This window comes from Streptomyces sp. NPDC058691 (genome assembly GCF_042714775.1).
Classification (GTDB): domain Bacteria; phylum Actinomycetota; class Actinomycetes; order Streptomycetales; family Streptomycetaceae; genus Actinacidiphila.
This window is the reverse complement of sequence record NZ_JBHXSO010000001.1, coordinates 41,445-156,787: the sequence shown is the minus strand read 5'-3', so window position 1 is coordinate 156,787 and position 115,343 is coordinate 41,445. Positions and strand designations below refer to the sequence as shown.

Sequence of the window (115,343 nt, the reverse complement as noted above, 5' to 3'; positions counted from 1 at the left end):
TCCGAAGAGTCGCCGCCCTCAGCGATGGTCGTCCGCTGACGTTGCCGTCAAACGGCGTTACGCAGGACTCCGACCATCTGCTTCCACAGGAATACGGGCCCGCCCGGGGCCTGGACCGAGACCGGGACGCAGTGATCGCCGCGCTCACACTTCCGTACAGCAACGGTCCCACCAAGGGCGTCAACACCAAAACCAAGCGGATAGCGCGCCAAATGCACGGACGAGCGGGATTCACCCTACTTCGCCACCGCATCCTCCTCGGATAGCACCACTCTTCGTCACCACCGAATGTGAGACAGGGCCGTTCAATGGACAAACCCACAGCTGCCGGCCGGTCCGCGCTTACGCCCGACCATGTCGGGCGCCGGTTTGCTGGCGGAGACGTCATCTCTGCTGGTGGCGTCCGCGATGACGTCGTCGGCGTGGAGGGCGGCCCGCATCACGGCGAGCTCCTTGCTCTCTACGGAGGTGACGATCCGGAAGCCCCGGGCTGCGACCGCCCACAGCAGGTCCGCGGCACCGAGCGGAGGTGCGAGTACGGGGCCGTAAGCGCCGTACAGGTTGTGCCGTTGCTGATCATGCCGTCCTTGCTGCGGTCGCGCTCCTCGCCCAGCAGACGCTCCAAGAGATGGTCGGACCCCATGCCGATGAAGCGGTGGATGTTCGCCATCGGCACCGTGTATCCGGATTACCGAAACGCCTCCCGGTACGAAGCCGCGTGAGCGCTGGGAGTTACCGGCGGGGTGGTCGTTGATCCAGGCCAGGCCGCTGGGGTCGAGGCGGGTGTGGGTGACGGCGACGTAGGCGAGGCGGGCGTCGGCGTCGTTGATCGGCCCGCCTCGCTGACACGGTGCTCATCCAATCGGTCGGAGGTCCGCCTCGGTCAGACCCCGGCGCAGCCGCTCCGGCTCGGTGGAGCGCGCACCACGGGCTACGACGCGCCGGCCGATCCCGCGGAAGACTCTGCCGCTCGAAGCCGCCACCGACCGATAGGGCGGGTCGATCATGTCTGCGCGTCGCATGCATTGTTGATGGCCGCTTGGAGCTGGAGCCAGGTGGGATCTTCTGTCGTTGCGGTGGACACCGTTGCCAGATCGGCCGAGTTCCAGGTGCGGTCTCCGTCTGTGAGGACGAGGTGCCCCGTACCCGGGTCCGGGTGAGGGCGGTCGGCGCGGCGACGCGGTCGGGACCGGGAGTCCCGCCGGCGAGGTCGTGGTGCGTTACTGCTGATCGACGGGGAGGAGTCCGCGTTCAGCGAAGACCTTCTTGGCGACGAAGGTGGCATTGAGGGCCCTGGGCATGCCGCAGTAGACGGTGGAGTGCAGCAGCACCTCCACGATCTCTTCGGGGGTGAGGCCGACGTTGAGGGAGACGCCGATGTGCACCTCCAACTGTGGTTCGCAGCCGCCGAGGGCGGTGAGCATGGCGAGGTTGAGCAGTTGGCGGTCACGCGGAGCCAGAGCCGGACGGTCGTAGATCTCGCCGAAGGCCCAGGCGGCGAACTGGTGCCCGAGCTCGGGGTTGACGTCGGCGAGGGAGTCGACGACCTTCCGACCGCCCTCACCGCCGATGCGGGTAAGGACGTCCAGACCGTGCTGCAAGCGTTCCTGGCGGGCTTTGGCGGCGGGGCTGGTACTCATGCAGACCTGTCCGTTTCTGGCTGCCGGAGAGCAGTGTCTCGTAGTACTTGATCCTGCCCGTCCAGCACGGTGAGCCACGATCAGTGACGAGTCGTGACCGTCGGCGAACCGGGAGCCGAAGCCCGTGTCGCGACGCGCTGCGCTGGACGGGGAGTCGGCCATGACGCCGACTCGTTGAACTGCGTTGCCGCAATGCTGCAACGACAAATCGCCATGAATCCAACAAGTAGTGCTTCAGATGGCATGAGAGGTGCTCATCAGCCCAGCTCAGCGCGTACACCACCGTGCCCGCACTCCTCGGCACGGGGCAGATAGAGCGCGAGAACGGAGCCCTTCTTCGCGTAGGCGACCGCCCTCCACGTACACACAGACGTCGACGCCCCCGGCCGGGACCCGCACCCTGCCGGGACCGCTTGCGTATCCGCTCAGGCGGGCGTTGTAGTACGGGACGCCAGCGCCTGCGCGGCCAGTGCAGGGCGTGTGTCCGCAGACCACGGTGCCGACGAATCAGCCCGGCATCACGGCAGGTACCGGGCCGGGCGAGCGGTGGGGGTTGCCGTCTGAGTGGTCGTTGTTCCAGGCCAGGCCGCTGGGGTCGAGGCGTTGGCGGGCGCGGGTGACAGCGACGTAGGCGAGGCGGGCGTCTGCGTCGTCGATCGGGCCGGGCACAGGGTTTCCGTGTTCGTCCCGCTTGTCGCTGTCCTTGGGCGGGTGGAATTCTCCGACGATCTTCACCTGGGGCCATTCGCGACCCTTGGCCTTGTGCACGGTGGAGACCGTGACCTGCGCGTTCTTTTCGTCGACGAGGCGGCTGACCGCGGCCAGGATGGCGTCCGCTTCATGCATGTCGACGAGGTCGACGAATGGCTGCAGGTCACCGCCGGCGGGTACCACCGAGCCCCGCGGTCACCGGGTGATCACCGGCTCTGAGGCAAACGGTGATCAGCCGCGGAGCTCGGGCAAGCCGTCCTTGTACGAGCAAGACTCGTAGTCGTAGCGGGTCAGGCGATCCCACTGTGTCCCTGTCGCCTGCTTCAACGCCTCCTCGTGCACGTAGAGCAACAGCTCGCACCGCTGCCCGGTGAACGGCGCGAACCACTCCGGATCGTGGAACACGCTCTCGAACACCCCTCGACCCGCCGCCACAACCGCAGCCCGCGTGTGCAGGAAGAGGCCGGCACCAGATGGGCTCCGGTGATCGCGCGCGAGCAGGCCTGGGCGGACTCGACGAGCGCCGTGGACATCGAAGGACCTGATCATGTCACCGCTGCTGCGGAAGTCGTCGGTGACCGCGTCCGCATCTGGACGGAGGTGCACTTGCGGATCGCGGGCGTCTCGCGGCAATCGTTGGGGAGCCTTGGGCTACGCCCCGATCGAGTGTGGATTCCAGACCGTCTTCTGCGCGGTCACGCAGGCCAGGCCTCGAACCGAGTGCTTGGCGATGAGGGCCTCGGCTGACCGGCTCCTGAGGGCCGCGACGGGCACGACCGATTCCGGGCCGCCCCGCGGAGGTGATCCGGCAGTCGGTGCCGGAGGACCGCGTTCTCGCGCGGTTCCGGAACCGACTGCCGGATCTCCCCACCCGGTGTGGCCCGGTGGTCGTCCGCGGATCGAAGGGACGTCACCAGTCCGAGTTGGTCGCCCCCAGACTCAGCAGGACCTGGTCGAAGGTGTTGCCGTCGTTGTCATCGGTGTACGACATGGAGAGTGTGCCGAACGGGGAGGAAGCCAGCGAGAGCTGCTCCTGCCGGCCGGTCGTGACCTGGCTGACGGACTGGGCCGGCAACCGGCCGGCGAAGGTGCCGTCGGGGTTGAGGCCCCGGGCCCAGACCGCTGGATCGGTGCCGGCGACGCTCCAGCCGACCACGGCGTCGCGCTGGTCGTCGATGCCGACGGTGGGGTTGCCTGCTCCGGCTCCGCTGGAGACCTCGACCTCGGCCGAGCCGGCGGTGCCGGTCGCGGTGAACGATCGGGCCCAGACGCCACGGGTCCCGGTGTGATCGGACTCCCACGCCACGGCGAAGTCGCCGTTGAAGTCGGCGGCCACGGCCGGGCGTTGCTGCTGCCCGTCGCCGAGGCTGTTGGCACTGCGGCGGCTGAGCGTGACCGCCCCGTTCGCCTTGGCCAGCTTCACCAGACCGATCTGGTAAACGCCGTTGTTGTCGGTGTCCTCGTCCCAGACGACGACGGCGTCGCCCGAGGCGGAGGTCGCGACGTCGGGGTTGTGGTGTGCGCCGCCGGCCGCGTTGACCGTCACCTCGTAGGCCTTGGTCGTGGTCCCGGTGAACCCGGCTGCCTTCACCGTCGCCGCCGCTGTGCCCTGGATGTCCTCCCACACCACGGAGAACGCGACCGCCGTGGTGCTGTTGGGCGCGCCGTCCGGATCGACCGCGACGCGCGGATGGATCTGCTGGCCGTCGGCGCTCGCGTTGGCCTGGCCGGAGCCGAGGAGCGCCCCGGCCGGGGAGAGCACACGGTAGGTGATGTTGTAGAACCCGTTGGCGTCCGGGTCCTCCGCCCACACGACGACGGCGTTGCCCCGGTCGTCGAGTCCCACGTCCGGTTGGAGATGCCGCCAGGCCACGCCCGCGGTCCCGCCGGCCGAGAGCTTCTTCTCGTAGGCCGAGACGCCGTTGCGGAACATCCGCACCCACACGTCGCTGTGCGCGTTGTCGCCCGCGTTGGTCGAGTCGCGGTCGTCCTCCCACACCACCGCGACGTCACCGAGGCGGTTGGCCGCGATCGAGGAGGTGTCCTGGTCACCGGCGGAGTCGCTGTTCGCGGTCACCCAGGACGAGGGACTCGCCGCCGAAGCCGGGGCGACCATGGCGAGGACGGCGACCAGGCCGGCGACGGCTGCGCCGAGTACGGAGAGCTTACGCATCGGCCAACCCCGGATTTCCCTCGTGGATGACAAAGGTCCGGACGGTGGTCGCCGGCGCGCCGTGTTCGGTCACCGTCGCCACCGACCGGAAGTCGGCTGTGAGCTGCGACGGCGTGATGTGCGTGCGGACGTAGCCGCGCCGCTCGGAGTAGAAGCGCAGATGCGGGTTGAGCGACCCGTTGGGGATCGTCGTGGTGGCGCTTCCGTTGCCGGTGCTGGTGATGGAGGTGCAGACGAGCTCGGAGCCGATCGTCGCCGACGACGGATTGGCGTAGTCGGCCTTGAGGTTGTTGCCCCACGACGCGTGCACGTCACCGGTGAGGACGACCGGGTTGCGTACGCCGCGGTCGATGATGCCCTGCTGGATCCGCGCCCGGCTGCCCCGGTACCCGTCCCAGGCATCCATGTTCATAGCACCCGCCGAGTTGATGTTGCGGGCGAAGAAGACCTGCTGGCCTATGAGGTCCCAGGTGCTCAGGTGTTGTCCCAGTCCGTCGAGCAGCCATGCCTCCTGGTTCGCGCCGGTGATCGAACGGGCCGGCAGATCGGCGTCGGCGCAGACCTTCATCCCGTCGCCGCAGGCCTGGTCGTCGCGGAACTGGCGGGTGTCGAGCATGTGGAACGTGGCGAGGGTGCCCCAGCGGACCCGGCGGTAGAGCTGGATGCTGTTGCCGGAGGGGGTCGCGGCGGCCCGTAGCGGCATGTTCTCGAAGTAGGCCTGGTACGCGGCGGTGCGACGCGCGGTCCACTGAGCCGCCGTCAACACGGGGCTGCTGTCGGCGCGGACCATGTTGGCGTAGTTGTTCTCCACCTCGTGGTCGTCCGGCACGACCAGCCACGGCGCGATCGCGTGCGCGGCCTGCAGGTCGGGGTCGCTGCGGTAGAGCGCGTAGCGGCGGCGGTAGTCGGCCAGCGACACGATCTCGCTGCCGAGGTGCTGGCGCACGGCGCCGGCGGTGGCGCCGCCCTCGTAGATGTAGTCGCCCAGGTGCAGGATCAGGTCGGGGCGGTCGTCGGCCATGCGTCGGTAGGCGGTGTAGTAGCCCTGCTCGTAGTGGGCGCACGAGGCGAAGGCCATCGTGAAGTCTCGCCCGACCGTGTTCGGAGCCGGCGCGGTGCGGGTCCGGCCCACCGGGGAGATGAACCCCTGGGCCCGGAACCGGTAGTAGTACTCCGAGTCCGGGGCGAGTCCACCGGCCAGCACGTGCACCGCGTGGGCCTGTGCGTAGCGCGCGGTGAACGTACCGGAGCTGACGAGGGTGGTGAAGTTCTGGTTGGTCGACACCTGCCAGTCGACGGCGACGTCGGCGTTGGGCATGCCGCCCTGACCGTCCGCGTTGGTCGGTGTGGGAGCCAGACGCGTCCAGAGAACCACGCTGTTGTCGTCCGGTTCGCCGGAGGCGACACCGAGCGTGAAGGGGAAGGGAGTGGAGGCGGCGACGGACGGCTGGGCCGCCGCCCCGATTTGGAGCGCCGTGACGCTCGCGGTGGTGAGCCCGCCTAGGATGAAGATGCGGCGACTGAGGTTGCTCATGGCCGCAGATGATCGCGGAGGCGGGTGAACTTCCCGCCCTCCCATGGGGACGGTCAAGTGACATGACCAAACCGCGAGTTGGTGGGGTTTTGTACGGCTGTCGCGGGTGCTGGAGCTGGAACTGAGCCGCTGATCAGCCGTTGCGGTTCAGCCGCCCTGTTCACATCCTCGGCGTCCGTTAACCGCCCGTCCAATGACGGCCCTGACATGCAACCCATCCTTCATCGGTTGACATGTTTCGACCAAAGGGGAATGCGTTCTGGCAGGCCGTCATGTCGCCCACGGGGGGACCCCGCAGGTCCCACAGACGCCTCCCTGAACGCGCGAGGGCATCGTGCCGGCCGGGTCGCTCGCAGCGGCCGGCGAGAACGCAGCCGTTCCTTGGTGGCGGCTTCTTCCGCCAGGTGCACGGTTCGGTCCCGACGGCATGGGAAGCCGGTGATGCCCGGAGACGACGGCCGGCTGTCCGGCTGCTACTCCGGTTCCGAAGTACCACGCACCATGGGTGCCCATGCCGGCGCTCAGAGCGGCGGGCACATGCTGCCCGCTCTCTGCGCCATGCGGATCGTGAGCTGGAGCATCGTCTACTACGCTTGCCCGTCCTCAGCGGCCAGATCAATGCTGGAAGACCTCCAAGTGGAAGACGGCATGCGGGTGCTGGAAATCGGCACCGGCACCGGCTACTCCACCGCGCTGCTGTGCCACCGACCCTACGACCGGGTCATCGCCACCTGCGGCCCGGACAGACCGTCGCTGGTGATCAGGTCGGTGGCATGGCCGAGGGTGGTCAGCGTGGTCGCGGCCCCGGCCGCCACCGCCGGGTGCCGGCGTTGATGACGGTGTCGCGTTCGGCGCCGCTTTCGGTGTCGGGGAGCATGCCCAGGGGCGGGGGCTGGTGGTGGCGGGTGAGCATGAAGGAGACCTGCCCGCCCAGGAGTCGTCCGGTCGCGCTGCCGTCGTGGTGGACGGTGAGGCGGGCCAGTTCCGAGGAGTGCATCCAGCCGCACAGCGTGGCGAGGATCTGGCCGCTGGGGCGGGTCTGGGCGATGCACTCCACTGGGATGGTGAGCACGGCGAGATCTGCCAGCAGCTGGCGATCTTCAACGGGGAAGGGAAACCTGCGATCCACCCGCACCGCTTCCGGCACACCCTGGGCACCCAGCTCGCCGAGAAGGGCGCCCGCATGCAGACCATCATGAAGGTCCTCGGACATAAGAGTCCTGGCATGTCGATGACCTACACGCACATCTCGGACCCCACCGTCCTGGCCGACTACCAGGCCGTCCTGCGACCCGGCGCGGTCATCGCCGGTCCGCTCGCCGACACCCTGCGCGCCGGACGCCTCGACCAGGACGGGCTGGACTGGCTCAAGACCAACTTCTACAAGACCGAACTCGAACTCGGCCGCTGTCTTCGCCTGCCCCAAGAGGGCCCCTGCGAGTGCGACCTCTACCTGACCTGCGCGAAGTTCGTCACCACACCCCAGAACGCGCCCCGCCTGCGCGAACGCCTCTGCGTCGAGAGGCAACTGATCGACGACGCCGAGACCCGCGGCTGGGACCGCGAAATCGAACGCCACCAGCGCGTCGCCGACCGCATCACCAGCCTCCTGGATGACCTCGACGAACCCCACGACGAGCCACCCGTCTAGCGTCGCCAGACAGATCACGTGATGGCAGCAACGGCTACCCTGTCGGCCATGGCGATACGACGGCGGACATGGCGGAATGTGGATGGCGAGCGTATCGAGGGAACCTGGCGGCACGCCTTCATCCGCAACGGTTCGACGTACTTCCTCACCGATCTGCTGATCTACGCCGACGGGATGGTCGACTGCTGGGAGCTTGTGACCCTGGAGGAGTTCGCCAGCAAGCTCGCATCCGGCTGGGTGGCCACCGACTTGGCCGACGGCGCCCAGGCATCGGCCCATCACCTTGCGTCGTGGAAGTTCGCCGAGCCACGCATGTGGCTGACCCCCGAGATGCTGCTCGGCGAGGTCCGCGACGACATCGACCAGCTCAACGGCCGACCGGACTCCACGGCACGCTGCCTGGCCACCCTGGACGCCTTCCGCAGCCAGCCGACTGAGGACAATCGGGCGGCGCTTCGCGAAGCCTACGAAGCCATCCCCGAACACCTGCGGATCTACGCCCTCGGCGACCAGGACTCCAAGGACTGGCCGCTGCGGGTGCTGGTGACAGGACCCGGGCATCGGCTCGAAAGACACGGTGAGGACGAAGTTGTCACCGAGGGCATGCACGCTGCAGCTCTGCACTACTTCACCGACCGGGAGCAGCAGCACCAGCGTTACGCCGACAAGGCGCCCGCGGACGGCGCGACAGAACCCATCGAGACCAGCGTCCTCATTAACCAGACGGTCTTTCCGCGCGGCTGGCCGCAGGATCCCGGCATCCTGGTGCTGCGCAATGAGTTCCCCGCGCCCACTACCGTTGGCGATCTGACCTACCCGACCGTCACGCATGCCTACTGGGCGTTGGCAGTTGCCAAGGAGCATCGCCAGGCTGAGATTTGTCGCGCTAGTACCCCTTATGCCGCGCAGAAGCTTGCTGAGAGCTCCACCCTGCGCGACGGCTGGCCTCAGGCACGGACGGCGATCATGGCGGACCTGCTGCGTGCGAAGTTCAACCAGCACCCCGACCTTGCCGAAGCGTTGACGAGCACGGGGACAACGCGACTGATCTACACCGAGATGGGCTCGGCGTTCTGGGGCCAGCACGGGCTGGAGGGCCGCAATTGGATGGGACGGCTGCTTGAGCTGGTCCGCTCCGAACTGGCCGCCGGCAAGCTGAACCCGCAGTTGTGAACCGCGGATACGGTCGGACGCGGATCGCCTCAAAGGAGTGACACACGACCGTGTGAAATCACTCCCGGAGATCATGAAAGTGTCCAGATGAAACGCGTAGACCCGGTCTCACGGTGGGAAGTCGGCAGGCATGGCCCGCCACTTAGTGCCGTTGTCGACCAGGTAGCGGATCGCGTCCAGCATCGCGCGGTGGCAATAAGCCTCCGGTTGCCCGCCCCGGCCCCGCGGCCGGCCCGGCACCGGCAGCAGTGGCCGGACCACCGCCCACTCGGCGTCCGACATGTCGGTGGGATACCGACGCTCGCGCGCCCCGTGGTCTCTGGCGTTCCCGAACCTGTGAGCCAGACAGTCACACACGAGAGTGGCTGAAGTGGACCCCACTCCCGCGTTGCCGTAGAAATGCGACAACAGGGCCTCCCGGACCGCACGTTGGCTTCGACACCCTTCGAGCTACCAAGAGGCCCTGCTCTCATGCACGGCAGCCGCCGCAGTCACCCGATCAACTGACTTCTCGACGAGATCGGGACGACGGCAGTCGCGTCGCTTCTCGTGATCGCTGGGACGGACAAATTCGCACAGCCATCCAGGTAGACGGTCGGCTTCGTGACGCCCCGAGGCCGCCTCGCGGGTTTGAGCCCGATGCCGTGACCGACGAACCTGGCGAAAAGTCCTGTCCTACCGGCTCGAGGCGCGGCCAACCGCCCCCGCTACGTCCTACTTCTCCTCCGGCTCCCAGGCGCGGAGCAGGTCGAGCAGCCCTGCGTCTCCGTCAACGTGCAAGGAGTCGGCCTGGATCCGGTCGTACAGGTAGAGGACCAGCTCACTGGCCGTGCCGTGGACGGAGGCGCCGGCTGCGTCCGAGTCTTCGCCGGTCGCGGCGGTGGGCGCGGGGATGCGGGTGGTGCGTGCGCCGTCGCCGTCGACAGTGAGGCGCCAGGAGCGGCCCTCGGCGGCGTGGAAGTCGAAGGCCGTGGGCTTGTGCGGCCAGGCACTCGGCGTTGCGCAGACAGTGAACAGGAATTCCTCCACACCGTCGAGTGCCAGCTCGACCGGCAGCGGCTGCGGGGCGCCCCCGGCGAGTTGGGCGTCGTAGGTGTGCACCGCGGTCTCCTGGACCCGGTGCCGGGCGGTGCCGCCGGCGGTCTGCGGTGACTGCGACGCGGGCCACCACGTCCAGCAACCGCTCTCCGGTCCCGCCGCGCGCAGGGCGCCCAGCAGAAGCTGCGTCGACGCGTCCAGCCAGGCCAGCAGGGCCTCACGCTCCTGCGGCACTTCCAGCGCGGCGCGCGCGGCGACGGCCTCGGCCGGGGGAGCGTCGGCAGACCCCGCGCCGACGATGGCGGCCCAGAAACGGTCTCCCCCACCCAGGTGCTTCACCAGATCGAACAGCGTCCACCCGGGGCAGGTCGGCACCTGCGCGTCGAGACCGGGCGCGGCGGCGACCACGGCGCGGAAGGCGGTCGACCGTTCATCGATCAGTCGCAACAGGTCAGGGAACTCAAGATTCTTTTCCACGCCGGATGTCTATCACCGTGCTCCGGTGATCGGACAGCGATTTCCACAGCCACCGCCGGTTGGCCATTGCGGACGTCCTCGCCTCCCACCTCGGGTGACAAGCTGCGCACTGCTGCGAGGGCGCTGGTGGTGGCGGTACGCCAGGCGTCGTGCCTGTGGGTGCTCTGGCCTCGCCGTGCGGCCGGGCACCTCGGCGACGTGACGTCCACCCGGTGCGCGCGGTCATGCTGCCGCTCGATGTGATGGACGCGGAGGTCACGACGGCGGGGAGGACCGGTCGGGTCGGGCGTTCAGGTGACTCCCGTCGGCCACCACGCCGCCGCCGACGACGAGGCTGCCGGGTACCTCCTCGGCCGCAGTTGCCTCGCGGTTGGTCCAGGGCCGGATGTCCTCCACACGAGGTCCGTCTCTGCCCCGCTCAGGGCACCAGCACGACCCTCCCGAACACCTCTCCCGCGTCCATCTTGCGGTGGGCCAGCGCAGCCTGGTCCAGCGGCAGCACCTCGTGCACCATCGTGCGCAGGTCCCCGAGCGCGGCATCGGCGAACTGCGACGACCGCACAGCCTGCCGGTCGGGGCCGGGCACGGTGTCGGAGCTGAAGGTGGCGAACGACAAGGATCTGCGGAAGGCATCCATCAGCCGCATGCCGAAGTCCGCCGGCGGCTGCCCACCGACCACACCGACGGCCACGTACCGCCCATTGGAGTTCAACCTGTCCAAGAAGAGCGGAAGCTGCGGACCCCCCACGACATCGATCACCACGTCGAAGCCCGCCGGTGCGTCCTGGCCGCCCTCACCGGAGCGGTTCAGGACGTGCGTGGCGCCCAGTTCCTTCAAGCGGGTACCACGCTCGGCCGATGAGGTGGTGACCGCCACCGAGCCCGCCCCGTTCCTGGCCGCGAGCTGGACCGCCGTGATCCCGATGCTGCCCGCCGCACCGCGCACGAGCACCGTCTCCCCAGGTGCGAAACGGGCCCTCTCCAGGGCGAAGTGGGCCACCACGCCGGAGCCACCCAGAGCGACCGCGTCGGCGCCGGTCAGGCCGGGAGGCAACGGCTGCACATCATCGACCGAGGCAACCGCTTGCTCGGCATACCCACCGGACAGGCCGGTGAACGCCCATACTCGCTGCCCGATCCACGAGGCGTCCACGCCCTCTCCCACCGCGGTGACGCTTCCCGCTACCTCGCTGCCGAGGAGATGGCCCGCCCGGAAGCCGTAGGCGGCGAGCGTTCCCCGGCGGATCACGGCGTCCACACCGCCCACTCCGATCGCCTCTGTGGCGATCCGCACCTGCCCCGGAGCAGGAACCGGCACGGGCACGTCAATGACCTCCAAGCCCTCAGGGTTTCCGAACGTCCTGATGACGACGGCTTTCATCTCTGCTCCTTGGGTCGGTGGACGGACGGACACAACTGCTGCGACCGTGGGTATCGAATCGGCCCCACCGTCGGGGCCACCGCCGGATTGCCGAGCGGGGCGGGGCGGCGGCACCGCCATCGGACCGTAACGGACGCCCCCGTCCGTCTGGCTGAACTGAGAGACGATGACCGGCCACTTGCCTCAGACCGTGCGCTCCGACGCCCGCGACAACCGAGCCCGCATACTGGACGCCGCCCGGTCGGTGTTCGGCGAGGAGGGCCTGAGCGCACCCATGCACGACGTCGCCCGGCACGCGGACCTCGCCCCCGCCACGCTGTACCGGCACTTCCCGACCAAGCAGGCACTGATCGCGCAGACCTTCACCGAGCAGCGCCGGGCCTGTCACGCCGCCGTCCGCGACGCCCTCACGGACGCGGACCCGTGGCACGGATTCCAGAGCCTGATCGAGCGGATCTGCGAACTCCACGCACACAGCCGCGGATTCGCCGACGCTTTCATGACGGCCTTCCCCGAGTCCATGAACTTCGCCGCCGATCGCAAGCAGACCGTACGTGCCGTCGCCGAACTGGCCCGCCGTGCCCAGGAGACCGGCGAACTCCGCCCCGGCTTCGTCATCGACGACCTGATCCTCATGCTCACTGCCCACCAGGGCCTCCAGCACGCGCCCCTCCCCGCCCGGCTCACGGCCTCCCGCCGCTTCGCCGCCTACGTGATCGAGGCATTCCGCGCCGCACCGGAGACGGGAGCACCCACCCCCCTGCCGCCCGCACCACACCTGCGGCACGCGCACTCCCCCAGCGCGCCGTGAACCCGACAACCCTGCCGCTCACGGGCCTGCTCGCCCGCAAGGACGCGGTCGTCGGCAGGATCCGGGTGCGCCGCGTCCTTGAATCGCTTGCCGGCATCGGTGCCATCCGCGCCGGCCAACTGCTCGCCGACCTCGGGATCTCCGAGGGCCCCCGCGTCCAGTGCGCCGTACCTGCCGAGCGGTGAGTACAGCCGGGGTGCGGGTCAGGTGAGCGGCGTGTCCGGGCGGGCGTCGTACTCGGCGCGTGCGGCATCGATGTGCGTCAGGTGCGTGATGCTCCACTCCAACAGGGGTGCGGTGGCTTCGCGCAGGGTCCTGCCCATCGGAGTGAGTTCGTAACTGACGTGCGGCGGCATGACGTTGCGGACGGTCCGGGTGAGGATCCCGTCACGCTCCAGGCCGCGCAGAGTGACGGTGAGCATACGCTGACTGATCCCGTCGACGGCCCGCTTGAGCTCGGTGAAGCGGCGCGGCCCCTGGCTGAGGTTACGCACGATCAGCAACGACCACTTGTCGCCGACGATGCCGAGCACTTCACGGGCCTGGCATGGGTCCGCCGGCCGTGCCGGCTGCGACTCGCCGCCTGATGCGCCGCTCATGGTTACCTCCACAGAACCGGGGCACCTCAATGTGCCGTATTGATCAGGGTGCGGCAGGTACAGCACGATGAAGCCGGTTCCTGAAGAGTACCGAGGCACGGACAGGAACCGTAACCTTCCCACGCCTCCACCCACCACGCCTCCACGCCCCGAAGAGGAAAAAGGCCCCCTCATGTCAACTTTCCTGCTGGTACACGGTGCCTGGCACAGCGGCCGGTGCTGGGAGCGGGTGACCCCGCTGCTGAAGTCGGCCGGACACCGCGTGTTCGCGCCCTCGCTGACCGGCTACGGCGACAAGGCACACCTGCTCGGACCCGAGGTGGGACTCGACACGCACGTCGAGGACATCCTCAAGCTCATCCACGAGGAGGACCTGACCGAGTTGGTGCTCGTCGGCCACAGCTACGCGGGGCTGGTCGTCTCGTCCGTGGCCAACGAGGTTCCTGAACGGATCTCACACCTGGTGTACCTGGACGCGATGGTCCCGGAACACGGCGAGAGCGCCGTCGACGTGCAGCCCATGACCCAGAACCTGATCGACCTGGCCGCCCAGTCCGACACCGCCTGGCGCATCCCACCACTGCCCGAGATGCCCCCGCCCCTCGGTCTGTTCGGGGTCACCGACCCCGCGGACGTCGCCTGGCTGCGCGCGACGCTCTCCGACCAGCCCGTGCGCTGCCTGCAGCAAACGGTCCGGCTTGACAACCCCGCCGTGAACTCGGTTCCGCGCACGCACATCCACTGCGTCGGCGCAGAACCGGAAGGCATCGTGCGGCGGCCCGTCCCCGCGACACAGCCCAACGGCTCCCCGGCACGGATACGGGAACTGCCGACCGGACACGACTGCATGATCACCATGCCGGCCGCCCTGAGCGAACTGCTTCTTGAATCCACCCTTCGGTAGCATCCAAACCGTGACTGCGCCCCCGAGCCGGCGCAAGGGCTCGTGGATGACGTCTTGCGCTGGACGGCCGGGACACCGACAGCGGGCGGAGCGGGCGGCAGCCCGGATCGCTGGCGTCAGCTGTACGCCGGGGGTCGCGCGGGAACCAGGCGACAATGCTCCCGGTCGAACTGATACTCCTGCCGAGACGGCCAGAACGGCTCGAGGTCGCTCGCTGGCCGACTCCCGGCCGGACGAGCCCACCGCCGTTGATGACGGCCTGCGACAACCAGGAAGCGGCATGCCCCGCCGCTGCACCCTTTCCCCCGCGGACTGCCGGCCGGATGCCGGTCACGCCGGGCCGTCGTGCCGGAAGAGGCGACCGGGTATCGCACACATCATCGTGTTCGTCGGGCTCCCGACAGAAGCGTTCGGCTCCGTGACCGTCGCGATCGGCTACCTGCTTCAGGTCGCACGCGTCCCGCACTCGGTTGCTCCGGCCTACGCGCGGCCTTCGGAGGAGTTGACCACGCCGGGTCAGCGATCAGGGCCAGATCACCGATCCTGGCCCGAATAGCCTGTGTACCCGGGCAACTCACCAGCACCCGGGTGACATCAGCCGGTTGCCTCACGTACCTCTGGCACTTTCCCCCCGCCTGCCTGGCGCAGCGCGGGCAGCCCGCGGCAACGGCGGGGTGGCAACCACCCGGCGCAGGCGCACCGGCTGGTGTTCTAGATGATCAATTCCAAGGGATGCCTGGTGGGCGGCGGCCGAAGCCACCGTGAGACAGTCAGGCGGCGGGCAGGGGCCGTGGTTGTCGAGGTGGCAGCGGACGGTCAGGCGTCTGGGTCGACTTCGGGGTGCGTGAACCGCACGAGCTTGCCCAGCGACCGGGCGTAGGCGATCTCGGCTCGGGTGCTGTCTCCGATGTAGTCGCCGACTACGAGCACCTCATCAGCGAGCCGGATCTTCGCCCGGTGCAGATCGTCGAGTCGAACCTTCAGCGCCTCGGCCTCGACAGGTTCGGACCAGAGTTTGTGCGGGGACTTCATGTCACAGCCCGGTTTGACGACAATCTTCCCGGCTTTGGTCTCCCGCATATCGGCCTCGTTCATCTCGGTCATGAAGCGGGTGGAGCCACAGATCACGACGATACGCGGGAGGCTCAACAGCTTCTTTGCATCGGCGAGCTTCTCCTCGGGGGTGAGCAGTTGCGGGTATGACACTGGTTCCTCCTGGTGGTGGTCCAAGGGGTGCCTGCGGAGACGAGAACGAGGGTGTCCAAGATCGTTTTGTGACGAACGACGTGGACACCCTCGCGACAGCACTCTATGCGACCACCGACGACATGCTGAAGGAGCATCCCGACCTGGCGCCGTGGCACCCGCCGGTCGGCATTACACCCCGCCTGAGCGATGCCGAACTGGTCACCCTCGCCACGATGCAGGCCATACTCGGCTACACCTCCGAGACCAAATGGCTCCGCCATGCCCGTGCCCACCTGCGCCGCTTCTTCCCCTACCTGCCCCAGCAGCCCGGCTACAACCACCAGCGCCTACACGGAGCCCTCGGCCACACCACCCCAGCCGAGTACGAAGACGCCTACCATCACCAACACACCCACGCCGACGAACCCGTCAGCGCGTGACATCCCGCTCGACACCAAACCCGGAGCGATTCAGTGACAGTCCCGCGACCATGTCGGGTCTCGGTCGATGCCTGACGTCTCGGCGTCAGTTGATCCTTGACGTCTCGCCTAGACACCGTGAGTTACTGGAGCCGCTCAGCACCTAAGGCCGGCCGAGCCGAGCAGGCGACAAACGCGGAGGACATCACGTGAACGGAACGATCCCGATAGTCACGACCGGAGACTCAGAGAACACATACATCCACACGGCCGTCTTCCCCGTGAACTACCGGCAGTTCTACCTGCTCGACGGCAACCCTCGCGGCAGGACACTCCCGATTCCACATGCCCCCGGCGAGTCACACGCAGGCATCCTGCGGACAGTACGAGGAGGCGCCTTCCTCGTCACAGGCCTCTGCCTGGGCGTAGTCGACCTAACCGTATCCGTGCATCATCACGAGCCGATGGCCCTGCTCGACGAGTACGAAGACGTAGTCGAGGTGAGCCTGGAAGTCATCGCAGAGCCCCTACGGGTCGACTCATGGCACAGCGGCAAGTTCATCGTGCTGCCGCCACTGCCGAGCGGTGCAGGCTGGTACCGCCTGCGCTACCACGCCCGCGATATGGAGCGCGCGTACGACGGGTACTCGGAAGTACCCATCGACTCCTTCCACCTGCAGATCTGGGCCGAACCTCAGTACGAACCAGAGGTTCTTAAGATTACATCTCACATTGCCAAGTCCTGGCTATCTGCACAGCCTTACAGGCCTGCGAACCAGCAGGAGAGCTGACGACCGTTGCCGAAACATAGACGTCCACCAGGGCGGAACGGGGCCTACGGCTGCGAAGACGTACAGAGACAGGACATCACCGCCAGCGGCATGTCTAGGTTCAGGTGATGCTTGACGGGGCGGATTGGCGTCAGGTGACGCTTGACGTCTGGCCTAGACATCGCAGCTGACTATCTCGTCAGGTGAAATGTCACCCTTAGCCCCTTTCGGAGAGGGTCGTCCGTCCCCCGGGGGGGGCAGTCAGTCCGGGGTCATGTCGTACTCGTCGACATCCAGCGCTGCGCCGGTGGCGGCGAGAAATCTCAGCACGTCAGGGTCCAGGTGCCAGCCGAACAGGTTGGGTTGATCCGACGCGGCGGCTCCGTGAGTGGCCTCGTCGTCGTTGAAGTAGCGCACGACTTCCAGCACGGCACTGCCATATTCCTCATCCTCAGCCGCCAACCTCACCGCAAGTTCGGCGATGCGATCCGTGTGCGGGCGGAGTCTGTCCAGGAGCCGCGCGACTAGCTCGTCAACCGACAGGCCAGGCTCACGGCACACGACCTTCCAACGATGGGTGACCGGCAGAGTCGGCGAATCGGCCCTGCGGCTTCCACGCACGGTCGTCTCGTCGGGCTCGATGCCCAACCACGCGGTGATCTCTTGCGCGGTTGTCCGGCTGCTGATCAGCGCGAAGTAGACGTACTGGCGAAGCGGCATTGCGCGAGCGTAACCCTGGACCTGTCGTCGGCGCTCGCCGCGTCGGCAACGAGTCAGGCAGCCCCTCCGGGCGTCGCCACCCGAATCAGACGCACACAGCCAAGTCAAGTCGAGGAAGCGGTGTCGGGTCTGCTGCAGGTTTGGGTGACAGGTTGACCTGCCCCACCTCTCAGGTTCCAGTTCTGCTGGCCAACTGACGGCCGTCAGGAAAGGCTGCCGAACGTGCCCCGTGCCTCCCTGCTGAGTTCCGCGCCCGCGCCGTCGCGTTGGTGCGGGCAGGAGAGAGACGTTCGTTGATCGCGCTGGCTAGCACAGGGGCGCGGGTACGCCGTCGGGGCGACGCAGGACGACCGCGCATCCGAGGGATCCGCGACGTGCGAGCAGGCCAAGCAGGAGTTCGCGACGCAAGCCGGTCAGATCCGGAAGCAGCTTCAGCGGGAATCCGAGCAAGGGATTACGGAATCCCGGCAGCTGCGACTGAACGCGACGCGGGCGACGATTCTCAGCGTTGTCGTGGAGCAGAATCCGACGTGCCTCGTTGTCGGGACTCTTGCGGCAGCGGCAATCCTTCGACAGCGCCCTTCCGAGGATCAGGCCGACGTCGCTTGTGTGATCTCAGCGGCATCAAGCCCGATGACTGCTCCGTCGCGACCGGCTGATCTGCTACTGCTCGCAGCCTCGGAAACAGCTCGTGATCTCCCGCCGCGGTGCCACACACGTGCCACGTGGCGCATGTTCCACGCCCTGCCTCTGAGCTTCGAACGCCGAGAAGTCATGATGTACGCGTGATACACCGCATCGCGCTCTCGACATTCGGCGTCGTCGTCAGCCTGGGACTTCTAGCCATCGGCATCCGGGACTGCCGCTCAGGTGCTTCCGTCCTTTGGCCGGCGGGTGCGGCCGCCATCTTCCTTGCCGCGACCTTCACACTTGTGCGCGACGTGCGCGACGCCCGTCGTCCGGCCCGCTGAACCGCGAGAGCAGCCAAACGTCGGTCGGTCGCTGCCGAGCCGACTCGACCAGGGCGCTCACGGGTTCCGCGATCACGCGTTCCCGCTCGACGCTGGCGTGCTGGTAGATCGGCGCAGCACGGGGCGAGCTGTGGCGTCCGGTGTCCGTTGATCGACCTGATAAGGAACTTAAGGACGGCGAGGCGGAGCAACAGACCGTGACTGGGGAAAAGCAGATTGATGCCTGGGGCTGTGCGGCCTTCCTGGTGGTGCTGGCCTGTCTAGACGCGCTCCAGGGGGTCATCGAAGCTCTCGTGCACACACTCTGGGCCCATGACTCGCTCGACCTCGACGGTACGTTGCAGGATCTCGTGTTCTGGGCCGGCGTCGTGGTGATCGCGTCTCTCGCTGCATGGCTGCGGGGCCTCATCGCTCACGCGCGGCAAGCACGACACCAGGCCGAGCGAGCACGACAGCAGCAGTTGGATACGCTCGCAGCGTTGTTCCGCGAGGTCGCCGCACGGGGAGAATGATCCCGACCGGCGGCGGGCACTGGTCGTGTTGTTGACGCCCCGGTATGGAGAGCGACAGCAGAGCGGTCGAGTGTCAAGACCGCCTCGGACCCGACATCAGCGGCCGACACCAACAGCAGCGATCAAGGGTGGTCACCGACGCACCGCAGCAGCCTGCATCTACGGGACGTAGATATCCCCAATCGCCACGATGCGGCACAATCGGATTCACCTGACAAGGAAGCGGACCAAGTGCACAGCGTCCGCGTACAGCCCGGATCAGTCTTCGGCGTCGTGGAAGTAGACCGTAAGACTCGGCCAATTGCCGTCGGAAGTGATCTCCGTATGCATGACGAGATCCTGAACCTCGACCAAGCCCCGGCTTTCGATGGTTCGCAGCAGGCAATGAGCATCATGTCGCGGGTCACGACGGACCTCCGAAACCGCTACGGTGGTTGAGGGCCCCGTGCCCGATCCGTGCCCGATGAGCCGTCGCCGTGCGCGTCGTTTGATTTACGGTCAGCCCGCACCCGAGCATCAAGCGGGGCGATGATCTCCTTCTGCCGCTCCAGCGTCGAGTGCTGGTAGATCAGCGTGATGGCGGTTCCCACAAACGACCAGCGGTGCTCTTCGCCTCAGTTCGTTGGCAGTTGAAGCGTGTGGGGAGAGTGGGGAGCGTGCGTGGACCCGAGGAGCGTCAGGTCGGCGGGCCGGGCAGGCCTACGCCAACGCGCTGCGCCGCCGACCCGGCAAGCACCCCGTTCACGTGCGCGGACCTACTCAGTGATCTTCCAGAGGGTCAGCGTGCCCTGGACGGTGGGCACCTCGAAACTCCACCTGGCCGCGGTCAGCTTGGTGATCTCGTACATGGCGAGGTTGCCGTCCTTGGTGACCGTGCAGAGGCGGGCGCCCTTGCTGATCGACGCCTTCTCGCCGAAAGAGTGGGAGTCCACGGTGGAGGGCAGGACATCCGTCTCCGCTCCCTCGCGGCACTCCTCGGGCGTGGTGCCTTCACTCTTGCCCATCGTGGTCTCGAACTCCCACTCGGTGTCCTCAACGGTCATGTCCCGCAGCGCGTCGTCCATCTCGCCCTCGGTGTCGGCCTTCGGCTCGTCGAAGTCGACGGCGGTGTAGCCGAGGGTGGTGGGCGTGCGGAGTGTGAAGGCCTTGTCCTCGAACTTCACCTCGTACGACGCGTTCGCGGACACCGACGGGGACTTGGTCGGCGTCCCCTCTCCGTTGTCCGGTGTCCCGTCCGCGTCGGTCGCGGACGCGCTGGGCGTCGAGCTCGCCGTGCTGTCCTTGCCGCGTGCCTGGCCTCTGCCTTGGCCGTTGTCGTCCTTGCCGAGCACCCACACGGCCCCCGCCGCGCCCGCGCCCACCGCGAGGACCAGGGCGGCGGCGATGAGGGCCACCTTCAGGCCCCGGCGGCTCCCGGGAGCCGCCGGGGCCGGGGTGAGGTTGTAGGTGCCGGTGCCGGTGCCGGTGCCGGTGCCGGTGGCGGTGGCGGTGGCGGTGGCGGTGGCGGGCAGCGGGTAGCCGTAGCCCGGCGTGGGCGCCGAACCCGCCGGGCTGAAGCCCTCGGCAGGCGTCGCGGTGGGAACCGCCGGTCCGGTCGCCCCGGTTGACGCGAGGTCGGTGGCCGGGGACGGCGGCGGAGTGGTCGACGCGGCGGGCGGCGGTGTTGTGGGGGCGGCCGTCGGTATTGGGGGCGCCGTCGGCGGAGGCGGGGTCTGCGCGGCCTGCTCGCGGCGGACGATCACGGCGGCGAGCGGGGCCGGCAGCCATTCGCCGAAGTCGCTGAGCGGGCGGTCGGCCAGCTCCTGACAGCGCGCAGCCAGCTCCTCCGTGCCGATGCGCTCGTCCGGGTCGGCGGTCAGGCAGCGCTCCAGCAGTGGGCGCAGCTGGTCGTCGTACCCGTCGAGCCGGGGCGGGCGATGGGCCGTGTTCGCGATCTGGGCGACGACCGTGATGGCGCCGCCGTCGCCGTACGGGTGGCGTCCCGTGGCCGCGACCGCCGCGACCAGGCCGAGCGAGAAGACGTCGGCCGCCGGGCCGACCCGCTCGCCCAGCGCGTGCTCCGGCGACATGTACTGCGGGGTGCCGATCAGACCGCCGGACCGGGTGAGCTGGGTGGCGTCGGCGGCGCGCGCGATGCCGAAGTCGATGACGTACGGGCCCTGGGAGCCCAGCAGGATGTTGCTCGGCTTGAGGTCGCGGTGGACGACGCCAGCCGCATGGATCGCGGACAGGGCGCGGGCCACGCAGCCGACCAGCTGGAAGACCACGGGCAGCGGCAGCGGGCCGAACGCCACGAGCGCGTTGTGCAGCGGGATGCCCGGGATGAACGCCGAGGCCAGCCAGGGAAGTTCGCCGGTCGCGTCGTGGTCGACCACCGGCACGATGTGGTAGCCCTGCACGCGGCGGGCCGCCTGGACCTCCTGCTCGAAACGGCGGCGGAAGTCCTGGTCCTGGCCGTACTCGCGGCGGATCACCTTCAGCGCGACCGGCTGGCCGCCGCGCGTGTGCGAGAGGTAGACGGTGCCCATGCCGCCTTCGCCGATCCGTGCCTGCAGTCGGTAACCAGCGGCTTCTCGCGGGTCCTGCGGTCCCAGTGGGCTCAGGAAGTCGCCTGTGCTGCTAGTGATGGGAGCCTCCCCGATGCGATGCCGAACTCCCGTGCCGATACAGGACACTTGAGAGGTCCTGAGCTTATACGGCGCTTACGACACCGGGACCGGGTCCGGCGGTTCCGTACGGCTGCTTGTTCGAGAGAAACGGCACTCGCGCCAGGCGAGGGTTCCTCACGGCCCCCCGTGCACCCGGCGGCGCCACCCTTCGTCCCGGACCGTGATCGGCGCGGTCGGCGGCACGGCACGTACGGTCGGTGCCTCCGACAGGGGGCCGGGCCGGGTGCCGGCCTCCGATCGGAGCGGCACGCGGTCGAGCAGAATCAAGCGCCCCGCCTCGCGCTGCAGAGCTTCTCGCACCCACGGAACCGATGTTCCCCCGCCGCGCCTGTTACCGCGACCGTCCCCAGACCCACTGAGCCTCCCCATGTTTCGACAAGCCTCGCATCTTCGCTGCCGATGATCCGCTCATCAGGCGATGGGGCATCAAGGTGAGCAGGTCCGGTGACCTCCTGAGCAAGAGGTGGGGACATTCAAGTAGCGTCAACAAGCGCAGCACGCTTGGAGGACTGGCCGGTCTTCACCGCCCGAATCTCTCGACGAGCGCCTGTTGTTCTGTGTTGCGTATGTACAAACGCTTCCACCGGGCATGGTCAAAGCCAGGGATTGCCAGCCACGGTTCGGCCACGCACACCAGCCAGCCAGTTCCAGTGCAGGAGAATCCCCTTGCTGAGTCTCTCCTCGTTGGCAGCCTGCTCCACCGGCGTACCAAACGGAGGCAGAGACATCGCCGCGAGCTGCACAGAGTGGGGTCGTACGTCGATCATGCAGCTTTGACATTCATACTCTACGTCTCGACCACTCACGCGCAGTGACCGTGCTTCGCCATTCGACCGACGCCCGGCGGCGTCCCTTCGCGCTGGATCGCGTCTCAGCACCCGTGGCCCTACGTTGGACATACGGATACTCCTTCGGAACGAGGGGTCCATGGAAATCAAGAACGCAGTGGCAATCGTGACCGGCGCGAACCGAGGCCTGGGCCGACATCTGGCCGCCCAGCTGCTGGAGCGTGGCGCCGCGAAGGTCTACGCGGGCGCGCGCAAGTCCTCATCGGTCGATCTGCCCGATGTCGTACCCATCGAGGTGGACATCACCGACCCGCATTCCATGACCCGGGCTGCCGAGGCGGCGCCGGACGCCACCTTGCTCGTCAACAACGCCGGGGTCAGCACGCACACGGGGCTGGTGACCGGTGACATGGGGAATATCCGACTGGAGATGGAGACGGCATTCTTCGGCTCACTCGGCATGATCCGGGCCTTTGCTCCGGTGATCGCCGCAAATGGTGGCGGCGCCGTCCTCAATGTGCTTTCAGTACTGAGCTGGGTGCACTACCCGAAGTACGGCGCCTACTGCGCATCCAAGGCCGCCGAGTGGGCCATGACCAACGTGGTGCGGCAGGAACTCGCGTCCTCCGGCATCGACGTCACCGCTCTGCACGTGGGCTACATGGACACCGACATGTCGGACTACGTTCCCTCTTCGGACAAGGTCGACCCCACTACCGTCGCCCGGCTCGCCCTGGACGGTATCCAGGAACGCGCCCTTGAGGTCCTGGCCGACGACACGAGCCGCAAAGCGCGCGCCGCACTCTGTGGTGACCTGTCCGAGCTCTACCCTGGCCTGCCCGCCCCACGCTGACCTGCGAGCCCGCCGAGGACGTGCCGCGGGATACGCGGCTCGGCGAGTCCTCCGCTTGAGCTGCCCGACCGCGGTCGGGCAAGGGAGCGGCCAGTGGCGAAGTCCGGATCCCGGCATCCGGTCCAGGAGGGACGGGTTTTGATGGCGGCGCATCAGGCCGGGGCCGTTGTTCACGAGAACGGGTTCTGGCTCAACTTCCGTGATGCAGCTACGCTCAGTAATTGGCCGGGGATGGGGCCCTCCCGATCACTGAGTCAGAACGGCGGTTCTTCGGCGTAACCACCCGCCCAGGAATCACGTTCGGCTATGCGACGGGACCGAAGCTCGCGGGCGGTCAGGTCGTCCGCGTTCTCCAGGCCGCTCGTGTCATGCCCCCACGCCTTCAGCGCGTCAAAGACACGGTCGCGCTTGTAGCGGTCCTTGCTGGTGGCCAGCAGATCGCGGGCTCGGTCGGCCAACTCTCCTCGGTGCAGAGCGAGAGCGGGGTGCTCCACCATGGGGATGGCGGCAATGACGGCTGTGGCGCGTACCTCCGCGTCGTCGTTGCCGAGGAGAGGCTGGACAGCGGAGTAGAGCACTGGACGCAGGTCGCGAAACGCTCGCATCTCCTGGTAGTCGTCGAGAAACTCTTTGCCGCAGTGGCGTTCGCCAGCGGCCACGTTCTCGTCGTCGGCGTCGTAGGCGGTGCTGCTGAGCCAGTCCAGGAGTGCCGCGCGGGTGGGACGACGCGGTACCCGGTTCGCGTCCTGGCTGTAGTCGCCTGTAGCGGTGGCTGGATGGTTGAGAATGGCTGCCACGTACAGCGCTACGGGCACGGTGGCCTCGTAGATGCTGTTCTGGTGGGTCACTGCCCCGAGGGCGTCGACGACGGCCGCAGCTCTGATGCCCGGATCGGGATCCAGGAGGCGTGCCAGCGCCGCCGGAAGGGTTTCGCCTGTCCCGCACGGGGTGGCCAGTGACGCCCAGTCCGTCTCGTCCAGGAACGTTTGGTGATGCGGGAGCTCGTCCGGCAAGGCGGCGTCGGTTTGGCTAGGGCTGTCGGTCACAGGCCGAAGCTATAGCGTTTTCGAGTGAGCGGTGTACTTGTGTTGTCGCAGCCCGCTCGATGCCAGCTCCCACGCGGGTCCGCGTGCCCTGTGGTCACGCCAGCAGCACGCGCTTGCGTAGAAGTTGAAACCCTGCGCGGCCGAACATCTGGCGTTTGAGCATCTTGATCCGGTTGACATGACCTTCAACGATGCCGGAGTTCCAGGGCAGAGTGAGACCGGCGATGACGGCGTCCCGGTCGCGGTCGATCCCGGCGGCGAGGGTGTGGAGGCTGGGCAGATCGTCCTGACGGACCGCGTCGAGCCATTCCGGGAGGCGCTCGCCCTGGCGCTCGGTGAGCATGACGGCGAAGGAGCGCACGTGCCGGGTCAGAGCGTCGAGTTCGGGGCAGTGGGCCAGGACGGTCTTGAGCTGGAGCTGCTCGGGCTCCGACAGCGTCGTGGGCCGCCGGAGGATCCAGCCAGCGACGGTGCGGGGCGACGGCGGCTGCGCGGTCACGGGCCGGGGAGAGGTCCGCTTCCGCCGCAGGTAGGCGCTAACGCGCTGGTAGCTGCCTTGGTAGCCGAGCGGGACGATCTCCTCCCAGAGCTTCCAGGCGTTGGTGCAGCCCTCGTTCCAGCGGTCGTCGAGGTAGGGCTTGTACTCGTCCAGGACGGACGGGCGGCCCTGCCACTGGCCCCGGAAAAGCTCCTCCGGACTCGCGGTGTCGGCCAGGGCCTTGACCGTGCGCCAGGTCATGCCGAGCTGCCGTTGGACGGCGCGCTGGCTGTGCCCCGCGGCCAGTAGGGCGTGCACCTCGGCGTGCCGGGCCCGGGTCCGGTCGGCGAACCGGTGGCCTGTCGGCCAGGGCTGATCCACGTTCTCCTCTCGGTCTGCGGATTCGACGGTAACGGCGCTGCTGGCCATAGGAGTTGTGGCATGCAGGCACTGTCGGTGGCGGGCGACTGCCCGCTCGGTCGCTTCGCTGAGGTTGTGCCACAGGTGCCAGCGGTCCGCGGCCTGGACGGCCTGCGGGGCTCCGGCGGTTGCCCCCTCAGCGAAGAACGGTGCGCGGTCGCGGCAGACGACCTCGACGCCCGGCCGCTCGGCCAGCCAGGCCGCCAGGCTCGATGCCTCCCGGTCGGGCAGCAGGTCCACTGGCCGGCGGGTCTCGACATCGACCAGCACCGTCCCGTAGGCGTGGCCCTTGCGCGTCGCGTACTCGTCGACGCCCACCACCCTCGGGGCTGGCGGCTGCGGATCGGGAAGCTCCTCGACCAGCCGCAGCACCGTGCTCCGGCTCACCGACACCCCGAACACTCCGGCCAGCCGGGCACCGGCCCGCCCGGCCATCGCCAGGCCGACCGAGGCGAGCGTGGCCCGCAACTGCTCGGTCCACCGGCCGTGGCGCCGCGTCAGCCCTTCGATCTGCTCGACGAAGGTCCGCCGCGCGCACGACGAGTCGCCGCACACGAAGCGCCGTACCCGCAGGCTCAGCCGGACCCGTCTCCCTCCGACCGGACCGTCGACGGGAAACCGCAGGTAGGAGCTGTGCACTCGGGTCGACCACCTCCCGCACCCCGGGCAACCATGACCCACCGCGACGGACTTGACGCGTACGTTCACCGACTCGATGTCCACGTCGGCCGACAGCACCGTGACGCCCGCGACCGATGGAAACAGCAGCCCCTCCAACCGGGGCACCAGATCATCCACGGTCCCGCACTGTCAGCCACCACGACCCGGCCGCTGGCGAATTCCGGGCAACTTCCCGACACCTACCGCACCGGCACGTCGTCACTCACCGTGTGCAGACCACGGAAGTTGAGCCAGAACCCGAGAACGGGAGGCGCCCTGCAGGTCGGGCTTGCTCGTTCGGACAGGTTCAGGACAGCCGGCCGGTAGGGGCTACCAGCCGTGCTCGGGCCGCGGCTCTCACCTCGGTCGTCTCCATCGGATCATCGCGCAGTACGGAGATGCGTCCCAGCGTCACCGGGTTCGTGGGTGCCGAGGTGATCCCCAGCAGTCGGGTCGTTTCCTCACAGTCCCAGAGGGACTCGGTGTACACGTGCTCCAGGCCGTCCCGGTCGATAGCGGCCAGTGCCTCCAGGTAGGCGGTCCGCTCGTACGAGTGCGGAGTGCGCAGCCAGAAGCGCCGCAGATAGGGAACCGCCCCGGCGGCGTCCGGTCCGAACCGGGCCAGGCGCCGGGCCGTCCGGTCGGGACCGCACCAGGCCCGCGCCGTCCACTGTTCGACGAGTTCGTCCACCAGCCCCGGCAAAACCTCGGGGCCGCCATCGTCGGCCAGGACGTCCGCACCCAGCTGAGCCAGCCAGGGGCGGTCGTCCTCTGCCCAGCCGCGCGCCGCCGGTACGGCGAGGGTACCCAGGCACTCAACGGCCCCCCTCAGCAGGGGCAATGGGTAGCGGCCGTCCGACGTGCCCAACGAGGGAACCAGCGGGATCAGCCCCTCAGCAGGCTCGCGGCCCTTCAGGACACGCAGCGCGTCGACCTTCGTGGCGCCTTCCGTGCCAGTGCCGGCGAGCAGAGCGAGGAGTTCTTCAGTGCTGAACCGGACCAGTGACGGCCGCGGAACGAACGGACGGCTCTGGACCTCGATGCCGAACCGCGTCCACGGCTCGGAGAACCACGGAAGCTCCGCTTCTGCGCCGATCCGCGCCCGTGCGACGTCGCTGAGGTCTTCCCACCACTCTGGCGGCCAGCCGGCTGACAGCGACTCCAATACGCGGACCCAATGCTCGCCTTGGCGGACATACGCCCGAAGCCCTTCCCTGGCGTCGCTCGATCCGGCGAGAGCCAGCAACTCCAGCACCTCGCAGGCTCGTAAGCAAGCCTCCTCATCCTCCGCCAGCTGATCCACGATCGGCACAGGGGACAGATCCAGATCACGTACCAGCCGCGCCAGGTACAGAGACCGTTCGTCGGTCTGGTCCCAACGCCAGTCACGCCGGATCCCGTCATACACGAACACTGCAGATCGCCGCGGGTCCTGAAGCGCTCGCACCGCGCCCAGGCCACGCCCCCGTTGCAGCAGACCCTCCACGGAGTCGTGGAGGGCATAGGACATCTCGCACTCATCGCTCATCACCAGGCACCCTGCCCGACCCGGGCCCCGATCCGCCAGGCGATATCCGCCAAGTCCCGTCGGACAGGCCCTCCTGGTCGAACACGACCGACCCCAGCTCCGGCTCAAGGCCGTCCTGGCTCACTGCCCCGAACTGGAAGCCCTCACCGGACACGTCCGCTCCTTCGCCCAGATCCTCACTGAGCGATCAAACGCCAGATGTTCGGCCGAGCCGGCTTCGACCTCCTGCGCAAGCGCGCTCTCCTGGCGTGATGAGCCCCGGAGAAATTGCTGGGCGGGCTGGACCGCCCGAGGCGAGAATGGCGCGGTGTTGATCGTGGATGCCGTCCTGGAAACCCCGGATGCCGTTGGCTTCTCTTTCTGGCCGGTGGCTGACCTGCCTCCGTACCAGTTCATGGCTCTGTCGGGCAGTATGTCCCCGCTCGAAGTCGGCAGCGCGCTGGCCATGCTGGCTGACTACAACTCGCGCACAGGTGACGACGATCGCCCCTTGACGGACGCCAGTGAGGCGATTCGCCGCCTACTGGAGACAGACAAGGTCATCGCACCTGGAGGGCTGCGCGTCCACGACACCCGAACCAACGTCACCGTCCAGCCGGGATGTTGTTGTGGCCTGGAAGACTGGCGCGAGTGGCTCGACGTCATGAAGGGAGGAACCCTGTGGCTCGGGCATGACCCTTCACCAAGACTTCAGCATGCCAGCGAGGTCGTGCAGCTGTGGCCGGACGGAGCCGACGCTCAAGACCCTCCTCCTGGGCAGCCCATCGAGATCGTGGTGGGTGACCTACCGGGGATCCTGCATACCGTGCAGGACAGACTGCAAGGCTTTCTTTCTCTCACCAAGCAGTGGGCCACTCGCCATGTTCCGGCTCTCACCGAGGACCTGGCAGCCAGACTCGACGAAGATCTGGCCATCAGTGCACCCCTGCCGGGTACCAGCGGCCAATACGCAACGTAACCGATCACAAAATCTGTGCCAGAGCTCGTTCTCATGGACAGAGCCACGGATTGACCGCCGTCGGCACCCACCTCGTCGGCTTTCACTGCCGACAGACGCGGATCCGCCGCGAATTGGTCGGCCACGCCGGCGGGGTGAGCGCGATGGTGGTGGCGGAGCGGGACTGCCCGTGCCCATCCCGGTCGTCGGCGCAGCGGCCCGCCCACTCCCGCCCTGCCGGCACCGGAGAGTCAGGACCCCGGGTGCCGCGTCCGACACATGCAGCAGCAACAGAGGACGAGGCCGGCTGGTCGCGTTGGGCGTTGGATCCACACGTTTGCCGCTCGTCCCCCGGCGTGGCGTAAACGCGCCAGGCTCTTCAGGTCCGGCACCCAGACCTATACCGTCTGATCAATTTCTCGCGCCGACCACCTGAGAGGCCCGTCTTGCTGCAAAGACCTACCCGAAGAAGGATGTTCATCGCGCCTGTCGTGGCGTCAGCGATGCTCCTGTCGATACCGGGTGTGATGGCCAGTGCCGCACCGCAGTCCGGCGGCGCCGTGGCCTCCGCCGACTCCGCCGACGCCGCCGCCACCGCCACCGCCACCGCGCGACTGATATCGCGGACCGTCACGTTGATCAACGGTGACAAGGTCACCGAAAGCACAGCCGCCGACGGCACGGTCACCCGCTCCCTGGAGAACCCTCAGGGCAAGCCCACCGGATACGTGACCAGCACGGTCGGCACGGACACATACGTCTACCCGACCACCGTCCTGCCGTACGTGGCCTCGGGGCAGCTGGACCGGGGCCTGTTCAACATCACCCAACTGCTGGCCGACGGCTACGACGACGCGCACACCGACAAGTTGCCGCTGATCGTCTCCTACACCGACGCAGCCGCACGCTCCCGCAGCGCCACGGTGCTGCCGAAGGGCGCGACCAGGACCCTCACCCTGAGCAGCATCCAGGGTGCGGCCGTCTCGGAGACCCGCTCGGCCGCCGCCGGCTTCTGGTCCTCCCTCACCGCCGGCAGCGCGCCCGCCGCCGGGCGGGCCGCCTCGGCCGCGCCACGGCTGGGCGCCGGCATCGCCAAGATATGGCTGGACGGCAAGGCCGAGGCCGAACTGGCCGACAGCACCGCGCAGATCGGCGCTCCGCAGGTGTGGGCGGGTGGCGACACCGGCCAGGGCGTGGACGTGGCCGTGCTGGACACCGGGATCGACACCCAGCACCCCGACCTGGCCGGCCGGATCAGCGCGGCCGAGAGCTTCGTCCCCGGTGAGGACATAGAGGACCACCACGGGCACGGCACTCACGTCGCGTCCACCATCGCGGGCACGGGCGCGGCCTCCGACGGCAAGGAGAAGGGTGTCGCTCCCGGGGCGCGCCTGCACGTGGGCAAGGTCCTCGACAACACGGGGCAGGGCCAGGACTCCTGGATCCTGGCGGCCATGGAGTGGGCCGCCCGCGACCAGCACGCCAAGATCATCAGCATGAGTCTCGGCTCAGGCCCCAGTGACGGCAGCGACCCGCTGAGCCTGGCGGTCGATTCGCTCAGCCACGAGACTGGCGTACTGTTCACCATCGCCGCGGGCAATTACGGGCCCGACACGGTGTCGGCTCCCAGCGTCGCCGACGCAGCGCTGTCCGTGGGCGCGGTGGACGGCTCCGACGTTCTCGCCGACTTCTCCAGCACCGGTCCGCGCATGGGCGACGGCGGCCTCAAGCCGGAACTGACCGCTCCCGGTGTCGACGTACTGGCGGCCCGCTCGCAGTACGCGCCCGAAGGCAGCGGCTCCTACCAGACGATGAGCGGGACCTCGATGGCCACCCCGCATGTCGCGGGGGCGGCCGCGCTGCTCGCCCAGGCGCACCCCGGCTGGACCGGGCAGCAGCTGAAGGACGCTCTGATCAGCACCACCGTCCTGACTCCGCGGTACAACCCCTACGAGGCCGGCAGCGGTCGACTGGACATCGCGGCCGCGATACGGAACACCGTGTTCGCCACCGGCGGCGTCCACGCCTACCAGAGCTTCTCGGCGCCCGCCGGTGAGAAGTCCCAGAAGACGGTGACGTACACCAACACCGGCGGCAGCCCGGCCACCCTCCACCTGTCCGTCCAGCCCAGCGCGGATACGTCCCCCGACGTGTTCTCGCTGTCCGCGACGAACGTCACCGTCCCCGCGGGCGGCACCGCCGACGTGACCCTGAACACCGCCTTCGGAGCCGTACAGACCGGAACCACGGCTTCGGGGCAGATCCTGGCCACGGACGACGCCGGAACCGCAGTGGCCCACACCATCGTCGGCGCCTACAAGGACTACGAGCACTACGACCTGAAGGTCACGGCCAAGGACCGCAGCGGCAGGCCGATGGTCGGTGCCGAGGTCCTGGTGACGGACGGCAAGTCCTTGAACACGATCATCATCGGCGCGGACGGTACCGGCAAGCTGCCCCTGACGCCCAGCAACTACACGGTCTGGCTGGGCACCACCGTGGAGGGTGCTCACGGGCCGCACTCCAAGGGCTTCGCCATGCTCACGGCACCCGAGGTCGTCCTGAACAAGGACGTCGCGCTGGACCTGGACGCCACCAAGGTCAAGCGGGTCGAGGTCGTCACCCCGCAGGAGACCACACCGCTGCTCAGCCGCGTCGACGTCGCCCGCACCTTCGACGCCACGCTCGCCGTGAACGGGTCCTGGCTGCCGCCCGACTCGTACGACAGCATCTGGGCCCTCCCCACCGAGAAGCCGGTCACGACCGGAACCTTCGAGTTCGGGACCAGCTGGCGTCTGGCGCAACCGCTCCTGACCGTCGCGTCCGACACTCGTGCCTTCGACGACCTCCTTGTCCAGCCCGGACGCACCCCCGTCAAGAAGGGCGGTCGCAGCTACCGGACCGTCTACGCCGGCGAGGGCGGCAGCGACGCCTACGCCGGGCTCGGCGCGAAGGGCAAGGCCGTCGTCGTGCGCCGCAGTGACACCGTCGGCATCGAGCAGCAGGCCGACGCGGCGGCCGCCGCGGGCGCGGCCCTGCTGATCGTCGTCAACGACGGCACGGGACGACTGCAGCCCTGGCAGCAGGACATCTTCAGCCCGGTGGCCCCGCCGCCGCCGGCGGTGACCGTGGCGACCATCACCGCGGACGAGGGCGAAGAACTCATCAACCAGATCCAGCGGGGCACCACCAGGCTCCGGGTGAAGTCCCAGCCCGCCACCGAGTACCTGTACGACATCGTCCACCACAGCCCGACGATCCCTCAGAACCTCGTCTACCGGCCGCAGCCCGGCGAGCTGGCCCGCGTCGACGTCTCCTTCCGCAACAACGCGCCCGGCAACGGCCGTGAGTACCGCAGCGACGTGTGGATGGGCCGGGCGGTCGGCGTCCCGCTGAGCACTCCCGTCCAAGGCGACCGCACCGACTGGGTGTCCGCCGGCACCGACTGGTCCGAAGGCGCCGGCATCGCCGGCCAGCTGCAGATAATCACCGACTACCGCAAGCACTACGCGGCGTCCACCAGGTCCACCGTGGAGTACTTCGGCCCCATCCAGCGCCCGCGCATGGGTGACACCTACCGGCCGGTGCGCTTCGCGGACACGATGCAGGTGAGGATCCCCGGCTGGACGGACTCCGGCACCGGGCACATCGGAGTCGCCTCCGGCGCAGGCGTGCGCGCCAAGTCCGAGCTCTACCAGGGGGACACCCTGATCGCGAGCGGCGCCTCCGGCAGCGTGTTCGTCCCGGAGCTGTCCCCCGAGAACCTGCCGTACCGCCTGGTGTCGGAGAACTCCCGCGGCACCCAGTACTCGACCTCCACCCGCACCGAGTGGGCCTTCACCTCCGGCCGGCCCGCCGAGGGCACCCAGAGTCTTCCTCCGCTGGTGCAGCTCGACTACGCGGTCGGCGGCATGGAGGACACGGGCGTGGCCCGGCGCAGGGCCGATCTCGTCGTCACCCCCGCCCACCTCTCCGGAGGGCCGGGCTCCGAGTCGATCACGCAGGTGAGCCTGGACGTGTCGTACGACGACGGCGCCACCTGGCACCACGCCGACCTGCGACACACCTCGGAAGGCTGGCGCACCCGACTGGACGCCCCGGCCGGCGCCCGGTTCGTCACCCTGCGCACCAGCGCGCGGGACACACAGGGCAACAGCATCAGGCAGGACATCAACCGGGCCTTCGGTCTGAAGTGACCGTTCACCAGCCCACCTGGGGCTGACAACACCGGGGGCAGGGTCGCCGTACGCGGCCCTGCCCCTCGCGGATGACCGGTCGAGACCTGCTGGTCCCTGACAGGGTCCAGGGGACCATGTCGTCACAAGGACCGCGGACGCTCTCCTTGGTGTGGCCCCTCTTACCTTTTTCTTTGTCTTCCATCCGCGTCATAGGGCGAGGATGGACGGTTCCAGACAGCGTCCGACCGCCTGACAACCTTTCGAGGTTCGCGGGCGCTCAGAAGGCGCCCTGGCTTTTGATCCGCACGAAGCTTCTGCCCTGCTCCGGAAGTAGATGCGGTGATCCAGCCGGCCGGTGGCCACGGCGTTGGTGGCCGCACCGTAGAACGGGCCTGGGACGTTGCGCCAATTCCGTTCCGCCCAGACGCCTGAGAAGACTTCCCTCGTCGGTTCCGCGGTGATGACGAGTCGCCGTGCCGTGGGCAGCAGATTCCAGTATCCATGCAAGACAATCCCTCAGCGATCGAGAGCACCCAGACGAGGTCATCTCCCCCACCGGTGGCCATGATCCGGCGGAGCTGCCGTGCTGTACAGCACGGAAATACCGCAGCTGCCGCGCCCTTCATCGACCCTCCGTATGCCTAGGACACCGGGTGAGCGGCCGGGCAAACCTCAGCGACCGTCGCGCCCATAGTTCCCATCGAGGGGATCGGGCGTGCCACAGCCATGCCAGGTGAGGCGGTGCCGAACGGGGACCCACGGGGCACAGCGGTGACGGGGTCGCTTTGCCGCAGGTCAGCGTCCGCCCAGGTGAGGCAGGGGTCGCAGCCTCAGCCTTCCATACTGGGGCTCACGTCGCGTTCGCCCGACCAGCGGAGCGCCCGCGAACAGCTCGGCCCCAGTCGTAACCGTTCTGACGGGTCCCTCCACGAGTCGCCACAGTGCCGGCGCGGCTACCGTCCAGACAGCAAGACCGAGCAGCGTCCGGAGGGCGACGGAGGCCACAGTGCGAGGATGCCATCGGGCATCCGGCCAGGCTACGGGCCCGAACGTCACCAGCGCCGCGACGCCGTGAACCCTCCCGGCCGCAGCACTACGCGGGGAAGGTGAAGAGGCGATACTGCGAAACCGCGACGAAAGCGAACCGCCGGTACAGTGGCTCGCCGGCCGGGCTCGCGGCGAGTGCTGCCAGCCGCATACCGCGGTCCTGTCCCACGCGGAGCGCTGCCGCGGTCAATGCGGTGCCGATGCCGTGTCGGCGGTGCGTGTCCGCGACGTGGACGATAAAGATGCCGGCCACGTCGTGTGCTGCGATCACCACGGTCGTCCCGACGACACGGTCCTCGAGAACCGCCGCCAGGCGGACGATGTCCGCGTTGTCCCGACGTTGCGACTCGATGCGCACGATCTCGGGTTCGAGGCTCGGTGCGACGCCCATGGAAGCGCTGTAGGTGCGTACCAGTTCTGACAGCCGACCGTGGTCGGCTACCTCCTCGATCCGCAGGCCGGCCGGTGACTCCACCGGTTCGACCGCCTGGTCGAGCGGTCTGACCATCACGGGGATCGTCGTGACCTCCTGTCCCCCATGCTCGGCGAGGGCCGACGACGTGCCCGCGGGGCTGTCCGGGCCGACCCACCACCACCAGGGCACTCCCGCGAGCCGGTCTCGCGCGATGGCAGTGGACTGCTCCACCGCGTCCAGGGAGCGGACACGGACCACTCCGTTGAACTGTGGCTGCGCCAGCCCACTGCGGAAGTAGTCGAGATCACCGTCAGCGCCTTCCGCCATGCCCCATCCGGTCAGGTATTGCCGGAAGTTGGCGGTCACGTCGGCTACTCTCCCGGGGTGCCACAGGTCTCGCGGGACGCTGCCGAGGGATGCGCCGGCCGCGAGCGGTTCATCAGCGCTGCTTGATACGTCCGTCATGGGTGTTACCTCTGTCCGAAAGCCTCGGTCCTGAGCGGCCCGAGGATATCTCGTGGCTTGTCCGGCCGGCTTCACATCGAGCCTCGCCGACCGTGTGATCCAGTCGTGGGATCGTTCATTGATCTTGCATGTCAGGGCACCACGATTCGGTAGTCCGACACGGGTCGGTATCCGATGCGCTGGTAGACGCTGTTGCTCGTCGGGTTGGCGAGGTCGGTGAAGAGGAGTACGTGTTCCGCACCGGCGTCGCGGGCTGCTTGGGAAACGGCTGCGGTGACGGCGGAGCCGTAGCCCCGGCCGCGTTGTTCGGGCAGCGTGTAGACGGGGGTGAGGCGAGCCGTGCCGACCACCACCGACGTCATGGCGGCCATGGCCACTGGTTCGCCCCCGACCGTCCACAACCGCCAGCCGCCCCGGCTCATCCGCTCGTCGATGAATGCGTCGAGATCGGCCCCGAGCGAGCCGGCTTCCGAGACGAAACGGGTGCACCAGTCGCGGAGAAGAGCCCGGTCACCTTCGGTCGCCGTCCGCGGTGCCCCCGGTGGTGCGACGCCAGGGCGCACAAACTGGCCAAGACGATAGAGGCGCAGGTGCGGTCCGCTCTTCGGCGCGGAGCCGGTGGTCGTCTGCCACGCTTCGGAGAAGGCACGGACCGATGAGTCGTCGACCAGGAGCTGTGTGAACGGCTGAGGTTGGGTGGACAGGAATCCGACCAGGTGTGTTGCCGCGACCGGGGAAAGCCGGCTCGCGGTCAGCAGGTGCGGTGGCATCCACACGAACGCGGCCGTCGTCGCTGTTTCGTCCGGTTCCCGCCACCAGCCCAGCACCGTGGCCGGGGCTTTACCCCCGGACCGCAGCTGCTCGATCGTGTCGAGCCCGGACAGCAACATGGTGTGCAGGTCGGGACGTGCGGCGAGAAATGCCCCCGCCTCGGAGCGAAACACTTCGGGCTTGTCCGTAATGAACCAGGTCACGGGATGCGGTCTCCTGCTCGCCAGGGGGCGCGGTGGCAATGCACCCCGCCGCCGGGGTGGTTGTGGTTGGGTTCCCAGCCACGGCACTGCGGCTGACGAGCCTTGCGGGCGGCCGGCCTCGGGCTTCGACGGGAACCCTGGCCCGCACCGGCCGGGTCAGGCCAGGGTGAGTTCGTGCTTGATGAGCTGAGCCAGTACGGAGGGCCGGGAAAGGAAGGGGGAATGCGAACTCTCCAGCCGCAGGGTCCTGTTGGCGCGCTTGGAAAAGAGTTCTTGAGCGAAGGGCGGGATGGCCTTGTCTGCTTCGCAGATGATGTAGGTGCTGGGAATCGTCTGCCAGGCGACTGCGGTGAGCTCTTGGGTTGTGGCGGCGTAGGACTGGAAACCCAAAGCTGCTGCCGCCTTCTCGGCAACGCCCCCGTCCACGTCACCGTAGAACACGTCGACCGGGCCCGTGACGGTCAGAAAGTCGCCGACCCCCTCCTGTCGATGGACCTCCCACCAGGGCGCGGGGCTGCCGCCCACGCTCGACAGCAGGGAGTCTCCGGCGTCGAGCTGGAACGCGGCGAGGTAGACAATGCGCTTGACGTTGGGCGTCGCGACAAGTGCCTGGGTGGCGGGGATGCCGCCATAGGAGTGGGCGACGACGACCACGGGCCCGTCGATGGCCTCGACCGCACTCTTGATGGCAGCTGCATCGGAGTACATATCGCCCAGTGTCTTGGGATCGTCACCCGACGAGGTGAGGGCCACCGTGTGGACATCGATGCCGGACAGGTCATCGATGAGGAGTCGCAGATGCTCGGGCTTGTGCCAGGCTCCGGGCACCAGCAACAGCGACGGCAGGGTCATTCGAACCTCACAGGGCAGGTGATGCGTTGGGAATGATGTGCGGGCCCATCATGTAGGCCCCCACTGCACAGCGTCCACGTGATAGATGTCACGAATGATCTATGGGGTGAGGCCCGGGCCCGCCGCACCGGTTGCACGGCGAGGTGGCGGGGGCGCTCCCCAACTGGCGAGTACGGGCGCGGATTCCGGCCCACGCACCCGAGGGCGGAGCGTTCGAGTCCTGACACCCGCGCCAAAACCCGCCGCCGTCCGCGAGGCGAACATCGCGGCAATCGATACCGGCGGCGCGGCGCACTCGAGCAGTGTCCGCAGGCAGTACGCGGACAAAGGACCTGGCGTGCCGGCCCCTCACCCGCACGCAGAGGAGAGAACATGCGAATAGGCCTGGCCCTGCCTGCCCTTGGCCCGGACGCGAAGGAGGCCGTCATGGCACCCCGCGTGCCGCGCAGGCCGCGCTGCCGGCCTCGACGCCGGCAAGCTGGTCACGATCCCCTCACTGCCGGAGTACGCCAGGTGGGAGGAGTGCAACAACGCCCGCCAGGCACTCATCCCGGGCCTGCCCAGGTGGGACCCGGTCAAGAACTGCCACCGCGCGCCTGTCACCCAAGGGCGACACCAGGGCGCGGGGGCCGGTATGCCGGCGTCCCGAGCACCAAGGCGCCTGGGCTTACGGCGGCCGTTCCCGGCGGGGTCACCGCATCAGCCGTCCGCGCGAGCGCTGCAAGCACTGCCGGCCGCGGGGCCGGCGACACGGGGGCGCGCCTGCCCATACGCCTGCGAGACACCAAGCGGGTCAGGACACCGCGGTGGCGTACACGTCAGCCGTTTGCCGGCTGAGCGCTGTCGGCAGCCCTCGCCACCGCGGCATGTGAAGCCCGCAGGATCTGTTCCGACAAAGGCGTGCCTGCGGTGGCGCGGGCAAGAATGATGCCGCCGACGAGCGTGGCATAGGCGGCCAGACCGGCGTCACCAGGCGCGATCCACCCCGCGAGCTCCTGGACGCCCCCGGCGAAGGTCTCCCTGTGCTCGGGCTCACGCGCAACATCGCCGGCGAAACCGGCTGCGGGGCAACCGGTGCCAGGGTTGTCGCGATGCTCGACAGAGAAGTAGGACTCGAGCAGCGACCGCCACGCCGCCTGATGCTCCCCGGCTTCCTCGTCCAGGGCCACGAGGTCTTGCAAGTTGTCGGCGAACGCCTTGGCGGTCGCTTCGTCAACAAGCGCAGCTTTGGAGGCGAACTGCTTGTAAAAGCCGCCCTGGGTGAGTCCGATCGACTTCATCACATCCGCGATGCCGACCTTGGCCACACCGTCCTCACGGAACAGCCGAGAGGCCGCGGCCACCACTCGCTCTCGGTTGACCTTGGCTTCCGCCTGCGAGACGCGACTCATCCTTCACCCTCCGTAATGCTCGCCGGCCATCTGCCGCGTCGCGGGCTGTTACGAGGACCAGCGGGCTGACATCCCGAGTCTAAGATTATGCCTGCCGTCTATCGCCTGCCGCAGCCGCCCGTCGGCCGCAATCCCGGCCGGCACCCACAGCCATTCCGCCGCACCGGGGAGTGAGCACAAAAAGCCGTCCACATTCCAGGGAGCATGGATGTCGCCCTGCATGTAAGATGGTGCCGACAATCTAATATTCGCGTTGCCGCTCTGCGCGACCGAGGTGGGCACTACCCGCCCAAGCTCCCTTGCGTCACGGCAACCGAAGGGCGAGGAAGAACGGAGCCCTGGACGTATCCCGCGACCACTCCGGCGAACAGCCCTCGCCCACGGGTCGTTCGCCATCGCGCCAGTGACGAACGGGACTTCGTCATCGGAGGCGCGGAAAGGCGCTCTCACCTCAGCCGCTCGGGGATGGCCTGCCCTCCCGTGCGTTCGACCCGTACGACGTCGAAGGCTGTTGCCCGCAGGTGCCGTTGAGGCTCTTCCCGTCGTCGCCAGCGGGCCCGCTGACCCGAGTCGCGGGCGAAACCGTCATGACCTCACCAGCCCTCAAAGGCGCGTGGCCCACTCCCGCAGCAGAACCCCAGCGTCATCCAATTGCCTTTCAAGCTCCTTGCAACGAAGCGTGGTTGGTTGCGACGTCGCTCCTGCTGCACCTGATCCGGACAGAGGGGGCGCCGGCTCGCTTGACGTCCCGAACCGCAAGTCGCACAGTTGAATCGCATATCGGTACATATCTTCCACCATACGAAAACGTGAAGGACGGCGGAGCTGTGATCCAAACAGAGCCGCGCAGATACCGAAGACGCCCCAGTTGACCTTGACCCCTTGCCCACTGCGAGCCGTAGTGAGCGGCCCGATGCACTGGGGGGCTGCTGCCCGGGCTGTCCCCCTGGCCGGACGATCACCGGCATAACCGCCGCCTCACCAAGAAGACCGTTCGCCGGGGGCGCACCGCCGGCGGACTCATTGGGCCTCATCTCACCCTTCCACGCCGCGATGGCACGAAAGCCGCGCCATGTTGATACGACGCAGCACTTCCAGGAAAATCCGGTCACTCCCCCGACTCGTGATGCACCGCTTCCCGCGCACTCCGGTCGCCAAGCGCGCTGCCGATGACGGAGCCCGCTTGCTCCCGGCATCCGGCCCCGGAAGCCCTCAGCGGCTGAAAGCCCATGGCCGCGGCACCGGGCCCTTGGGCATGCGCGGCCACGCAGTGCCTCCGCTCCTGCTGATCGCAGCCATCACCTCGGGTGCGTCGTTCGCCCCCCTTGCCGTTCACCTGTCCCCCCTGCTCGTGGCGGCCCCCACATGCACGGCAACGTTCGCACGGACACGCTTCACGGCCGTCATCGCGCTCACGGCAGCCGCGGCAGTAGTCCTCGTGGACCGCCACGACGGCCTGCTGCACTCACCGCTGCTGCCCATTCACATCGGAGCAGTGCTCATAGTCTCCGCGTTCGTCATCGCCTCCCGGGCCCTGCATGACCGCGACTTGCAGGAACTGGCCCAAGTACGGGCTGTCTCCGAAGCAGCCCAACGAGTGCTGCTACGGCCGATCCCGCCGGAGTTGGGCCCCTTCCGTGTCGCCTCGATGTATCGCGCCGCGGCGGCACACGCACTGGTGGGCGGTGATCTGTACGCAGCCGCCCGCACCGGGCACGCCACGCGCGTCCTCATCGGAGACGTCCGCGGCAAAGGCCTTCCAGCCATCGACGACGCCTCCGCCGTCCTGGGCGCTTTCCGTGAGGCAGCCCAGCAGTACCGGACACTCCCGGAACTTGCGGCCTCCCTGGAACGCAGCGTTCGCAGGCACCTGAGCGAGCTGGCCCGTATCGTCCCCGACAGCGGCGAGCGGTTCATCACCGCCCTGCTGATCGAACTCCCTGACGACGAAGAGATCATCAGGGTGGTCAGCTGCGGGCATCCACCGCCTCTGCTGCGCCAGGGCAGCCAGGTCACCCTGCTGCCCGTCACCCGGCCCGCCCCGCCGCTGGGGCTTGCAGCGGACACGCCCAACGCGTTCTGCCTCGACACCGTTGCCTTCGGCCCCGGGGACACGCTGCTCCTCTACACCGACGGCCTGGCCGAGGCCCGCGACTCCGCCGGAAACTTCTTCCCCCTCCTCGACCGTACCGATACGTGGACCTGGGACTGCCCCAGGCGCCTCGTACAGCACGTCAGCCTCGATGTGGACCGGCACGCGGGCAAGAACCTCCAGGACGACCTGGCCCTTGTCGCGGTCCATCATCCAACGCCCCCCGTCCACGCAGGACACCCGCCACCGTGAACATCCACAGCCCCATGGCCCGCACACCCGCGCAAAGACCCCGACCCTTGCGCCACAAACCATGCGCATCGTCTCGCAGGCCCTGCGCACGACATCAGAAGGGACGGTGACGAGAATGGCCACATCCAGGCTCCTCCTGCTCCGGCACCCGAGTGCACTGCTCGCCGTCTATCTCGCTGCAACCTGCGCACTGCAACTGAAGGCCTCCGCAGGCGGCCTGGTCCGCTGGTCGGACTACTCGGTCCTCGCACCCGTGATGGCGGCAGCCCTGCTGCCCCTCCGGCACACCCTGATCGTCGGAGCCTCCACTCTGGCGACCAGCGTCGCCATCTACGGATTCGCAATTCCAGGCGTGTCGGAGGGCGGCCGCACGGTTGTCATCACCGCCGCCCTCCTGTCACTGGGCATGAGCCTGGTCATCTGCCGAATCCGGGGCCGCCAGAATACGAGGTGCGCCTTCGCCGCACCTGCCCCGAGCGGTGAGCAGACCGGCCGCCGGATCGCCTCAGCACCACGTCAGGCACCCGGCGATCTGTGCGCCTCCCTGCCGGCGGGAGGACCACCACCCGGGCGCCTGCCGCAACCCGCGGCCGTGGAACTCGCATACGGCCGGGCTGATGGCGGAAGGCCGCAGGCACATTGGCTGGACGCCATCCCACTGCCCGGAGCCCGGGTGGCGCTGGTCGCCGGCAGCGTGACCGAGGACGGAGAACCGGCCCCCGCCCTGGTGCCCGAACTCCGTGCCGCGGTGCGAACGCTGGCGGACATCGACATGCCACCGGACGAGACGCTCACCCACCTCCACGACGTCATACGTCGGTTGCGGGCAGATGAGAGTGTCCACGACGTCATGGCAAGCTGCCTGTACGCCGTCTACGACCCCGTCTCGGCAGACTGCACCCTCGCCTGCGCCGGGCATCCTGCGCCCACCGTCATCGCCCCCAATGGTGTGATCACTGCCGTCGACCTTCCCTCCGGAACACCGCTCGGACGCGCGCGAGCACAGGTCGCGACCACCGAAATCCGGCTCCGGAAGGGCAGCGTGCTCCTGCTGCACACACACTCCGCCGAGCCACCCGATTCCGGGACGAAGACCGATCGACTCAAAATGCCCGAACGAATTGTCGGTCCAGAGTCCTCGCTCACCGACACCTGCCGTGCAGCTCTGGAGGCCCTTGTGGCAGCGGGAGCGCCACGCCGGCTGCGGGTGCTCGCCGCACGAACCCGCACGCTCGACGGCACCACCGTGGCAACCTGGAACCTCCCTGCCGACCCGGCGGCCGTCTCCGCCGCACGCAAACACGTCACCGCCCAGCTGACGGCATGGGGCCTGGACGAGGCCGCCCCCACCACCGTCCTCATCGTCAGCGAACTGGTCACCAACGCCATCCGCCACGCCCAGCCACCGGTACGTCTCCGCCTGATCCGCTGCGACACCAGCCTCACCTGCGAGGTCACCGACGGCAGCACCACCACCCCGCACCTACGCCGCGCCCGCACCCTCGACGAAAGCGGCCGGGGACTGTTCATCGTCGCCCAACTCACCTGCCGCTGGGGCACCCGCCATCACTCGCAAGGCAAGACCATCTGGGCCAAGCACTCCTATCAGGCCGACGAACTCGTAGGGGAGGAGCGGCAGGCCCTGGGGGCCGGGCTCGTTTCGTGATAGCGCCCTCCAGGCCCCGATACCGGCCCCGATACCGGTTCCGGTCCCGAGGGCCGAACCCCGTCAGCCGGGCGAGATGTTGTGGTTCACCCGGAACATATTGGTCGGGTCGTATGCCTTCTTTGCGGCAGTCAGACGCCAGTAGCGCTCAGCCCCGTAGACCTCGCTCAACCGCTCGGTGTCGGTGGCCTCTTCGACGGAGAGGAAGTTGACCATCCTGCGCCTGTCCGACCAGGGCTCCATCGCGTTCATCACCTCGTCGAGTTTGCCGCTCAGGAACTCGGCCTGATCCGGGGCGCCCACGCCGAATCCGAAGAGGACGAATGGAAGCCCTCGGCTGGAGACGGCGTTGGGTACCGCGGGCTCACGGTCGAGTGCACCCCCGAGCATGCGGATTTCGACGCTCACCAACGGGGAGCCCGACCCGGGGCCGAGCAGTTCGATCAGCTTGTCGGCCGCCTCGGCGGGAAACGCGCGCAGCATCGTCGTGCGGTCGTAGTAGGGCATCGGCGTCGGAGGGTCCATGTGGATGGCGCCCATGGCGGTGAAGGGCATCTCACCCACGGCGTCAATGAGCGCCGGGGCGGCCGCGCGCAAGGGTGCGATCAGGCGCTCGCCCTCGGCCACCGGACCGAGGTAGGCGATCCGCACGTGCACCACGAACGCCCCCCGGAGGGGCTCCGGCAACTCGGGCAGCGGAGGCAGCCGTTGCACGGCCACGGAGGAGGACATCTCCTCCGGCATGTCCGACTGCCAGGTGCGCCAGGTGTGCAGCACATCGGCGAGTCGTTCGCCGGGGAAGTAGATGCCGCCGCCGTAGAAACGGGTCAACGGGAACAGGTCGAACTCCAGCGCGGTGACAACGCCGAAATTGCCCTTGCCTCCGAGCAGGGACCAGAAGAGTTCGGGATCACTGTCCGCCGTGACATGACGCAACTCGCCATCAGCGGTCACCACCTCCAGCGAGCGGACATGATCTGCCGCGTATCCCCGACTTCGGCCGAAGACCGGACTGAGTCCACCGCCGAGGGTGTATCCGGCCACGCCCACGAGCGGAGCGGAGCCGCTCATCGGGGCCAGGCCCACGGCGGCGGCCTGGTCGATCACCTCCTGCCAGATCACACCGGCCTCGACCCGTGCGTATCGCCGGTCGGCGTCGACGGCGATGCCCTTCATGCGCCGGGTACTGATCAGAACGCCGCCCCGGGCAGGGCCGACCTGTTGGTGCCCCGTGGTCTTCACCGTCACAGCCCGGCCCTGGCGGGCCGCGAAACAAATCGCCGCCTGTACGTCGGCCGCGTTGGCGGCGCCGACCACGAGCGCCGGCTCCAGGGGGACGTTCAGGTTGTAGATCCGGCACTCGGCGTCGTAACCCTCGTCGCCAGGCAGCAGAACCGGACCGCTCACCAGCGATGCGAGTTCGGCCGCCTCCGCGGACGAAACCCGTGCGAACGGAACGTCAAAAGTCATGGGATCCCTCGTGAAATGATGCCGCAAGGTGAGCGGGCAACTGCCCGTCGGGCCATCCCGCGTGTGCGAGCCGGAGCTGCATGGGCGCGAGGAAGTGGCCGTACTCCTGACGGCAGACAATGGACTCTTACATGGCACATATCATCTAAATGGCCCTGACGTAGCCGCTACCCCGTCTCTCCGGGTATGCGCGCGACGCGCGTCCGACACTTCAGCAGGGCGGCCCAGGGAGACGGGGCACTCGGACAGCGACTGATCAGGCGTTGGCGCGCAGCGGCTGCAGGGCCTTCGACCAGCTGACGACCTGGTCGAGCATGGCCTCAACGGTGGGCTGGTGGTGCGGGCCCGGCTTGAAGACGCTGTAGTTCTCGAAATCGGCCAGGAGGGACAGCGCGACCTGCGCACGCACCGTGGCGATCTGCAATTCACTCGCGATGAGGCGGAGGTGCTCAACGGCGCGGGTGCCACCGCCGGCGCCGTAGCCCACAAATCCCGCGGCCTTGTTGTTCCACTCCGCGTACAGGTAGTCGAGCGCGTTCTTCAGGACGCCCGTGGTGGAGTGGTTGTACTCCGGGGTGACGAACACGAAGCCGTCGAACTCGGCGATTTTCGACGCCCACGCCTTGGTGTGGTCGTTCAGGTACTGCCCGAGCGACGGCGGAAGCGCCTCGTCGAGGAGCGGCAGCGAATAGAACGCCAGGTCCACGAGCTCGAACTCCGCGTCGGAACGCTGCTTGGCGATATCAAGAACCCAGTCCGCCACAGCGGCGCCGTTGCGCCCCGGGCGGGTGCTGCCGAGGATGATCGCGATCTTGGTCATGTCGTGCCTTTCGTAGGTGCGGCGCATGTCAGGCACGCAAGCGGTGCCCGGCGCCGGGATGTCACGCACGTCGGAAGCTCCTGTGCGGTTCCGGTACGGAGCCCATCGAGAGGGTGACCGGGGGCCGGACGGACCTGGCCCTCACCAAGGAGAGCGCGCGCAAGGTGGCCCTCCCGGGGCGTCCCCCTCGTCGACCAGCACGGGCTCGGTGCCAACGACGTCGTCGGCGGGGACAGTAGGGCGAAGCGACGGAGAAAGGCAACCAGGGCGAAATGCCTGATGCGTCCTGTGATGGGCGCGAGTTGCGGGCCGGCGCACCGCGCCCGAGTCGCGCTCGTGAGCCGCCCGTCGGTCGCCTTTCACGCGCTGTATTCGCCCTTCGACGCGAGCGCGGTGTCAGCAGTGCGTCACGCCGCGCGGACGCTTGGCACCCAGGGGGCTTGCTCCCCGGGACCGGGCGCCGGACTCGAATCCTTGCACGGCGAGGCAAGCCGGCAGGCGGAGCCGTGCACACAAAGACAAAACGACGACCCGTGTACCGGATAGCTTGGGGGCATCGGAGAACTCGCGCTCTGGCCACCCGATGACGGACAAAGGAGTCGAAGATCGGAGCCTCTTGTCGTGACCGCTCCTTCTCGATGCACTTGCGAGGGCCGCATGGGGACGCAACCGACGCTCGTCGCAGCCAGCCCCTGGCGCCTATCGCAGGGCGATCCGGGCTTCAGGCGGGGTCGCGCCGTTGCCGATGGGAAGTCCGTTCAGTCTGCCGCTTGTTCCGACCGCCACTCGCGAGGGCTCACGCCGTACGCCGCTTTGAATACGCGACTGAAATGGGGTGCGCTGGCGAACCCCCACCGGTGAGCGATCGCCTCGATCGTCATGAATCGATGCACGGGCGAAGCCAGTTCTCTCCTGCATTCTTCGAGGCGCTGCGTCCTTACCCAGTCGCCAAGGGTGATTCCCGCTCGGGACAGGGTCAGGTAGATTTGGCGTACGGAGACATGATGCTCGGCGGCGATACGTGCGGCAGTCAGGTCGGATTCTGCCAGGTGGAGACGGACGTATTCCTCGACGCGCTGAAGAAGTGTGTTGTGCAGAGGCCCTCTGGCCAGGTCGTCACGGTCCAGGCTCGTAGTGGCCACCGCCCTGATCAGGTCGACGCAGGGCTGCGCGAGCAAAGAGGCCTCAGCCTCCCCGACAGCCGCCTGATGGCGGGCCAACCGGGCGAAGAACGCCGCTGCGGCACCTATGAGCGGGCGCTCCGAACCCATTCGTGCAGCTGCGACCTGACCGAGCAGGGACGATCGTAGCCCCAGCACATGGGTGGGAACGCGGACGACGACCGCACGCACGGTGCCGTCAAAGAAAATGTCATAGGGCTTCGCATTGTCGATCAGCGCGAGATCGCCCGCCCGGATCACTCCCCGCTTGCCTCCCTGACTGAAACGGGTGACCCCCGATTCCTGCAGAACGAGGAAAACGTGCGGCACCATGTCCTCTTTGGCAGGAGCGGTTGCACGCCGGAGGCCCGCCACATTCCAGTGGATTCCGGAGACTTCCACCGCACCCACCGTGTTGATGTCCGCAACTACCCTCAGATGAGCCGGATCCCGAGGAAGGTGCACCTCTATCCGGCCGTTCACTGACCGCGATAGTTCACGAATGGCATCCGCGCGATCACCGGGAGCCAGCGACTTCACGTCAAACCGAATTGCCATGTGAACTCTCTCCCAAAATGACCGCGGCCAGGCGTTGCCAGGTAGGTCTCCCACGGTACAGCGACCAGTGCCTACATTACGATTTCGCCCGATTTGCAGCATTCGTTGGATCGACTCTCATGTCGGGGCGATATTGAACGAGGCATTCGGCCAGGCAACGGCTTGCCGGCGAAGTGCTGCCCGACGGTTCGCGCATGTGGTGCCGGGACCTGCCTGAAGGACGGCAGGCCCTCGGGGCCCTGTGGTCGGTGTGGCTTGGTCGTCGCATGCAGGTCGGAGAGCGCCGCGCCGGGCTGTGTGCTGGTCATGCGCCTGGATCCGTGTGCGGCATCATCGAGGGCTTGTTGGGCGGCGATGCCCGGAACGACCAAGGGCCGCCTTCCGCGTGGAGGGCGGCCCTTGGATCTTGTGTGTGCTCAGCTTGCCCAGGACCAGTCCGTGACTTCGGGGAGGTCGGTGCCGTGCTCACGGATCCAGGAGTGGTGCCGCAGCCGTACGTCCTCCATCTGCTGCCGTACGGCGGCGGCGCGCACCGCGAGACCGGGGACGCGGTCGATGACGTCCATGACGAGGCGGTAGCGGTCGAGGTCGTTGCGCACGACCATGTCGAAGGGGGTCGTTGTGGTGCCGATCTCCTTGTAGCCGCGCACATGCAGGTTGGCGTGGCCGGCCCGGCGGTACGCCAGGCGGTGGATCAGCCACGGATAGCCGTGGTAGGCGAGGATCACCGGCTTGTCGCGGGTGAACAGGGCGTCGTACTCGGGGTCGGCCATGCCGTGCGGGTGCTCGTCCTTGGGCAGCAGATGCGCGAGGTCGACGATGTTGACGACGCGCACGGCGAGTTCCGGCAGGTACCTGCGCAGCAGCGAGACGGCGGCCATGACTTCCAGGGTCGGCACGTCACCGGCGCAGGCCAGGACGACGTCCGGTTCACGGGTGCCGTCCTCGGTGCCGGCCCACGCCCACACACCGGCGCCGCGCGCGGTGTGGGCGCGGGCGGCCTCCAGGTCCAGCCAGTCGTGGCAGGGCTGCTTGCCGGCGACGACCACGTTGACGTGGTCCCGGCTGCGCAGGACGTGCTCGGCCACCGACAGAAGGGTGTTGGCGTCCGGCGGCAGGTAGACCCGCACCACCTCGGGAGCCTTGTTCAGCACATGGTCGATGAAGCCGGGGTCCTGGTGCGAGAAGCCGTTGTGGTCCTGCCGCCACACGTGCGAGGTGAGCAGGTAGTTGAGGGAGGCGATGGGGCGCCGCCAGGGCAGCGCGCGGGTGGTCCGCAGCCACTTGATGTGCTGGTTGACCATCGAGTCGACGATGTGGACGAAGGCCTCGTAGCAGGAGAACAGCCCGTGCCGCCCGGTGAGGAGGTAGCCCTCCAGCCAGCCCTGGCAGGTGTGCTCGGAAAGGATCTCCATGACCCGGCCGTGCCGGTCCAGGTGCTCGTCCACCGGTAGCGTCCGCGCCTGCCAGGCCTTGCCGGACGCGCCGAACACCGCCTCCAGGCGGTTGGAGGCGGTCTCGTCGGGTCCGACGAGACGGAAGTCGCGGCGCCCGGCGGTGGCCGCCATCACCTCCTCCAGCAGCCCGCCGAGCACGCGGGTGGGCTCGTGAAGGCAGGCGCCGGGCTTGTCGACCGCGACCGCGAAGCGCTCCAGCGGCGGGAGCGGCAGGTCGCGCAGCAGCAGCCCGCCGTTGGCGTACGGGGTGGCGCCGAGCCTGCGGTCGCCCGCGGGTACGCAGGCCAGCGCCTCCTCGCGCGGCCGGCCTTCCTCGTCGAAGAGCTCCGCGGGCCGGTACGAGCGCAGCCACGCGTCCAGTTGGGCCAGGTGGGCGGGGTTGTCGCGCACGCCTGACAGCGGGACCTGGTGCGCGCGCCAGGTGTTCTCCACCGGAACCCCGTCGACCTCGGCCGGGCCCGTCCAGCCCTTGGGGGTGCGCAGCACGATCACCGGCCAGCGCGGGCGCTCGGCAGTGCCGCCGTCGCCGGTGCGGGCGGCGCCCTGGATGCGGGCGATGCGGTCCAGGGCGGTGTCCATGGCGTGAGCCATCGCGGCGTGCACGGCCAGGGGGTCGTCGCCGGTGACGTGCAGCGGGTCGTGGCCGTAGCCGCGCAGCAGTTCGTCGAGCTCGGCCTCCGGGAGCCGGGCCAGTACCGCAGGGTTGGCGATCTTGTAGCCGTTCAGGTGGAGGATCGGCAGGACGGCGCCGTCGTGGACGGGGTCGAGGAACTTGTTGGAGTGCCAGGACGCGGCCAGGGGGCCGGTCTCCGCCTCGCCGTCGCCGATGACGCAGGCGACCAGCAGGTCCGGGTGGTCGAAGGCGGCGCCGTAGGCGTGCGAGAGGGAGTAGCCGAGTTCGCCGCCCTCGTGGATCGAGCCGGGGGTCTCGGGGGCCACGTGGCTGGGCACGCCGCCGGGGAAGGAGAACTGCCGGAACAGCCGCGCCATGCCGGCGGCGTCCCGGGTGACGTCCGGGTACGTCTCGGTGTAGCTGCCCTCCAGCCAGGAGTTCGCGAGCACCGCGGGACCCCCGTGGCCCGGGCCCCAGACGCACAGGGCGCGCATGCCGCGGGCGCCGATGACGCGGTTGAGGTGGGTGTGCACGAGGTTCAGGCCCGGCGAGGTGCCCCAGTGGCCGAGCAGCCGGGGCTTGATGTGCTCGGGGCGCAGCGGCTCGGTCAGGAGTGGATTGGCCATCAGGTAGATCTGGCCGACGGCCAGGTAGTTCGCGGCGCGCCAGTGGGCGTCCAAGGCTGCGAGTTCTGCTGCGGGAATGTCGTGCGACGACATGGCTCCTCCGGAACGTCACGGTCGTTCCCTGCAGCCTGTCTCCGTCCGGGGCCCATTGGGTAGGGCCGGCCGGGCGACCGCCTGGGCCGCACGGCCCCCGTAGGGCCATGCGACGGTACTTCCGGATCCGCTCCCGTCCCGCTCGGCCGGTGCCGGGCCCGGCATCTGGATGTCGCGGCGCAGGAACCGATTTTGCCGACCCTTCTCGTGGAACAGCGTGAGCCCGCTCGCCGATCCGCCCCCGGATTCGGTCAGTCGAAGCGCTTGGCATCCAGCAGAACGGGGTCAGTGTCGTCGGGCAGCGCGCCGCGACACGAGTGCCAAGGAAACAGAGGAGTGCAGAGGAGTCAGGATGGGCGCATGCCGAAGACGCAGACGTGGCGCAGGACGCTGCCGGGAGTCGCGGTCATGACCGGATACCGCAGGTCATGGCTGCGGGGTGACGTCGTCGCCGGGCTGACCGTCGCTGCCTATCTCGTGCCGCAGGTCATGGCGTACGCAGGGCTTGCCGGGCTGCCGCCGGTCGCCGGACTGTGGGCGGCACTGGCACCACTGGTGTTGTACGCGGTGCTGGGCTCGTCCCGGCAGATGTCCATCGGTCCGGAGTCGACCACCGCGCTCATGACGGCGACCGCGCTCGCGCCATTGGCCGCGGGCGACCCCGGGCGATACGCGGTCCTGGCCGCGGCGCTGGCTGTGGTGGTCGGCCTGCTGGCGGTGGTCGCGTGGGCCGCGCGGGTGGGAGTCGTGGCGGACCTGCTGTCGCGGCCGGTGCTGGTCGGCTATCTGGCGGGCGTGGCGATGATCATGATCGTTGATCAGCTGCCGAAGCTCACCGGCGTACCCGTCCCGGGTACCGCGTTCTTCCCGCAGGTGGCGTCCTTCGTGACGCACCTGCCGCAGGCGGAGCCGCCGACCGTGATCGTGGCCGCGTGCGCCCTCGTCTTCCTCTTCCTGATGGGGCGCTGGGCGCCGATGGCCCCTGGCCCGCTGCTGGCCGTGGTGTTCGGCGCGGTCGCGGTCTCCGTCCTCGGACTGCGCGGGCACGGTGTCGCCGTCATCGGGGAGGTGCCCTCGGGCCTGCCGAGCCCGTCACTGCCGGCGCCGGGTGACCTGCCGAACCTGGTGCTGCCGGCGGTCGGCGTGCTGCTGGTCGGCTACACCGACGTCATCCTCACGGCCCGGGCCTTCGCGGCCCGCGGCGGCCACGGCCTCGATCCCAATCAGGAACTGCTGGCGCTCGGGGCCTCCAACCTCGGTGCGGGCGTGCTGCACGGCTTCCCGGTGAGCAGCAGCGCCAGCCGTACCGCGCTCGGGGCTCAGGCCGGGAGCCGCAGCCAGGTGTACTCCCTGGTGGCCTTCGTTGCCGTGGTGTGCGTCCTGCTCTTCCTGGGCCCGTTTCTGTCCGACCTGCCGAGCGCGGTACTCGGCGCGATCGTCGTCTTCGCCGCCTGCCGGCTGATCGACCTGCCCGGCTTCCGGCGGCTGGCCGGCTTCCGCCGCCGTGAGTTGCTGCTCGCCCTCGCCTGCCTGCTCGGTGTCCTCGCCCTCGACATCTTGTACGGCGTGCTCGTGGCCGTGGGGTTGTCGGTCGCCGAGATGCTGTCCCGGGTGGCCCGTCCGCACGACGCGATCGAGGGCCTGGTCCCCGGACTCGCGGGGATGCACGACGTGGACGACTATCCGCGGGCCCGCACGATTCCCGGCCTGCTGGTCTACCGCTACGACTCGCCACTGTTCTTCGCCAACGCCGAGGACTTCCGTGGCAGGGCCCTCGCCGCGGTCGACGCCCATGACGGGCGAGTTCGCTGGTTCGTGCTCAACACCGAGGCCAACGTCGAGGTGGACATCACCGCGCTGGACGCGGTGGACGCACTGCGTCTCGAACTGACCCGCCGCGGCATCGTGTTCGCGCTCGCCCGGGTCAAGCAGGATCTGCTGGACGACCTGGACGCCTACGGTCTGACCGAGGCGGTCGGGCGGGACCGCATCTTCCCGACGCTGCCGACCGCCCTGGCGGCGTACGCCGCCTGGGTGCACGACCGGCAGGACACCGACTGAACACGCGGCCGCCGTTCATCGATCCTGGGGCCGAACGGCTCGTCTCGTCCGACCGTGATTCCCCTCCTTCCCACCACCGGTTCCCGGAGCTCCTGGTCCGGCACGACCGATGCCCCTGTGGTCCTTTGCACCAGTCGCCACCCGGCACCACCTGGCCGGAAGAGATCCCGTACGAGGAAGTTCCGCTCTCTGCGATCGAACTGCCCCGGCGGCCGCCTTCGACGGGATATCAGCGGCCACCGCTCGACTTGCAGACGTTTGTGCCGGACCACGCGGCCGGGCTGTGCGAGTAGGGCACGAAGCGGCGCGGTGATTTCCCGCAGAGTCCGCGGCAGCACACACGATCCGTCCGTGCCCGCCGCCGGCGTACCCGGCTCAGCCCCGGGCAGCATGAAAGGCCATCTCGGTCACTGGGTGTGGCTCGCCACCGCGGGTCCGGGCGCGGCCGACTGGTCCTGTCCCCTGACGATCACGATCGGGCACGGTGAGTGCTGGGTGCAGTGCTGTCCCACCGATCCCAGCAGTGCCTCGGCGAACCCACCGTGACCACGGTTCCCGAGCACCAGCAACGACGCGCCTTCGGCCGCCGCGAGCAGCACACCGGCCGGCGTGCCGTATTCGACGCGGCTGTGGATGTCCACCGCCGGCTCCGCCCCGGTCACGGTTGCGATGGTGTCATCGAGGGCCTGTGCCGCCGCGCCTTCGAGATTCAGATCCTGACCCGTGGGGGGCATCCAGCCGAACGAGCCGTAGAACTGCGGATACTCCCAAGCGATCACGGCGTCGATCACTCCGTCCACCAGCGACGCCTGCCGCACCGCCCAGGCGAGCGCCTCCTTCGAGGACGGTGAACCGTCGACACCGACGACGATCCGTGGCCTGTTGTCCTGCCGCGTGTTCACAATGCCTCCTCTCGGCGACGCCCCCATCGGCGCGCCCGCGCGACCGTGGGTGGCATGGGGTCTAATCGCTGCTCTTCCCGTCGGTGTGCGGTACGACGACGACCGGTGATCGCGCGTGATGGAGCACGCCCTGGCTGACCGAGCCCATCAGCATGCCGGTGAAACCGCCGAGTCCTCGCGTGCCGACGACCAGTCCCCTGCAGTGGGCCGAGGCGTCGGTGAGCGCCTGGACGGGGTGACCGCGTACGACCTCCTGGCGGAGGTCCACGTCCGGATGGCCGGCTGCGGGCTCAGTCACCGCTTGCGCCAGTGCCTGCCGTGCCTCTTCCTCCGCCGCGGCCCTGTTCAGGCTGCCGAGCAGCGCGGGGTGCCAGGCGTATACGGCATGCAGGCCCACACCGTGCAGGGATGCCTCGTCGAAGGCGAAGTCCACGGCTGCCGCCGAATGGGCGCTGCCGTCCACACCGACGACCCAATGCGTCTGCGCCTGCCCCGTGGCTTCCGACTCCGGTACCACCGCCACGGGACACCGGGCCTGGGCGACCACCGGAAGCGTGACCGACGCAGAGTGGAACAGATCCTGGGCGGTGGCCGGATGCCGGGAGCCGAGCACCACCAGGGCGGCGTCCTGGGCCTGCTCGCGCACGACCCAGACGGGATCTCCTTCGGCAAGCAGTGCGGAGACCTTCACGTCCGGCTGCCGGGACTCGGCGAACGCCACGGCCTCGGCCAGCAGCTGCTCCCCCGCCGTGTGCAGGGCCTCGTTCCACTGCTCCCAGGAAGGCAGGACCTCGTCCGTCCGGTATCCGCCCGTGGGAACACCCTGGGCGTGCAGCAGGAGCAGGGGAAGCCGTCGCCGCGCGGCCTCGTCGACCGCCCAGGTGAGCGCGGACCGGCGCGCCGGTTCCGGAGCGACACCGACCACGATGGGCCGGTGACCTGGTGAACCCGTCATCGTTGCCTCCCAGGTGCAGTCGTTCCCATGGGACCATCGCCGCATCACCTCGGCCACGGGACCGGCCTTCGCACGCCGTGTTCGGGACGGCTGGTCCCGAAGCGGCCGCCTGATCCACTGAGCCAAGCCGCGACGGCGGTCGGACGGGATCTCTCCCACAATTCCATCGGTTGCGCGGGATCTCCAGCCGGCTCCCCCGGCACCGTGCCCGGTGGCATCGGCCACTCCGGCCGTGTCGTTCCCGCCGTGCCTCGATCACGGCCCGACCGATGCCGGCGTCATCACGGCTGTCCCGGCGCCGGAACCGGGACGACGGCCACCGGACAGCGGCTGCTACGGCGGCGTCCAGCGCACGTCCGGAGGCCGGCGAGCCGTCGACCCCGACGACCACGTGTCCGAACGATTCCGGGTCGGGCAGCGGCTCCCACCACGTGGAGCCCAGGTCCCTGTCCATGTCGGTGTCCATCTGACCTCATCCCCTCCGCTCCGGCACGGCACCGAGTCGCCCGCGACACTCAGCGTGGGGGGTGCGCGAGTACAAGGGCGCACCGGTGGCGGTTCGGCTGCCACAGGCCGGGAAATCACGCCGTCCGGCCTCCGAGCGGCCTGTCGAGGAACCCTCGGCCGACAGGACCGCGAACGCCGCCGGTGACATCCTCGACAGTAGGAGGTGCAGAGCCGTGAGCCAGAACCCCACACCCTCCCACCGACCTGCCGGCGCGCCCAAACCTCAGGCGGGCGAGGTGGCTCGCCGTGTGACGCAGCGTTGCGCGATGCTCGGAATCAGCCGTGAGGAGGTGGCGCGTCGGGCAGGCATGTCCCCCCATTATCTGGAACTTCTACAAGAAGCCAGCGGCGATTTCGACCCTGCAGGCCTCCTGCGGATTGCCGCCGCCTTGCGCACCACGCCCGACGAACTGCTCGAGGGCACCGCTGCTGAGCCTCCAGGGCAAGGCTCCGCCGCACCCCATCCGGTTCTTCAAAAACTTGGCGCCGAGGAGTGCCGGGACCGGCTCGGCACGCACGGAGTCGGCCGCGTCGCGATGGCCACTTCGGAGGGGCCAGTGGTCCTACCCGTCAATTACACCGTGCTTGCCGGCACCATCGTCTACCGCACGGATCCCGACGCGGTGACGGCTGCTGCGCCGGGAACCGAGGTCGCCTTCGAGGTCGATCACGTCGACGAGGCCATGAGCTCGGGATGGAGCATCCTGGCCGTCGGCAGGGTCGAGCACGTAGACGATCCTGGCGACGTACGTCAGCTGTCCGAACAGGCGGCGACGGGCCCATGGGCCGGCGGGAAACGTGACCTGTGGGTCCGCATCAATCCCACACAGGTGACCGGGCGAGTGATTCGGACCTCCTGACGGGCTCGACGCGTCGACGAGAGCATCAGCCGGCCACCGGCGTTCGAGAAGAACGAGCCGTAACTTCATCGATCCCACCGTGACCACATAGCCGCCGTGGCCCTCATCCGGCCCGAGGCTGTGCCTATCGGCACCGACGAGACCTACCCGCATGCCTGCGCCCGACTGGGAGTGGAAGCACGCACCGAAGGGTGGGCGTTGTGGGACACCTGGTTCGACGGCAACGCGAAGGTCACCGCGGTCGTCTCCGCCGTGGACACTACCGAGGGTCTCCTCACCAACTGCGCCAAGGGCAGAAACATCCCCGTGCACGGAGCGCTGCGGAACGATGCGTTGCCCGGTCAGGAGTAGGTGAGCGCGGTGACGTGGGGAGCCGTGGCGGCGCCGGCGGAGGAAGAACCCGCCCTCGAAGTGGTCAAGGCCGAGGCGTTGTTCAGTTCCCGGTAGTCGTGGCTCGATGCGCCGGTGCGACTTCGGGATCCGGAACGTGCCGGGTTCGGCTTCGCCCCCGGGCCCCTGGGCGATCAGCCAGGTCAGCCCGGCGACACGTGGCCACCACCCGCTTTACCGCGGCGACGAGCCATTCCGTGAAGGTCGCCGTCAGCTGGCAGCGGGCCCGCAGCCCGCTCCGGGCGTGATCAACCACGCTCGGTCACGGTGGTCGCTGGTTGCTTTGCGGTCAGGGACATGGCCTGGAACGCGGCACCGTTGGACACAGTCCGCTCGGCAGCGGCAACGGGTGCCGCAGGGTAAGTCCCGACCAGGCCCCCAGGCTTGCCGCAGGGGGACGGACAGACTCGGGCTCCGACATCAATGGACAGATCCTCATGCGGTGAGCGCGCCTGAGGCGAGCAGGCCGAGCAGCAGCACACCGACGACGACGCGGTAGATCACGAAGCTGTTGAAGGAGTGCTTGGCGACGAACTTCAGCAGCCAGGCGATTGAGGCGTACGCGACTACGAACGAGACGGCGGTCCCCACGACGATGGGGGCGACGCCGACCCCCGTGCCGACAGCGTCCTTCAGCTCGTACAGGCCGGCGCCGGTCAGCGCGGGGATACCGAGGAAGAAGGAGAGCCGGGTCGCCGCCACGCGGTCCAGGTCGAGGATGAGCGCGGTGGACATCGTGGCGCCCGAGCGGGAGAACCCGGGGAAGAGCAGGGCGAGGATCTGCGCGGAGCCGACGAGCATGGCGTCCTTGAGGGTGGTGTCGTCCTCGCCGCGCTTGTGGCGGCCCATCTGGTCGGCGGCCCACATCACGCCGCTGCCGACGATCAGCGAGCCGGCGACCACCCACAGAGAGGCCAGCGGTCCCTCGATGAGCGGCTTGGCGGCCAGGCCGACGACGACTACCGGGATGGTCGCGTAGATCACCCACCAGCCGAACTTGTAGTCGTGGTGGTACCGCTCTTCGCGGTTGGCGATGCCACGGCCCCAGGCGGAGACGATCCGCACGATGTCCTTGAAGAAGTACACAAGCACGGCGGCGATCGCGCCGACCTGGATCACCGCGGTGAAGCCGACGACGGAGGTGTCGTCGACCGGGATGCCCATCAGCCCCTCGGTGATCTTCAGGTGGCCGGTGGAGGAGACAGGCAGGAATTCCGTGATGCCTTCGACGACTCCGAGGACTGCGGCCTGGCCGATGCTGATGGCACTCATCTGGGTCCGTTTCTGTGATGTTGGTTGGACGCGGCGGAGCCGTACGAGGTGAGCGCGGGCGGGGAGATGCGCGTGATGCGACGGGTGGCGCCGCCGGTCCCGGCCGCGTGGTGGTCAGGTGCGTGATCTCCAAGCCGGTTCTGTAGTGCCGGCTCCGTCTTCCCGTACGTACGGCGGCGTGTGAGTGGCCCGTCCACGGCCGACAGCCTGAGCACACCCGAACCCGCACGGTTCAGGCACTTCCTTCGGCGCGGGCTCGACGCGACCGAAGCAGTTCGAGGCCGACGGGGATCAGGGAGATGACGACGATGACCACGATGATCGGCAGGAGGTAGCGATCGACGTTCGGGACGGAGGCGCCGAGAGCGTATCCGCCGAGGACCAGACCGATGGTCCACAGCAGCCCGCCGAGCACCTGCCACAGGGCAAAGGTGCGTGCCGGGACACCCAGGATGCCTGCGAGCGGGTTGAGAACGGTCCGCACGATCGGGAGGAAGCGAGCGAGGACGATCGCCTTCGCATAGCCGTAGCGGTGCAGGATCTCTCCGGCTCTGGCCGCGCCCTCGCTGATCTTGCGGGACTTCGTGCGGGCGAGGAAGGCGGGACCGGCCCGCCGCCCCAGCAGGTATCCGGTCTGGGCGCCGGCCACGGCTCCGGCGGCTGCGGCAACCAGGACCCAGGGCAGCGACAGGTGCCCCGGGGAGGCGGCTGAGCCGGCGCACAGCAGTCCGGCGGTGAACAGCAACGAGTCGCCAGGCAGGAAGAACCCGACGAGCAGGCCCGTCTCGGCGAACAGGACGACGGCGATACCGAGCGTGCCGAAAGCGGCAAGCAGGGACTTCGCGTCGAGCACGTTCACAGCGAGGTCCACCGCCGGCGATGCGGCGAGGTGCGTGAGAGCCATCGGCTCGATCCCCTTCAATAATGAGTGCTTGACTATCGGCCGCGGGGGCGGCCGGTACGGGTGTCGGCTGTGGCCGAGCACTCAATGTCTACACGTCTGTAGTCGGCCTACGCCACTGTAGACGATCTCGGGAGAGGAAGGTTCCATGACGGACTCCGACAGCGAGCGCCGGCCGGCGGGCGAGCTGGAGGCCAGCATCCTCGCGGCGCTGTGGGCCGCGGGGATGCCGCAGTCGGCGGCGCAGGTCAGGGCTGCGATACCGCAGCGCTGGCCCGCACGACAGTGGCGACACTGCTGGCCCGCCTCCACGAGAAGGGCACTGTGGGCCGCAGTCCGGGCGGGCGCGGTTTTCTCTATTTTCCCGTGGACGACTCGCACGGCTTGACTGCCCGCCGTATGCACCGTGAGCTCGACCAGGACGAGGACCGGAGCACGGTGCTGGCACGGTTCGTCCGAGGGCTCAGCCCCGACGACGAAGCGGAGCTGCGACGACTGCTGGAGGAAGGCAACCCTTGATCGCCCTGCTGCTGATCCCCCTTGTCCTGCCCTTCGCCCTCCCCCCGCTGGCGCGGCGGCTGGTCCACCGGGTACGGCCGGAGATCGCGCTGTGGGCACTCACGTCGGCGTCGGCGGCTCTTGCGGTGGGGGTGGTGGCCTGCCTGGGGGTGCTCCTGCTTCCCCTGGCCCTCACGATTCCGGCGGTCGCGGCCCTGGTCGATCTCATCCAGCCGCTCGAGGCCGGGCCCGGCGTGCTGGTTCTGACGCTGTCCGCTGTGGCGGGCGGCGCTCTGGCCGTCACCTCCGTCACCGCGGTACGCCGGACGCTGTCGGAAGTGCGACGGCTGCGTGCGGCCCACAGCGATGTCGCCGGCCTCCCGCACGCCGGCGGGCTCTGCGTCGTCGTCGACGACACTCCGGACGCTTACGCATTGCCCGGCGGCGGCCGCAGCCCCGGCCGGGTCGTGGTGACAACGGGCATGCTCAGCGCACTGGCCGCGGCGGAGCGGGAGGTTCTCCTCGCCCATGAGCGCGCCCACCTCGCGGCACGCCACCACCTCTTCCTCGCCACCGCCCAGCTCGCCGCCTGGTGTCACCCCGCACTCGCGGCCGTGGCTGCGCAGGTGTCGTTCGCCGCCGAGCGCGCCGCGGACGAGACCGCCGCGGATGCGGCGGGTGACCGCACGCTGACCGCGCGAGCTGTGGGCCGCGCAGCGCTGGCCATCACCCGCTCGCGGACTCAGTTGCCGTCCTTCACCCCTGGGGCGGCCACCGGGCCCGTACCCGCGCGCGTCAAGGCCCTCCTCTCCCACGCCCCCACCCGCCGCCTGGCTCCGGCGCTTCTGGTCGTCGTGCTGGTGATCGGTGCGGCGGGCGCCTCCGCCATCGCCGGGGCGGTCTCGGTGCACACCGGCGTGGAGATCGCACAGGGAGAAGGAGCCGACGGCTGCCACTGACCGTCGCCGGACGCCACGCCATCACCATCACCGCGCATAAGGGAAGCCTTTCCCCATCGTCTACAGTTACGTAGACTCCGTGCGCCCGGGCCACTCCCGCCCGCCGTCCCCTGCGTGACACGAGGCACAGCCATGCCCCGAGACCCCGTCAACTGCTGATTGGCGCCGCCACCTTCACGGCCGCAGCTGCGGCGCCGGCCGGAGCGAGCTGATCGCCGACGAGAGCGTGACAGAGTTCGGCATCGCCACGGTTCTGCTCGGCGACCCTCCGGTGCTGCTGTTCGACGAGCCAGTCAAGGGACCCTACCCTTACCTACTACATCTTGTAGATGAGGGTTGCGTCAACGAGGTTCCGCGGACGGAGGACAGACCGTATGGCCCCGACGCCCGGCACCACACCGCGGACGTATCGTGCATGCAGTCATCGAGGCAGTGTGACCAGCCCGGCCTCGTAAGCGATGATCACGAGTTGGACGCGGTCCCGGGCTCCCAGTTTGGTGAAGAGCCGTGAGACGTGCGACTTGGCGGTCGCCACCGAGATGACGAGGTCGTCCGCGATCTCGGTGTTCGTCCGGCCGCGCCCGACCCGGGTGAGCACTTCCCGTTCCCTCTCGGTGATGCCCTCGATCGGCCGCGGAGAGCGCTCCGGGGCGGACCGGGGCCGTCCGGCGAAGTCCGCGATCAGACGGCGTGTCACACCCGGTGCGATCAGTGCGTCGCCCGCGGCGACGACGCGGATCGCACCGAGGATGTCGCTCAGCGCCATGTCCTTGACCACGAAACCGCTCGCACCGGCCCGGAGCGCGCCGTAGACGTGGTCGTCCTCGTCGAAGGTGGTCAGCACCAGGACGCGAGCGGTCGCCGGGCCGGCCGTGATCAGGCGCGTGGCCTCGATCCCGTCCATGCCGGGCATCCTGATGTCCATCACCACGACATCGGGACCGACATCCCTGACCAGTTGGACCGCCTCGGCGCCTGTGGCGGCTTCACCGACGACCTCGAGGTCGGGGTGATCGGCCATCAGGACCCGCAGCCCGGAGCGGACCAGCGGCTGGTCGTCGGCGAGCACGACGCGGATCGTCATCGGGCCTCCATGCGGGCGCCGGCGGGTTCGGGCAGCGGGAGCCGGGCCGCCACCCGGAAGCCGCCCCCGGGGCGCGGCCCGGTGCTGAGGTGGCCGTGCAGCAGGCCGACGCGCTCCCGCATGCCCACAAGGCCGAAGCCGTGGGCGGAGCCGTTCCCGGTGGTGCCGCGGCCGTCGTCGACGACCTCCACGGACAGCTCCTCGTTCCCGAAGGCGATGGTCACCCGGCAGCGCCCGGTGTCCGCGTGCCGGACCACGTTCGTCAGCGCCTCCTGCACGATGCGGTACGCGGACAGGTCGATGTCGGCCGGAAGGGGTCGCGGGTTCCCGCTGCGACGCACCTCGACGCGTACTCCAGCCTGCTCGGTCGTCGCCGCCAGCCGTTCGACGTCGTCGAGGCCCGGCGAGGGCCCGAGCGGTGCCCGTCCCGAGGCCGTGGCGCCGTCCGCGTCGGCCTGACGGAGGGCCACGAGGGTGCGGCGGAGGCCCGACAGGGTCTCCCGGCTGGTGGTCTCGATGGCGTGCAGCGCGTTGCGGGCCTCCGAGGGCTGTGTCTCCATCACCTGGTGGCCCACCCCCGCCTGGATGGCGATGATGCCGATGCTGTGCGCGACCATGTCGTGCAACTCCCGCGCGATTCCCAGTCGTTCGGCGGTCACGGCCTCGGCCACCTCCCGGTCGCGCAGCGCTGCCGTGTGCTCCCGGCGCTCGCGGTTCAGCAGGCCGGCCAGACAGGAGGCGGCCATCGCCAGGAGGGCGATCACGCCGTTGACCGCGAGGTTGTCGCCATGCGCGAAAATGCCGATCAACAGGAATTGCGCAGTGAAGGAGACGGCCGCGGCGACGATCGAAGCGCTCCGCGCGCAGGTGGCGACGATGAAGCCGAGGACGAGGTCCACCGCCAGGAACGAGAGGAACTCGCCCTGGAACGACCCCTGCAGGTCCACAGGCAGGGAGACGGGGGTGAGCGTCACCGCGGCGGCGGATCCCAAAAGGGTCATGGCCAGGGCGAGCAGCGGCATCCGGCGTACCACGCCGACGAGAAGGCTCGCGGCGAGCAGCGACCCGACGGCGTGCACCGTGCCCGAGGCCCACACCAGGACCCCCGCCAGCACACCGAGCGCGACGAGGTACAGGACACCCCCCGCCCAGGCCATGGCCTTCGATCGCGTCATCGGCGGTGGGCCCGTGCGAGGGGGCGGTTGCGCCGAGAGGAGCGCGCAGGCGACGAGGTGGTGGATGCGGTGTCCATGCCGCCGAGACTAGCCATCGGCTACCCGTGCGGCATCGGCCCGGGGATGTACACCCGCGGGCCAACTCCGGCCGTGCGATAGCCATCCACGGCCCCATGCCCGGACGCGGAGCTCCCGGCAGCGTTGTCCCCGTGATCGAAGTCGACGAACTCACCAAGCGCTACGGCGGCGAGACGGCCGTCGACCATCTGTCCTTCACCGGGCGACCGGGTCAGGTCACCGGACTCCTCGGCCCCAACGGTGCGGGGAAGACCACCACGTTGCGGATGATCCTCGGCCTGGAGGCGCCCACCGGTTGGGCCTGGGACTCGGCGTCCTGATCCGGCACAGCGCCGCGACGCTGGTCACCAGCGCCTTCACACTGCTGATGCTGCCGACGCTCTTCTCCCAGAGCGAGCGCTGGTCCGCCGACGTCAACCACACGATGGTGGCCGGCGCATGGCGGCGCCTGGTCCAGAACTGGGGGCCGCAGCCCGAATCCCACATGTTCACCGCCACGGTTCCCGGGTCCTGGCTCGTGTACGGACTCTGGCCGTCGATCGCGGTCGCTGCCGCCGTGGCCGTCGTACGGCACCGCGAGGTGTGAACGTGTCCCCGGGGCGCCAAAGCGCCAGTGCCTTACCCGTGCTGCAAGTCGGTGGGAACCAGACACCTATCTACTACATCTTGTAGGTGAAGGTCGCATCCAAAAGGGTCACGGGAGGGCGCATCACATGAACGAGGTACCCCGCTCCAGCCGCACTCCGATCACCAGTCCGATGCGGAACGACATCGACCCGCCCGTGCTCACCGCTTCGCACGGGGGCGGCGCGGAGCATCCCCACTGGTGGACTCATCGTGCGCCTGCCCCCCGGCCAGGAGTCGTTGCAGCATCTGCTCGTCCTCCTGCGACAGGTCCGAGACGAAGCGGGCGAGTACGGCCTCACGGTCCGATCCGGCATCGAGCAGAGTGCGCATGCGCTGTGCGGTGTGGGACGCCTCGTCGCGCGCGGCTGCGTATACGTAGCCGCGCCCTTCCCGGTGCCGGACGAGCATGCCCTTGCCGTGCAGCCTGACCAGGATCGTCAGGACGGTGGTGTACGCCAGGTCTCCGGGGAGCTGTTCCCGCACCTGGCCCGCCGTCAGGGGCCCGTCAGCTGCCCAGAGCGCGGCGAGCACGCCTCTCTCGAGTTCCCCGCGGGCACGCCGGGGGGCCGCACCGCTCTCGTCCCGCGGATCTTCACGCACCGTGCTCACCCCTTCCTCGGCTGGGCCCTCAGGCTACCGCCGGACCCACTGCCACCCACAGGCGGCGAGGCCTGAGCTGGAGATCGCGCGACCTACTACATGTTGTAGAGTTTCGCTGCTCCCACCAGCGCACGGAGGAACACCCATGTCGCACGTCGGCGAAACGGTTGACCCGAGCTCGGCGGACGCCGTTGCCGGCCACAGGCGGCCCACGCCGCCGGGCAGGGTGGTGATCGTCTCCGCGAGCATGGGAGCGGGTCACGACGGCGCCGCTGCCGAACTCGCCCGGCGCATCGCCGCCACCGGCATGAACGCCGACCGCCAAGACCTGCTCGACCTGATGCCCGCGCGGCTCGGCCGGACCCTCGGCAACGGCTACCACCGCCTCCTGGTCCACGCGCCCTGGGCCTACCAGCGGATCTACAGCAGCACCGAGCAGGCGGGCGGCACCGGACCGGCGGCCCGCGCCCTGCTGCGCGCCGCGGAACAGCGCGTACTGGAAACCCTGCCCGCCGACACCCGCGCGGTCGTCTCCACCTACCCGGGCGCCAGTCGCATCCTCGGCGCGTTGCGCCTCGACGGCCGGCTGACCGTGCCCGTCCTCACCTACCTGACCGACTTCTCCGTGCACCCCCTCTGGGTGGCCCCCGGCGTCGACACCCACCTCGCCGCCCACGCCGTCCCCGCTGCGCAGGCTCGAGCACTCGGCGCGGCCGACGTCCGGGTGAGCGGGCCCGTGACCGATCCGCGGTTCACCCCGGGCGGCCCGTCGGAACGCTCCGCCGCCCGCACCCGGCTCGGGCTCCCGCCGCACGCCCCGCTGGCCCTGCTGGTCGCCGGTTCCTGGGGCGTCGGCCCCGTACGGCGGGTAGCCGCGGAGATACATGCCTGCGGCGCCGCCGTCCCCGTCGTCGTCTGCGGCCGCAACGAGGCGCTGGCCGAGCGGCTGCGCGCGGACGGCGTCGAGCATGTCGTCGGCTGGACCGACGACATGCCCTCCCTCATGCACGCCGCGGATGTCCTGGTGCAGAACGCGGGCGGACTCACCTCGCTGGAGGCGTTCGCCTGCGGACTGCCCGTGGCCAGCTACCGCTGCATACCCGGCCACGGCCTCACCAATGCGGCCGCGCTGGACGAGGCGGGGCTGGCCGCCTGGATACGCGACCCCTCCGACCTCGCCCCCGACCTCGCCGACCTCATCCGTGGCCCCCGCGGCGACCGGCAACGCACCGCGGGCTTCGCCCTGTTCACCTCGAACTCCGACACGGGGCCGGCCGCGGCCATCCTCCGCGCATGCGGCACAGCGTCCACCATGAGCCTCCCGGCAGCCCGGACGGGAGAGCCGCAGCGCCGGCCACGCGACGCTGCCGCGCCGGATCACGTGCGAACTCGCCCCTCGGGAGCGCCCCGGCCGCCGCGCGGGCCGGGAGCGCGGCGGGCGATGCGGCGGCTCGCGGCGACTGCCGCCATGGCCTGTGCGCTATGGGCCGGGGGTGTCGGGCTGGGGGTCGCCGCAACGCACGACTACCCCGGACTGCTCCGCGCCATCGACCACAGGATCGACCCCGACGACATGACGCCCGCTCCCACCGTGGAGGGAACCCAGCCGTGATCACCGCCCGACTTCTGCGCACCAGTGCCTTCGTCGCTCTGCCCGCCTTCGCGGCCGCCCATGCCGCACCGGTCATCTCCACCTTCGGGCCGCTGCGCAAGCGCGTCATGCCCCGTCTGTCCGGACAGGGCCGGACCGATCACGTGGCCCTCACCTTCGACGACGGCCCCGACCCCCTGTCCACGCCCTTCTTTCTGCGTCTGCTGGCCGATCGCCGCGTCCGCGCGACCTTCTTCCTCCTTGGCACCGAGGCGCGCCGCAGCCCCGGGCTGGTCCGCGACATCGCCTTGGCCGGGCACGAGATCGCCGTCCACGGCTGGAGTCACCGCCCGCTGCTGCTGCGCGGCCCGCGAGCCACATACGAGGACCTGGCCCGCGCCCGCGATCTGGTGGGCGACCTCACCGGACGGCAGCCCCAGTTGTTCCGGCCCCCTTACGGTGTCATGACCACCGCCGCCCACATCGCGGCGCGCCACCTCGGTCTCACGCCCGTTCTGTGGACCTGCTGGGGCCAGGACTGGACCGCGCGCGCCACCCCCGAGTCCGTCCATCGCACGGTCACCGCCGACCTGAGAGGTGGCGGGACCGTCCTGCTGCACGACTCGGACTGCACCTCGGCCCCCGGCGCTTGGCGATCCGCCCTCGGCGCGCTGCCCCGCATTCTCGACACCTGCCAGGAGCGAGGCCTGGATGTCGGCCCGCTGCGCGACCACGGCGCGGTGGGAAGCCCGCTGGGCCACCAACGGCCGTGATGCCGTCCTGCCACATCCTCCAGCCTCAGCGTTTCGACGCCTTGCGATCGCAAAGCGAACTCTGGCAGCGGTGCCGGATGCTGCATGCGGTCGGGCGTCGCTGCCTCGCGCCGCGTGAGCCAAGCCCGCGCCTTCACAACCAGGTGGACAAATGACTGCGAGGGGTGAGAACAGATGTCCGGTTCGAGCATATTGAGTATTCTGAATCTGACCGCCGGCACTGCCTGTTTGGTGCTCGCGGTCTGCGTTTTCCTGATGGGGGAAACATGGAGAAGCCCTCTCAGATGGATCGCGATCGTAACCGCGGTGATCTACAACCCGACCCATGCCTACGTGCTCGAGCACGGCGGCAAGGCGGCTCTCCTCGCCTACAAGGGGGTTCATCTCGCTCTGCTGAGCATCACGTTCCTCGTGGCCAGGTGGTACGGGAAGCGAATCAGGCCGGAGGCACTCAAGTTGCTCCTCAAGCGCTGACCGGACTTCGCTCACCCTCAAGCAACGTCGCCGCGTTCCCGCACCGGGAAGCAATGAGGCCCCTGGAAGAATCCAGGGGCCTCGCTCGAAGGGTGTTTCACTCGTATTCGCGGAGCAGGTTTTCGACCCGGCGGTTTCGCAACCTCTTGTCGGCCTTCGAGGCACTTCGGGATCCGACTCAGGAGCACCTCCGCGCTGTTGCCCGCTACACAGGCGCGGCGGCCGATTCCGGTGCGGCGGAGGGCTCGCGCACGCGCTGCACGTCCACCTTGGTCACCGCCAGATAGGCAACCATCAGCACAATCAAGGCGAGTAGGGCCAAAGTTACCGGCCCGTCGCCGAGGCCGAGGCCTCCGACGGAGCGGGGCTTGGCCAGGCCGTCGGCGATCGACGCGCCGAGCGGGCGAGTGATCACGTAGGCGGCCCAGAAGCAGAACACCGGATTCCAGCGCAGCCAGCGGTGGCCCGTCGCCGGAATGAGGATCAGCACCGCGAACACGAACGCGGAGGCGAAATAGCCCAGATGCAGGCTGAAAGCAGTGAAGTCGCCCAGCGCGGTGCCCATGGCGAACGTGGCGACCACTGTCGCCCAGTAGAACGCCTCGCGGCGCGGGGAGTCGATGCTGTGCATCGACAGAGTGCCCTCGGTGCGACGCCACAGCCAGAACACCGCCAGCAGCAGCACCGTGTACAGCACGCTGGAGAGGGCGTAGGGCACACCGAGGGCCACATGCATGACGTCGGCGGCCATCGTCCCGAAGATGCCGACCATCGCGACGGCGAACCAGTACGTCCACGCCCAATAGCGAGCCTGACGGAACTGGACCACAAGCGCGACAAGAAAAGCGGCGAACCCGAGCACCACCGCAAGCTGCGGCACCATGGCCTGGACGAGATAGTCCGAGGCCCCCTCCCCCAGCGCCGTCGACAATCCCTTGACAATCCAGAAGGCGGCGACGATTCCGGGAACGCGAACCGCGCCTCGGAAGTCGCCTGCGCCGGTGTTGCCCGAACGGGCGTGGCGAGTAATCGAAGTCACCGGGCAACCCTACGGATCCGACGCCGCGTTTGTCTACAAGCCTGTAGACCGTCTAGCGTTGCGCCGACGCGAGGGGTCCCCCTCCGTACTGTCACCCGTTGCAGGTGAGGGGTTAGATGACGACCACAACGACACCCGACAGTCTCCGGACACCTTCTCGAGGAATGCTGAACAAGGTTCCCGAAGTCACGATCTGGTTTTGGGTCATTAAAATCCTGTGCACCACGGTTGGTGAAAGCTTTGCCGACTGGATCAACATGAACCTCGGTGTCGGCCTGATCAACACCGCATTGATCTTCACAGTGGTTCTGGCCGGCGTCCTGGGATGGCAGCTCAGCACCAAACGCTACATCCCATTCGTGTACTGGCTCACCGTGGTGGTGGTGAGCGTGACCGGCACTCTCTACACCGACATCCTCACCGACAGCCAGGGCGTTCCCCTCGCGCTGAGCAGCAGCGTGTTCGCCGGCCTTCTCGCCGTTGTCTTCGGCGTCTGGTACGCCCGAGAGCGGACCTTGTCGGTCCACAGCATCGTCACCCGGCCCCGTGAACTGTTCTACTGGCTCGCGGTCCTTGTCACCTTCGCCCTTGGTACCGCGACCGGCGACTGGACCCTGGAGCTGACCGGCTGGACGCCGGATGTCTCCGTGCTGCTCCCGCTCGGGTTGATCGTCGCGATCGTCTTCGCGTGGCGCCTCGGCGCGAACGCGGTGCTCTCCTTCTGGCTGGCCTACATCCTCACTCGCCCGCTCGGCGCCAATCTCGGCGACTGGCTCGGATCGGCCGGCAGCGACGGCGGACTCGGCCTTGGGACCGCGGCGACCAGCGTGATCTTCCTTGCCGCGATCCTCGCTACGGTCCTGTACCTCACGTTCAGCCGCAGCGATGTCATCGAGACCACCGACCCGATCCCGCGGGCGGCGAACCCCGCGCGTGAGCGCATCATGCTCGGCTACTACGCCGTCGTAGCGGTCGCAGCTGCGGCGCTTCTCGTCTGGGCGCACCAGCGGCCCCACGCGGCGGCGGCCGGCGAGGACGGCGCTCCCGCGCCCGTGACCGCTCATCTCACGCCGATGCAGGCGACGTCGTCGTTTGCTCCAGCCGAGATCGCGAAGTTCCGCACGATCGCATCCGACACCCTGACGAAGCTCAACTCTGGGGATCAGGCGGCCGCGACCGCCCGGGTGGCCGACCTCGAGACCGCATGGGACGACGACCAGCCCACCCTCGAGCCCAAGAACGAGCAGGCCTGGCACTTCCTCGACAGCGAAATCGACCAGGTCCTGACCGCACTACGTGCCCCGAACCCGGATCAGGCCACCGAAGTCAAGGCACTCAATACGCTCCTCACCTCGCTCGGCTGACCGGCCGAGATGACCGACTGCACCGACGCCGGGGCAGTCGGCCATCACCACCGTTGCGTCCAGCCGGTGAGTAGTGACTGCCCGGCGTCCCGACGGGCAGCCCGACAATCAGGCGACCGACTACAGTGAGGTAGACGTTCTGCCACGCTGCGAACGGGTTGAGGGAGGTTTCATGGCGGACACCGGCGAGCGGCGACCGGCGGGTGAGCTCGAAGTGAGCGTGCTGGCGGTGCTGTGGGCAGCTGAGCGCCCGCAGACGGCGGCTGAGATCAGGCGGGCGCTCGGTGAGACGCTGGCCCGTACCACGGTGGCCACGGTCCTGGCCCGGCTGACCGAGAAGGGCACCGTCGGCCGCCAGGATGCGGGCCGGGGCTTCGCGTACTTCCCCGTTCAGGATGCCCACGGCCTCACGGCCCGCCGTATGCACCGCGTGCTCGACCAGGACTCCGATCGCGAGAGCGTGCTTGCCCGCTTCGTGGACCAGCTCGGTCCGCAGGATGAGCGCCTGCTGCGCGACCTGCTGGGAAGCGGTGAGCACCAGTGATCGCGCTCCTCCTGATTCCCCTGATCGCGCCTTTCGCACTGCCACCGCTGGCGCGCCGCACGGTCGAGCGGATTCGCCCGGATGTCGCCCTGTGGGCGGTCGCCGGCGCCTCGGGGGTGCTGGCTGTTGGGGTCCTGGCGTGTCTGGGCGCCCTGGTGCTGCCTGTTGCGTTGCAGGTACCGGTACTGGCCTCGTTCATGGATGTGGTGCACCCGCTCGACGCCGGCCGGCCGATGGCCGTGCGGCTTCTGGCGGCGGTGTCCGGAGTGGCGCTCGGCGTCTGCGTGGTGGCGCTGTGTCGTGCCGCGGTGCGGCTGCTCGGCCGGCTGCGCGCCGTGCAGGCCGGCGTGGCAGGGCGCGCGTCCGCGGGTGACCTGTGCGTCGTCGAGGACGACCGTCCGGACGCCTACGCGCTGCCGGGCCGCCGTCGCACTCCGGGCCGGATCGTGGTCACCACCGGGATGTTGCGGGCGCTGTCGCCTGCGCAGCGTGAGGTTCTCTTCGCTCACGAGCGGGCCCACTTGGCCGGCCGGCATCACTGGTTCCTGGCAGTCGCGGATCTCGCCGCCCGCTGCCACCCCGGCCTGCACGCTACCCGCTGCTGGGTGACCCTGGCCGCCGAGCGCGCCGCGGACGAGGAGGCCGCGTCGGCGAACGGTGACCGCCGGCTGACCGCCCATGCCATCGGCCACGCCGCTCTTGCCGTGACCGCCAGCGCTTCCGGGCGGCCGGTGCACGTCCCGGGTGCTACTGGCGGTCCCGTCCCGGCCCGGGTCAGAGCCTTGTTGGCGCAGGCGCCGCGGCGACGGGTCGCGCCTGTCCTGCTCGCGGTGCTGTTGCTGTGCACAGGCGCGGCCACGGCGGCGATGAGCGGTGCGGCAGATCTCCATCGCGCGGTGGAGGTCGCACAGGGAGAGTCCGCGGGCGACTGAGAACCGAACCCCGGCGGAGCGCTCCATAGCCGCTTCACGGCGCCCGTGAGGGACGCGCCCGCATGACCCGGTCGCGGCGGCCTTCTGCAGCAGACCGTAGGCGAGGACCGGTGGCAGCAGACGCGGCCGGTCGGGCAGCGCGGTAGAGATCGGGACGGCGCTGGCGCTGCTGTCGCTCACGCCGCAGGCCGGCGTGAAGGAGGACCGGGCGTGCCGGTCGAGGCGGAGCAGGCGCCCGCCGATCCGGCCGAGAGTGAAGGAGAGACCGCAGACGGCCGTCGGGTGAGCGGTGCAGAACGAACGCCACTACGGGGATCACCATCAGTGGGGCGGCCAGATGCAGCGCGGTACCGGTGAGCAGGGCGATGGGCCGGCGCAGCCGGCTGACAGGGCGCTGACACCGAGCCCAGGACCGCCGTTCGAACCGCCACCCTGACACGCCTGCGGATCCGCGGGCGGCGCGTTCGGCCGAACCATCGTCTACAGTGCAGTAGACATTCAGTGGATCTCCAGATGCCCGGCGTCGCGGGCAAAGGAAGGGGCGGCCTGGTGACTCGATTCCGGCTGCACGTTCGCCAGCGGTGGACCGGCGCCTCATGAGCGGCATGACCGCCTTCACGGCAACGCCTGCGTGGCTCCGGGTCCGGGGCTCGGCGGGCACTGTGGGACTGGTGGCTTTCGCCGGTTTTGCGATGCTCATCGCCGTGGTCGTAAGCCGCGACGGAGACCCCTTCGCCCTCGACGGCACGCTGCTCACCTGGTCGACCGGGCACCGCCCGGCTGTCGCTGTGTCAATGGCCGGCCTGGTGACGGCCACGGGCACTGGTCCGATCGCCTACGCCCTGGCCGCGCTGGCCGGCGTCATCGCCGGACGTACTGCACGGCAGCGTGCGCTGGCCGCCGCTGCCGCGCTGCTGTGCCTGGCCGCAGGACAAGCGGCGCGCTACGCGGTGCGGGACCTGGTGGCACGGCCGCGACCGGCCGTCCAGGACTGGGCCACACACGCCTCCGGCTACGCCTTCCCCTCCGGGCACACCGCCACCTCAGCCGTGATCGCCGGGCTTCTGATCACCGCTGTGCTGACGCGGCGTTCACGCGGCCGCGCGTGCTTCGCCGCAGCGGCCGCGTGCTGGGCAACGGCAGTCGGCCTGAGCCGCGTCTACCTCGGAGTCCACTGGTTCAGTGATGTCATCGGAGGCTGGCTCTTCGCGGCGTCCTGGCTCGCGCTGTGCCTGTGCGTCGCTGCCCGGTGGCTCTCCCGCCCGGCAGCGGCCGGCCCTGCAGCACCGCGTGCCGGGGAACAGAGTCCAACGGAAGAGGGCCGGTGAGGCGTACGGGCCGGCAAAGGATCCTGGTCGTCGAGGACGACGCGGCACTGCGCGACGGATTGCTGCGCTCGCTGCGCGACGAGGACTTCGATCCGCTGCCCGCGCAGGACGGCGCCACCGCACTGCGACTGGTCACCCACACCGTCGACGCGGTGATCCTGGACGTCGGCCTGCCCGACGCGGACGGACGGGACGTGTGCCAGGCCATGCGCGCCGGCGGATACCTCGTGCCAGTCCTCTTCCTGACGGCCCGGCACCATCTCACCGATCACCTCAGCGGATTCTCCGCCGGGGCCGACGACTACCTGGCCAAGCCCTTCCACCCGGCAGAACTCACCGCCCGGCTCCGCGCCGCGCTGCGCATGACCCCTCGACCAGTACCTGACCCGACTCGCGCGCCAAGCGGCACCCGATGAACGCGGCGAGGCCGCCCCCGTGCAGTTGTTGGCGGTCGCCTCGCTGAGCTTTACCGTCGTACCGACCTTCGCCGTCGCCGCCTTGGGCGCCGCGACGTCGTCACCGTCGAACGAGGCGGTGAAGGTGGTGTTCCGCTTCAGCGGGTAGGTGACCGTCGGCGTGCCCGTGGTCGCGGACGCCGAGGCGCTGTCGGTGGCGGTGGCGGTGGCGGCCAGGGCAGTGACGGTGGAGCGACGCACGGTATCCACCTGTCGGCGACTTGTGTCATGAGCAATCCTCCGTCGCGGTAGGGGAATTGGGCAGGTTCCCGACCGAAACGACTCGGACGCGGGAGCCCGCTCGCATCCCGGGACGGAGCGTCAGTACATCCGAGACGCGAAGAATGCCGGAGAGGGAGATCGCGACTTCTCGAGGACCGCACAACAACCGCCCAAGGCACCGGGCTCCGCCGACCTGAGCGGACAGGCGCCCACCGGGTTCACCCCGGCTCGTCGTGCGACGCCGAAGTGAAGACGCCCGCGCCGCCGACGTCGTCGAACGACGGGTGACCCGTCCGGCCCCGGACTGTCACAACCGCTCCGGGGCCAGGTCGGTGCCGCCGCCGCAGGGCCCCAACGAGGTCGGCCGGCGCTCCCCCGCGGGCGTCGCGCCGAGCCGGACGCCGCCGGCGTCTCATGCCCTGACAGTGCAGGGCCGGGGGCGTCGACCCGAAGGCGTTGTCGTCCCGTGCTGGCATTTCGCTCGGGTCGAACGCCCGGTACCGCGGTTCCGCTTCCCGGCCCGGGCGTCAGCGTCTCCCGTAAGGCAGCAGTGCCATCTCCCGGGCGTTCTTGATGGCGCGGGCCAGGGCACGCTGCTGCTGAGCCGTGACACGGGTGACGCGGCGGCTGCGGATCTTGCCACGGTCGGAGATGAACTTCCGGAGCAGATCGGTGTCCTTGTAGTCGATGTAGGTGATTCCCGCGGTGTCCAGCGGGTTGGGGCGGTTCGCGGGCTTCTTGTGCGGGTCGCGGCGGGACGGCATCGGCAGGGCTCCTGTGCGGTTCAGGCGGTGGGGGCGAAGAGATCGTCGAAGGCGTGCGGGAAGCATCGCCAGGCGTCGGGACCGGCCGCGTACTCGGCGTCGGTGAGCAGGCAGGACTCCAGGAGTTCCAGCAGGCCGTCCCGGTCCAGGCCGGGGGCGGTGAAGGTGAGGTGCTGGGCCCGGTCGCCGTGTTCGGGGTGCCAGTCCAGGGCGGCGGCCACCCGGCGGGTGGCCGGCACCAAGTCCCAGGCGGCGTCCGGCAGGGCGGCGAGCCAGGGCCCGGCCTCCTCCACGCACAGCGCGCCGCCCGCCGCCTCCCACCACAGCAGGGTGTCGGGGCGGTCTGCCAGCCAGAAGCGCCCCCGGCTGCGGGCGGCCGCGCAGGTCAGGTCCTCCAGCGCGGCGTACAGCCGAGCCGGGTGGAAGGGCCGGGTGCGATGCCAGACCAGTGTGGCCACGCCGTGTTCATCGGCTTCCTGGGGCAACAGCGCGCACGCCGGGTGCTGCCGCTCTGCGGCCGCCCGTACGTCGAATCCGGCAGTGGCGGTGGGCAGCAGCAGACCGGAGCCGTACGCCACCTTTCGGGCGGTGGGATGAAGTTGTGCGAGCAGCGCCAGGTCCACAGGGCCGGGCTCTTCGTCGCCAGGGGCAAGGGCGAGCACGGGAGCGTATTCCAGCTGGCGGGCGAAGGTGTCCGCGACCGTCCGCCGGTCGGTCCGTGCCGCGGCCAGTTGCTGCTCGGCCAGATCGTCCCCGCAACTGAGGTAGGGCAGCACCAGCTGAGGGTCGATCGCGGTGACGACTCCGCGCAGGTCGAGAACCTCCGCCGAGTGCCGTTCCTCCAGCTGCGTTCCCGCGATGACCTCGGCCATCGTCTGCGGTTCGACGGAATCCCAGAGTTCGACGACCGCCAGCCGGTACTCACCACCGTCGGCGAGGCGGAGCAGTTGCGGGACGAGATCCTCGCGCAGGGCACAGCACGCGCAGTCGTTGACCAGCGGTGTCTCGTGGGTCTCCACCGTGCCGGTCCGGTCGCGGGTACTCGCCAGGACCGTGCCGCCCCATGCGGAACTCAGGTCGTGGTGCAGTGCCACCACGCCCGGGGCGTCCAGCAGTTCGTCCACCACCGCCTTGCGGGCCTGCTCGTGCAGCCCGGCGACCAGCACGACGGGCAGCCGAGGGCGATCGGTGTTCACGGTGATCCCTTTCCGTAGCGTCGTTCGAACCGCTGGACGCGGCCCGCGGTGTCCAGGACGCGAGCGGTTCCGGTGTAGAAGGGGTGACTCGCGGAGGAGACCTCCACATCGATCACCGGGTAGGTGCGGCCGTCCTCCCATTCGACGGTCCGGTCACTGGTGGCTGTCGACCGGGTCAGGAAGGCGAATCCGGCGGCGCGGTCACGGAAGACGACGTGCCGGTATGCGGGGTGGATGCCGGGCTTCACGGGGTCAGCGCTCCTCTCGGAACTCGACATGGCGACCGGCGACGGGGTCGTACTTGCGCAGGACGAGCCGGTCGGGGTCGTTCCTGCGGTTCTTGCGGGTGACGTAGGTGTAGCCGGTGCCGGCAGTGGAGCGGAGCTTGACCACCGGCCGCAGTTCGTTGCGTGCCATGCCGCAGACTATACAGAAATGGTTTTCGTTTTCGATAAGGTGGTTCGCGTCCCACCCCCTCGACCCTGGAGAGTCATGTCCGCCCACTGCCAACTCACCGGCCGCGAACCCGGCTTCGGCAACGCCATCTCCCACTCCCACCGCCGCACCCGCCGCCGCTTCGATCCGAACGTCCAGCGCAAGCGGTACTGGCTGCCCAGCGAGGGCCGCCACGTCCGTCTCACCCTCAGCGCGAAGGGCATCAAGACCGTCGACGTCATCGGTATCGAAGCCGCCATCGCCCGCATCCGTGCGCGCGGCGAGACGGTCTGATGGCCAAGAAGAGCAAGATCGCCAAAAATGAGCAGCGGCGTGCCGCCGTCGCCCGCTACGCCGCCCGCCGCGCCGAACTGAAGGAGATCATCCGCAGCCCCCGCACCTCACCCGACGATCTGGCCGCGGCCCAGCACGAGCTTCGCCGCCAACCCCGCGACGCCAGCCCCACGCGCCTCCGCAACCGCGACTCCACCGACGGCCGCCCCCGTGGCTACCTGCGCGCCTTCGGTCTCTCCCGCGTCAGCGTCCGGGCCCAGGCCCACGCCGGTTTCCTGCCCGGCGTACGCAAATCCAGCTGGTAACCCCTCACCTCCTCTTCGTCCCGTCCCGTACGGGACGGGACGAAGAGGAGGCCCGAGCCGACCGAACGCCCCACGCAACCGGGCACGCTGCGGCAGAACCTGATCTCCAACGCCGTCGGGCTCGGCGCCACCCCGACCGCACCCCCGCAATCCACCTCGCAGCGGTATCCGAGCACTACCAGTGGCGCTTCACCGTCACCGATGGCATCGAACCGAAGTTCGCCGACCAAGTCTTCGCGATCTTCACTCCCGCCGGTCGGTGACCCATTCGAGCGTTGTTTGACGGTGGTGCCTTCGCCCTCGCCGGCCGGGCCGCGGTGGCGGGCTAGCGTGGATGAACCGCCCAGGTGTGCGGTCCCTCAGCGAGCGAGCATGGAAGGGCCTGACATGTCCAACCACTTCACCGGCCTCAGCCTTGGGCCACCGCTCGGCGACCAGCGCCTCGACCTGTGCGACCTGTACGCCTTCACGGCCCCCGGCGATCCCAGCAGGACCGTACTCATCCTCAACGCCAACCCCAACGCGGACGCCCTCCATCCCGACGCCGTATACCGACTGAACATCGACAACGACGGCGACTACGTGACCGACATCGCCTTCAGCTGGGTCTTCAGTCCGCCGGACGCCGACGGCTCGCAGACCTACAGCGTCTTCAAGGCAACCGGCACCGAGTCCCGCACGCCCGAGGCAGTCGGCACCAAGATCGTGTCGGACGCCGCCGTCTCCTTCCACCAGCAGGCCAACGTGGTCGGCAGCGGTGACTACAAGGTGGCCGCCGGCAGCCGCAGTGACGCGTTCTTCTTCGACTTCGACGGCATCAAGAATCTCTTCGACACCAGCGGCAAACGGAATTTCACCGCACCTCATCTGGGCGGAAAGTCCCCATGGACCGGCGTCGACTCCAACACCACGGCCAACGTCTTCTCCATGGCCATCGAACTCCCCACCGCGGAGCTGGCCCCCAAGCCCGAGCTGCACATCTGGGGCCGGTGCAGCGTCCTGCGCGACGGCGAACTCATCCACGCGGACCGGGCCGGACACCCGTCAATGAGCAGCTTCTTCAACACCGACGACACAAAGGAGGAGTACAACGCCAGCGAGCCGGTCAACGACCGGGCCAGGTGGACCGACCAGTTCGTCCACCTGCTGGGCCACACCGGCGGCTACACCCGCGAAGAGGCGATCACCGCGCTCGACGAACACGGCCTCCTGCCGGACGTCCTGCACTTCGACCCCTCGAAACCCGCCGCATACCCCAACGGCCGGACCTTCACCGAGGACGTCATCGACATCCGCGTCGCCTTCCTCACCAAGAACGAGGCACCCCCCACCGGCCTGACCCCGCACACCGACACCCTGAACCGGTTCCCCTACCTCGGCGACCCGCACCCGGCAACCACCTCCTGACGAATCCCGGCAGGACACACCCGGCACCCCGCACCCGGCAGCCGAACCGTCGCGGACGTCCGAGCCGCTCGCCGATCCGGTGCGACGAGATCCCGGCGATCGTCGCCAGCGGCGGCGGCTCCATCGTCAACGACGCCTCCGTGGTCGGTGTGGTCGGCGACGCGCCGGCCACCGACGCGAGCGACGGGGGAAGTGGCTGCGCGGCCGGCTGGGCTACGACGACGGTGCCTTCGGCAAGGTGGAGCAGATCGAGGCGGTCAAGCCGCTGATCCGGCAGCTGCCCAAACGGGAGCGGCTGATCCTCTCGCTCCGCTTCGGGCAGGACATGACCCAGGCGCGGATCGGCGCAGAGCTGGGCGTGTCCCAGATGCAGATGCAGGTTTCCCATCTCCTGACCAGGATCCTGGCCCGTCAAGGCGCACCCAGGCGCTGCGTAGCCGACGTCTTCCTCACGTCGGGGCAGCGCCGTCACCGCGGCAGGGCCGCATGGACGGCGTTCGGCATGGTGTGGGTGATCTCGTCGCCGAGCCGCTCGAATTCCTTGCGGAGGAAGGGGTCGGCGAGGCGTGCCGCGCCGTGGAAGCGGATGGTGGCGTCATAGGTGATCCGGGTGCCGGTGTCCGTGGGCTCGAAGGTGAGGTCGTCGGTGGAGGTGGCGGTCTTGTTGGTGCCGACGAACGTGAGACGGCCGGTCTCGCGGCGTTCGAGCCGGTAGTCCAGCTGGGTGCGGCGACCGCGGAACAGTGAGACGTTGTGCCAGGTGGTGCCCTCGGCCGGGTCGCCCCGGCCGTGTGTACGGGTGCATTCCTGGGTGCCGGGGTCCCAGTCGACGACGTGCGCGAAGTCCGCGAGATAGTCGACCACGTCGGTCAGTTGCCGGGACACGGTGAAGGAGCGGTGGATCTGGACCATGGCGCTCTCCTGAGCTCGAGAAGGCCTTGTTGCCCTCGTGCCCGCACGTCCGGGGTGGCATGCCGTCCGCCCGGCCTCCACGTCACAAGGCTCGCCGCGTGATGTGGGGCGCCACCTCTCCCGCGTCCGCGTGGACGGCACGATCATTGGCGCGACCCACAGCCTTGCGCACGCTGGACTTCTTGTGGCGCGTCGGCCTCGCCTGAGGGATGCAGCATCACCGCAGGCCGAGCCCGCCTTGAAACGGCCGTCAGCCCCGAAGCGTTAATCGTCGACGCTGTGCGTCACCACCGACCAGTCTTCGAGGTCCTTGATCCGGGCGGTGAGCGCGGCGCGCATCCCGCTCTCGGCCTGCTTGCCGATGGCGAGCTTCAATGGCGGGCGGTCGGAGTCGACGGCGGCCAGGATCGCCTGCGCGGTACGGGCCGGAGAGACGTACGCCTCGGGCCCCGCCTCGCCCAGGGCCTTCTGGCGAGGAGCCCTGCAGGATGTGCCCGGAGCGCTGGGCCCGCAGGGTCGGCAGGACCGCCCGCAGGACGTTGAGCACGCCGAAAACGTTGGTGTCGAAGACGGCCCGCGCCTCGGCGTCCGAGGCCTCCTCCACCGCGCCGAACAGCCCGTAGCCGGCGTTGTTCGCGACGACGTCGATGGCGCCGAACGCTGTGACCGTCCGGCCGACCGCGTCCCGCAGCGCCGACTCGTCCCGAACGTCGGCGGCGAAGGTCACGAAGGTTTCCGGACAGGTGCCGGCGAGGTCGGTAAGCGACGTAAGGCTACGGGCGACCGCGGCGACGGAATCCCCGCGCGCCAGCGCGGCCGCGGTGAGCTCGCGACCGATGCCCGACGAGGCCCCCGTGATGCCTGCCGGCCTTGATGCGTCGACGTGCAGCGGCGTGGCGGCCAGGTCTCCGCGTACGGCGTCAGCGCGTGGATGCCGCCTCGTCGAACGTCTCCCGGTTCACGCGGATCTCGTCGTGGTGGGTGCCTGCCCAGTCGATCAAGATCGTGACGGCGTCGAGCAGTGTGGCACCCAGATCGGTCAGTGCGTACTCCACGCGCGGGGGCACCTCGGGATAGGCAGTACGGCTGACGAGGCCATCGCGCCGCAGCTGGCGCAGGGTGTGCGTGAGCATGCGCTGGGAGATCCCCGGGACCGAACGCTGCAAGTCCGTGTAGCGCAGGGGCCCGTGCTCGAGTGCGCCGATGGTGAGCACAGTCCACTTGTCGCCGGCCCGGTCGACGATGCGGCGGATGTCCTCACCCTTCTCCACGGGCCAGCGGGCGCACGGCCCCCCGGTCACCACGGCCCGCCCGTCCGTCGCCTCCTGCATAACGCACCCGCCCTTCCTGTTGCGCACACGCCTGTGCCTTTTGTAACGCCTTCCATGCTGACTCATGATGGGGCTACGCACCAACCGTAAGAAACCACGTCACGTCCGTGCGACGGGCGTATGCCACGGCAGAGTCGTGGACCGCCCACACCACGCCCCTCGTAGGGGCCCGGGCTCGCACCAGACGTCCCTCTCCCCTCGATGGGCCCCGCCGCGTTCCAGCGGCGCACGGCCCGCCCCTGCCTTTATCAGAAGGAAGACCATGCTCATGCGCGCTGCGACCGTCACCCGCTTCGGCGGCCCAGAGGCAGTGGAGATCACAGAACACCCGATGCCCGCGCCGGGCCCGGGGCAGGTACGGATCAAGGTGGGCGCGGCCGCGTTGAATCCCGTGGACGCGGCCATGCGGTCCGGCGTCTTCGGTGGCGACGGGCCCATCGGTCTGGGCTTCGACGTGGCCGGGACCGTCGACGCCGTCGGCGCCGACACCCGCTGGTCGATCGGCGACCGGGTCATCGCCCTGGCCACCGGCCATCACAAGCCGCTCGGCACCCATGCCGACTACGTCGTCCTGGACGCCGCTGTCGTCGCACCGGCTCCCCGGACCCTCGACGACGCTCACGCGGCGACGCTCCCGCTGAACACCACGACCGCGGCCCAGGCGCTGAACCTTCTCTCCCTGGCCCCCGGGCAGAGCCTGCTGGTCACCGGAGCCGCCGGAGGCGTCGGCGCCCACACCGTGGAACTCGCCCACCGGCAGGGATTGAAGGTCACCGGGCTCGACGCGGACAACCACGAGGGATTCCTGCTCTCCCGCGGCGCCGATCACTTCCTGCCCCGCGGGCAGAGACCCCCCGCGGGTGGATTCGACGGCGTGCTCGACGCGGCACGGCTAGGGCCCGAGGCGCTCGCCGCCATCGGCGACGGCGGTGCCTACGTAGGCCTGTGGCCGGGCCAGGAGCCCCGGCCCGAGCGCGGCATCCGCGTCGACGCCCTGAGCGTACGGGCCGACGGCGCCCTGCTCACCGAACTGTCCCGGCTCGCCGACCGGGGAGTGCTGCAAGCCCGTGTCGCCCGCACGTATCCCCTCCACGCCGCAGCGGAGGCCCATACACAACTGGCGGAGGGCGGCTTGCCCGGAAGGATCGTGCTGATCCCCTGACTCCGTCTGAGACAGAGCAGGACGCGAAGCAGAACGACTGGTGACGCGCCCGCCCGGTCGTCGCGCTACCGCGACATGGCCGGGCGGGCAGTCGGCTTTGAGGAGCCTTGCCCACGCAGCAGCCAGTTGGCGACCGGGGGTCAACTCCAGCCCGGCGGCGTTTTGATCACTCCCGTCCGCAAGCTGCTCAAACGGCTCGCGGCCGGAGGGTGGCTTCGGGCCGGCACTTCTGCGCAGCGAAACTCGGTAGCTGTTCGCGCCGGCTCTGCATACGTTGGGCCGCATGGCTGACGAATGCTTCGGGCATCCACGGCTCGCCGCGATCTATGACCCGCTCGACGCCGACCGCAGCGATCTCGATGCCTACCTCCGGATGGCCGAAGAGTTCGAGGCGCACCAAGTGCTGGACATCGGCTGCGGCACAGGCGTGTTCGCACTTCTTCTGGCTGACCGCGGGATCGAGGTTGTCGGCTTCGATCCCGCCCTGGCGTCCATCGACGTCGCTCAGACCAAACCAGGCAGTGAGCGAGTGCGCTGGATCTGCGGTGATGCGACGGACCTCCCGCCACTGCAGGTTGACCTTGCGACGATGACGGCGAACGTTGCCCAGGCCATCGTTGATCCGCCGGCATGGCAGCAGACGCTACGGGGAGCCTACGAAGCACTGCGGCCCGGCGGGCATCTGGTTTTCGAGACCCGCGATCCGGCCAGACGCGCCTGGGAAGAGTGGACCCGCGAGATCTCCTACCGCGTGACGGAGATCCCGGGTGTCGGCTCCGTCGACAACTGGGTCCAGCTGATCGAGGTGAGTTGGCCTCTGGTGACATTCCGCTGGACCTACATGTTCGCTGCGGACGGACAGGTACTGACCTCGGATTCGACGTTGCGTTTCCGAGAGCGGGAAGAGGTCGAGGAGGACCTGGTCGCGCACGGCTACGTGGTCGAGGACGTTCGCGATGCGCCTGACCGACCAGGAAGGGAGTTCGTCTTCCTGGCACGACGTCCGTGATCTTCCTGCGGTGGCGTCTCCCCTGGTGCACTCCGCTATCCGGCCCAACAGTCTGTTGATGTCCGTTCCCTGCAGCCGCTGGAGGGCTGCTGAGAAGTCATCTCACATGGCTGGGCGAGCTGTTGGTCATGGCAGGGAAGGTTCAGCGGCTGGTGCCGGACGAGCTGTGGGAGCTGCTCCAGCGCGTGGTGCCGAAGGCGCCTTCGCGGCCTCAAGGGGGTGGCCGGCGTCGCCACGGTGATCGTGAGGTCCTGGCCGCGATCATGTTCGTGGCGGCCCCGGGCTGCACGTGGCAGCAGTTGCCCACGGCGTCGCTCGGGCCGTCCGGCGCGACGGCCCACCGCCGGTTCACCGAGTGGACGAAAGCCCGGGTGTGGGCCAAGCTCCACCGCCCGGTCCTCGACGAACTCGGCGCGCGCGGCGAGTTGGACTGGTCGCGATGCGCGATCGACTCGGTGAACATGCGGGCCCTGAAAACCTGACAGGTCCGAATCCTGTCGACCGGCGCAAGTACGGTTCGAAAATCCACTCAATCACCGAGCGGACCGGCCCGCCCTCCCCTCTCCGTCACAATCTCGGGGGCAATCCTGCATCACAGCCAGGCGCGACGAGCAGATCGCGCCGGTCGACGCTGGAAGCGGGCGAGCCACTAACCTTCGTGGACGCAAGACAGGGGCCGGGTCTCGGCGGCACGGGAAAGCATTGAGGCATGAGCAGCGAAGTACCCACGGACTTGCTGGAGATCGTCGACGCACTTCTGCCAGGCGTCCCTCTGGATCGGGCGCGTCTGGCCGATGACGGCAACATCCACCACGTCGTGCTGCTGCCCGGCATCGCGGCCGTGCGGATCAGTCGGCGCCCGTCGGCAGCGGCGGCGCTGCCACGCCGGACGGAACTGCTGCGGGCCATCGGGGCCGCCGGTCTGCCGTTCGCCGTGCCGGAGCCGCTCACGTCCGTCACGGCCTTCGACGGCCGTGCCGCCGTCGCCGTGTCCTGGATCGACGGCACCGGACGGCCCGAAGGTGAGGGGGATCCGGAGCAGATCGGGGAACTCCTGCGGGCGCTGCGCGAAGTCCCGCTCACTGCCGGGCTGCGCCGCGCCCTGGCCGCTGCCCAGGAACCGGCCCCGGTACGAGGCTGGGCCGCCGTCCTGGCCGAGGACGTCATCCCCCGCCTGCCCCCACGGTGGCGCGACGAAGGCCGGCGCCGCCTGGACAACGCGATGGCCCTCGACCCCGTACCCGACGCGCTCGTCCACGGCGACCTCGCCGGCTCCAACGTCCACTGGAGCCCCGACGGCAAACTCATCGGCGTCCTGGACTGGGACCTCGCCCTGCCCTTCGACCCCGCCATCGACGCCGCCTGCATGGCCTGGCACGGCTGGGACACCGTCCGCCGCGCCGTCGACGCCGAGACCTACCGGCGGGCGAAGGTCTGGGACCAGACCTTCGGCATCGGGCACCTCATCGCCGTCCTGCCCGGCAAACCCCTGTCCAACACCGACAGCTACATCGACCACATCGTGCCCTGGCTCGAACACCACACCCACTGACCTCAACCCAGACCGGAACTCCGAACAGGAAGCCCCCTGGCCCCCACCGCGGCCCGCTCACCGGGCCGCACCCCGCTTCCCGTCAGCCCAGCGCCAGCGGCCCCCGGGCCAGGTCCCGCAACGGCCCAAGACACGGGCACCCCGTGCAGGGACAACACCCTGCGCCCGCTCCACATCCGACCCAGAAAAGAAATCCGGCCGAACCCTTCAGGGCCGCCTACGGCTGCCGTGTGGCGGAACGGGCCTGTTCCGGCGCACCGTTGATGTTCTCCCCATTCCCCGCCGCCTGGGCGAGGCCGCCGCGCGCCACAGCCGGGCGGGGTCAGGCCGCGCTGCGGGGGACACCTACCGTCGTCCAGCGGCGCCGAAGCGAGTTCCGTTACCCCACCCCACCCCACGCTCACTCCAACTTCGCATTCTCACGGGGCGGTTCCAAGGGAAGTCGGAACCGAGAACCCCACTCACCATCGCGCGTGACCTGCTGCAACAAACAGGTGAACCGGGACAACGCCGCAGGTAATGCCGCAAGCGTTGTCGCAGGCGATGGCGCAGCCAGGAAAGCGTGTGCACGCGATGGTAGAGGCGGTGAGTTGTACGCGCGGCCCACCCCGTGGTGGTCATGTCGGAATCGGTGAGTTCCCGGCGGTCAACGGTGAGGCCTACTGCACAATGCGGCTGCCCCCGGTACGCTGCCGCGGTGCTCGATCATGCGCCCGAGGAACTGCTCGCTGTTGCCGCTGCTGTGCTGCCAGGAGAGGACCTTCGCGGTGCAGCTTTCGCCAGCGGTGGCTCTCACCACGTGGTGCTGCTTCCCGGCGTCGCCGTCGTGCGCATCGCCAAGAGCCCCACCGCAGTCGCCGCGCTGCCCCGGCGTACCGAACTCCTACGCCGCCTGACGGAAGCAGACTTGCCGTTCGCGGTGCCGGCCCCCTTGTCCGAGGTGGTCCGGGCAGAAGGGCACACCGCCGTCGCACTGTCCTGGCTGGAAGGGCGCCCCTGCCGGCGCAAAGAGGGCGGAGAGCCGAAGGAACTCGCCCGGCTGCTCGACGTGCTGCGGCAGGTGGACTGCCGCGACCTCGACGGTCTGCTGGGCGTGCCGCACGAATACGCGGGAGGCGAGCGGTGGGCCGAAATCATGGAACAGGACGTGGTGCCTCGGCTGCCCCGCGCCTGGCAGGGCGAAGCGCGTCGCCGCGTCCAGGCCGCACTGGATCTGCCCGCCGTAACGCCCTCCCTCGTCCACGGCGACCTGGCCGGTACCAACATGCACTGGAGCGAGGACGGCCGCCTGCTCGGTGTGCTGGACTGGGATTTCGCCCAGCCCTTCGACCCCGCCGTCGATGCCGCCTGTCTGGCCTGGCACGGCTGGGACAAAGTCGCGGCCGCCGTGGACAGGCGCACCCTGCACCGCGCATGGACCTGGTATCTCACCTTCGGCCTGGAGCAGATCCCCTTCGCCCTGCTCAATGACGAGCCCGACGATGTCGTCGCACAGCGGTCCGCCGCCGCAGCAGCATGGCTTGACCGCACCGCACACCTGACTTCACCCCTGGCCTGACCGGCTGCAGGCATGCAGGCATGCAGGCTCAGCGTGAGCGCCCCTGGCCGCCGGATCCACCGGAGTCAGGGTCCTCTCGGACACCCCCGAGAATTCGCACAGCCTCGCCATCGGTCCAACGCGCTGGGCCATCGTCCACACCGCTGACGAGTTCTTCCAGACCGTGACGCGAGTTCCGCGAAGCCCAGAGCAAACTCGGCAGAGGGTCCGCTTTGACGACCGTGGACTTCACGCCCCGCACCTCTGGCACTGTCCCCGCGCAGCCCCCCGGCAAACGGCCCTATTGGTCCCGGCCAAGCGCAACGCGGCTTCTTCTGCCCCCCGTGCCGCGAAGCCGAGCGCCGCTTCCCCGACCAAGCCTCGGACCTGCCGGCCGAAGCGGCCGGCTACGAGCCCTGACACCGGCACCCCCACGGTCGGCAGGGCCTTGACTCGGTCATGCAGTCCTCACCGGCCTAGGGGGCAATCACGCCCCTTGCGCCCCGGTCATCGCGGCGATTCGTAGGCCCTTTGGTAGAGGCGGCGCATGGAGGGATCCGCCCCGACGACACCGCCGCACCGCTCGAGAGCACCGCTCGTGGCGGCGACGAGCCAGTGGTCACCGACGGCGAAGGTGAGGGCGAACTCCTGGTCCTTGATGTCCGTGACCCGAACCGTGGGAGCGTTGCCGCCGCGGTACCAGTGGTCGACATCGAAGGTGACCTGATGGCCTCGGACGGAGGCCACCGTGCCTTCGAAAGCGGTCGTGTAGCGGCGCAGACCGGTGACAGTGGGGGCGGCGCACCTGTCGTTGCCACCCGCCCCTGCGGCCGTCAGAACAAGCACGGTGGGGGGAGACTGGGGAGAGTCGTCCATGCCCCAGGCGATTCCGCCGCCCACGGCGAGCACCGCCGCTGCCGACGCCAGACGGCGGCGCGGCCGGTTCGGGGTGGACGGGATGGTTCGTACGTGGGCGTCGACACTCATGGTGGCCTCCAAGAGCCGGTTGACATCGGGCACAGGAGCCACCGGGGCGGAGGCGGGGTCAGCAGCCTTCAGCCGGGCGAGCAGTTCGTCATCGTTCACCGGTCGCTCCTTCCTCGTCCTTCACCCGTCTTATGTGCGGCTGCAGTCCCGTTCTTTCGTTCCAGCAGTGCGGCGAGCTTCTTCTTCGCCCGATGCAGCCGGATGCTGACGGCGTTGGGGGTCATCCCGACCACCTGGGCGATCTCACGAGGCGTCAGCCCCTCCCATGCCCACAGCAGCACCACCTCGCGGTCGACGGAGCCCAGCCCCCGCAAAGCGGCATACAGTTCGCTGTGATCGTCGTCCGGCCACAGGGCGGGGAGCGGTACCGTGCGGGTCAACCGCTCCACCAGCCGCAATCGGCGCCCTTCAGCACGCCGGGCGTTGGCCAGGCAGCCCCGGGCGACGCCGTAGCACCACGGCAGGACATCGTCGGGGGTCGCCACCGAACCCGCTTCCGCCTGCGGCACGTCGTCCAGCCGGCGCCACAGGACGAGCATCGTCTCCGCGAGGACGTCCTCGGCAGTGCCCGCACTCGCCCGCCGCACCACATACCGGTACAGCGGCTCCGCCACCACCCGCGCCAAAGCCTCGAAACGCACCGCCCGGGCGGCTTCGGGAAGTCTCTGCTCCCTGATGGATTCCACACCCCTGACCTGTCCGGCACCAGCCGTCTTCTTTCACAACCGAGGGGGACGTCTTCCCGACACCCTGCCACCCCCGGACGGCACAAGCCGAACCGGCCCGAACCGGCTCGACCGACTTGTCCGGCAACCAGGCCCCCAACACCCCGGCGCGGGACAAGTCCTTCGACCGCCGCGCACCGCACCCGGCGACCACCCTATTGCATACAGTATTCAGACTGGCTAACGTGTACCCATGCGGCTGACGAAGTCCACAGACCTCACTCTCGCCAAGGCCACGCGCCTGTCGGCAACCGAGAAGCTCACCACCGCACAACGGAGCCGGACATGACGATCTATGGCGACGACGAGACCATAAGGCGGATTCTCACTGCCGCCGGAGACACGTGGGCCCTGGTGGGCCTGTCCGACAACCCCGAACGGGCCGCCTACCGCGTGGCCGAGAAACTCCAACGCATAGGCAAGAAGGTGGTGCCCGTGCACCCCAAGGCCGAGACAGTGCACGGCGAGCAGGGCTACACCGCCCTCACCGAGATCCCCTTCCCGGTCGACGTCGTCGACGTCTTCGTCAACTCCACCCTCGCCGGCAGCGTCGCGGACCAAGCCGTGGCCATCGGCGCCAATGCAGTCTGGTTCCAACTGGGCGTCATAGACGAGGCCGCCTACAACAGAACTCGCGAAGCCGGCCTGCTCATGGTCATGGACCGCTCCCCCGGACGCGAAATACCCCGGCTGCAACTGGGCTGACACCCGCGCCGTTCGGAACCTCGTCGCCGCTGGTCAGGTCGCCTGTCTGCACTCGCTCGTCACCCCACCAGGCACCCAGGAGCCCAGGAACCCACACCCGGCCCGGCCTGGCGACGGCGCGCACAGCATCGGGGTGATCCGTCATGCTGGCATCCTCATGACGGGCGGAGACAGGGGCGCACATGGAGCAGCATGTGACCGGAGCCGGGCGCGGCGGGATGGTCACGGTGGGCGTTGATCTCGCGGGTTACTCGGCCGTCACCGGGGTGTGCCGCGTGACCTGGGCCGCGGAGCCCGTCGTCGAACTGCTGGCCGCGAAGAACGACGACCATGTGCTGGACGCGATGCGCTCGGCGGACAAGACGGGGCTGGACGCCCCGGTGGGCTGGCCGGTCGGCTTTGCCGCACTGCTGACTGCGCATCAAACCGGTGAGGCGCTTCCCGTCGCATCCCGCTATGCGACGCTGGAGGACGGACGGCTGGGGCTGAGCCGGTTCACCCACCGCTACACCGACGACGCCATGTGGAAGCGCACTGGAGCCGGCAGACAGCGCCCACTGTCGGTGTCGGCCGACCGGCTTGGCGTCGTTGCCATGCGGGCAGTGAGCCTGCTGGAACGTCTGGGCGATGGCGCAGCGATCGCGCGTGACGGCTCCGGGCCCGTGGCAGAGGTCTACCCCGCCTACGCACTGCTCCAGTGGGGAATCGCCCCGGCACTCAGCTACAAGGGGCCCAAACCGGCCGCCATGACGGCGCGCGCCGAGATCATCGACAGCCTGGAGCAAGGTCTGCAGTTCGCACTTCACCAGTTGGTGAGAGACCGCTGTATCCGGAGCGATCACGACCTCGACGCTCTCATCTCCGCCCTGGTCAGTCGCGCCGTTGCCTGTGGGCTGACCTATACACCGGAAACTGACGACGAGCACGCCATGGCCGCCATCGAAGGCTGGGCCCACGTCCCGCGCCGCGATGCGCCGCTCGTCGCCCTGCGGGAAACCGACGCACGCTGAACAACCCAGCAGCACTGAGCGGGTTGATCAAGCTTGGTGCCCGCCGGCCACGCACGGCTTCCGCGGCCCAGCGCCTACGTACACGCTGCGTCACCACACGTCGAGCCCATGGACACCTCGGCACCGCTCAACTTCGGCAACCCGGAAGCGGGGCCTACCCTCCGCCGCGCCCTGATAAGCCTCCGCGGCCAGTCCCCGCCGGCGAGCAGTGCCGCCGGGTCGGCCGCGCCGCCGTCGCCGGGCAGACCGGAGTCGATTTCCGGCGGCCCGTTCGATGGCCAACCAGTCATGGTGGAAGCCTCCGGCGGTCGCGACGTCACGAATGCCGGGCGGCTATGACCCGAACTTCGTCCATTGCCCTTCGGAGACCACCTCGACGAAACCGTCGACGACCTTGATGGCCGTCTGTTCGTCGATGGCGTAGGCCGGGACGCCGATGTCGGCAGCCCACCGCTCTGCGTCAGCCAGGGTGTTCGTAGGGAAAGCGTCCAGGTGCGGGAAGATCGAGAAGTCGACGACTCCCAAGGTGCGGTCGTCCGGCGCGGACGGCCATTCGACGAAGTACGCTCCGATCCGGGGTGTCATCACCATGCTTCCGGCACTCACTCCCACCCAGACCGTGTCGGGCAGCGAAGGCAGCAGATCGGCCAGCCCGGACTCCCGCATCCAGTGGCACAGATACGTCGCGTCGCCGCCGTCGACCAGGAGCACGTCGGCCTCCCGGACCCAGGGGACCCATCGCTCCGCGCCGATGGTGGGCAGTGCGGTGAGCTCGAGGACACCGAGCGACGCCCAGCCCAGGCCGGTCAGATGCTGCCACGTGGGCTCGGCGGCTACGAGGCCCCGCACCGATGCCGGACCGCACATCGGGTGACCCCACTGTGCTGTCGGGACACAGAGGGCGCGGCACTCGGCTATCGGCTTGCCGAGAAGCTGCACGAGCGCCGAGTGGATGCTTGGGTTCGTGACGCCGCCTGACGTGAGCAAAAGCTTCAAGGTGTCTCCAAATACGCGCGCGGAAGGTGGATGTACCTGAAGACCCGGGACTGTGCTGGAATTCATCGGAGTTCGGGCAACTTCTTCAGAGGTCCCTCAGGTCCCTCAGGTCCCTCAGGTCCCTCGGGTCGCCGGGCCCCGACTACAGGCACTTTGCTGCTGATCGGGCCCCAGCGCCCGAAGCCCGAGCGGCCCGCGCACACTGTCTGTCCCCCGCTGTCCGGAAGAGCCCGCGGCAAGACACCGGCCACGCCGACCGGCAGGGAGACCCATGCCTATTCTCACAACGCCCCACGCTCAGTACAGGGTCTTCTCCGCTTCCTTCGTGAACGGGACGAAGCCGTCGGCCCGGCCGTCCAGCACCTTCCTCGCCCATCCGGGATCGGCCAGCAACGCCCGGCCCACCGCGACAAGATCGAAATCATCGCGCTCCAGCCCCTCCACAAGCCGTTCCAAACCGGCGGGCTCGGCACTGTCCGCGGTGAGGTCACCGTTGAGGCCGACCGAACCGACAGTGATGGCCGCCTTGCCGGTGAGCTTCTTCGCCCAGGCCGCAAGGCTGAGGTCGGAGCCCTCGAACGCCGGCTCCCAGAAGCGGCGGGTGGAGGCGTGAAACGCGCTGACGCCTGCATCGGCTATGGGGGTGAGCACCGCCTCCAACTCGTCGGGAGTGTCGGCCAGCCGGGCGTCGAAGTTGTAGCCCTTCCACTGGGAGAACCGGAAGATCACCGGGAAGTCCCACGAGACCTTCTGACGGACGGCCTCCACAATCTCGGTGGCGAACCGTGTCCGGGCCACCGGGTCGCCCCCGTACCGGTCGGTGCGCCGGTTGGTGAAAGGCCATAGGAACTGATCGATGAGATAGCCATGGGCGCCATGGATTTCCACTCCGTCGAAGCCGATCCGTTCCGCGTCCGCGGCTGCTTGCGCGAAGGCGCCGATGACCTGGTCGATGTCCGTGCGGGTCATGGCGTGACCGCCGCCGTCGGTGCCGGCGAGTGTGAGGCCGGAGGGTCCCATCGGGAGCGCGCTCTCGAACGGCGGTTTCCCCGGTTCGCGCACCATTCCGATGTGCCAGAGCTGCGGCACGATGCGTCCGCCTGCCGCGTGCACGGCATCGGCCACCCGGCTCCAGCCGGCGAGTTGCTCCTCCCCGTGAAAGCGGGGAACGGCGGCGTCCTCACCGGCTGACGGGTGGCCAACGTAGGTGCCTTCCGTGATGATCAGGCCCACCCCGGCCGCGGCACGCCGCGCATAGTAGGCCGCCACGTCCTCACCCGGGATTCCTCCGGGCGAGTGCGAGCGGGTCATCGGGGACATGGTGATCCGATTGGGGACGGTCAGCCGCCCCAGACGGAAGGGCCGGGACAAAGCCCGGGCCGCGCGAGTTGTCATGCACTACTCCTGAATCATGTGCGGTGCCCGGGCCCCCTGCGCTACCTGGCGCCGGAGGGGGCGGTCTCGGGGCGGGCTTTGTCGCGGCGTTGACCCCACAACCCGCCGGAGCTCACGTCCGACCAGCCTTCGGTGGACCGGCCGTTGACCACGCAGACGACGCAGATGCCACCGCGGTGACTGGGCAACACCAGGCGACCTGGACAAGGCAGCTTTACTTGACGCGACAAGCATCTTACTTGCCTATTGCAAGCGTCAAGGGGCTGTGACCGAACCCACCCCAACCTCCGGGACACGCCGGACACGCACGGCGCTGGACGAGTGACGTTGACGTGGTTCGGGCGTTGAGGCAGTCAGGGCTTGCCGGACGAGCCGATGCCACGATCCGCACATAACCGGAATTTCTAGACGACTGGTCTATTCGGATGTACGGTCGAAATATGGCAGTCGCCAGGCTGGAAACCCGCCGAAGCATCCTGGACGCCGCACGACGGATCGTCGTCGCCAAGGGGTACGCCGCGGTCGGCATCAACGAGGTACTCGCCGCGGCCGGCGTTCCGAAGGGGTCCTTCTACCATTACTTCGGTTCCAAGGACGCCTTCGGCGAAGCGATGATGAAGAGCTACTTCGCCGACCACTTCGCCACCATGGACGGCATCGTCGCCGACACAGGAGCGAGTGCCGCGGAACACCTGATCCGGTACTGGCAGCACTTCTACGACACGCAGGTCGCGCGCGACTGCCAGGGCGGATGTCTGGTCGTCAAGCTGGGAGCGGAGATCTCCGACCTGTCGCAGGCCATGCGCATCGCGACGAAGGCCGGAACCACGGAGATAGTCGACCGGATCGAGCACATGATCGTCCGCGGTGTCGCCGACGGGTCCGTAACCGTCGATGACAGCCCTCACGCGACCGCCGAAGCCCTCTACGACCTGTGGATCGGGGCAAGCATGATCGCGAAAATACATGGCAGCCCCGGCCAGCTCGACCGCGCCATGACTGTCACCCGCCAGGTTCTGCATGCCTGACGAGCCACCACTGCCTGCGGCCCACCGAGCCCGGGCGGCACACCAAATAGAGGACAGGCCTACTGAACAGGTGGAGTAGACCGGTCTAGGACAGGACCCATCATGACCACCGATCTCATTTACTCCGACGCGAACGAACTCGCCGAACTGATCCGTGCCGGGAAGGTGTCTTCCGTCGAGGTGGTACAGGCGCACCTCGACCGCATCGAAGGCATCAACCCGAGGCTCAACGCCATCGTCACGCTCGCCGACAATGCGCTGAAGACCGCAAGGGCCGCGGACGAGGAACTCGCGGCGGGCGGGGACGTGGGGCCGCTTCACGGCGTGCCCTTCACGTCCAAGGACTCGTTCGACACCGCCGGAGTGCTCACCCAGCGCGGTTCGCCGATCTTCGCGGGGCGCATACCGGACACGGATGCGACCGCCGTGGCGCGCATGAAGCAGGCCGGAGCGATCCTCCTGGCGAAGACCAATCTCCCGGAGTTCTCGTACTGGATCGAGTCCGACAACCTCCTGACCGGCAGGACGAACAACCCCTGGGACCTCAATCGCTCACCCGGCGGTTCGAGCGGCGGGGAGTCCGCGACGATCGCGGCGGGGATGTCGCCGCTCGGACTCGCGACCGACTTGTCCATCTCGGTGCGCGGGCCGGCGGCCGACACCGGTGTGGTGTCCTTCAAACCGACGCACGGGCGTATCCCGATGACGGGTATCTGGCCGCGAGAGCCGCGCCGTAACTGGCACGCCGGCCCCATGGCCCGGAGCATCCGCGACCTCGCCCTCGCGTACTCGCTGCTGGCCGGCCCCGACGGCGCCGACGGCTTCGCCACCGCCCCGCGCGAGTTCGACGCCGGCTTGGGCGCCTCTCCGGACCGGCCCGTGCGCGTGGGCTGGCTGGTCGACTCCGGACTCGGTCCGACCGACGCGGAGGTCGCGGCGACTGTGCGGGCGGCAGCCGACGCGCTGCAGACAGTCGGAGTCCGGGTCGACGCCGTGAGCATCCCGGCCCTTGAGCGGGACAACCCCCTCGAACTCTGGACCAAGCTGCACGTCATGGAGGTCAAGCCGGCCTTCCGCAAGGTCACCGCAGGTCACGAGGACCAGATGTTCACGTACTCCACGTTCTTGGCCGGCATGCCCGACACGTCCGTCGAGGACTACGTCGAGGCCGAACAGGGCGCCGAGCGGCTCCGGGACGGTTTCGCGGAGTACTTCCACCAGTACGACGTCCTGCTGCTCCCGGTGACGACGATCCCCGCCCACGAACACCAGCTCGGGCAATTCACGATCGACGGCCGGACGATGGACGCCTTCCACGTGTCGTCGACGACCGTCCCCTTCAACGTGACCGGACATCCGGCCCTGTCGATGCGGTTCGGCACAAGCGGCGACGGCATGCCGATCGCCGTGCAGGTGGTGGCCAACTGGCACGCGGAGTCGACGGTCCTGCACATCGCCTCGCTGCTGGAGACCCTGAGCCCGGTACACGACCAGCACCCCGCCCTCTGACGACCGGGAGCGAATCCGCACGACTACGCCAAAGGGCCTCACCACAGGGGTTGCCACGGCTTCGGGACACGAAGCAGACGCCCACCGGCAAAGGCCCCCCTTCCTCGACTGGCTCCCGCAAGGCAAGCCAGAAGGGAGCAGGTCATGGTTCACAACGCCACGACGACGCACCCGATGATCCGCGCACTCTCCCGTTCCGTCACGCGACTGGAGATCCCGGTCCCGGTCGCAGAGGACTACGAGCAGTTCCGGGCCCGCTTCGAGCAGGCCGTCCCTCCGCTCGACCACCGGCGTACCTTCGAGCTGGTCACCGAGCGGGCTCCATGGAGCGCCGTACGCGAACTTGCGGACGAGAACGCTCCACTGGGGTTCATGATCTACTGGAAGTTCGACGCCCAGCCGCTGTTCGGCGTGGCCGGCGACCGGGCCCGCTGCACCGAGTACCTGATGGGCAATCACACCATCGCGGAGCGCATGTACCGGCACGATGCCGGGGCCCTGATGTACGCGCCCCTGCGCACCACGATCCACGAATCCCCCTCAGGCGAGACGGTTTTCGCGATCGACCGCCCCAGCGACACGGTGAGCGCGCTCGGCCGGCCGGAGATCACCGAAGTGGGACGCGAGCTGGACCGCAAGGTCGGCGCGCTTCTCGCCCACCTCGGCGTCCCCGTGCCCGATGAACTGACCTGACCGGCCGGCAAGGCCCTGGACGTTCAGCCGGCCGCGCCGGTGGCTGACATCGGCGCGGTCGCCCGGCCACGGTGCGGGCTCCTCACGACGACGCACGGCGAGTCGCCGGGTACACAGCTGTACGTGTCCCCGTGGTCCCGCCCACCCAACAACGGAACCTGCTCGCCGGCCCACGGCAGATCGGAGCCGGGGCTCCGGTTCCAGGAGCTCGGGCTCCGAGATCGCTCTCGCGCGCCCGTACGGCAGGCGCTGTCACACCGCGACAGCTTCCCCGGTCTTCAATGTGGCAGACCCACGGCATTGCCGTGGACGGTGCCGGAACCGGGTGGCTTCCGGCGTTTCGAGCGAGTGGTGAAACGTGACGCGGAAGCACAGCGACAACCAGGTCTTCCGGATCACCGGGACCGCGGCCGGGCTCTCGGACGACGTCCGCGCCAGGCAGCGGCGCTACATCATCTCGATGTCGATCCGGACGGTGTCGTTCATCCTCGCCGTCGTACTGTGGCAGGTCTCCACTCCCCTGGCCTGGATCACGCTGGTCCTGGGGCTGGTACTGCCCTATGTCGAGGTGGTCGTCGCCAACGCCGGGCGGGAGAACGCCCGAGGGCTGCCCACGACCCACCTCGCACCTCCGGTGCAGCCGGCCCTCGGCCCCGGCAGGACAGCGCTGCCATCGGAACGGACCCCGGAGCGGGACGCAGGCCGGCATTCCGGCCACAGCTGAGCCCGCGCGCAGGCCCCCCAGCTCAAGACCGCCGGTGCACGAGAGCGCGCCGCGGGCACGAAGCATGGCGGGTACTCCAGGGTCGTACTCGCGGCGGCGCGTGGCACAGGTCGCCGGGTTAGACTCGCGCCCCGGAGGCGGGAAGGGGCGGACACGTGAGCGCAGCACCCATACGGTTCGGCATCGTGGGCAGTGGCTGGCGGGCGGAGTTCTTCGCCCGGCTGGCGAGGGCGCTGCCCGAACGGCTGGCTGTGGCCGGCGTGGTGACGCGCTCGGCCGAGCGCGCCGCCCAGGTGGAGGCGGAGTGGGGGGTGCCCGCCTTCCGGACGGTCGGCGAACTGTGCGGTAGCAAACCGGAGTTCGTGATCCCGTCGGTGCCGTGGGAGGTTTCGCCCCAGGTCGTACGGGAGCTCGTCGAGCACGAGGTGCCGGTCCTCGCGGAGACACCGCCGGCGCCCGACGTGAACGGGCTTCGGGAGTTGTGGGATGCCGTGGGAGGCGCGACGCGCGCCGGGGGCGGCGCACTCGTCCAGGTCGCGGAGCAGTACACACTGATGCCCGGCCACGCCGCGCGTATCGCCCTCGTACGAGAAGGCGTGATCGGCGAGGCCACGTCCGTCCAGGTGTCCTCGACCCACATGTATCACGCGATGTCGCTGATCCGGCACACGCTGGGTGTCGGTTGCGGGCCCGTGACGGTGACGGCCCGGGCGTTCACCGCCCCGCTCGCCGACCCGCTGTCCCCCGGCGGCTGGTCGGACGACCTCACGCCCAAGGACGCCGTCACCACCCTCGCTCTCCTGGACTTCGGCGGGGCCCGCACGGGTCTGTACGACTTCACGGACAACCAGTGGTGGAATCCGCTGCGCGCCCGCCGGATCGTGGTGCGCGGCTCGCTCGGCGAGATCGTGGACGACACGGTGGTCCGGATGGCCGATCCGCGCACCCCCGTGGAGTCTCCACTGACGCGCCGCCGCACCGGCACCGACCTCAACCTCGAAGGGGCGGAGGTGCACCACATCTCGTTCGACGGACGGGTGGTGTGGCGCAACGACTATCTGGGCGCGAGCCTGTCCGAGGACGACCTCGCCGTGGTGGACCTGCTGTGCCGTACGGGCGCATGGGTCCGGGACGCCGGCCCGGAACCCTATCCGCTGGCCGAGGGCTGCCAGGACCATCTGCTGGCACTGGCCATCGACGAGTCGGCGCGTACGGGGGCGCCGGTCACGACCGCGGCGGAGGCGTGGGCAGCCCGCTGATCCCGCCGGCCGCCCGGCTCCCCGCGCACCCACCCCCGGCGGACTGGGCCGACGCCCGTGCTTCGGGGGATGGTGGGCGTGGGTCTGGGTGCGGGCCTTGATGGCCGAGCGGCGGACCACCCGAAGGGTGCGAATGGCTTCTACGATGCCGTCGCGGGTTTTCGGTGTCCCGCCGGCGCGGCCCGACAGCACGGCTGTCGCGGCGGCGTAGGCGTCAACGGGGTCGGACTTGCCGTTGGCCCTGCGGGCCCGTCGGTCGGGCCGGTCCACCTCGACGACGGTGACCTGGTTGGCTCGCAGGAACCTGGCCAGTTCGGAGCCGTAGGCTCCGGTGCCCTCCACGCCGACGGCGATGACCTCGCCGTGCGAGCGTAACCAGTCCAGCAACCGGCGGTAGCCGTCGGGGGTGGTGGTGAACGCCCGGGTGGCGAGGTGCCGGCCGATGGCGTCAATGACGGCGGCCTGGTGGAAGTCGGTGTGGGTGTCGACGCCCGCCGACCACCGATATCTCGTCTGCCATGCTGACGCTGCTGTCCTTCCGTGCGAAGCCTGAGGGATGAGCACGCGCCGGTCGGGCGGAAGGACAAGACTGTGACGGGACCTTTGGCCGGGCTCCTATGAGGTCACAAACGCCCGACCGGACGTGTGGTGGGCAGCACCGCCCCGGACGGCCGACAAATCATCAACAGGACAGCAAGCGTCGGTCATTTGGTGGGTCAGGCCACCGGGACCGGCGTCCAGCACCCGAAGGTATCCGCGTATCCCCGGGTGACACCGCTCAGCGGCTGCACCAGTGCTCCGATCACCTCCCGCTCCTCAAGCTGAGCGATCCGGCTGCGCTCGTGATCGACGCAAGGTGAAATTTCCCTCATGCGGCACAACCTTTGAGCCAACTGTGCGGTCCCACACGTGACGGCGGGGAACGGACCCCCGCCTCACCCCCGTCTCACCCCCGCCACTTCGTGCCAGGCTATATCGCGATCTTAGGAGCCATGACATGCGCAGTAAGCTCCTCACAACCAGAAGCGCGACAAGCCGGACAAAACGCATGTCCGGCGCGGCCGCCGCGGCCGTATTGCTGACGATTGGCGCCACGATCACCGCCACAGCCTCTCCCGTCGCCAGGACGGTGGCCCACGACGACTTCAACGGCGACGGCTACCACGACCTCGTCGTCGCCGCGCCCGGCGGCACCGTCAGCGCCCAGAAGGGTGCCGGCTACGTGGCCGTCCTGTACGGCTCCGCGAGCGGCATCTCCACTGCCCGGCGGGCGACGTTCAGCCTGAGCACCGCCGGTGTGCCGGGCATCGCCCAGGCGAAGGACGGCTTCGGGAAGACCACAGCCTCCGGCGACCTGGACGGCGACGGCTACGCCGACCTCGTCGTCGGAATCCCCGGCAAGGACACCGGCACCGCGGCCGACACGGGCGCTGCGGTCGTGCTGTGGGGCTCTGCGACCGGGCTGCACAGCAGCGGCGCCCTCTGGCTGCGCGACAGCACCCCCGTGGCCGGCGCCCGCTTCGGGGAGGGACTGACCGCCGGCCGGTTCAAGGGATCCCGCACCGAGCTGGCAGTCCTCCTCCACGGCAAGGAGCTGCGGACCTACGGCTTCGACGCCTCGGCGGGCGTCCGGCACGCGCGCGAGACCGCCCGCTTCGCCTCCTCGGCCTTTTCGGGCTTCTTCACGCCCGTCGGCCTCACCTCGGACGACTACAACAAGGACGGCGCCGACGACCTGGTCGTGCTCGGCACAGACAACGACAACGTCGATGACAGCAAGTGGGGCTCGGCCGTGTACATGCCCGGAAGCCCTGACGGGCTGACAGTGCGCGGCCAGATCTCCGGTGGCACGACCGGCGCCTCGGGCGACATCAACAAGGACGGCTACCCCGACCTCGTCATGGGCTCCCCCGCCAACCGCGACTACGCGGGGGGCGTGCTGGACCCCGGCAGCGTCACGGTCCTGTTCGGCCGGCCCGACGGCCTCTCCTCCCCTCCGGACTTCCAGTACTGGTACCAGTACTCCCCCGCCCTGAGCGGCAAAATCAAACTCGGCGACTACTTCGGCGGTGCCGTCACCGTCGGTGACATCGATGGCGACGGTTACGCCGACGCCGCGATCAGCGCCCCGCGCAAGGACATCCGCACCGCGGCCGACGCGGGCACCGTCTGGGTGATGCGCGGTTCCACCACCGGCCTGACCACGGACGGCATGCGCACCATCAGCCAGAGCACGCCGTCCGTTCCCGGCACCAACGAGAAGGGCGACCAGTTCGGCGGTGCCCTCCGGCTCATCGACACCAACCGGAACGGCAAGGCCGAGCTGATCGCGTCCGCCCCCGGTGAGGACACCAACGACGGCGCCGTCTGGGTCTTCTCCGGCACCAGCAACGGCCCCGCCACCACCGGCTCATGGTCGTTCAACGCCGCCACGTTCCGCGCCCCCTACCTTGACGCCCGCTTCGGGGAGACCCTCACCCCGTAGTGGCCGTACACACGGCTCGGCGGCACGGCTCGCGTCTGAGGAAAGCCCACCTCTCAGACGCGGGCCTTCGGCCGTGTTCACACAAGCACAGCGCCCGGACAAGGCCGCGTCCTCGAGTCGAGCTCTGCCATCTGAAGATCCCTTACGGGACAACTCTCAGGAATTTCTCGCTACTTACCCATGCGGGCCGCCGGGTCGGCGGTGGGCTCCGCAGCGCCGACGCGGCCGGCATCCGACCAGCGTTCGCTGCTCACCGGCTGTCAGTCGGCCGGGTGCAACACGGCGATCGGGATGACGCGGCCGGACTTCTCCTGGTACCCGCCGAAGAATGGTGCACGGGCGAGCACCACCCCGGTCCACAGATCGTCGCGCTTGGGCCCTTCGACGACCTGAGCGCTCATCACGTGCTGCTCGCCGCCGAGTTGAACACGCGCCTGCCGAGCCGCCTTGAGGTTGGCAATCCATTGCGGATCCTTCTTGGCGCCCCCGGCGGATGCCGTGAGCACGTATCCGCCGTCGTGGCGGAAGTAGCCGACCAGGACGCTACGAGGTATGCCGGTCTTGCGGCCGGGGATGGTCAGCAGCAGGAGCGGAACGCCTTTCGCGCTTCCCGCGACACGGCCGTTCGTGGTGCGGTAGAGCCACACGGCCACGGCGTTGGCCGCCCGCGCCAGCATCCGCACCGCCGGGTGCATGCCGCGGGGCGGTACGCCGCGCACGCGCCGGATGTAGCGGACGTACTGTCCGCGGCCCACCAGGTGCCACATCGCGCGTGCGGGCAGTGGAAGCTTGCCGAAGAACAGCTCGCGGTCGGATGCCGTGGCGACCTCCAGCAACTGGCCGACCGCGATGGGCATCGCGCTTCGGGGAAACTTCTCGAACGCCTTCTGCCCGACCTCCTGCCACTCCGTGACGGTGAGATGGGTGCGTACCAGGGGCAGGATGTGCATCTCCTCGTCGTCGAGGTGCTCGTTGAGGGCGTCGCGGAGCCCGGTCAGGGTCGCGGCCAGTTCGCGCCCCAGCGCGGTGGTCGGATCGCCGCACCATTTCTGCATCAGTTGCCGTGCGGCCTCGATGGACGTGGCGACGGCGTCGTGCTGGAACTGCATCCGCTGCACGAGGTCGGCCTGCGGCTGCGCGCGCTCCAGCAGCCGGGGCCACAGGAATTCGTCCTCAGCGGTGTGATGGTGGTGCAGGCCGGCGAGGGTGAACTCCAGATGGTCGGCGATGTCAACAGCACGCCGGGTGTCACCGGCCGGTGCGCTCAGGATCAGATCGGCGAGCAGTCCGAATTCCCGGCGGTAGATCCGGTGGACAACCACCATGTCGTGGGTGTCGGGTGCGGTGTCGGTCATGACGTCCTCGTTCATTTGTGTTGATGGGAGTGAGGCATGGCGTGATGCGGTCGACGCATGGCCCACGCAAGGACGCCACGCGGTGCGAGGAATCGGATGTTTCCCCGCCGAACCTGGCCGTTGCGTGGCCGGGATCGGCGCCGCGCAGGGCCCGTGGCCGGCGGGCCGGTGCTGCCCGCGGTTGTGCCGCCACGTTCACAAGGTGAGCGGGTCGAAGTCCACGTCGTCGGTTTCGAAGTCGATGTACGTGGCGTCGCTGCCGGGTGCCAGGTTCAGCTTCTGGAAGGCGGGGAACAGCACCTCGGCCGCGAAGCGGTCGGCCTGGCTCTTGGACTGCCAGACGTCGATGACGTGCAGGGCTGCGTCGGCCTCCCCGGCGATGCTGACGAGCTTGCCTTCGTGCCCTCCGACCAGGGCCTGGACAGCGTGGTAGTCGGCGAGCGTACGCCCGGGTGTGCGGCTGACGTGGATGTACGGCATGAGGCCTCCTCTTGCGGTGTGTCGAAGAGGATTCTTCGGGCCGTCGCCGGGGGTGAACGTCCGCCGGATGACTTATCGCACTACGTATCGCCGATGCCGGGACCAGCCCCGGGACCCGCGTGGCGCCGAGGCCCGGAGGCAGCGCGGTGGACCCAGGCGGCGATCTGGGTGCGCGTGGAGAAGTCGAGCTTGGTGAGGATGTGCTGGACGTGGGTCTGGGCGGTGCGTTCGGAGATGAACAGGGTGCCGGCGATGCCGCGGTTCGTCATGCCCTGGGCAACCAGTTCGGCGACCTCGGTCTCCCGGGGCGAGAGCGGGTTGGTGTGCGGACTTCGGGCGATCGCGCCCAGCAGGTCCCGGGCGCGTTGTGCCCAGTCGGCCATGCCGATGCGGACCGCGGCCGACTCGGCACTGTCGAGGAGCAGGCGTGCTCGGTCGACGTCGCCGTTGGCCGCCCGGCGGGTCAGGGCGGCGGCCAGCTCGTACTCCGCTTCGACGGCGAACCCGGCCGCGCCGGCACCGTGGCAGTGGGCGAGCGCGGTGTCGAGGTGCGTGACGGCGTCGTCGAGTCGGCCCAGGAAGGCGGCGGCGCGCCCGAGGTGCAACTCCACGGGACCCAGGTAGCTGGCCGTGCCGGCACCTGCCACGACGAAGCGCCCCTGCTCGGCGACCAGCAGGTCGTGGAAGTATTCGGCATCGCGGACCTGGCCGAGGGTGACGGCGAGCAGAGATCCGTAGGCCCAGGCCAGCACCCGGAAGTACGGCGGTGGTTGCCAGGTCTGGACGGGCCCGGCGCCACGGTAGGCGCCGAGGGCCGCGTCCGGCTTGCCGCTGAGGGCGAGCATGAACGCGGCACCGACGTGGCCGAAGATGGCATCGCGCACTTCGCCCCGGTCGACCGGCAGGTCGCTCGGCAGGTCCGCCGGCAGGCCGGCTGCCACGCGGTCATGGCCGGCATGGTGAGCCAGCGCGCACAGCAGGGACATGTACGCACCGAACGCGGTCGGATGGTTCGTGGCCCGGATGGTGTCGAACGCCGCCCGGCCGAGGTCGAGTGCTTCGTCGAAGCGGCCGTGGGCGGCGGCGAGTGCGGCGCGCACGGTGAGCAGATGCCAGCGGGCGATCGGGCCGCCGACATGCTCGACGCACCAGCCGAGGCGTGGCAGTTCGGCGGCGACGGCCGCCAGGTCCCCGCGTTCCCAGTGGGTGTCTATCTGCCACAGGCGTCCGAGCATCTCCTCCCGGGGGCGGCGCAGGGTGAGTCCGATCTCGGTCATGCGACGGGCGAGAACCTTGCGCTCGTCGAGGTGTTCCGGTCCGGCGAGGCAGAGTTGGCGAGACTTCAGGGCGGCGATGGTGGCGGCGGGATCGGTGGTCTCGTCGGCGAGCGCGAGCGCCTGGCCGCTGGCCGACTCCGCGGCGGCGATCTCGTTGGTGTACACCGCGGCCTCGGCCGACCTGCCGAGCAGGCGCGCTCTCAGGGAGACCTCGGCCGGGTCGGCTCCGGCGAGCGCCTCCTCGCACAACTGGCGAAGGCTCAGGTCCCAGGACATCGAGCCGATCGGTTCGACGCCGAGTGCGGCTTCGGCTATGAGGTCCGGTCGGCCGATGCGGCGGGCGATGGTGACGGCTCCGCCGATGGCCGCTCGGCACGCCTCGATGTCCGTCGCCCGCCAGTGGGCGTGGGCAAGGTCGATCAGCAGGCGGCACCGGAGCTGCTGCTCGATCGACGGCCCCCCGGCGTCCAGTGCGAGCCGGTACAGGCGCGCGCTCTCCTCATAGGCGAGGGACCGCAGCGCCGCGTCCCCCGCGCGGCGTCCCCAAGTCACCGCAGGCGCCGGGTCGTCGAGCGACGCCGCGGCCCAGTGGCGGGCGATGTCCGCCGAGCGGTCGTCGATCTGCTCGGCGTAGATCCGTTCGATCGTCTCGGCCGCCGCCCGGTGGAGTCGGGCCCGCTCCTCGCCCGGTGTGCGGGCTTCGATCGCCTCGCACAGCAGAGCGTGGGTGAAACGCCAATCGCCAAGGGTGTCGGCGGCTGCGACCAGCCCGGCGCGGGCCGCCTCCTCCAGCAGCGGCAAGCAGCTCATCGCCGGCCTCTCGACCATCGCTGCCGTGACCGCCACCGAGAACTGCTCACCGAGCACCGCGGCCGCGGTGAGGATCCGGCGCGCCGGGCCGGACAGACCGGCTGTGCGCTGCTCGATCACGTCCACGAGCGAAGCCGGCAACCGCCAGTCCGACGATCTCCCCTTTGTCGCCCACGTCCCGGCCAGCTCACGGGCGAAGAACGGATTGCCGGCGGTCAGCCGGTACACCTCGGCGGCCGCGTCTCCGGGAGCGGCCTCGCCGGTGACCGCCTCCACCAGGAGTGCCGTCTCCTGGCGCCCCAGTCCGACCAGCGGCAGTCGGACGGATGCCGGCTCCCGGCCCAGGTCCGGCAGTACGCTCTGCCATGCCACCGCGTCCGAAGCGCCCACGGTCCGGTACGTGACGAGGACGAGCACCCGTGCGCCCCGCAGCTCACGCGCCAGGTAGCGCAGCAGCAGCAGCGACGGCTCGTCCGCCCACTGTGCGTCCTCGACCACCAGCAGCAGGCCGGAAGGCTCGGCAAGCGCGAAGACCTGGCGGACGATGGCGTCGAACAGCACGAACCGATCCGCGTCCCGGCTTGCCTCGATCATGTCCAGCACGTCCCGCGACCTGGTCCCGGGCAGCGCCGGGTCGGAGCGCAGCAGCTGCCGCCACAGCCAGAACGGGGGCGTACCGACGCCTTCGTGCGCTCGCGCCCAGCGTGTCGCGGCCCCTGCCGCAGACGCCAAGGCGGCCGTTTCCATGGCCAGTCGCGTCTTGCCGATCCCCGGCTCGCCCCCGCAGAGCACCAGTCTCGGCTCACCTTCGAGCGCGGCGTCGAGCCAGCCGGACAGCGCCGAACGCTCGCGCCGGCGGCCCACCAGACCCCCGTCGTCCACACCCGCCCCTCTCCACCGGCTTCGACGGTGATACCAAGACAGCCGCGACGTCTGCGACCTGCGCGGCGACCGCGAGATCGCTGGGGCCGCATCGACGACGTCGACAACCCCACCAGTGCGACGACCGGTTCCCGGCCGGACCAAAGCTCGGGCGCCTCGCGCAACTCTACGGTGTGCCGGGCGATGCACGTCAGTTCACCCATCGGCCCGCTGTCCTCGTCGGAGCGACCGGGTCGGTGACGTTTCCCGGCCTTGCCCAGCTGACAGTCAGGCACGGCTGGACCGGCAACGCGTCCTCGATCGGGAACAGCGGGCGGCAATACGAAACGGAGCGGCCGGCAGCTCCGTGAGGAGTGCCGACCGCCCCGATTCAGAAAGCGGTTCGGGGCGTCAGCCCTGGTCCGCCTCGGTAACAGACAGGATGAGCTTGCTCGTGATGCCGCCCGTGGTCACCGAGATCGTCGTGGTGCCGGGCCTGCGCGCCGTCACCGCTCCGGTCACCGGGTCGATCTTGGCGACCTTCTCGTTGGAGCTCGCCCAGACGTGGGACATCGGGTCGGCCACCGGCATCGTCGGCGGCTCGTTGATGTCGTTGCCGTTGGCGTTCACGGCGGTCGCCGTGAACTGCTTCGCCTGACCGTCCACCATGGTGTAGGTGCGCGGAGCGGCCGCGTCGGAGCCGGCGGTGCCCTGGTCGATGGTCATCGACTTGAGCATGGCCTGGACCGAGTACTGGACCGTTCCATCCTGGTTGACGTGGAACAGCGCGAAGTGGAAGAGGCCTCCCTTGTCGGCGGCCACGTACGGCCGCGTGCCGATGTCGGCGATCGTGAACTGCGGGATGCCCAGCTTCGCGTCCGCCGGGTTGCCCAGCGGGTCGATGAGCTGGTCGGCGAAGCCGCGCGAGTGGCCGTACATCAGCACCACGCGCTGCTCCGGGTGCGACAGCCGGTAGTCCTGGATCAGCTGGAGGTACTGCTGCGCCTCCCAGCGGTTCGAGAACTGGTTCGACTTGTTCGGCGCGTGGTCGTAGGCGGGCATGTGCACACCGACGAACACCACCGGGGTGGTCGCCTTCTCCAACTGCTGCGCCAGCCACGGGTACTGCGGCTCCGCGGGCTTCTGGAACTTGTCGGAGACCGCGATCGAGCCGCTGGAGTTGTCCAGACCGATGAACGTCGCCTGGCCCTGCTTGAACGAGAAGTGCGTGTTCTGCTGGAAGACCTCGGAGAAGTTGGTGTTCTGCGGGATCGCGCCCTGGCTCACCTCGTGGTTGCCCACCACGTCGTACAACGGCAGGCCGAACTGCTCCCACTGGGCCTTCGCGTAGGCGAGGTCGTCCTTGTTGCCGGTGTCGGCGATGTCACCGAGGCTCAGCGCGACGTCCGGACGGGCCTGCACCGGCAGCGGTTCGACGGTCTGACCGGACGCGGTCTGGAACGACTTGCCGGTCGTACGGTTGACCATGCCGGCGATGTTCTTGACGCTCGTCGAGTCGGGGTTGGCCGCCACCAGGTGGCCGTCGTCGCCGATGATGAACGTCTGCCCGCCGGGCCGGAAGTCGGCCGGATCCTGGGTGTACTGCAGCCAGGACGGGTTGTTCGGGTTGATCGCCTGGTAGGGCGTCTCCTGCGCCGGCGTGCCGACCGAGTACTGGAGCTTCATCCCCGCGAAGGTGAACTTGCCGACGTTGGCGCCGGTCGCGTTCTGGCCCACCAGGCTGATGTCCTGGATGGTCAGCGGGTAGGACGTGAAGACACCCCAGACCAGCTTCGCGCTGCGCTCGTTCCACCGGTTGTAGTCACTCGGGGCCAGCTCGAGCCAGAGCCCCATCAGGTGCCCCTCGGGGTCCGAGACGTTGAGGACCATCCATGACTTCTGCGGGGCGGCGCTCTCGACCTTGAACTGGAAGCGCAGGCTCTGCGGCACCTGGCCGAGCTCGTTCTTGTCGGCCTTGGCACCGGCGCCGTTGTTCGGGATCACCCGCACCCGGTGCTGCTTGGTGTCGTTCGGGAACGAGTACTGCACCTGCAGCGCCCGCGCCTGGCCGGACCCCGGCGGCACGTCGGTGGTCTCGGCGAAGCGGTCGGAGGGCACCGTGACGGCGCCACCGTCCGCGCGCATCTGCCACTCAGCGGCGTTGTCGGCCGTGAGCAGCGGCTTGATGACCGAGCCGATGCTCAGCACCGCGGTCGCCGTGCGACCGCCGGCGGCGGCGGTGACGCGGACCTCGCCACTGCCCGTGGAGGCCGCGGTGAACACACCGGTGGCCGGGTCGATCTTGCCCAGGTCGCTACGGTCGAGCGTCCAGGTCACCGACTCCGGCGCGACGGTGACCGCCTGGGACCAGCCGTTCGTGCCCTGCGCCGTGAACTTCTGGGAGGCGTTGTTGGCCAGGCCCTGCTGTGCGGGAGAGACGCTCAGCCGGTCGAACGCCGGCGCCACCGTCAGATCCACTTCGTCGGTCTTGCGACCCGAGTGCACCGTCAACGTACCGGAACCGGCCGAGCCGGCCTTGAAGACGCCGTTCGTCCAGGTGCCCAGGCTGCTGGGCTCGGCCGTGACGTAGACCGCGTCGCTGGTGGGGTTCCCGTCGCTGTCCGTCGCGAACGCCTTCACCTTCGAGACGACGCCCTCGGCGGTCGACAGATCGGCACCGTCGTTGATGAACGCCCTCTTCGCCGGTCCGGCCGCGGTCGCGGTCGAGTACACGAACAGGCCGTTGGCGACCGGACGCTCGGAGAGGTCGGAGGGCGTGTTGGCCAGCGTGGCCCGCGTGTCGCCCGGCCGGCGCACCGCCATGGCGGTCGACCCGCCGCCGTCGAGCAGGACCGCGTCCCGCACACCGAGCGACTGCATGTAGGAGGCCACCTGCTGCCATCCCACGCCGAGCGCGACGTTGGCCGCCTTCTGGCCGTCGAGCGTCGCCATGACCAGGTGCCCGTCAGCGGTGCTGCCGATCACCGACTCCGGGTGCAGCCCGCTGGGCATCTGGTTGACCGGATCCTGGAACACGGCGCCATCCTTGAGGATGCGGCCCGGGCCCTGGATCATTTCCTGGATGTCGTTGTTCGGGCTGATCCGGTGCGTCGTGGTCACGACCGAGCCGACCTTGACGTTCTGCTGGATCCACTGGCCACTGGCGCTGGCCGCGTCCCCGCCGACCAGGCCGTACTGCCGGCCCGAGATCGAGTCACCGGTGGTCACGCCCGTGATCCGGATCGTCGCGCCCTGGTCGTCGGAGGTGCCCACCGCGAGGACCTTGGTGCCGCCGAACCAGGTCTTCGCCACGTCGCCCAGCCGCGGCGTGATCTGCGTGATGCCGTTGCCGGTCGCGTCGGACAGCGTGTTCACCGAGCTGAGCGTGCGGCTCGCGCCGCCGTCGACGGCGACAGTGCCGCTGAAGACCTGGTTCCCGTACGCGACGGAGCCGTTCCGCAGCACCGAGATCGTGCCCTCGTGGTTCGACGTCGGGCTCTTCCAGATCTCACCGCCGACGATCTCGCCGTCGTTCGCCTGACCGGACGCGTTGATCTGGAAATATCCGCCGTTGATCCCGGCCACCGCTCCGGTACGCACCGCCATCGACGAGGTCGTCTCGTCCAGCGGGTCGACCACGGCGTCGTGCGAGACCACCACGCCAAGACGCACGTTCTTGTGCCGGGTGTCAGCGGACACGACGTTGATCGGCACCCGGCCGTCGATCGAGTCGACCGCGCCGCTCGAGTAGGTGACCCCGTCCGTCACCGGCGCCGGCTTGGTCATCGTGTGCTGGGTGATCGTCGACCAGGAGTCGAGCTGCTGCGGGAGCCACGGCGTGTTGCCGTCGGCGGAGGCGGATGATGCGGCCGGCGTGAAGGTGCTTGTCAGAGCAAGCGCGAGTGCAGCGACGCCGGTCGCCATCACCCCGCGACGTCTCGCGGAATGACGCCGCGAGTCGTCACGTTGCGTTATCGAATTGAACATGATCGAAAGTGAACGTTCAAGTACTGAACGCGGCGACTCTTCAGGTTGAGTAAAGATCATCTGTTGGATGAACGTCGCGCGACTTTCGTGGTCCCGCCATCCTTGTCGACTCCGTTGCCGTGCTGCGGCATCTACGCCGCCCTCTGCCGCTCCCCCGCCGCTCCCCTCGAGCTCATGTATCCACCGGTCAGAGGTGCGCCCGCGAGGGGAGGCGAACCCGCGACGCCGCAAAGTCGAAGCTCTTGGCTTCGACCCTTTTACCCAGTGGAGGTCGTTATCGGCGTCGCGGTCACGGCCGGAGCCCTGTTCTGATGGCCGAGTTGTCGCCTGGTAGCGTCGCTCTCTTCGGCTAGGGCGGCCTGCTGGAGTCTTGACGGGATGCACGGTGACTTCTCCGGATGCCTCTGTCCTCAACGCTGCGATGGCGAGGGTGGCGACGACCTTCGGCGGCATGACGGCCCGACCGGATGAGGCCGGCTGCGGCCGGTGCTTCGACGAGGGCGAGGTCGAACTGCTGCGGGCTCCTGGCGTCCCGCTCCCGACGGACCTTGTCCGCCGGGTCGCACAGAAGGATCCCTTCCATTGGGACGACCAGCCCGCGATCATCCGCCGGGTCCTGCCGCAGCTCGTCCTGGTGCTCGCCGGGGGCGAAGCCGAGTCCGATCTGATGGCCCGTGGACTGGCCGCGGCAGGCTGGACGCGGTGGCCCCGCGAGCAGGCTGAGGCCGTGGCCGGTTTCCTGGACGCGTGGTGGACGCAAACCTTGCGGACCAAGTCACCGCCGACTTCGGCGTGTGCGGTGTTCGAGACCTGTGTGACCGCGAGTTCCTCCGTCACCCCGTGGCTCGCCCGCTGGGATGCGGGGATGGACCCGGTCGCCCGCCGTCACCTGGCTGACAGCCTCGCCCGGTGGCGGGAGGAGTTGACGTCTGATGACTCGCCCTTCACGTGGTGGTGGGGCACCGAGGTCGAGGAGCAGGCGGCCTGGCATGAAGTGAAGCGGTGGTTGGCCGGTCAGACGCGGGCAACGTGATGTCGGCAGGGCGGTGAACTGAACTTCGATCCGGTTCGGCCAAGGGGAGTTGGTCGGGGTGTAGGTGAACTCGACGTTGTTCGCTTCGGACCAGGTCTCCACTCGCCGGCACTTCCTCGTCGTCAGGTGTCGGCGTAGTTGCCGCAGTTCATCGCGATGCGGACGTCCACCCGGTGGAGTGAACGCAGGTAGCGCCAGCTGTTGGTCGTCCCATCGCACCATCCCACCCCAGTGGCAGGCGCGTGCAGGGTGCCCGGTAGCCTCTCGGCCCGCGGGCCCGCGGGCCCACGCAGCCCATCTCACTCGACGAAGGCGGTTCCCCGGCCATGGACCTGACTGCGACATTCCACATGACGGGACAGGAGTACCGCAGAGCGATGCGCAGTTCACCGAACATGCGTCGAATCGCCGTCACCAGCCTGTTCATGCTCCTGGTGGGCGTGTTGACCCTGTTCTCGGACGAGCCGAAGGAGTGGCTCATCTACTACGGGATCGGCTTGCCGGTCTTCTTCGAGGCCGCCGCCGTACGTCTCGCGGTCCGCAGGCTCTCGAACCAGTTCACCGAACCGTGGACCGTCCGGCTGACAGAGGAGTCGTACACCCTGCACACGGCGGTCTCCCAGGCTGAGGTCAGCTGGGACGCCTATCGCGATGCCCGCGAGCTTGCAGGCTTCTGGTACCTGCGCCAGGTCAACGGGGCTTCCGGGTTCTTCCCCAAGCGGGTCTTCGACGAGACCCAGCAGGCCGATGTCGCCGCATTTTTCGCCCGGCGTCTGCCCCCGGTGAAGCGGGCCTGGTACCGGCCGTTCTAACGCGGCCATCGCACATGCCTGTCGGGGCGCCGCGCTTCAGCACGCCGGAGCCGTCGCGGTCAGCAGTAGTTCCGTGTCAGGCTCCGTGGCCCCTGGGACGCGGTGCGAGACCGTCACGCTCCAACCGCCCTTGCCGAAGATCGTGTTCGCGTACGCCTCGTTGTCCTGGTGACGCAGTTCGATCCAACCTCTCCGGGTCAGGGCCGCACCGATGGCCTCGTACGCCTGGTCGCCAGGCGGCATGTCCCCGGACCAGGCGATCATGCAGTCCCTACTTGGCCGGTAGGAGCCGCCGGAGAACGAGAGACCCATGATGACGCCGGTGGCCTCGTAGACACCGACCTCCGCCGCGGCCGAGTTCAGCTCCTCGTCCACAGCCGTCCGGCTCATCGGAACCCCGTTGCCGACGACCTCACTCCCCGGGCCCGCGGCATACGCGGCGAGCACGCCGACGGCGACGACCGTAAGCTTCGCGCGCGACACTCCCAGGCGCAGCCCCGCCCCGGCGCGGACCGCCGGAGCGGGAACGTTCGATTCCCCCATGGCGGACACCCTCCCACACCCTGTCGACAGCAAGTCAAAACATCACGACCGCCGACACCCGACCCCGGAGGCGCACGCCGGCACGGCGTCATATCGCGCGCGGTCGCGCCTGCGTCGAGGGCGCGCAACCGGACTGAGCGCGCCTGCGGCCGTCGGTAGCCATTCACCATGACTCGTGCTTCAGGTGGACAAGCCTTTCGATAGCGACCAGCTGTGCCCGGAGGGCGGGGTTGGGAGCTCGAGTGGTCGTCAGCAACAACACGTGAACCGCCGGGTGTTCGGTGACGTAGAGGTCGCTTTCACCGTCGTCGCCGGGAATCGGGTTGGGCTGGATCTCGATCTTGGCGTCGAGACTGTCCGCGCGGTGGTAGATCCCCCGGAAGTAGCTGTCGCGCTCGGTGAAGACCAGCCCGAGGCACCTGCTGGCGAGGCGAACGAGCTCGCTGGCAGTGTGGCTGCTGGTGCCGTAGATGTCGTAGTCGGTCATGGTGCACCAGACCTTATGCCGCGGAGGTCTCGAAGTGTGCGACCGCGTGGCTGCGTTCGAAGCGCGCTCCCGCCCGGACGAGGGCGACGAGGCGGGGTGCGTTCACGGCTCGCCAACGGCTCTGGGTTGACTCGATCGGCTTGAAAACCATGGCCAAGGCGGCCGCTCGGAAGCCGGCACCTTGGGTGACCTTCGTCCGCGGGCGGATGGTGGCAAAGGTCGACTCGACCGGATTCGTGGTCCGCAAATGGATCCAGTGCTCGGCCGGAAGCTCGTATGTCACCGGGCCGCCGCCTGCCGTGGCCGCCTGGGCGCGACAGCGTCCAGAGCTTCCCGTCACAACGGTCAACTCTGGCGGGCGCGGGCGATGGTGTCGAAGAGGGATTGATGAAACACAAGCCGCGGGAAGAGCCGACCCTCGACGTCGAACTTGAGCGAGAAAGATTGGCTCATGCTCAAATCCCGGTGCGCGATGCGGACGCAGACGAAGGTGTCGGGAAGGTGCCAGCCCGATCCGAAGGGGCCGACTTGGTTGATCCTCGCGTGAATACGGTCCCCGTAGACCAGAGCGGCACAGCGGTGCTCCCGAGCCTTCGATACCGGGACGCTGCTGACCCATCGGCTGAACTCGTCGAGATACCCGTGCTCGGACAGCTCCCGCAGGGTGATCCTCTCCATCCGCATGTCTTCCGGGCCGTCGAGGAACACCATGAGCTGCGGCACCCCCCTGCGGCGCCGCCAGTGGACGGGCAGGCCCCGGCCGACGCAGTCCAGCACGCGCAGGACATCCACGCGCACCGCTGGATCCAGCGACTGGAGTTGTCTCAGCATGTCCTCGCCAGCTTCATTCACCCCGCAAGCGTCCACGAGATGAACCACCGGCTCAACCATGCAGTCAGCGGCTGCGGCAGATCTGTCCAGCGAACGACTCCGACCCGTAGTCGGCCCCCGGAACTTCTATCCGTGGTTCCGTGGGCACCGTCCGGCGAAGCCGGGCCGGCGCGGGTTGTGCCGCTTGCCGGCGGCGGCCGCGGGGGCAACCTCAATGCTGTTCAGCCACGTCCTGCGACAGTCTCCACCGTGATCGCCGTCGCGATGAGTTCCCCATCCACGATCCAGCGCCCGGAGAAGCCGGTCAACGGTTTGCCGAGCAGGAGCGGCACGGGGACGAGTATGCGCGCGGTGAACGTTCCGTCGACGGCGAGCGTCACGGTCGCCTCCTGGAAGTCCAGGAACCTCCGCGCCACCGGAAACCACGCCTTGTACACGGATTCCTTGGCGCTGAACAAGACGCGGTCCCAGGCGACACCGACCGAAGTAGGCAGCGCGTCCAGTGCGGCGAGGTCCTCGGCCAAGGCTATGGTCTCCAACACGCCGTCGGGCAGGGCTTCGTGGGGCTCCGCGTCGATGCCGATGGTCGCCACATCGTGCCGGTGGGCCACCACGGCGGCATGGTAACCGTCACAATGGGTCATGCTGCCGACCACACCAGTCGGCCATCCGGGGGCGCCCCACTCCCCCGGCACCAACGGTACGGGGGCATGGCCGAGCCCGGCCAGCGCCTCCCTCGCGCACGCGCGGACCGTGGTGAACTCCTTGCGCCGTTTGTCGACTGCGCGGGCGACAGCAGCCCGTTCCTGCGGGAAAAGCTCGATGTCGTCACGGTGGCTGAAGGACTCGGACCAGCGCGCCGTGGACGGCAGCAGTTCGTCGATCACGGGCGCGCTCCTGCCCCGCTGGGCAGAATCCGCCGGGCCAGATCCGTGCGCAGGCCGAATCGGCGCCACTCACGCGGATAACCGATCGAGACCTCCTCGAAGGGGACGCCGTCGTAGACCGTGCTCCGGGGTATGTGCAGATGGCCGTAGACCACCGTGCGCACGTCGAAGCGCGTGTGCCAGTCGGCGGTGCGCACGGTTCCGCACCACTGGGCGAACTCCTGGTGCGTCATCACCTCCGTCGGTCGGCGCACCAGCGGCCAATGGTTCACCAGCACCAGCGGCAGATCGCCCGCCACTTCCATGAGGCGCCGCTCGCTCTCCTCGACCCGTGCCGAGCACCACGCCTGGCGGCTCGGATAGGGATCAGGGTGGAGGAAATACTCGTCGGTGCAGACGATGCCCGCCTCGTAGGCTATGGCCAGCGACTCCTCGCGGTTCGCCGCACCGGGCGCCAGGAAGCTGTAGTCGTACAGCAGGAACAGAGGGGCGATCCGTACGGGTCCGCCCGCCCCCGTCCACACCGGGTACGGGTCCTCGGGGGTGAGCACGCCGAGCCGACGACACAGCATCACCAACTGCTCGTAGCGCTCCACCCCGCGTGCCGGACCGGTCTCCCGGGCGACCGTCCACAGCTCGTGGTTGCCGGGCACCCAGATCACCTGTGCGAACCGGTCACGCAGCAGGGTCAGAGCCCATTCGATGTCCGACATGAGCTCCCCGACGTCTCCGGCGACGATCAGCCAGTCGTCAGGCGAACCGGGCATGAGCGCCTGCACTACCTCTCGGTTCTCGGCATAGGTGACATGGAGATCACTGACTGCCCGGAGCGCCCCTTGCGTACTTCTCACAACAACAACCTAAACGAGCGATCATCGCGAATTTTTTCGGGTGCCGCGCCGGGGCGAATCCCGTCGAGTCCTCTGGAACAGGACCAGGAGGGGGCGAGTCAGACGGTCCCGCGCTGACGCGGCCCGGCGGATCCGCCGCGAGACGGATGCCAGCGGGTTCGATCCCGCCCGAAGGCCGGGCAGCACCTGGTCCGGGTGGCGTGGCGTACCGGTCGGCGGGTTAACTGGCGTATGTCGATGAGATGAGGTTGATCATGCCTCGCAAACAGCGACAGATTCGCACCACTGCCGATGCCGGCGCGCTGGACGGTACGGAGGGCGTCGAGAAGGCCCTGTTCGACCAGGCCACGACGGGCCTGGAGGTGTACGACCTGGGCCTGCGGATTCTCCGGGCCAATGATGCGGTCCTGGCGATGCGGGGTCTGCCCGCCGACGCGGTGATCGGCGCCGGCCTGAAGGACCTGGACTCCGGTATACCGCTTTCGCCGATCATGGAAGAGGTGCTGACGAGCGGTTGCCCCGTGCTGGACCGGCCGGTGACCGTCTGTCCGGGCGCCGACTCCGGAATCCGCCGCGACTATGCCGTCACCGGCTACATCCTGCGTTGCACAGGACAATCCGTCGGCGTCGCTTCGGTGATCCAGGACGTGACGAGTCAGGTACGGACGCAGAGGGAACTGGACCTCCTCAACATCGCGCGCGCCAAGATCGGCAGCACGCTGGACGCGGTCGCCACGGCGCAGGAGTTCGCGGAGATGGCAGTGCCCACCTTTGCGGACGCCGTCGCGGTCGACCTGTTCGACTCCGTCCTCGTCGGGGACGCGCCTGTCGGCCCGATCACTGCCCGGATGGCGATGCGGCGGGCCGCGTTCAAGGCCCGTGCGGGGGATTACGGCGCCTATCCAGTGGGCGGCTTCAGCGGGTACGCGTTCCCTACGCCGTACACGCAGGCACTGTCCGATCTGCGACCGCGGCTGATCGAATCGGTGCCGGCCGGCGACGCGTGGCTGGCTCACGACCGGATGCGGGTGGAGTTCCTCGCACGTACCGGTGTGCGCTCGCTCATCGTGACGCCCCTGACGGTGCACGGACTCGTCCTGGGCCTGGCCAGCTTCTACCGCGCCGGCTCGAGCTCCGAGCCCTTCGACGAGAAGGACGTGTCGCTGGCGACGCAGCTCGCCTCGCGCACGGCGATGTGCGTCGACAACGCGCGCCGCTTCACCCGTGAGCACACCGTCGCGACCACGTTGCAGCGCAGCCTGCTGCCGCGCGTGCCTCCCGATGTGGCCGCGGTGGAGGCCTCCCACTGCACGACACCCGGCCGGTACGGCGCCCACTGGTTCGACGTCCTCCCGCTGTCCAGCTGCCGGGTGGGTCTGATGATCGGCTACGTGCCCGGGGAGGACCTGCAGGCCTCCTCGGTGATGGGGCGGCTGCGCACAGCCGGCTCCGCCCTGGCCGAGATGGACCTGCCGCCCGACGAGATGCTCACCCACCTCGACGACGTCGCCCAGCGTCTGGCGCGCGAGCAGGACACGGCCCCCGAGACGCTGCACGAGGCGCGGGCGCCGCTCACCGCCACCTGCCTCTACATGACGTACGACCCGGTGACCCGGCGGTGCGAGGCGGCCTCCGCGGGACACGACAGTCCGCTGCTCACCAGCCCCGAGGGCGTGGTCAGCACCTTCGAGGTGCCGCGCGGGGCCCCGCTCGGCCAGGGCGTCCCGTACGAGGTGCGCACCGCCGAGGTGCCGGAGCGGAGCCTGCTGACCCTGTACTCGGACGGCAGCGCCAAGCGCTATCCGGCCGAGTTCGGGGAGCGGCTCAGCAGGCTGCGCAAGGTGGTGGCCGATTCCGTGGCGGGACCTTGGGAGATCACCGACTCGGCCGTGTACGAGGTGCTGCGCGATGTGATCCCCCCGGACGGGGCGGCCCTGCTCGTGGCCAGGACCCGGAGCCTCGAGGCGGGCCATGTCTTCTCCCGGACCTTCCCGGCCGAGCCGGCGTCGGTCTGCGAGGCCCGCAAGGCGGCCCGCAAGCAGCTGACACAGTGGGGACTGGAGGAGCACACGACCACCACCGACCTGGTCGTCAGCGAACTCGCCACCAATGTCATCAGTCATGCGAAGGGCGCCATCCGGATGCGCCTGATCTTCGACCGCACGCTGACCATCGAGGTCTCCGACAACGCCGACACCGCCCCGCACCTGCGCCACGCCCGCCTGCAGGACGAGGGCGGCCGCGGCCTGTTCATCGTCGCCTCTCTCGTCCGGAACTGGGGCACGCGCTACGAGGACAGCGGCAAGACCATCTGGGCCGAGCAGGCACTGACACCCGCCTGACGCGGGGCCGCGGGGCCGCGGGCACACCGGGCGGGGAAGTTTCCGGTTGGAGCTGACGCCGCGCAGGGTGCGCCCTACGATGAGCGCGTGAATCCCAACAGCGCAGCCGCGAAGGCTGTACAGGCCGGCATGCCGCGCGTTCCCGCGCCGCGCCCCTGTTGTCGCTGTTGTCGCTGAACGCCATGTGCCCCGGCCCGCACGCGCCGGTTCACTAGCCTTTCCCGCGCACGCACGTCCGTACACACTTCCGTACGCACTTCCGCACGTCCTCAGCCGTTCCCGCCCAGGAAGCCGGACTGCCATGACCCGTGCACACCATTCCGCCGCTCCCGCCGACGAGACCTCCTATGACCACTTACGGCTGCGCCAATGGCTTGCCGGACAAGCGCGAGGTGACGGGATGTCCCGCCGCCGGATGCTGTCCCTGCTCGCCGCGGGCACCGCCGCACTCGCCCTGCGCACAACGGTGAGGGCAGCCGCAGCGACCGCCGCAGGCATCGTCAAGCCGCTGCCAGACGAGTGGTTCACCGTCCGCGGCACCAACGCCGAGACCAAGTGGGAGGCGCTGCGCGGGACCGGGCACCTCACTCCGTCCGACCGCTTCTTCGTCCGCAACCACACCTCCACCCCCGTCATCGACCCCGGTCCCTGGCGGCTGAAGGTCTGGGGAAGCGGACTGCGCGGAGGCCCCGGCATCGACCAGGCGGTCGAGTTCGGACTCGACGACCTGCGCGCGCTGCCGCGCGTGACGCACACCGCTTTCGTCGAATGCGCCGGAAACGGCCGGAGCTTCTACACCTCCCAGCAGGGCCAGAGCGTCACGGGCACCGCATGGACTCTGGGCGCTGTCGGTATGGCGCGCTGGCGCGGCGTGCGGCTGGCGGACGTGTTGCGGCTCGCCGGAATCCGGCGGCACGCGGTGGACGTCATGCCGCGCGGTCTGGACGACGAGTACGTCACCGGTGGCGTCAACCTGGGCCACGTCAGGCGGCCCCTGCCGGTCGCCAAGGCACTTGACGACGTGATCCTGGCCTACGAGATGAACGGCGACCCCTTGCCCCCCGACCACGGCCATCCGGTGCGGGTGCTGGTGCCCTCATGGGTGGGCATCTCCTCGGTCAAGTGGGTCGGCGACATCGAGGTCGCCGCGCAACCCCTGTACTCACCCTGGAACACCGACTTCTACCGGCTGTTCGGACCCGGCTTCCCCGAGGGCGGCAGCACACCACTCACCCGGCAGACGATCAAGAGCGCATTCGAACTCACCGAGGGAGCGGTCTTCGCCGCAGGCGTGCACCACGTCCTGCACGGCCGCTCGTGGTCCGGAGCCGGGGCGATACGCAAGGTGGAGGTCAGCACCGACGGCGGCGCCACCTGGCGGCGTGCCCGGCTGCGCGACACCCCGCACCGGGACGCCTGGGTGCGCTGGAGCATCCCCTGGCAGCCGCGCACGGAGGGCCCGGCCACACTGCTGGCACGCGCCACGGACACCGCCGGGCGGACCCAGCCGGACGAAGCGACCTTCAACACGCAGGGATACTTCTTCGACGCGGTGGTGCGCCACCCGGTCCTCGTCCAGCAGCCCACACACCGCGCGGCCACCGCCACGTGAAGGAGGGCGGGACCGCGTTCACGGTGTACCGCGCTGCGGGAGGTTCCACTCCCGCAGCGCGGCCGTGCTCGGCGGTCGGCCCGGCCAGTGTGCACGGACTCGCACGGCCCGCCGCAAGGTGCGGAATCCGGCCAGTTGTTCGGAACGGGATTGCCCGCATGGGTCTCAGCTGTCACCGTCGTGCGCGTCCGCCCGGCGGACTCTCGACCCGGTCGCTCGTCAGATGATCCGTCGAAGGAGACCCCCACAGCCATGAAAAACGCCTTACGCCCCTCTGCTCCGGGCACCAGACCCGGCTGGCGCACCCGGATCGTGAGTCTCGCGGCCACCGCGGCGATCCTCGCGGCGGCCATCCTGATGGGCGCCGGCCCGGCGATGGCCGCACCGGCGCCCATCAAGCTCACCTCCTCGTCCTGCCCGACCGACATCGTCCAGGGCCAGGTGAGCGGGTGCGTCACCGAGCTGCAGAACCTGCTGAACGCCCACGGCGCGGGGCTTCAGGTGGACGGTGAGTTCGGGGCGAACACGCTCTACGCGGTACGTGAGTTCCAGGCCGCCACCGCGATCGCCGTGGACGGCCGAGTGGGCCCGCAGACCAAGAGCAAGCTGTACGCGACCGGCGGCACGGCGCCCGCACCGGTGAACCTCACGTCCTCCTCGTGCCCGGCGAACATCGTGCAGGGCAGCAAGGGCGGCTGCGTCACCGAACTGCAGCGGCTGCTCCGCCACTTCGGCTACGCGGTGAGCGTGGACGGCGAGTTCGGGCCGGAGACCTACAGCGCGGTCCGCAGCTTCCAGTCCTCGCACGGGCTGTCGGTCGACGGCGAGGTCGGCGCGAACACCAAGCGGGAGCTGTACGACACCGACGAGGCCCCGTCGACCGGCCTGGACCTCCGGTCCTCCTCGTGCCCGGCGAACATCGTGGAGGGCCAGACCGGCGGCTGCGTCGCGACCCTGCAAGCACTGCTCAACGGCCAGGGCCAGCACCTCGACGTCGACGGTGAGTTCGGTCCCGCGACCCTGGCGGCCGTGAGGTCCTTCCAGTCCTCGCGCGGCCTGTCGGTCGACGGCGAGGTCGGCCCGAACACCAAGAACGCCCTGTACTCCAACATCGGCGGTGGCGGCGGCAACGGCGCCCCCGCGCCGATCAACCTGAACTCCGGCTCGTGCCCGACCGACATCGTCAAGGGTCAGCGCAGCGGGTGCGTCACCGAGCTGCAGAGCCTCCTCAACCACCACGGCGCCGATCTCGCCGTCGACGGCGACTTCGGGCCGATGACCGACAGCGCGGTGCGGGACTTCCAGGCCGAGAAGGGCCTCGGGGTCGACGGCCGGGTGGGCCCGAACACCAAGGCCGCCCTGTACGGCGCGGTCACCCCGCCCTCGTCGCCGCCGCCCGGCGGCGGGTACGCCAAGCTCCTCGAGGTCGCCGCCGCCGAGGTCGGCACGGTCGAGGGCAGCGCCCGGGCGAACAGCTACGGGGTGTCCGTGGGGCTCTCCCTGTCCACCAACAACTACGCCTGGTGCGCGACGTTCGTGAGCTGGGTGGCCAGGCAGACGGGCGCGACCTCCTACCGCAACAGCTACGTCTCCGGCTGGGTGAAGCAGGCGCGGGCCGGCAACTACCACCTGTCGGTGACGACCAACCCGCAGCCCGGCGACATCGTGGCCTTCGACTGGAACGGCGGGAGCAACTTCAACGACGGCAACGAGCACATCGGCATCGTGCGGACGGTGAGCGGCGGCTCCTCCTTCACCACCGTCGAGGGCAACACCGGCAACCCCAACGGCGGCAAGGACGGCGTCTACGTCAAGAACCGGGGCACGAACCTGGGGTATGACGTGGTCTTCATCCGGGTCCGCTGACCGGGAGCACGTATGGCAGTGGCGGCGGCCCCCCCACCACCCGGGCCGGGCCCACCCCCCCCCACGCCCCGGCGGCCCACCGCCACACCAAGAATAAAAAAAAAAAAAAACCAAGCCA

The 115,343-nt window shown here is 69.1% G+C and carries 94 protein-coding genes and 14 pseudogenes; 53 read left to right on the top strand and 55 right to left on the bottom strand.

Annotated features, from left to right (window positions below; translation table 11 throughout):
- Positions 1-101: 101 nt before the first annotated feature.
- Positions 102-266 (top strand): annotated as a pseudogene (locus ACFWVC_RS00710) (ISL3 family transposase); the annotation flags it as partial.
- A 954-nt stretch (positions 267-1,220) separates the two neighbouring features.
- On the opposite strand, the gene ACFWVC_RS00705 reads toward ACFWVC_RS00710, so the two are convergent.
- The 5 genes and pseudogenes from ACFWVC_RS00705 to ACFWVC_RS00685 all read right to left on the bottom strand — a co-directional run bounded on the left by ACFWVC_RS00705 (position 1,221) and on the right by ACFWVC_RS00685 (position 6,058).
- Positions 1,221-1,640 (bottom strand): carboxymuconolactone decarboxylase family protein, encoded by a 420-nt coding sequence (locus ACFWVC_RS00705; RefSeq protein WP_384273255.1) that lies wholly within the window; start codon positions 1,638-1,640, stop codon positions 1,221-1,223.
- A gap of 507 nt (positions 1,641-2,147) precedes the next feature.
- A pseudogene (locus ACFWVC_RS00700) lies at positions 2,148-2,528 on the bottom strand (3'-5' exonuclease); the annotation flags it as partial.
- Between the two features lie 54 nt (positions 2,529-2,582).
- Positions 2,583-2,768 carry a hypothetical protein gene (locus ACFWVC_RS00695; RefSeq protein WP_384273254.1) on the bottom strand — a complete coding sequence of 62 codons (186 nt, stop codon included), beginning with the start codon at positions 2,766-2,768 and terminating at the stop codon, positions 2,583-2,585.
- Positions 2,769-3,261: 493 nt separating this feature from the next.
- Positions 3,262-4,524 (bottom strand): hypothetical protein, encoded by a 1,263-nt coding sequence (locus ACFWVC_RS00690; RefSeq protein WP_384273252.1) that lies wholly within the window; start codon positions 4,522-4,524, stop codon positions 3,262-3,264.
- On the bottom strand, positions 4,517-6,058 hold the full coding sequence (locus tag ACFWVC_RS00685; protein WP_384273249.1) for an alkaline phosphatase D family protein: 1,542 nt from the start codon (positions 6,056-6,058) through the stop codon (positions 4,517-4,519). The genes ACFWVC_RS00690 and ACFWVC_RS00685 overlap by 8 nt, the downstream gene beginning before the upstream one ends.
- 597 nt (positions 6,059-6,655) lie before the next feature.
- Here ACFWVC_RS00685 and ACFWVC_RS00680 point away from each other — a divergent pair.
- Positions 6,656-6,766: pseudogene (locus ACFWVC_RS00680) on the top strand (hypothetical protein); the annotation flags it as partial.
- A 79-nt stretch (positions 6,767-6,845) separates the two neighbouring features.
- Here the strand turns inward: ACFWVC_RS00680 and ACFWVC_RS00675 are convergent.
- A complete protein-coding gene (locus ACFWVC_RS00675; RefSeq protein WP_384273711.1) occupies positions 6,846-7,130 on the bottom strand; it encodes a hypothetical protein in 285 nt (94 codons plus the stop codon).
- On the opposite strand from ACFWVC_RS00675, the gene ACFWVC_RS00670 reads away from it, so the two are divergent.
- Positions 7,017-7,709: a tyrosine-type recombinase/integrase gene (locus tag ACFWVC_RS00670; RefSeq protein WP_384273683.1), complete on the top strand. Its 693-nt coding sequence runs from the start codon at positions 7,017-7,019 to the stop codon at positions 7,707-7,709. The genes ACFWVC_RS00675 and ACFWVC_RS00670 overlap by 114 nt on opposite strands.
- 48 nt (positions 7,710-7,757) lie before the next feature.
- Positions 7,758-8,882: an NADAR family protein gene (locus ACFWVC_RS00665; protein WP_384273247.1), complete on the top strand. Its 1,125-nt coding sequence runs from the start codon at positions 7,758-7,760 to the stop codon at positions 8,880-8,882.
- Between the two features lie 111 nt (positions 8,883-8,993).
- Here ACFWVC_RS00665 and ACFWVC_RS00660 read toward each other — a convergent pair.
- The 3 genes and pseudogenes from ACFWVC_RS00660 to ACFWVC_RS00650 form a co-directional block, all read right to left on the bottom strand.
- Positions 8,994-9,227, bottom strand: a pseudogene (locus tag ACFWVC_RS00660) (transposase); the annotation flags it as partial.
- A gap of 369 nt (positions 9,228-9,596) precedes the next feature.
- Entirely contained in the window at positions 9,597-10,397 is an 801-nt protein-coding gene (locus ACFWVC_RS00655; protein ID WP_329316178.1) for a maleylpyruvate isomerase family mycothiol-dependent enzyme, read from the bottom strand.
- Between the two features lie 418 nt (positions 10,398-10,815).
- A complete protein-coding gene (locus ACFWVC_RS00650; protein ID WP_384273245.1) occupies positions 10,816-11,778 on the bottom strand; it encodes a zinc-dependent alcohol dehydrogenase family protein in 963 nt (320 codons plus the stop codon).
- Positions 11,779-11,944: 166 nt separating this feature from the next.
- Between ACFWVC_RS00650 and ACFWVC_RS00645 the strand changes: the two genes are divergently transcribed.
- Together ACFWVC_RS00645 and ACFWVC_RS00640 are read left to right on the top strand one after the other, a co-directional pair.
- Entirely contained in the window at positions 11,945-12,589 is a 645-nt protein-coding gene (locus tag ACFWVC_RS00645; protein ID WP_384273244.1) for a TetR/AcrR family transcriptional regulator, read from the top strand.
- A complete protein-coding gene (locus ACFWVC_RS00640; protein ID WP_384273241.1) occupies positions 12,586-12,774 on the top strand; it encodes a hypothetical protein in 189 nt (62 codons plus the stop codon). The genes ACFWVC_RS00645 and ACFWVC_RS00640 overlap by 4 nt, the downstream gene beginning before the upstream one ends.
- Before the next feature lie 18 nt (positions 12,775-12,792).
- On the opposite strand, the gene ACFWVC_RS00635 is transcribed toward ACFWVC_RS00640, so the two are convergent.
- Positions 12,793-13,188: a winged helix-turn-helix transcriptional regulator gene (locus tag ACFWVC_RS00635; RefSeq protein WP_384273238.1), complete on the bottom strand. Its 396-nt coding sequence runs from the start codon at positions 13,186-13,188 to the stop codon at positions 12,793-12,795.
- A 172-nt stretch (positions 13,189-13,360) separates the two neighbouring features.
- On the opposite strand from ACFWVC_RS00635, the gene ACFWVC_RS00630 reads away from it, so the two are divergent.
- Entirely contained in the window at positions 13,361-14,092 is a 732-nt protein-coding gene (locus tag ACFWVC_RS00630; RefSeq protein WP_384273235.1) for an alpha/beta fold hydrolase, read from the top strand.
- An 816-nt stretch (positions 14,093-14,908) separates the two neighbouring features.
- Here ACFWVC_RS00630 and ACFWVC_RS00625 read toward each other — a convergent pair.
- Positions 14,909-15,298: a hypothetical protein gene (locus ACFWVC_RS00625; protein ID WP_384273232.1), complete on the bottom strand. Its 390-nt coding sequence runs from the start codon at positions 15,296-15,298 to the stop codon at positions 14,909-14,911.
- Between the two features lie 68 nt (positions 15,299-15,366).
- Between ACFWVC_RS00625 and ACFWVC_RS00620 the strand changes: the two are divergent.
- Both ACFWVC_RS00620 and ACFWVC_RS00615 read left to right on the top strand, forming a co-directional pair.
- Positions 15,367-15,639, top strand: a pseudogene (locus ACFWVC_RS00620) (IS982 family transposase); the annotation flags it as partial.
- 269 nt (positions 15,640-15,908) lie between these two features.
- Complete coding sequence (locus ACFWVC_RS00615; protein WP_384273228.1) at positions 15,909-16,490, top strand: hypothetical protein; 582 nt, start codon at positions 15,909-15,911, stop codon at positions 16,488-16,490.
- A gap of 240 nt (positions 16,491-16,730) precedes the next feature.
- Here ACFWVC_RS00615 and ACFWVC_RS00610 read toward each other — a convergent pair whose 3' ends face one another.
- Entirely contained in the window at positions 16,731-17,189 is a 459-nt protein-coding gene (locus ACFWVC_RS00610) for a DUF4279 domain-containing protein (RefSeq protein ID WP_384273222.1), read from the bottom strand.
- Between the two features lie 785 nt (positions 17,190-17,974).
- Between ACFWVC_RS00610 and ACFWVC_RS00605 the strand changes: the two genes are divergently transcribed.
- Positions 17,975-18,160: a hypothetical protein gene (locus tag ACFWVC_RS00605; RefSeq protein WP_384273216.1), complete on the top strand. Its 186-nt coding sequence runs from the start codon at positions 17,975-17,977 to the stop codon at positions 18,158-18,160.
- A 140-nt stretch (positions 18,161-18,300) separates the two neighbouring features.
- Complete coding sequence (locus ACFWVC_RS00600; RefSeq protein WP_384273213.1) at positions 18,301-18,672, top strand: hypothetical protein; 372 nt, start codon at positions 18,301-18,303, stop codon at positions 18,670-18,672.
- 755 nt (positions 18,673-19,427) lie between these two features.
- Here ACFWVC_RS00600 and ACFWVC_RS00595 read toward each other — a convergent pair.
- Positions 19,428-21,227, bottom strand: a complete 1,800-nt coding sequence (locus ACFWVC_RS00595) for a serine/threonine-protein kinase (protein WP_384273679.1) — start codon at positions 21,225-21,227, stop codon at positions 19,428-19,430.
- 1,041 nt (positions 21,228-22,268) lie between these two features.
- Here ACFWVC_RS00595 and ACFWVC_RS00590 point away from each other — a divergent pair.
- The gene (locus ACFWVC_RS00590) at positions 22,269-22,982 is read left to right on the top strand and encodes an SDR family oxidoreductase (RefSeq protein WP_384273207.1); all 714 of its coding nucleotides are present in this window, start codon (positions 22,269-22,271) and stop codon (positions 22,980-22,982) included.
- Positions 22,983-23,236: 254 nt separating this feature from the next.
- Here the strand turns inward: ACFWVC_RS00590 and ACFWVC_RS00585 are convergent, their stop codons facing one another.
- The 3 genes from ACFWVC_RS00585 to ACFWVC_RS00575 all read right to left on the bottom strand — a co-directional run bounded on the left by ACFWVC_RS00585 (position 23,237) and on the right by ACFWVC_RS00575 (position 27,114).
- Complete coding sequence (locus ACFWVC_RS00585) at positions 23,237-24,028, bottom strand: hypothetical protein (protein ID WP_384273199.1); 792 nt, start codon at positions 24,026-24,028, stop codon at positions 23,237-23,239.
- Positions 24,029-24,122: 94 nt separating this feature from the next.
- The gene (locus ACFWVC_RS00580) at positions 24,123-25,724 is read right to left on the bottom strand and encodes an ISL3 family transposase (RefSeq protein ID WP_384273196.1); all 1,602 of its coding nucleotides are present in this window, start codon (positions 25,722-25,724) and stop codon (positions 24,123-24,125) included.
- A 169-nt stretch (positions 25,725-25,893) separates the two neighbouring features.
- Positions 25,894-27,114 (bottom strand): hypothetical protein, encoded by a 1,221-nt coding sequence (locus ACFWVC_RS00575; RefSeq protein ID WP_384273193.1) that lies wholly within the window; start codon positions 27,112-27,114, stop codon positions 25,894-25,896.
- 307 nt (positions 27,115-27,421) lie between these two features.
- Here ACFWVC_RS00575 and ACFWVC_RS00570 point away from each other — a divergent pair, with 307 nt between their 5' ends.
- Positions 27,422-28,072 (top strand): hypothetical protein, encoded by a 651-nt coding sequence (locus ACFWVC_RS00570; protein WP_384273188.1) that lies wholly within the window; start codon positions 27,422-27,424, stop codon positions 28,070-28,072.
- 452 nt (positions 28,073-28,524) lie between these two features.
- The gene (locus ACFWVC_RS00565) at positions 28,525-32,247 is read left to right on the top strand and encodes a S8 family serine peptidase (RefSeq protein WP_384273181.1); all 3,723 of its coding nucleotides are present in this window, start codon (positions 28,525-28,527) and stop codon (positions 32,245-32,247) included.
- 1,075 nt (positions 32,248-33,322) lie between these two features.
- On the opposite strand, the gene ACFWVC_RS00560 is transcribed toward ACFWVC_RS00565, so the two are convergent.
- The 4 genes from ACFWVC_RS00560 to ACFWVC_RS00545 all read right to left on the bottom strand — a co-directional run bounded on the left by ACFWVC_RS00560 (position 33,323) and on the right by ACFWVC_RS00545 (position 37,373).
- Entirely contained in the window at positions 33,323-34,057 is a 735-nt protein-coding gene (locus ACFWVC_RS00560; RefSeq protein WP_384273176.1) for a GNAT family N-acetyltransferase, read from the bottom strand.
- 230 nt (positions 34,058-34,287) lie between these two features.
- Entirely contained in the window at positions 34,288-35,130 is an 843-nt protein-coding gene (locus ACFWVC_RS00555) for a GNAT family N-acetyltransferase (protein WP_384273171.1), read from the bottom strand.
- A gap of 156 nt (positions 35,131-35,286) precedes the next feature.
- Positions 35,287-35,982 (bottom strand): alpha/beta hydrolase, encoded by a 696-nt coding sequence (locus ACFWVC_RS00550; protein ID WP_384273164.1) that lies wholly within the window; start codon positions 35,980-35,982, stop codon positions 35,287-35,289.
- 818 nt (positions 35,983-36,800) lie between these two features.
- The gene (locus tag ACFWVC_RS00545) at positions 36,801-37,373 is read right to left on the bottom strand and encodes a TetR/AcrR family transcriptional regulator (RefSeq protein WP_384273157.1); all 573 of its coding nucleotides are present in this window, start codon (positions 37,371-37,373) and stop codon (positions 36,801-36,803) included.
- A gap of 1,438 nt (positions 37,374-38,811) precedes the next feature.
- On the opposite strand from ACFWVC_RS00545, the gene ACFWVC_RS00540 reads away from it, so the two are divergent.
- Complete coding sequence (locus ACFWVC_RS00540) at positions 38,812-39,717, top strand: PP2C family protein-serine/threonine phosphatase (RefSeq protein ID WP_384273154.1); 906 nt, start codon at positions 38,812-38,814, stop codon at positions 39,715-39,717.
- A gap of 115 nt (positions 39,718-39,832) precedes the next feature.
- Positions 39,833-41,383, top strand: coding sequence for a SpoIIE family protein phosphatase (locus ACFWVC_RS00535; RefSeq protein WP_384273148.1), 1,551 nt, complete (start codon positions 39,833-39,835; stop codon positions 41,381-41,383).
- A gap of 63 nt (positions 41,384-41,446) precedes the next feature.
- Here ACFWVC_RS00535 and ACFWVC_RS00530 read toward each other — a convergent pair whose 3' ends face one another.
- The 4 genes from ACFWVC_RS00530 to ACFWVC_RS00515 all read right to left on the bottom strand — a co-directional run bounded on the left by ACFWVC_RS00530 (position 41,447) and on the right by ACFWVC_RS00515 (position 48,180).
- Positions 41,447-42,880 carry an FAD-binding oxidoreductase gene (locus ACFWVC_RS00530; RefSeq protein ID WP_384273143.1) on the bottom strand — a complete coding sequence of 478 codons (1,434 nt, stop codon included), beginning with the start codon at positions 42,878-42,880 and terminating at the stop codon, positions 41,447-41,449.
- 229 nt (positions 42,881-43,109) lie between these two features.
- Entirely contained in the window at positions 43,110-43,673 is a 564-nt protein-coding gene (locus ACFWVC_RS00525) for an NADPH-dependent FMN reductase (protein ID WP_384273676.1), read from the bottom strand.
- A gap of 758 nt (positions 43,674-44,431) precedes the next feature.
- Positions 44,432-45,391 carry a helix-turn-helix domain-containing protein gene (locus ACFWVC_RS00520; protein ID WP_384273136.1) on the bottom strand — a complete coding sequence of 320 codons (960 nt, stop codon included), beginning with the start codon at positions 45,389-45,391 and terminating at the stop codon, positions 44,432-44,434.
- A gap of 416 nt (positions 45,392-45,807) precedes the next feature.
- Positions 45,808-48,180, bottom strand: coding sequence for a phosphoketolase (locus ACFWVC_RS00515; RefSeq protein ID WP_384273129.1), 2,373 nt, complete (start codon positions 48,178-48,180; stop codon positions 45,808-45,810).
- A gap of 360 nt (positions 48,181-48,540) precedes the next feature.
- On the opposite strand from ACFWVC_RS00515, the gene ACFWVC_RS00510 reads away from it, so the two are divergent.
- Positions 48,541-50,241, top strand: a complete 1,701-nt coding sequence (locus ACFWVC_RS00510) for a SulP family inorganic anion transporter (RefSeq protein WP_384273123.1) — start codon at positions 48,541-48,543, stop codon at positions 50,239-50,241.
- Between the two features lie 407 nt (positions 50,242-50,648).
- On the opposite strand, the gene ACFWVC_RS00505 is transcribed toward ACFWVC_RS00510, so the two are convergent.
- Both ACFWVC_RS00505 and ACFWVC_RS00500 read right to left on the bottom strand, forming a co-directional pair.
- A complete protein-coding gene (locus ACFWVC_RS00505; RefSeq protein WP_384273120.1) occupies positions 50,649-51,143 on the bottom strand; it encodes a universal stress protein in 495 nt (164 codons plus the stop codon).
- A 61-nt stretch (positions 51,144-51,204) separates the two neighbouring features.
- The gene (locus ACFWVC_RS00500; RefSeq protein ID WP_384273117.1) at positions 51,205-52,098 is read right to left on the bottom strand and encodes a universal stress protein; all 894 of its coding nucleotides are present in this window, start codon (positions 52,096-52,098) and stop codon (positions 51,205-51,207) included.
- Between the two features lie 680 nt (positions 52,099-52,778).
- Here ACFWVC_RS00500 and ACFWVC_RS00495 point away from each other — a divergent pair.
- Positions 52,779-53,465, top strand: coding sequence for a helix-turn-helix domain-containing protein (locus tag ACFWVC_RS00495; RefSeq protein ID WP_384273114.1), 687 nt, complete (start codon positions 52,779-52,781; stop codon positions 53,463-53,465).
- Positions 53,466-53,585: 120 nt separating this feature from the next.
- Positions 53,586-53,816: a hypothetical protein gene (locus ACFWVC_RS00490; protein WP_384273105.1), complete on the top strand. Its 231-nt coding sequence runs from the start codon at positions 53,586-53,588 to the stop codon at positions 53,814-53,816.
- A 474-nt stretch (positions 53,817-54,290) separates the two neighbouring features.
- Here the strand turns inward: ACFWVC_RS00490 and ACFWVC_RS00485 are convergent, their stop codons facing one another.
- Together ACFWVC_RS00485 and ACFWVC_RS00480 are read right to left on the bottom strand one after the other, a co-directional pair.
- Entirely contained in the window at positions 54,291-55,127 is an 837-nt protein-coding gene (locus ACFWVC_RS00485) for an undecaprenyl-diphosphate phosphatase (RefSeq protein ID WP_384273100.1), read from the bottom strand.
- A 232-nt stretch (positions 55,128-55,359) separates the two neighbouring features.
- The gene (locus ACFWVC_RS00480) at positions 55,360-56,031 is read right to left on the bottom strand and encodes a DedA family protein (RefSeq protein ID WP_384273091.1); all 672 of its coding nucleotides are present in this window, start codon (positions 56,029-56,031) and stop codon (positions 55,360-55,362) included.
- 145 nt (positions 56,032-56,176) lie between these two features.
- Between ACFWVC_RS00480 and ACFWVC_RS00475 the strand changes: the two are divergent.
- Together ACFWVC_RS00475 and ACFWVC_RS00470 are read left to right on the top strand one after the other, a co-directional pair.
- Positions 56,177-56,547: pseudogene (locus tag ACFWVC_RS00475) on the top strand (BlaI/MecI/CopY family transcriptional regulator).
- A complete protein-coding gene (locus ACFWVC_RS00470; protein ID WP_384273083.1) occupies positions 56,544-57,485 on the top strand; it encodes a M48 family metalloprotease in 942 nt (313 codons plus the stop codon). Before ACFWVC_RS00475 ends, ACFWVC_RS00470 begins: the two are co-directional and overlap by 4 nt.
- A 421-nt stretch (positions 57,486-57,906) precedes the next feature.
- Here the strand turns inward: ACFWVC_RS00470 and ACFWVC_RS00465 are convergent, their stop codons facing one another.
- Both ACFWVC_RS00465 and ACFWVC_RS00460 read right to left on the bottom strand, forming a co-directional pair.
- Positions 57,907-58,569, bottom strand: coding sequence for a response regulator (locus tag ACFWVC_RS00465; protein WP_384273080.1), 663 nt, complete (start codon positions 58,567-58,569; stop codon positions 57,907-57,909).
- On the bottom strand, positions 58,566-59,744 hold the full coding sequence (locus ACFWVC_RS00460; RefSeq protein WP_384273077.1) for a sensor histidine kinase: 1,179 nt from the start codon (positions 59,742-59,744) through the stop codon (positions 58,566-58,568). The genes ACFWVC_RS00465 and ACFWVC_RS00460 overlap by 4 nt, the downstream gene beginning before the upstream one ends.
- Positions 59,745-59,953: 209 nt before the next feature.
- On the opposite strand from ACFWVC_RS00460, the pseudogene ACFWVC_RS00455 reads away from it, so the two are divergent.
- A pseudogene (locus ACFWVC_RS00455) lies at positions 59,954-60,118 on the top strand (ATP-binding cassette domain-containing protein); the annotation flags it as partial.
- Positions 60,118-60,408, top strand: a complete 291-nt coding sequence (locus ACFWVC_RS00450) for a hypothetical protein (protein ID WP_384273074.1) — start codon at positions 60,118-60,120, stop codon at positions 60,406-60,408. The pseudogene ACFWVC_RS00455 and the gene ACFWVC_RS00450, both read left to right, overlap by 1 nt.
- Positions 60,409-60,608: 200 nt before the next feature.
- Here the strand turns inward: ACFWVC_RS00450 and ACFWVC_RS00445 are convergent, their stop codons facing one another.
- A complete protein-coding gene (locus ACFWVC_RS00445; protein WP_384273071.1) occupies positions 60,609-61,049 on the bottom strand; it encodes a BlaI/MecI/CopY family transcriptional regulator in 441 nt (146 codons plus the stop codon).
- Between the two features lie 145 nt (positions 61,050-61,194).
- On the opposite strand from ACFWVC_RS00445, the gene ACFWVC_RS00440 reads away from it, so the two are divergent.
- From ACFWVC_RS00440 to ACFWVC_RS00430, 3 genes are all read left to right on the top strand, one after another.
- A complete protein-coding gene (locus ACFWVC_RS00440; protein WP_384273068.1) occupies positions 61,195-62,661 on the top strand; it encodes a glycosyltransferase in 1,467 nt (488 codons plus the stop codon).
- Complete coding sequence (locus tag ACFWVC_RS00435) at positions 62,658-63,413, top strand: polysaccharide deacetylase family protein (protein ID WP_384273065.1); 756 nt, start codon at positions 62,658-62,660, stop codon at positions 63,411-63,413. Before ACFWVC_RS00440 ends, ACFWVC_RS00435 begins: the two co-directional genes overlap by 4 nt.
- A 174-nt stretch (positions 63,414-63,587) precedes the next feature.
- Positions 63,588-63,887: a hypothetical protein gene (locus ACFWVC_RS00430; protein WP_384273062.1), complete on the top strand. Its 300-nt coding sequence runs from the start codon at positions 63,588-63,590 to the stop codon at positions 63,885-63,887.
- 205 nt (positions 63,888-64,092) lie between these two features.
- On the opposite strand, the gene ACFWVC_RS00425 is transcribed toward ACFWVC_RS00430, so the two are convergent.
- Entirely contained in the window at positions 64,093-64,926 is an 834-nt protein-coding gene (locus ACFWVC_RS00425; RefSeq protein ID WP_384273059.1) for a hypothetical protein, read from the bottom strand.
- Positions 64,927-65,090: 164 nt separating this feature from the next.
- Between ACFWVC_RS00425 and ACFWVC_RS00420 the strand changes: the two genes are divergently transcribed.
- The 5 genes and pseudogenes from ACFWVC_RS00420 to ACFWVC_RS00400 all read left to right on the top strand — a co-directional run.
- Positions 65,091-66,290, top strand: coding sequence for a hypothetical protein (locus ACFWVC_RS00420; RefSeq protein WP_384273057.1), 1,200 nt, complete (start codon positions 65,091-65,093; stop codon positions 66,288-66,290).
- 172 nt (positions 66,291-66,462) lie between these two features.
- A complete protein-coding gene (locus tag ACFWVC_RS00415) occupies positions 66,463-66,834 on the top strand; it encodes a BlaI/MecI/CopY family transcriptional regulator (RefSeq protein WP_384273054.1) in 372 nt (123 codons plus the stop codon).
- Positions 66,831-67,766, top strand: a complete 936-nt coding sequence (locus ACFWVC_RS00410) for a M56 family metallopeptidase (RefSeq protein ID WP_384273051.1) — start codon at positions 66,831-66,833, stop codon at positions 67,764-67,766. The genes ACFWVC_RS00415 and ACFWVC_RS00410 overlap by 4 nt, the downstream gene beginning before the upstream one ends.
- A gap of 704 nt (positions 67,767-68,470) precedes the next feature.
- The gene (locus ACFWVC_RS00405; RefSeq protein ID WP_384273048.1) at positions 68,471-69,094 is read left to right on the top strand and encodes a phosphatase PAP2 family protein; all 624 of its coding nucleotides are present in this window, start codon (positions 68,471-68,473) and stop codon (positions 69,092-69,094) included.
- Positions 69,091-69,474 (top strand): annotated as a pseudogene (locus tag ACFWVC_RS00400) (response regulator transcription factor); the annotation flags it as partial. The gene ACFWVC_RS00405 and the pseudogene ACFWVC_RS00400, both read left to right, overlap by 4 nt.
- Before the next feature lie 824 nt (positions 69,475-70,298).
- Here the strand turns inward: ACFWVC_RS00400 and rpsR are convergent.
- Genes rpsR through rpmG form a run of 4 tightly spaced genes read right to left on the bottom strand, consistent with a single transcriptional unit; the run spans position 70,299 to position 72,148 of the window.
- Complete coding sequence (rpsR, locus tag ACFWVC_RS00395) at positions 70,299-70,535, bottom strand: 30S ribosomal protein S18 (RefSeq protein ID WP_384273044.1); 237 nt, start codon at positions 70,533-70,535, stop codon at positions 70,299-70,301.
- A 20-nt stretch (positions 70,536-70,555) separates the two neighbouring features.
- Positions 70,556-71,731, bottom strand: coding sequence for a GTP-binding protein (locus tag ACFWVC_RS00390; protein ID WP_384273041.1), 1,176 nt, complete (start codon positions 71,729-71,731; stop codon positions 70,556-70,558).
- The gene (locus tag ACFWVC_RS00385; RefSeq protein ID WP_384273038.1) at positions 71,728-71,979 is read right to left on the bottom strand and encodes a type B 50S ribosomal protein L31; all 252 of its coding nucleotides are present in this window, start codon (positions 71,977-71,979) and stop codon (positions 71,728-71,730) included. The genes ACFWVC_RS00390 and ACFWVC_RS00385 overlap by 4 nt, the downstream gene beginning before the upstream one ends.
- Before the next feature lie 4 nt (positions 71,980-71,983).
- Complete coding sequence (gene rpmG, locus ACFWVC_RS00380; protein ID WP_319664035.1) at positions 71,984-72,148, bottom strand: 50S ribosomal protein L33; 165 nt, start codon at positions 72,146-72,148, stop codon at positions 71,984-71,986.
- A gap of 75 nt (positions 72,149-72,223) precedes the next feature.
- Here rpmG and rpmB point away from each other — a divergent pair, with 75 nt between their 5' ends.
- The 4 genes and pseudogenes from rpmB to ACFWVC_RS00360 form a co-directional block, all read left to right on the top strand.
- Positions 72,224-72,460: a 50S ribosomal protein L28 gene (gene rpmB, locus ACFWVC_RS00375; RefSeq protein ID WP_384273033.1), complete on the top strand. Its 237-nt coding sequence runs from the start codon at positions 72,224-72,226 to the stop codon at positions 72,458-72,460.
- Entirely contained in the window at positions 72,460-72,765 is a 306-nt protein-coding gene (gene rpsN, locus ACFWVC_RS00370) for a 30S ribosomal protein S14 (RefSeq protein ID WP_384273030.1), read from the top strand. Before rpmB ends, rpsN begins: the two co-directional genes overlap by 1 nt.
- Before the next feature lie 387 nt (positions 72,766-73,152).
- A complete protein-coding gene (locus ACFWVC_RS00365) occupies positions 73,153-74,172 on the top strand; it encodes a DUF4331 family protein (RefSeq protein ID WP_384273027.1) in 1,020 nt (339 codons plus the stop codon).
- Between the two features lie 79 nt (positions 74,173-74,251).
- Positions 74,252-74,566 (top strand): annotated as a pseudogene (locus ACFWVC_RS00360) (sigma factor-like helix-turn-helix DNA-binding protein); the annotation flags it as partial.
- Between the two features lie 74 nt (positions 74,567-74,640).
- On the opposite strand, the gene ACFWVC_RS00355 reads toward ACFWVC_RS00360, so the two are convergent.
- The 3 genes and pseudogenes from ACFWVC_RS00355 to ACFWVC_RS00345 form a co-directional block, all read right to left on the bottom strand.
- Positions 74,641-75,084, bottom strand: coding sequence for an SRPBCC family protein (locus ACFWVC_RS00355; protein ID WP_384273025.1), 444 nt, complete (start codon positions 75,082-75,084; stop codon positions 74,641-74,643).
- Positions 75,085-75,598: 514 nt separating this feature from the next.
- A pseudogene (locus ACFWVC_RS00350) lies at positions 75,599-75,895 on the bottom strand (SDR family NAD(P)-dependent oxidoreductase); the annotation flags it as partial.
- Positions 75,896-76,004: 109 nt separating this feature from the next.
- Positions 76,005-76,415, bottom strand: a complete 411-nt coding sequence (locus tag ACFWVC_RS00345; protein ID WP_384273022.1) for a winged helix-turn-helix transcriptional regulator — start codon at positions 76,413-76,415, stop codon at positions 76,005-76,007.
- Between the two features lie 268 nt (positions 76,416-76,683).
- Between ACFWVC_RS00345 and ACFWVC_RS00340 the strand changes: the two genes are divergently transcribed.
- From ACFWVC_RS00340 to ACFWVC_RS00320, 5 genes and pseudogenes are all read left to right on the top strand, one after another.
- A complete protein-coding gene (locus tag ACFWVC_RS00340; RefSeq protein WP_384273019.1) occupies positions 76,684-77,577 on the top strand; it encodes an NADP-dependent oxidoreductase in 894 nt (297 codons plus the stop codon).
- 283 nt (positions 77,578-77,860) lie between these two features.
- Entirely contained in the window at positions 77,861-78,586 is a 726-nt protein-coding gene (locus tag ACFWVC_RS00335) for a class I SAM-dependent methyltransferase (protein ID WP_384273016.1), read from the top strand.
- Positions 78,587-78,714: 128 nt separating this feature from the next.
- A pseudogene (locus ACFWVC_RS00330) lies at positions 78,715-79,191 on the top strand (transposase); the annotation flags it as partial.
- Positions 79,192-79,295: 104 nt separating this feature from the next.
- A complete protein-coding gene (locus tag ACFWVC_RS00325) occupies positions 79,296-80,138 on the top strand; it encodes a phosphotransferase family protein (RefSeq protein ID WP_384273013.1) in 843 nt (280 codons plus the stop codon).
- 697 nt (positions 80,139-80,835) lie between these two features.
- Positions 80,836-81,696 (top strand): aminoglycoside phosphotransferase family protein, encoded by an 861-nt coding sequence (locus ACFWVC_RS00320; protein ID WP_384273010.1) that lies wholly within the window; start codon positions 80,836-80,838, stop codon positions 81,694-81,696.
- Positions 81,697-82,182: 486 nt separating this feature from the next.
- Here the strand turns inward: ACFWVC_RS00320 and ACFWVC_RS00315 are convergent, their stop codons facing one another.
- The gene (locus ACFWVC_RS00315) at positions 82,183-82,761 is read right to left on the bottom strand and encodes a hypothetical protein (RefSeq protein ID WP_384273007.1); all 579 of its coding nucleotides are present in this window, start codon (positions 82,759-82,761) and stop codon (positions 82,183-82,185) included.
- The gene (locus tag ACFWVC_RS00310) at positions 82,758-83,348 is read right to left on the bottom strand and encodes an RNA polymerase sigma factor (RefSeq protein ID WP_384273004.1); all 591 of its coding nucleotides are present in this window, start codon (positions 83,346-83,348) and stop codon (positions 82,758-82,760) included. The genes ACFWVC_RS00315 and ACFWVC_RS00310 overlap by 4 nt, the downstream gene beginning before the upstream one ends.
- Before the next feature lie 330 nt (positions 83,349-83,678).
- On the opposite strand from ACFWVC_RS00310, the gene ACFWVC_RS00305 reads away from it, so the two are divergent.
- Both ACFWVC_RS00305 and ACFWVC_RS00300 read left to right on the top strand, forming a co-directional pair.
- A complete protein-coding gene (locus tag ACFWVC_RS00305) occupies positions 83,679-84,092 on the top strand; it encodes a CoA-binding protein (RefSeq protein ID WP_384273675.1) in 414 nt (137 codons plus the stop codon).
- 182 nt (positions 84,093-84,274) lie between these two features.
- A complete protein-coding gene (locus tag ACFWVC_RS00300) occupies positions 84,275-85,102 on the top strand; it encodes a DUF429 domain-containing protein (RefSeq protein WP_384273001.1) in 828 nt (275 codons plus the stop codon).
- A 333-nt stretch (positions 85,103-85,435) separates the two neighbouring features.
- On the opposite strand, the gene ACFWVC_RS00295 is transcribed toward ACFWVC_RS00300, so the two are convergent.
- Complete coding sequence (locus ACFWVC_RS00295; RefSeq protein ID WP_384273672.1) at positions 85,436-86,089, bottom strand: Type 1 glutamine amidotransferase-like domain-containing protein; 654 nt, start codon at positions 86,087-86,089, stop codon at positions 85,436-85,438.
- A 306-nt stretch (positions 86,090-86,395) separates the two neighbouring features.
- Positions 86,396-87,493 carry an NADH:flavin oxidoreductase gene (locus tag ACFWVC_RS00290; RefSeq protein ID WP_384272998.1) on the bottom strand — a complete coding sequence of 366 codons (1,098 nt, stop codon included), beginning with the start codon at positions 87,491-87,493 and terminating at the stop codon, positions 86,396-86,398.
- A 440-nt stretch (positions 87,494-87,933) separates the two neighbouring features.
- Here ACFWVC_RS00290 and ACFWVC_RS00285 point away from each other — a divergent pair, with 440 nt between their 5' ends.
- The 5 genes from ACFWVC_RS00285 to ACFWVC_RS00265 all read left to right on the top strand — a co-directional run bounded on the left by ACFWVC_RS00285 (position 87,934) and on the right by ACFWVC_RS00265 (position 92,706).
- Positions 87,934-88,521: a TetR/AcrR family transcriptional regulator gene (locus tag ACFWVC_RS00285; protein ID WP_384272995.1), complete on the top strand. Its 588-nt coding sequence runs from the start codon at positions 87,934-87,936 to the stop codon at positions 88,519-88,521.
- A gap of 102 nt (positions 88,522-88,623) precedes the next feature.
- Positions 88,624-90,030 (top strand): amidase, encoded by a 1,407-nt coding sequence (locus tag ACFWVC_RS00280; protein ID WP_384272992.1) that lies wholly within the window; start codon positions 88,624-88,626, stop codon positions 90,028-90,030.
- Between the two features lie 144 nt (positions 90,031-90,174).
- Entirely contained in the window at positions 90,175-90,723 is a 549-nt protein-coding gene (locus ACFWVC_RS00275; RefSeq protein ID WP_384272989.1) for a hypothetical protein, read from the top strand.
- 358 nt (positions 90,724-91,081) lie between these two features.
- On the top strand, positions 91,082-91,447 hold the full coding sequence (locus ACFWVC_RS00270; protein ID WP_384272986.1) for a DUF3099 domain-containing protein: 366 nt from the start codon (positions 91,082-91,084) through the stop codon (positions 91,445-91,447).
- Between the two features lie 155 nt (positions 91,448-91,602).
- Positions 91,603-92,706 carry a Gfo/Idh/MocA family protein gene (locus ACFWVC_RS00265; protein ID WP_384272983.1) on the top strand — a complete coding sequence of 368 codons (1,104 nt, stop codon included), beginning with the start codon at positions 91,603-91,605 and terminating at the stop codon, positions 92,704-92,706.
- 138 nt (positions 92,707-92,844) lie between these two features.
- On the opposite strand, the pseudogene ACFWVC_RS00260 reads toward ACFWVC_RS00265, so the two are convergent.
- Positions 92,845-93,270 (bottom strand): annotated as a pseudogene (locus ACFWVC_RS00260) (transposase); the annotation flags it as partial.
- A gap of 484 nt (positions 93,271-93,754) precedes the next feature.
- Here ACFWVC_RS00260 and ACFWVC_RS00255 point away from each other — a divergent pair.
- Positions 93,755-95,191: an FG-GAP repeat protein gene (locus ACFWVC_RS00255; RefSeq protein ID WP_384272980.1), complete on the top strand. Its 1,437-nt coding sequence runs from the start codon at positions 93,755-93,757 to the stop codon at positions 95,189-95,191.
- Between the two features lie 260 nt (positions 95,192-95,451).
- Here ACFWVC_RS00255 and ACFWVC_RS00250 read toward each other — a convergent pair whose 3' ends face one another.
- From ACFWVC_RS00250 to ACFWVC_RS00235, 4 genes are all read right to left on the bottom strand, one after another.
- Entirely contained in the window at positions 95,452-96,546 is a 1,095-nt protein-coding gene (locus tag ACFWVC_RS00250; RefSeq protein WP_384272977.1) for a nitroreductase/quinone reductase family protein, read from the bottom strand.
- Between the two features lie 195 nt (positions 96,547-96,741).
- Entirely contained in the window at positions 96,742-97,026 is a 285-nt protein-coding gene (locus tag ACFWVC_RS00245) for a hypothetical protein (RefSeq protein WP_384272972.1), read from the bottom strand.
- 80 nt (positions 97,027-97,106) lie between these two features.
- Positions 97,107-99,995: an AAA family ATPase gene (locus ACFWVC_RS00240; protein WP_384272965.1), complete on the bottom strand. Its 2,889-nt coding sequence runs from the start codon at positions 99,993-99,995 to the stop codon at positions 97,107-97,109.
- A gap of 390 nt (positions 99,996-100,385) precedes the next feature.
- Positions 100,386-103,898: a phosphodiester glycosidase family protein gene (locus ACFWVC_RS00235; protein WP_384272958.1), complete on the bottom strand. Its 3,513-nt coding sequence runs from the start codon at positions 103,896-103,898 to the stop codon at positions 100,386-100,388.
- Positions 103,899-104,412: 514 nt separating this feature from the next.
- On the opposite strand from ACFWVC_RS00235, the gene ACFWVC_RS00230 reads away from it, so the two are divergent.
- Entirely contained in the window at positions 104,413-104,994 is a 582-nt protein-coding gene (locus ACFWVC_RS00230; protein ID WP_384273708.1) for a hypothetical protein, read from the top strand.
- A gap of 6 nt (positions 104,995-105,000) precedes the next feature.
- Here the strand turns inward: ACFWVC_RS00230 and ACFWVC_RS00225 are convergent.
- A pseudogene (locus ACFWVC_RS00225) lies at positions 105,001-105,188 on the bottom strand (transposase); the annotation flags it as partial.
- A 183-nt stretch (positions 105,189-105,371) separates the two neighbouring features.
- On the opposite strand from ACFWVC_RS00225, the gene ACFWVC_RS00220 reads away from it, so the two are divergent.
- Positions 105,372-105,806, top strand: coding sequence for a YcxB family protein (locus tag ACFWVC_RS00220; protein WP_384272956.1), 435 nt, complete (start codon positions 105,372-105,374; stop codon positions 105,804-105,806).
- 36 nt (positions 105,807-105,842) lie between these two features.
- Here ACFWVC_RS00220 and ACFWVC_RS00215 read toward each other — a convergent pair whose 3' ends face one another.
- From ACFWVC_RS00215 to ACFWVC_RS00190, 6 genes and pseudogenes are all read right to left on the bottom strand, one after another.
- Entirely contained in the window at positions 105,843-106,349 is a 507-nt protein-coding gene (locus ACFWVC_RS00215) for a hypothetical protein (protein WP_384272947.1), read from the bottom strand.
- 163 nt (positions 106,350-106,512) lie between these two features.
- Positions 106,513-106,836: a hypothetical protein gene (locus ACFWVC_RS00210; protein ID WP_384272944.1), complete on the bottom strand. Its 324-nt coding sequence runs from the start codon at positions 106,834-106,836 to the stop codon at positions 106,513-106,515.
- Between the two features lie 13 nt (positions 106,837-106,849).
- Positions 106,850-107,113: pseudogene (locus ACFWVC_RS00205) on the bottom strand (IS256 family transposase); the annotation flags it as partial.
- Between the two features lie 68 nt (positions 107,114-107,181).
- Positions 107,182-107,715: a hypothetical protein gene (locus ACFWVC_RS00200; protein ID WP_384272941.1), complete on the bottom strand. Its 534-nt coding sequence runs from the start codon at positions 107,713-107,715 to the stop codon at positions 107,182-107,184.
- Positions 107,716-107,888: 173 nt separating this feature from the next.
- Positions 107,889-108,554: a 4'-phosphopantetheinyl transferase gene (locus ACFWVC_RS00195; RefSeq protein WP_384272937.1), complete on the bottom strand. Its 666-nt coding sequence runs from the start codon at positions 108,552-108,554 to the stop codon at positions 107,889-107,891.
- Positions 108,551-109,321: a metallophosphoesterase family protein gene (locus ACFWVC_RS00190; protein WP_384272934.1), complete on the bottom strand. Its 771-nt coding sequence runs from the start codon at positions 109,319-109,321 to the stop codon at positions 108,551-108,553. Before ACFWVC_RS00190 ends, ACFWVC_RS00195 begins: the two co-directional genes overlap by 4 nt.
- A gap of 338 nt (positions 109,322-109,659) precedes the next feature.
- On the opposite strand from ACFWVC_RS00190, the gene ACFWVC_RS00185 reads away from it, so the two are divergent.
- The 3 genes from ACFWVC_RS00185 (at position 109,660) to ACFWVC_RS00175 (ending at position 115,225) form a co-directional block, all read left to right on the top strand.
- Positions 109,660-111,747: a SpoIIE family protein phosphatase gene (locus ACFWVC_RS00185; protein WP_384272928.1), complete on the top strand. Its 2,088-nt coding sequence runs from the start codon at positions 109,660-109,662 to the stop codon at positions 111,745-111,747.
- Positions 111,748-112,048: 301 nt separating this feature from the next.
- Positions 112,049-113,359, top strand: a complete 1,311-nt coding sequence (locus ACFWVC_RS00180) for a sulfite oxidase (RefSeq protein ID WP_384272925.1) — start codon at positions 112,049-112,051, stop codon at positions 113,357-113,359.
- 252 nt (positions 113,360-113,611) lie between these two features.
- Positions 113,612-115,225 carry a peptidoglycan-binding protein gene (locus ACFWVC_RS00175; protein WP_384272920.1) on the top strand — a complete coding sequence of 538 codons (1,614 nt, stop codon included), beginning with the start codon at positions 113,612-113,614 and terminating at the stop codon, positions 115,223-115,225.
- Positions 115,226-115,343: the final 118 nt, after the last annotated feature.

What these genes read in the sequence shown, in the direction of transcription:
- ACFWVC_RS00705 (WP_384273255.1), bottom strand. Translation starts at nt 1,640, where the DNA reads ATGAGTACCAGCCCCGCCGCCAAAGCCCGCCAGGAACGCTTGCAGCAC.
- ACFWVC_RS00690 (WP_384273252.1), bottom strand. Translation starts at nt 4,524, where the DNA reads ATGCGTAAGCTCTCCGTACTCGGCGCAGCCGTCGCCGGCCTGGTCGCC.
- ACFWVC_RS00685 (WP_384273249.1), bottom strand. Translation starts at nt 6,058, where the DNA reads ATGAGCAACCTCAGTCGCCGCATCTTCATCCTAGGCGGGCTCACCACC.
- ACFWVC_RS00665 (WP_384273247.1), top strand. Translation starts at nt 7,758, where the DNA reads ATGGCGATACGACGGCGGACATGGCGGAATGTGGATGGCGAGCGTATC.
- ACFWVC_RS00650 (WP_384273245.1), bottom strand. Translation starts at nt 11,778, where the DNA reads ATGAAAGCCGTCGTCATCAGGACGTTCGGAAACCCTGAGGGCTTGGAG.
- ACFWVC_RS00645 (WP_384273244.1), top strand. Translation starts at nt 11,945, where the DNA reads ATGACCGGCCACTTGCCTCAGACCGTGCGCTCCGACGCCCGCGACAAC.
- ACFWVC_RS00635 (WP_384273238.1), bottom strand. Translation starts at nt 13,188, where the DNA reads ATGAGCGGCGCATCAGGCGGCGAGTCGCAGCCGGCACGGCCGGCGGAC.
- ACFWVC_RS00630 (WP_384273235.1), top strand. Translation starts at nt 13,361, where the DNA reads ATGTCAACTTTCCTGCTGGTACACGGTGCCTGGCACAGCGGCCGGTGC.
- ACFWVC_RS00610 (WP_384273222.1), bottom strand. Translation starts at nt 17,189, where the DNA reads ATGCCGCTTCGCCAGTACGTCTACTTCGCGCTGATCAGCAGCCGGACA.
- ACFWVC_RS00590 (WP_384273207.1), top strand. Translation starts at nt 22,269, where the DNA reads ATGGAAATCAAGAACGCAGTGGCAATCGTGACCGGCGCGAACCGAGGC.
- ACFWVC_RS00575 (WP_384273193.1), bottom strand. Translation starts at nt 27,114, where the DNA reads ATGAGCGATGAGTGCGAGATGTCCTATGCCCTCCACGACTCCGTGGAG.
- ACFWVC_RS00565 (WP_384273181.1), top strand. Translation starts at nt 28,525, where the DNA reads ATGTTCATCGCGCCTGTCGTGGCGTCAGCGATGCTCCTGTCGATACCG.
- ACFWVC_RS00550 (WP_384273164.1), bottom strand. Translation starts at nt 35,982, where the DNA reads ATGACCCTGCCGTCGCTGTTGCTGGTGCCCGGAGCCTGGCACAAGCCC.
- ACFWVC_RS00545 (WP_384273157.1), bottom strand. Translation starts at nt 37,373, where the DNA reads ATGAGTCGCGTCTCGCAGGCGGAAGCCAAGGTCAACCGAGAGCGAGTG.
- ACFWVC_RS00535 (WP_384273148.1), top strand. Translation starts at nt 39,833, where the DNA reads ATGGCCACATCCAGGCTCCTCCTGCTCCGGCACCCGAGTGCACTGCTC.
- ACFWVC_RS00525 (WP_384273676.1), bottom strand. Translation starts at nt 43,673, where the DNA reads ATGACCAAGATCGCGATCATCCTCGGCAGCACCCGCCCGGGGCGCAAC.
- ACFWVC_RS00520 (WP_384273136.1), bottom strand. Translation starts at nt 45,391, where the DNA reads ATGGCAATTCGGTTTGACGTGAAGTCGCTGGCTCCCGGTGATCGCGCG.
- ACFWVC_RS00515 (WP_384273129.1), bottom strand. Translation starts at nt 48,180, where the DNA reads ATGTCGTCGCACGACATTCCCGCAGCAGAACTCGCAGCCTTGGACGCC.
- ACFWVC_RS00510 (WP_384273123.1), top strand. Translation starts at nt 48,541, where the DNA reads ATGCCGAAGACGCAGACGTGGCGCAGGACGCTGCCGGGAGTCGCGGTC.
- ACFWVC_RS00500 (WP_384273117.1), bottom strand. Translation starts at nt 52,098, where the DNA reads ATGACGGGTTCACCAGGTCACCGGCCCATCGTGGTCGGTGTCGCTCCG.
- ACFWVC_RS00485 (WP_384273100.1), bottom strand. Translation starts at nt 55,127, where the DNA reads ATGAGTGCCATCAGCATCGGCCAGGCCGCAGTCCTCGGAGTCGTCGAA.
- ACFWVC_RS00480 (WP_384273091.1), bottom strand. Translation starts at nt 56,031, where the DNA reads ATGGCTCTCACGCACCTCGCCGCATCGCCGGCGGTGGACCTCGCTGTG.
- ACFWVC_RS00465 (WP_384273080.1), bottom strand. Translation starts at nt 58,569, where the DNA reads ATGACGATCCGCGTCGTGCTCGCCGACGACCAGCCGCTGGTCCGCTCC.
- ACFWVC_RS00460 (WP_384273077.1), bottom strand. Translation starts at nt 59,744, where the DNA reads ATGACGCGATCGAAGGCCATGGCCTGGGCGGGGGGTGTCCTGTACCTC.
- ACFWVC_RS00440 (WP_384273068.1), top strand. Translation starts at nt 61,195, where the DNA reads ATGTCGCACGTCGGCGAAACGGTTGACCCGAGCTCGGCGGACGCCGTT.
- ACFWVC_RS00430 (WP_384273062.1), top strand. Translation starts at nt 63,588, where the DNA reads ATGTCCGGTTCGAGCATATTGAGTATTCTGAATCTGACCGCCGGCACT.
- ACFWVC_RS00420 (WP_384273057.1), top strand. Translation starts at nt 65,091, where the DNA reads ATGCTGAACAAGGTTCCCGAAGTCACGATCTGGTTTTGGGTCATTAAA.
- ACFWVC_RS00415 (WP_384273054.1), top strand. Translation starts at nt 66,463, where the DNA reads ATGGCGGACACCGGCGAGCGGCGACCGGCGGGTGAGCTCGAAGTGAGC.
- rpsR (WP_384273044.1), bottom strand. Translation starts at nt 70,535, where the DNA reads ATGCCGTCCCGCCGCGACCCGCACAAGAAGCCCGCGAACCGCCCCAAC.
- rpmG (WP_319664035.1), bottom strand. Translation starts at nt 72,148, where the DNA reads ATGGCACGCAACGAACTGCGGCCGGTGGTCAAGCTCCGCTCCACTGCC.
- rpmB (WP_384273033.1), top strand. Translation starts at nt 72,224, where the DNA reads ATGTCCGCCCACTGCCAACTCACCGGCCGCGAACCCGGCTTCGGCAAC.
- rpsN (WP_384273030.1), top strand. Translation starts at nt 72,460, where the DNA reads ATGGCCAAGAAGAGCAAGATCGCCAAAAATGAGCAGCGGCGTGCCGCC.
- ACFWVC_RS00365 (WP_384273027.1), top strand. Translation starts at nt 73,153, where the DNA reads ATGTCCAACCACTTCACCGGCCTCAGCCTTGGGCCACCGCTCGGCGAC.
- ACFWVC_RS00355 (WP_384273025.1), bottom strand. Translation starts at nt 75,084, where the DNA reads ATGGTCCAGATCCACCGCTCCTTCACCGTGTCCCGGCAACTGACCGAC.
- ACFWVC_RS00345 (WP_384273022.1), bottom strand. Translation starts at nt 76,415, where the DNA reads ATGCAGGAGGCGACGGACGGGCGGGCCGTGGTGACCGGGGGGCCGTGC.
- ACFWVC_RS00340 (WP_384273019.1), top strand. Translation starts at nt 76,684, where the DNA reads ATGCGCGCTGCGACCGTCACCCGCTTCGGCGGCCCAGAGGCAGTGGAG.
- ACFWVC_RS00335 (WP_384273016.1), top strand. Translation starts at nt 77,861, where the DNA reads ATGGCTGACGAATGCTTCGGGCATCCACGGCTCGCCGCGATCTATGAC.
- ACFWVC_RS00325 (WP_384273013.1), top strand. Translation starts at nt 79,296, where the DNA reads ATGAGCAGCGAAGTACCCACGGACTTGCTGGAGATCGTCGACGCACTT.
- ACFWVC_RS00300 (WP_384273001.1), top strand. Translation starts at nt 84,275, where the DNA reads ATGGAGCAGCATGTGACCGGAGCCGGGCGCGGCGGGATGGTCACGGTG.
- ACFWVC_RS00290 (WP_384272998.1), bottom strand. Translation starts at nt 87,493, where the DNA reads ATGACAACTCGCGCGGCCCGGGCTTTGTCCCGGCCCTTCCGTCTGGGG.
- ACFWVC_RS00285 (WP_384272995.1), top strand. Translation starts at nt 87,934, where the DNA reads ATGGCAGTCGCCAGGCTGGAAACCCGCCGAAGCATCCTGGACGCCGCA.
- ACFWVC_RS00280 (WP_384272992.1), top strand. Translation starts at nt 88,624, where the DNA reads ATGACCACCGATCTCATTTACTCCGACGCGAACGAACTCGCCGAACTG.
- ACFWVC_RS00275 (WP_384272989.1), top strand. Translation starts at nt 90,175, where the DNA reads ATGGTTCACAACGCCACGACGACGCACCCGATGATCCGCGCACTCTCC.
- ACFWVC_RS00255 (WP_384272980.1), top strand. Translation starts at nt 93,755, where the DNA reads ATGTCCGGCGCGGCCGCCGCGGCCGTATTGCTGACGATTGGCGCCACG.
- ACFWVC_RS00250 (WP_384272977.1), bottom strand. Translation starts at nt 96,546, where the DNA reads ATGACCGACACCGCACCCGACACCCACGACATGGTGGTTGTCCACCGG.
- ACFWVC_RS00245 (WP_384272972.1), bottom strand. Translation starts at nt 97,026, where the DNA reads ATGCCGTACATCCACGTCAGCCGCACACCCGGGCGTACGCTCGCCGAC.
- ACFWVC_RS00235 (WP_384272958.1), bottom strand. Translation starts at nt 103,898, where the DNA reads ATGGCGACCGGCGTCGCTGCACTCGCGCTTGCTCTGACAAGCACCTTC.
- ACFWVC_RS00230 (WP_384273708.1), top strand. Translation starts at nt 104,413, where the DNA reads ATGACGGCCCGACCGGATGAGGCCGGCTGCGGCCGGTGCTTCGACGAG.
- ACFWVC_RS00220 (WP_384272956.1), top strand. Translation starts at nt 105,372, where the DNA reads ATGCGCAGTTCACCGAACATGCGTCGAATCGCCGTCACCAGCCTGTTC.
- ACFWVC_RS00215 (WP_384272947.1), bottom strand. Translation starts at nt 106,349, where the DNA reads ATGGGGGAATCGAACGTTCCCGCTCCGGCGGTCCGCGCCGGGGCGGGG.
- ACFWVC_RS00210 (WP_384272944.1), bottom strand. Translation starts at nt 106,836, where the DNA reads ATGACCGACTACGACATCTACGGCACCAGCAGCCACACTGCCAGCGAG.
- ACFWVC_RS00190 (WP_384272934.1), bottom strand. Translation starts at nt 109,321, where the DNA reads ATGCCCGGTTCGCCTGACGACTGGCTGATCGTCGCCGGAGACGTCGGG.
- ACFWVC_RS00185 (WP_384272928.1), top strand. Translation starts at nt 109,660, where the DNA reads ATGCCTCGCAAACAGCGACAGATTCGCACCACTGCCGATGCCGGCGCG.
- ACFWVC_RS00180 (WP_384272925.1), top strand. Translation starts at nt 112,049, where the DNA reads ATGACCCGTGCACACCATTCCGCCGCTCCCGCCGACGAGACCTCCTAT.
- ACFWVC_RS00175 (WP_384272920.1), top strand. Translation starts at nt 113,612, where the DNA reads ATGAAAAACGCCTTACGCCCCTCTGCTCCGGGCACCAGACCCGGCTGG.